At 71.0% G+C, this 109762-nt stretch carries 119 protein-coding genes and 1 pseudogene (2 of these 120 only partly in view); 60 read left to right on the top strand and 60 right to left on the bottom strand.

The features are described from left to right. Window positions 1–416, bottom strand: the beginning of a protein-coding gene (locus ACQRWP_RS23995; protein ID WP_238658631.1) for an ABC transporter permease. Its footprint begins 523 nt before the window's first position; the window shows 416 of its 939 coding nt (coding positions 1–416); it begins with the start codon at window positions 414–416; its stop codon lies beyond the left edge, outside the window. Window positions 417–613: 197 nt separating this feature from the next. Next, on the bottom strand, window positions 614–2215 hold the full coding sequence (locus tag ACQRWP_RS23990; RefSeq protein ID WP_430497921.1) for a peptide ABC transporter substrate-binding protein: 1602 nt from the start codon (window positions 2213–2215) through the stop codon (window positions 614–616). Between the two features lie 481 nt (window positions 2216–2696). On the opposite strand from ACQRWP_RS23990, the gene ACQRWP_RS23985 reads away from it, so the two are divergent. Together ACQRWP_RS23985 and ACQRWP_RS23980 are read left to right on the top strand one after the other, a co-directional pair. After that, window positions 2697–3557, top strand: coding sequence for a bifunctional methylenetetrahydrofolate dehydrogenase/methenyltetrahydrofolate cyclohydrolase (locus tag ACQRWP_RS23985; RefSeq protein ID WP_238681668.1), 861 nt, complete (start codon window positions 2697–2699; stop codon window positions 3555–3557). A 139-nt stretch (window positions 3558–3696) separates the two neighbouring features. Beyond that, window positions 3697–4647, top strand: a complete 951-nt coding sequence (locus ACQRWP_RS23980; RefSeq protein ID WP_357207426.1) for a malate dehydrogenase — start codon at window positions 3697–3699, stop codon at window positions 4645–4647. A gap of 102 nt (window positions 4648–4749) precedes the next feature. Here the strand turns inward: ACQRWP_RS23980 and ACQRWP_RS23975 are convergent, their stop codons facing one another. Next, complete coding sequence (locus ACQRWP_RS23975; RefSeq protein WP_430497918.1) at window positions 4750–5562, bottom strand: MBL fold metallo-hydrolase; 813 nt, start codon at window positions 5560–5562, stop codon at window positions 4750–4752. A gap of 137 nt (window positions 5563–5699) precedes the next feature. Here ACQRWP_RS23975 and ACQRWP_RS23970 point away from each other — a divergent pair, with 137 nt between their 5' ends. Beyond that, window positions 5700–6917 (top strand): NADP-dependent isocitrate dehydrogenase, encoded by a 1218-nt coding sequence (locus ACQRWP_RS23970; RefSeq protein ID WP_124773753.1) that lies wholly within the window; start codon window positions 5700–5702, stop codon window positions 6915–6917. A gap of 317 nt (window positions 6918–7234) precedes the next feature. On the opposite strand, the gene galT is transcribed toward ACQRWP_RS23970, so the two are convergent. The 4 genes from galT to ACQRWP_RS23950 form a co-directional block, all read right to left on the bottom strand. Beyond that, window positions 7235–8311, bottom strand: coding sequence for a galactose-1-phosphate uridylyltransferase (galT, locus tag ACQRWP_RS23965; RefSeq protein WP_430497915.1), 1077 nt, complete (start codon window positions 8309–8311; stop codon window positions 7235–7237). Then, a complete protein-coding gene (locus ACQRWP_RS23960) occupies window positions 8308–9132 on the bottom strand; it encodes a DeoR/GlpR family DNA-binding transcription regulator (protein ID WP_430497913.1) in 825 nt (274 codons plus the stop codon). Before ACQRWP_RS23960 ends, galT begins: the two co-directional genes overlap by 4 nt. Before the next feature lie 112 nt (window positions 9133–9244). Beyond that, window positions 9245–10774: an adenylyl-sulfate kinase gene (gene cysC / locus ACQRWP_RS23955; protein WP_430497911.1), complete on the bottom strand. Its 1530-nt coding sequence runs from the start codon at window positions 10772–10774 to the stop codon at window positions 9245–9247. 88 nt (window positions 10775–10862) lie between these two features. Continuing rightward, a complete protein-coding gene (locus ACQRWP_RS23950; RefSeq protein WP_430497909.1) occupies window positions 10863–12377 on the bottom strand; it encodes a glycosyltransferase family 2 protein in 1515 nt (504 codons plus the stop codon). Between the two features lie 239 nt (window positions 12378–12616). On the opposite strand from ACQRWP_RS23950, the gene ACQRWP_RS23945 reads away from it, so the two are divergent. From ACQRWP_RS23945 to ACQRWP_RS23925, 5 genes are all read left to right on the top strand, one after another. Next, entirely contained in the window at window positions 12617–13531 is a 915-nt protein-coding gene (locus tag ACQRWP_RS23945; RefSeq protein ID WP_430497907.1) for an ABC transporter ATP-binding protein, read from the top strand. After that, window positions 13524–14429, top strand: coding sequence for an ABC transporter permease (locus ACQRWP_RS23940; protein ID WP_430497905.1), 906 nt, complete (start codon window positions 13524–13526; stop codon window positions 14427–14429). Before ACQRWP_RS23945 ends, ACQRWP_RS23940 begins: the two co-directional genes overlap by 8 nt. After that, the gene (locus tag ACQRWP_RS23935; protein WP_430497903.1) at window positions 14429–15340 is read left to right on the top strand and encodes an ABC transporter ATP-binding protein; all 912 of its coding nucleotides are present in this window, start codon (window positions 14429–14431) and stop codon (window positions 15338–15340) included. The genes ACQRWP_RS23940 and ACQRWP_RS23935 overlap by 1 nt, the downstream gene beginning before the upstream one ends. 1 nt (window position 15341) lies before the next feature. Further along, window positions 15342–16052: an ABC transporter permease subunit gene (locus tag ACQRWP_RS23930; protein ID WP_354947849.1), complete on the top strand. Its 711-nt coding sequence runs from the start codon at window positions 15342–15344 to the stop codon at window positions 16050–16052. Window positions 16053–16145: 93 nt separating this feature from the next. Beyond that, window positions 16146–16790: a hypothetical protein gene (locus ACQRWP_RS23925; protein ID WP_430497900.1), complete on the top strand. Its 645-nt coding sequence runs from the start codon at window positions 16146–16148 to the stop codon at window positions 16788–16790. 47 nt (window positions 16791–16837) lie between these two features. Here ACQRWP_RS23925 and valS read toward each other — a convergent pair whose 3' ends face one another. The 9 genes from valS to ACQRWP_RS23880 form a co-directional block, all read right to left on the bottom strand. After that, window positions 16838–19453 (bottom strand): valine--tRNA ligase, encoded by a 2616-nt coding sequence (valS, locus tag ACQRWP_RS23920; RefSeq protein WP_430497898.1) that lies wholly within the window; start codon window positions 19451–19453, stop codon window positions 16838–16840. A 160-nt stretch (window positions 19454–19613) separates the two neighbouring features. Then, window positions 19614–21176, bottom strand: a complete 1563-nt coding sequence (locus ACQRWP_RS23915) for a trypsin-like serine protease (protein ID WP_430497896.1) — start codon at window positions 21174–21176, stop codon at window positions 19614–19616. Window positions 21177–21299: 123 nt separating this feature from the next. Further along, the gene (locus tag ACQRWP_RS23910) at window positions 21300–23180 is read right to left on the bottom strand and encodes an ABC transporter ATP-binding protein (RefSeq protein ID WP_430497894.1); all 1881 of its coding nucleotides are present in this window, start codon (window positions 23178–23180) and stop codon (window positions 21300–21302) included. After that, on the bottom strand, window positions 23177–25033 hold the full coding sequence (locus ACQRWP_RS23905; protein WP_430497892.1) for an ABC transporter ATP-binding protein: 1857 nt from the start codon (window positions 25031–25033) through the stop codon (window positions 23177–23179). The genes ACQRWP_RS23910 and ACQRWP_RS23905 overlap by 4 nt, the downstream gene beginning before the upstream one ends. 38 nt (window positions 25034–25071) lie before the next feature. Then, on the bottom strand, window positions 25072–25581 hold the full coding sequence (locus ACQRWP_RS23900; RefSeq protein ID WP_430497890.1) for a methylated-DNA--[protein]-cysteine S-methyltransferase: 510 nt from the start codon (window positions 25579–25581) through the stop codon (window positions 25072–25074). Next, entirely contained in the window at window positions 25578–27056 is a 1479-nt protein-coding gene (locus ACQRWP_RS23895; protein WP_430497888.1) for a DNA-3-methyladenine glycosylase 2 family protein, read from the bottom strand. Before ACQRWP_RS23895 ends, ACQRWP_RS23900 begins: the two co-directional genes overlap by 4 nt. A gap of 85 nt (window positions 27057–27141) precedes the next feature. After that, window positions 27142–28566, bottom strand: coding sequence for an FAD-binding oxidoreductase (locus ACQRWP_RS23890; protein ID WP_430497886.1), 1425 nt, complete (start codon window positions 28564–28566; stop codon window positions 27142–27144). A 218-nt stretch (window positions 28567–28784) separates the two neighbouring features. Next, on the bottom strand, window positions 28785–29303 hold the full coding sequence (locus ACQRWP_RS23885) for a hypothetical protein (protein ID WP_430497884.1): 519 nt from the start codon (window positions 29301–29303) through the stop codon (window positions 28785–28787). Next, the gene (locus ACQRWP_RS23880; protein ID WP_430497882.1) at window positions 29300–29809 is read right to left on the bottom strand and encodes a SigE family RNA polymerase sigma factor; all 510 of its coding nucleotides are present in this window, start codon (window positions 29807–29809) and stop codon (window positions 29300–29302) included. Before ACQRWP_RS23880 ends, ACQRWP_RS23885 begins: the two co-directional genes overlap by 4 nt. A 138-nt stretch (window positions 29810–29947) precedes the next feature. Here ACQRWP_RS23880 and ACQRWP_RS23875 point away from each other — a divergent pair, with 138 nt between their 5' ends. Together ACQRWP_RS23875 and ACQRWP_RS23870 are read left to right on the top strand one after the other, a co-directional pair. After that, complete coding sequence (locus ACQRWP_RS23875) at window positions 29948–30451, top strand: hypothetical protein (protein WP_430497880.1); 504 nt, start codon at window positions 29948–29950, stop codon at window positions 30449–30451. Window positions 30452–30572: 121 nt separating this feature from the next. Next, entirely contained in the window at window positions 30573–31307 is a 735-nt protein-coding gene (locus ACQRWP_RS23870) for a Type 1 glutamine amidotransferase-like domain-containing protein (RefSeq protein WP_430497878.1), read from the top strand. A gap of 3 nt (window positions 31308–31310) precedes the next feature. Here the strand turns inward: ACQRWP_RS23870 and ACQRWP_RS23865 are convergent, their stop codons facing one another. Next, window positions 31311–31880: an exonuclease gene (locus ACQRWP_RS23865; RefSeq protein ID WP_430497876.1), complete on the bottom strand. Its 570-nt coding sequence runs from the start codon at window positions 31878–31880 to the stop codon at window positions 31311–31313. A gap of 143 nt (window positions 31881–32023) precedes the next feature. Here ACQRWP_RS23865 and ychF point away from each other — a divergent pair, with 143 nt between their 5' ends. Then, entirely contained in the window at window positions 32024–33109 is a 1086-nt protein-coding gene (gene ychF, locus ACQRWP_RS23860) for a redox-regulated ATPase YchF (protein ID WP_430497874.1), read from the top strand. Window positions 33110–33129: 20 nt separating this feature from the next. Here ychF and ACQRWP_RS23855 read toward each other — a convergent pair whose 3' ends face one another. Together ACQRWP_RS23855 and ACQRWP_RS23850 are read right to left on the bottom strand one after the other, a co-directional pair. After that, window positions 33130–34236 (bottom strand): tyrosine-type recombinase/integrase, encoded by a 1107-nt coding sequence (locus ACQRWP_RS23855; protein WP_430497872.1) that lies wholly within the window; start codon window positions 34234–34236, stop codon window positions 33130–33132. After that, a complete protein-coding gene (locus ACQRWP_RS23850; RefSeq protein WP_430497870.1) occupies window positions 34236–34736 on the bottom strand; it encodes a helix-turn-helix domain-containing protein in 501 nt (166 codons plus the stop codon). The genes ACQRWP_RS23855 and ACQRWP_RS23850 overlap by 1 nt, the downstream gene beginning before the upstream one ends. A gap of 108 nt (window positions 34737–34844) precedes the next feature. On the opposite strand from ACQRWP_RS23850, the gene ACQRWP_RS23845 reads away from it, so the two are divergent. The 8 genes from ACQRWP_RS23845 (at window position 34845) to ACQRWP_RS23810 (ending at window position 38602) form a co-directional block, all read left to right on the top strand. Next, window positions 34845–35030 carry a helix-turn-helix transcriptional regulator gene (locus ACQRWP_RS23845; protein WP_430497868.1) on the top strand — a complete coding sequence of 62 codons (186 nt, stop codon included), beginning with the start codon at window positions 34845–34847 and terminating at the stop codon, window positions 35028–35030. A 1-nt stretch (window position 35031) separates the two neighbouring features. Next, window positions 35032–35283: a hypothetical protein gene (locus ACQRWP_RS23840; RefSeq protein WP_430497866.1), complete on the top strand. Its 252-nt coding sequence runs from the start codon at window positions 35032–35034 to the stop codon at window positions 35281–35283. Next, window positions 35277–35561, top strand: a complete 285-nt coding sequence (locus ACQRWP_RS23835; RefSeq protein ID WP_430497864.1) for a hypothetical protein — start codon at window positions 35277–35279, stop codon at window positions 35559–35561. The genes ACQRWP_RS23840 and ACQRWP_RS23835 overlap by 7 nt, the downstream gene beginning before the upstream one ends. Then, on the top strand, window positions 35558–36844 hold the full coding sequence (locus ACQRWP_RS23830; RefSeq protein ID WP_430497862.1) for a hypothetical protein: 1287 nt from the start codon (window positions 35558–35560) through the stop codon (window positions 36842–36844). Before ACQRWP_RS23835 ends, ACQRWP_RS23830 begins: the two co-directional genes overlap by 4 nt. Before the next feature lie 66 nt (window positions 36845–36910). Then, complete coding sequence (locus tag ACQRWP_RS23825) at window positions 36911–37117, top strand: hypothetical protein (protein ID WP_430497860.1); 207 nt, start codon at window positions 36911–36913, stop codon at window positions 37115–37117. Beyond that, complete coding sequence (locus ACQRWP_RS23820; protein WP_430497858.1) at window positions 37114–37344, top strand: hypothetical protein; 231 nt, start codon at window positions 37114–37116, stop codon at window positions 37342–37344. Before ACQRWP_RS23825 ends, ACQRWP_RS23820 begins: the two co-directional genes overlap by 4 nt. 49 nt (window positions 37345–37393) lie before the next feature. After that, a complete protein-coding gene (locus tag ACQRWP_RS23815) occupies window positions 37394–38194 on the top strand; it encodes a hypothetical protein (RefSeq protein ID WP_430497856.1) in 801 nt (266 codons plus the stop codon). 120 nt (window positions 38195–38314) lie between these two features. Beyond that, complete coding sequence (locus ACQRWP_RS23810) at window positions 38315–38602, top strand: HNH endonuclease (RefSeq protein ID WP_430497854.1); 288 nt, start codon at window positions 38315–38317, stop codon at window positions 38600–38602. Between the two features lie 157 nt (window positions 38603–38759). On the opposite strand, the gene ACQRWP_RS23805 is transcribed toward ACQRWP_RS23810, so the two are convergent. The 12 genes from ACQRWP_RS23805 to ACQRWP_RS23750 all read right to left on the bottom strand — a co-directional run bounded on the left by ACQRWP_RS23805 (window position 38760) and on the right by ACQRWP_RS23750 (window position 44956). Continuing rightward, window positions 38760–40499 (bottom strand): helicase HerA domain-containing protein, encoded by a 1740-nt coding sequence (locus ACQRWP_RS23805; RefSeq protein ID WP_430497852.1) that lies wholly within the window; start codon window positions 40497–40499, stop codon window positions 38760–38762. Window positions 40500–40579: 80 nt separating this feature from the next. Continuing rightward, window positions 40580–40804, bottom strand: coding sequence for a hypothetical protein (locus ACQRWP_RS23800; RefSeq protein WP_430497850.1), 225 nt, complete (start codon window positions 40802–40804; stop codon window positions 40580–40582). After that, complete coding sequence (locus ACQRWP_RS23795) at window positions 40801–40962, bottom strand: hypothetical protein (protein ID WP_430497848.1); 162 nt, start codon at window positions 40960–40962, stop codon at window positions 40801–40803. The genes ACQRWP_RS23800 and ACQRWP_RS23795 overlap by 4 nt, the downstream gene beginning before the upstream one ends. Continuing rightward, window positions 40962–41117 carry a hypothetical protein gene (locus ACQRWP_RS23790; RefSeq protein ID WP_430497846.1) on the bottom strand — a complete coding sequence of 52 codons (156 nt, stop codon included), beginning with the start codon at window positions 41115–41117 and terminating at the stop codon, window positions 40962–40964. Before ACQRWP_RS23790 ends, ACQRWP_RS23795 begins: the two co-directional genes overlap by 1 nt. Next, entirely contained in the window at window positions 41114–41929 is an 816-nt protein-coding gene (locus ACQRWP_RS23785; RefSeq protein WP_430497844.1) for a DUF2637 domain-containing protein, read from the bottom strand. Before ACQRWP_RS23785 ends, ACQRWP_RS23790 begins: the two co-directional genes overlap by 4 nt. After that, window positions 41926–42138, bottom strand: coding sequence for a hypothetical protein (locus ACQRWP_RS23780; RefSeq protein ID WP_430497843.1), 213 nt, complete (start codon window positions 42136–42138; stop codon window positions 41926–41928). Before ACQRWP_RS23780 ends, ACQRWP_RS23785 begins: the two co-directional genes overlap by 4 nt. Next, window positions 42135–42257: a hypothetical protein gene (locus tag ACQRWP_RS23775; RefSeq protein WP_430497842.1), complete on the bottom strand. Its 123-nt coding sequence runs from the start codon at window positions 42255–42257 to the stop codon at window positions 42135–42137. Before ACQRWP_RS23775 ends, ACQRWP_RS23780 begins: the two co-directional genes overlap by 4 nt. Further along, entirely contained in the window at window positions 42254–42463 is a 210-nt protein-coding gene (locus ACQRWP_RS23770) for a hypothetical protein (protein ID WP_430497840.1), read from the bottom strand. Before ACQRWP_RS23770 ends, ACQRWP_RS23775 begins: the two co-directional genes overlap by 4 nt. Next, window positions 42460–42705: a hypothetical protein gene (locus tag ACQRWP_RS23765; protein WP_430497839.1), complete on the bottom strand. Its 246-nt coding sequence runs from the start codon at window positions 42703–42705 to the stop codon at window positions 42460–42462. Before ACQRWP_RS23765 ends, ACQRWP_RS23770 begins: the two co-directional genes overlap by 4 nt. Window positions 42706–42755: 50 nt before the next feature. Continuing rightward, a complete protein-coding gene (locus tag ACQRWP_RS23760; protein ID WP_430497837.1) occupies window positions 42756–43454 on the bottom strand; it encodes a DUF6907 domain-containing protein in 699 nt (232 codons plus the stop codon). A 373-nt stretch (window positions 43455–43827) separates the two neighbouring features. After that, on the bottom strand, window positions 43828–44079 hold the full coding sequence (locus tag ACQRWP_RS23755; protein WP_430497835.1) for a hypothetical protein: 252 nt from the start codon (window positions 44077–44079) through the stop codon (window positions 43828–43830). Between the two features lie 304 nt (window positions 44080–44383). Beyond that, entirely contained in the window at window positions 44384–44956 is a 573-nt protein-coding gene (locus tag ACQRWP_RS23750; protein WP_430497833.1) for a DUF3592 domain-containing protein, read from the bottom strand. Between the two features lie 40 nt (window positions 44957–44996). Here ACQRWP_RS23750 and ACQRWP_RS23745 point away from each other — a divergent pair, with 40 nt between their 5' ends. Both ACQRWP_RS23745 and ACQRWP_RS23740 read left to right on the top strand, forming a co-directional pair. After that, complete coding sequence (locus ACQRWP_RS23745; protein ID WP_430497831.1) at window positions 44997–45767, top strand: class I SAM-dependent methyltransferase; 771 nt, start codon at window positions 44997–44999, stop codon at window positions 45765–45767. A 31-nt stretch (window positions 45768–45798) separates the two neighbouring features. Then, entirely contained in the window at window positions 45799–46161 is a 363-nt protein-coding gene (locus tag ACQRWP_RS23740) for a hypothetical protein (protein ID WP_430497830.1), read from the top strand. A 1-nt stretch (window position 46162) separates the two neighbouring features. On the opposite strand, the gene ACQRWP_RS23735 is transcribed toward ACQRWP_RS23740, so the two are convergent. Genes ACQRWP_RS23735 through ACQRWP_RS23725 form a run of 3 tightly spaced genes read right to left on the bottom strand, consistent with a single transcriptional unit; the run spans window position 46163 to window position 48037 of the window. Continuing rightward, on the bottom strand, window positions 46163–47041 hold the full coding sequence (locus ACQRWP_RS23735; protein WP_430497828.1) for a nucleotidyltransferase domain-containing protein: 879 nt from the start codon (window positions 47039–47041) through the stop codon (window positions 46163–46165). A gap of 5 nt (window positions 47042–47046) precedes the next feature. Continuing rightward, complete coding sequence (locus ACQRWP_RS23730) at window positions 47047–47649, bottom strand: NAD(P)H-dependent oxidoreductase (protein WP_430497826.1); 603 nt, start codon at window positions 47647–47649, stop codon at window positions 47047–47049. A 13-nt stretch (window positions 47650–47662) separates the two neighbouring features. Beyond that, a complete protein-coding gene (locus tag ACQRWP_RS23725; protein WP_430497824.1) occupies window positions 47663–48037 on the bottom strand; it encodes a VOC family protein in 375 nt (124 codons plus the stop codon). Window positions 48038–48151: 114 nt separating this feature from the next. On the opposite strand from ACQRWP_RS23725, the gene ACQRWP_RS23720 reads away from it, so the two are divergent. The 3 genes from ACQRWP_RS23720 to ACQRWP_RS23710 are packed head-to-tail and all read left to right on the top strand — an operon-like array spanning window position 48152 to window position 49403. Continuing rightward, window positions 48152–48610, top strand: coding sequence for an SRPBCC domain-containing protein (locus ACQRWP_RS23720; protein WP_425696095.1), 459 nt, complete (start codon window positions 48152–48154; stop codon window positions 48608–48610). Next, window positions 48607–48957, top strand: a complete 351-nt coding sequence (locus ACQRWP_RS23715; protein ID WP_430497822.1) for an ArsR/SmtB family transcription factor — start codon at window positions 48607–48609, stop codon at window positions 48955–48957. The genes ACQRWP_RS23720 and ACQRWP_RS23715 overlap by 4 nt, the downstream gene beginning before the upstream one ends. 2 nt (window positions 48958–48959) lie before the next feature. Next, a complete protein-coding gene (locus ACQRWP_RS23710) occupies window positions 48960–49403 on the top strand; it encodes an SRPBCC family protein (RefSeq protein ID WP_430497820.1) in 444 nt (147 codons plus the stop codon). Here ACQRWP_RS23710 and ACQRWP_RS23705 read toward each other — a convergent pair. The 7 genes and pseudogenes from ACQRWP_RS23705 to ACQRWP_RS23675 all read right to left on the bottom strand — a co-directional run bounded on the left by ACQRWP_RS23705 (window position 49387) and on the right by ACQRWP_RS23675 (window position 54202). Next, a pseudogene (locus tag ACQRWP_RS23705) lies at window positions 49387–50420 on the bottom strand (MFS transporter). The gene ACQRWP_RS23710 and the pseudogene ACQRWP_RS23705 sit on opposite strands and share 17 nt — an antisense overlap. Window positions 50421–50501: 81 nt before the next feature. Further along, complete coding sequence (locus tag ACQRWP_RS23700) at window positions 50502–50783, bottom strand: hypothetical protein (RefSeq protein ID WP_430497818.1); 282 nt, start codon at window positions 50781–50783, stop codon at window positions 50502–50504. Between the two features lie 150 nt (window positions 50784–50933). Then, window positions 50934–51134, bottom strand: a complete 201-nt coding sequence (locus ACQRWP_RS23695; RefSeq protein ID WP_430497816.1) for a hypothetical protein — start codon at window positions 51132–51134, stop codon at window positions 50934–50936. A 100-nt stretch (window positions 51135–51234) separates the two neighbouring features. Further along, a complete protein-coding gene (locus ACQRWP_RS23690; RefSeq protein ID WP_430497814.1) occupies window positions 51235–51969 on the bottom strand; it encodes a class I SAM-dependent methyltransferase in 735 nt (244 codons plus the stop codon). Between the two features lie 223 nt (window positions 51970–52192). After that, window positions 52193–52555: a PH domain-containing protein gene (locus ACQRWP_RS23685; protein WP_030337500.1), complete on the bottom strand. Its 363-nt coding sequence runs from the start codon at window positions 52553–52555 to the stop codon at window positions 52193–52195. A gap of 10 nt (window positions 52556–52565) precedes the next feature. Next, window positions 52566–53321 carry a class I SAM-dependent methyltransferase gene (locus tag ACQRWP_RS23680; protein WP_430497812.1) on the bottom strand — a complete coding sequence of 252 codons (756 nt, stop codon included), beginning with the start codon at window positions 53319–53321 and terminating at the stop codon, window positions 52566–52568. Next, window positions 53318–54202: a LysR family transcriptional regulator gene (locus ACQRWP_RS23675; protein WP_430497811.1), complete on the bottom strand. Its 885-nt coding sequence runs from the start codon at window positions 54200–54202 to the stop codon at window positions 53318–53320. The genes ACQRWP_RS23680 and ACQRWP_RS23675 overlap by 4 nt, the downstream gene beginning before the upstream one ends. 114 nt (window positions 54203–54316) lie before the next feature. Here ACQRWP_RS23675 and ACQRWP_RS23670 point away from each other — a divergent pair, with 114 nt between their 5' ends. Beyond that, window positions 54317–54670 carry a DUF1801 domain-containing protein gene (locus ACQRWP_RS23670; RefSeq protein ID WP_430497809.1) on the top strand — a complete coding sequence of 118 codons (354 nt, stop codon included), beginning with the start codon at window positions 54317–54319 and terminating at the stop codon, window positions 54668–54670. Next, window positions 54667–55089 (top strand): VOC family protein, encoded by a 423-nt coding sequence (locus ACQRWP_RS23665; protein ID WP_430497807.1) that lies wholly within the window; start codon window positions 54667–54669, stop codon window positions 55087–55089. Before ACQRWP_RS23670 ends, ACQRWP_RS23665 begins: the two co-directional genes overlap by 4 nt. On the opposite strand, the gene ACQRWP_RS23660 is transcribed toward ACQRWP_RS23665, so the two are convergent. Then, the gene (locus tag ACQRWP_RS23660; RefSeq protein ID WP_112604995.1) at window positions 55076–55384 is read right to left on the bottom strand and encodes a 4a-hydroxytetrahydrobiopterin dehydratase; all 309 of its coding nucleotides are present in this window, start codon (window positions 55382–55384) and stop codon (window positions 55076–55078) included. The genes ACQRWP_RS23665 and ACQRWP_RS23660 overlap by 14 nt on opposite strands. A gap of 183 nt (window positions 55385–55567) precedes the next feature. Between ACQRWP_RS23660 and ACQRWP_RS23655 the strand changes: the two genes are divergently transcribed. After that, entirely contained in the window at window positions 55568–56011 is a 444-nt protein-coding gene (locus ACQRWP_RS23655) for a (deoxy)nucleoside triphosphate pyrophosphohydrolase (protein ID WP_430497805.1), read from the top strand. Window positions 56012–56160: 149 nt separating this feature from the next. On the opposite strand, the gene ACQRWP_RS23650 is transcribed toward ACQRWP_RS23655, so the two are convergent. The 5 genes from ACQRWP_RS23650 to ACQRWP_RS23630 form a co-directional block, all read right to left on the bottom strand. Further along, a complete protein-coding gene (locus ACQRWP_RS23650; RefSeq protein WP_430497803.1) occupies window positions 56161–57225 on the bottom strand; it encodes a succinate dehydrogenase/fumarate reductase iron-sulfur subunit in 1065 nt (354 codons plus the stop codon). Next, window positions 57222–59150 carry a fumarate reductase/succinate dehydrogenase flavoprotein subunit gene (locus ACQRWP_RS23645; protein ID WP_430497801.1) on the bottom strand — a complete coding sequence of 643 codons (1929 nt, stop codon included), beginning with the start codon at window positions 59148–59150 and terminating at the stop codon, window positions 57222–57224. Before ACQRWP_RS23645 ends, ACQRWP_RS23650 begins: the two co-directional genes overlap by 4 nt. Window positions 59151–59162: 12 nt before the next feature. Further along, window positions 59163–59969, bottom strand: a complete 807-nt coding sequence (locus tag ACQRWP_RS23640) for a hypothetical protein (RefSeq protein WP_112583731.1) — start codon at window positions 59967–59969, stop codon at window positions 59163–59165. Window positions 59970–60233: 264 nt separating this feature from the next. Beyond that, window positions 60234–61640: a TldD/PmbA family protein gene (locus ACQRWP_RS23635; RefSeq protein WP_430497799.1), complete on the bottom strand. Its 1407-nt coding sequence runs from the start codon at window positions 61638–61640 to the stop codon at window positions 60234–60236. A gap of 118 nt (window positions 61641–61758) precedes the next feature. Further along, window positions 61759–63195, bottom strand: coding sequence for a TldD/PmbA family protein (locus ACQRWP_RS23630; RefSeq protein WP_430497797.1), 1437 nt, complete (start codon window positions 63193–63195; stop codon window positions 61759–61761). Window positions 63196–63652: 457 nt separating this feature from the next. On the opposite strand from ACQRWP_RS23630, the gene ACQRWP_RS23625 reads away from it, so the two are divergent. The 6 genes from ACQRWP_RS23625 to ACQRWP_RS23600 all read left to right on the top strand — a co-directional run bounded on the left by ACQRWP_RS23625 (window position 63653) and on the right by ACQRWP_RS23600 (window position 70175). Further along, window positions 63653–64708 (top strand): ABC transporter ATP-binding protein, encoded by a 1056-nt coding sequence (locus ACQRWP_RS23625; protein WP_430503278.1) that lies wholly within the window; start codon window positions 63653–63655, stop codon window positions 64706–64708. After that, window positions 64705–65766: an ABC transporter ATP-binding protein gene (locus ACQRWP_RS23620; RefSeq protein ID WP_430497795.1), complete on the top strand. Its 1062-nt coding sequence runs from the start codon at window positions 64705–64707 to the stop codon at window positions 65764–65766. Before ACQRWP_RS23625 ends, ACQRWP_RS23620 begins: the two co-directional genes overlap by 4 nt. Next, window positions 65763–66770 (top strand): ABC transporter permease, encoded by a 1008-nt coding sequence (locus tag ACQRWP_RS23615; protein WP_430497793.1) that lies wholly within the window; start codon window positions 65763–65765, stop codon window positions 66768–66770. The genes ACQRWP_RS23620 and ACQRWP_RS23615 overlap by 4 nt, the downstream gene beginning before the upstream one ends. Before the next feature lie 10 nt (window positions 66771–66780). Next, complete coding sequence (locus ACQRWP_RS23610; RefSeq protein ID WP_091406222.1) at window positions 66781–67767, top strand: ABC transporter permease; 987 nt, start codon at window positions 66781–66783, stop codon at window positions 67765–67767. A gap of 146 nt (window positions 67768–67913) precedes the next feature. Next, complete coding sequence (locus tag ACQRWP_RS23605; protein ID WP_430497791.1) at window positions 67914–69656, top strand: ABC transporter substrate-binding protein; 1743 nt, start codon at window positions 67914–67916, stop codon at window positions 69654–69656. A gap of 96 nt (window positions 69657–69752) precedes the next feature. Then, window positions 69753–70175: a hypothetical protein gene (locus ACQRWP_RS23600; protein ID WP_430497789.1), complete on the top strand. Its 423-nt coding sequence runs from the start codon at window positions 69753–69755 to the stop codon at window positions 70173–70175. A gap of 172 nt (window positions 70176–70347) precedes the next feature. Here ACQRWP_RS23600 and ACQRWP_RS23595 read toward each other — a convergent pair whose 3' ends face one another. Beyond that, window positions 70348–71103, bottom strand: a complete 756-nt coding sequence (locus tag ACQRWP_RS23595) for a helix-turn-helix domain-containing protein (protein WP_430497788.1) — start codon at window positions 71101–71103, stop codon at window positions 70348–70350. A gap of 136 nt (window positions 71104–71239) precedes the next feature. Between ACQRWP_RS23595 and ACQRWP_RS23590 the strand changes: the two genes are divergently transcribed. From ACQRWP_RS23590 to ACQRWP_RS23580, 3 genes are all read left to right on the top strand, one after another. Then, complete coding sequence (locus ACQRWP_RS23590; protein ID WP_430497786.1) at window positions 71240–71404, top strand: hypothetical protein; 165 nt, start codon at window positions 71240–71242, stop codon at window positions 71402–71404. Beyond that, the gene (locus ACQRWP_RS23585) at window positions 71394–72566 is read left to right on the top strand and encodes a helix-turn-helix domain-containing protein (RefSeq protein WP_430497784.1); all 1173 of its coding nucleotides are present in this window, start codon (window positions 71394–71396) and stop codon (window positions 72564–72566) included. The genes ACQRWP_RS23590 and ACQRWP_RS23585 overlap by 11 nt, the downstream gene beginning before the upstream one ends. A gap of 63 nt (window positions 72567–72629) precedes the next feature. Then, window positions 72630–73544, top strand: coding sequence for a hypothetical protein (locus tag ACQRWP_RS23580; RefSeq protein ID WP_430497782.1), 915 nt, complete (start codon window positions 72630–72632; stop codon window positions 73542–73544). A gap of 337 nt (window positions 73545–73881) precedes the next feature. Here the strand turns inward: ACQRWP_RS23580 and ACQRWP_RS23575 are convergent, their stop codons facing one another. Next, on the bottom strand, window positions 73882–74208 hold the full coding sequence (locus ACQRWP_RS23575; RefSeq protein ID WP_430503404.1) for a hypothetical protein: 327 nt from the start codon (window positions 74206–74208) through the stop codon (window positions 73882–73884). 27 nt (window positions 74209–74235) lie between these two features. Between ACQRWP_RS23575 and ACQRWP_RS23570 the strand changes: the two genes are divergently transcribed. The 3 genes from ACQRWP_RS23570 to ACQRWP_RS23560 all read left to right on the top strand — a co-directional run bounded on the left by ACQRWP_RS23570 (window position 74236) and on the right by ACQRWP_RS23560 (window position 76693). After that, a complete protein-coding gene (locus ACQRWP_RS23570) occupies window positions 74236–75159 on the top strand; it encodes a M20/M25/M40 family metallo-hydrolase (RefSeq protein WP_430503277.1) in 924 nt (307 codons plus the stop codon). 133 nt (window positions 75160–75292) lie between these two features. Then, complete coding sequence (locus ACQRWP_RS23565) at window positions 75293–75853, top strand: GNAT family N-acetyltransferase (RefSeq protein WP_430497780.1); 561 nt, start codon at window positions 75293–75295, stop codon at window positions 75851–75853. Between the two features lie 87 nt (window positions 75854–75940). Beyond that, complete coding sequence (locus ACQRWP_RS23560) at window positions 75941–76693, top strand: SDR family NAD(P)-dependent oxidoreductase (protein ID WP_430503276.1); 753 nt, start codon at window positions 75941–75943, stop codon at window positions 76691–76693. 585 nt (window positions 76694–77278) lie between these two features. On the opposite strand, the gene ACQRWP_RS23555 is transcribed toward ACQRWP_RS23560, so the two are convergent. Further along, window positions 77279–77539: a hypothetical protein gene (locus tag ACQRWP_RS23555; protein ID WP_430497778.1), complete on the bottom strand. Its 261-nt coding sequence runs from the start codon at window positions 77537–77539 to the stop codon at window positions 77279–77281. Between ACQRWP_RS23555 and pyrE the strand changes: the two genes are divergently transcribed. Both pyrE and ACQRWP_RS23545 read left to right on the top strand, forming a co-directional pair. Further along, window positions 77531–78055, top strand: coding sequence for an orotate phosphoribosyltransferase (pyrE, locus tag ACQRWP_RS23550; RefSeq protein WP_430497776.1), 525 nt, complete (start codon window positions 77531–77533; stop codon window positions 78053–78055). The genes ACQRWP_RS23555 and pyrE overlap by 9 nt on opposite strands. 67 nt (window positions 78056–78122) lie before the next feature. Beyond that, on the top strand, window positions 78123–78497 hold the full coding sequence (locus ACQRWP_RS23545; protein WP_430497774.1) for a hypothetical protein: 375 nt from the start codon (window positions 78123–78125) through the stop codon (window positions 78495–78497). A gap of 187 nt (window positions 78498–78684) precedes the next feature. On the opposite strand, the gene ACQRWP_RS23540 is transcribed toward ACQRWP_RS23545, so the two are convergent. After that, window positions 78685–79587 carry an NADP-dependent oxidoreductase gene (locus ACQRWP_RS23540; protein ID WP_430497772.1) on the bottom strand — a complete coding sequence of 301 codons (903 nt, stop codon included), beginning with the start codon at window positions 79585–79587 and terminating at the stop codon, window positions 78685–78687. 106 nt (window positions 79588–79693) lie between these two features. On the opposite strand from ACQRWP_RS23540, the gene ACQRWP_RS23535 reads away from it, so the two are divergent. Both ACQRWP_RS23535 and ACQRWP_RS23530 read left to right on the top strand, forming a co-directional pair. After that, on the top strand, window positions 79694–80092 hold the full coding sequence (locus tag ACQRWP_RS23535; RefSeq protein ID WP_430497770.1) for a winged helix-turn-helix transcriptional regulator: 399 nt from the start codon (window positions 79694–79696) through the stop codon (window positions 80090–80092). A gap of 59 nt (window positions 80093–80151) precedes the next feature. Next, the gene (locus ACQRWP_RS23530) at window positions 80152–80565 is read left to right on the top strand and encodes a nuclear transport factor 2 family protein (protein ID WP_430497769.1); all 414 of its coding nucleotides are present in this window, start codon (window positions 80152–80154) and stop codon (window positions 80563–80565) included. Between the two features lie 87 nt (window positions 80566–80652). Here the strand turns inward: ACQRWP_RS23530 and ACQRWP_RS23525 are convergent, their stop codons facing one another. From ACQRWP_RS23525 to ACQRWP_RS23515, 3 genes are all read right to left on the bottom strand, one after another. Further along, the gene (locus tag ACQRWP_RS23525; protein ID WP_430497767.1) at window positions 80653–81015 is read right to left on the bottom strand and encodes a DUF1737 domain-containing protein; all 363 of its coding nucleotides are present in this window, start codon (window positions 81013–81015) and stop codon (window positions 80653–80655) included. Between the two features lie 125 nt (window positions 81016–81140). Then, window positions 81141–82061: an alpha/beta fold hydrolase gene (locus tag ACQRWP_RS23520; protein WP_430497765.1), complete on the bottom strand. Its 921-nt coding sequence runs from the start codon at window positions 82059–82061 to the stop codon at window positions 81141–81143. Window positions 82062–82185: 124 nt separating this feature from the next. Further along, window positions 82186–84330: a prolyl oligopeptidase family serine peptidase gene (locus ACQRWP_RS23515; protein ID WP_430497763.1), complete on the bottom strand. Its 2145-nt coding sequence runs from the start codon at window positions 84328–84330 to the stop codon at window positions 82186–82188. Window positions 84331–84417: 87 nt separating this feature from the next. Between ACQRWP_RS23515 and mshB the strand changes: the two genes are divergently transcribed. From mshB to ACQRWP_RS23500, 3 genes are all read left to right on the top strand, one after another. Then, window positions 84418–85344: an N-acetyl-1-D-myo-inositol-2-amino-2-deoxy-alpha-D-glucopyranoside deacetylase gene (gene mshB / locus ACQRWP_RS23510; protein WP_430497761.1), complete on the top strand. Its 927-nt coding sequence runs from the start codon at window positions 84418–84420 to the stop codon at window positions 85342–85344. Window positions 85345–85361: 17 nt separating this feature from the next. Continuing rightward, window positions 85362–85799 (top strand): hypothetical protein, encoded by a 438-nt coding sequence (locus ACQRWP_RS23505; RefSeq protein ID WP_430497759.1) that lies wholly within the window; start codon window positions 85362–85364, stop codon window positions 85797–85799. A gap of 114 nt (window positions 85800–85913) precedes the next feature. Beyond that, on the top strand, window positions 85914–86378 hold the full coding sequence (locus ACQRWP_RS23500; RefSeq protein WP_430497757.1) for a hypothetical protein: 465 nt from the start codon (window positions 85914–85916) through the stop codon (window positions 86376–86378). Between the two features lie 137 nt (window positions 86379–86515). On the opposite strand, the gene ACQRWP_RS23495 is transcribed toward ACQRWP_RS23500, so the two are convergent. Beyond that, on the bottom strand, window positions 86516–87487 hold the full coding sequence (locus ACQRWP_RS23495; protein ID WP_430497755.1) for a GNAT family N-acetyltransferase: 972 nt from the start codon (window positions 87485–87487) through the stop codon (window positions 86516–86518). Window positions 87488–87566: 79 nt separating this feature from the next. Here ACQRWP_RS23495 and fdxA point away from each other — a divergent pair, with 79 nt between their 5' ends. The 5 genes from fdxA to ACQRWP_RS23470 are packed head-to-tail and all read left to right on the top strand — an operon-like array spanning window position 87567 to window position 91343. Next, entirely contained in the window at window positions 87567–87893 is a 327-nt protein-coding gene (gene fdxA / locus ACQRWP_RS23490; RefSeq protein ID WP_030490464.1) for a ferredoxin, read from the top strand. Next, window positions 87890–88993: a succinyldiaminopimelate transaminase gene (dapC, locus tag ACQRWP_RS23485; protein ID WP_430503275.1), complete on the top strand. Its 1104-nt coding sequence runs from the start codon at window positions 87890–87892 to the stop codon at window positions 88991–88993. The genes fdxA and dapC overlap by 4 nt, the downstream gene beginning before the upstream one ends. 46 nt (window positions 88994–89039) lie before the next feature. After that, window positions 89040–90035, top strand: coding sequence for a prephenate dehydrogenase (locus ACQRWP_RS23480; RefSeq protein ID WP_430497753.1), 996 nt, complete (start codon window positions 89040–89042; stop codon window positions 90033–90035). A 13-nt stretch (window positions 90036–90048) separates the two neighbouring features. After that, entirely contained in the window at window positions 90049–90696 is a 648-nt protein-coding gene (locus ACQRWP_RS23475) for an SIMPL domain-containing protein (RefSeq protein ID WP_112675777.1), read from the top strand. Further along, window positions 90696–91343 (top strand): nucleoside/nucleotide kinase family protein, encoded by a 648-nt coding sequence (locus ACQRWP_RS23470; protein ID WP_430497752.1) that lies wholly within the window; start codon window positions 90696–90698, stop codon window positions 91341–91343. Before ACQRWP_RS23475 ends, ACQRWP_RS23470 begins: the two co-directional genes overlap by 1 nt. Here the strand turns inward: ACQRWP_RS23470 and ACQRWP_RS23465 are convergent. Then, a complete protein-coding gene (locus ACQRWP_RS23465) occupies window positions 91340–91897 on the bottom strand; it encodes a sugar O-acetyltransferase (RefSeq protein WP_430497750.1) in 558 nt (185 codons plus the stop codon). The genes ACQRWP_RS23470 and ACQRWP_RS23465 overlap by 4 nt on opposite strands. 76 nt (window positions 91898–91973) lie before the next feature. Between ACQRWP_RS23465 and ACQRWP_RS23460 the strand changes: the two genes are divergently transcribed. Next, window positions 91974–95393 (top strand): S8 family serine peptidase, encoded by a 3420-nt coding sequence (locus tag ACQRWP_RS23460; protein WP_430497749.1) that lies wholly within the window; start codon window positions 91974–91976, stop codon window positions 95391–95393. A gap of 52 nt (window positions 95394–95445) precedes the next feature. On the opposite strand, the gene dapD is transcribed toward ACQRWP_RS23460, so the two are convergent. Continuing rightward, complete coding sequence (gene dapD, locus ACQRWP_RS23455; protein ID WP_091406183.1) at window positions 95446–96405, bottom strand: 2,3,4,5-tetrahydropyridine-2,6-dicarboxylate N-succinyltransferase; 960 nt, start codon at window positions 96403–96405, stop codon at window positions 95446–95448. A gap of 78 nt (window positions 96406–96483) precedes the next feature. On the opposite strand from dapD, the gene dapE reads away from it, so the two are divergent. Then, entirely contained in the window at window positions 96484–97557 is a 1074-nt protein-coding gene (gene dapE / locus ACQRWP_RS23450) for a succinyl-diaminopimelate desuccinylase (RefSeq protein WP_366340704.1), read from the top strand. A 50-nt stretch (window positions 97558–97607) separates the two neighbouring features. Here dapE and ACQRWP_RS23445 read toward each other — a convergent pair whose 3' ends face one another. Continuing rightward, entirely contained in the window at window positions 97608–97775 is a 168-nt protein-coding gene (locus ACQRWP_RS23445; protein WP_430497746.1) for a hypothetical protein, read from the bottom strand. 154 nt (window positions 97776–97929) lie between these two features. Here ACQRWP_RS23445 and ACQRWP_RS23440 point away from each other — a divergent pair, with 154 nt between their 5' ends. The 7 genes from ACQRWP_RS23440 (at window position 97930) to ACQRWP_RS23410 (ending at window position 109048) form a co-directional block, all read left to right on the top strand. Continuing rightward, window positions 97930–98796 carry a TIGR00730 family Rossman fold protein gene (locus ACQRWP_RS23440; RefSeq protein WP_430497744.1) on the top strand — a complete coding sequence of 289 codons (867 nt, stop codon included), beginning with the start codon at window positions 97930–97932 and terminating at the stop codon, window positions 98794–98796. Then, the gene (locus ACQRWP_RS23435) at window positions 98796–99341 is read left to right on the top strand and encodes a TIGR00730 family Rossman fold protein (protein WP_430497742.1); all 546 of its coding nucleotides are present in this window, start codon (window positions 98796–98798) and stop codon (window positions 99339–99341) included. Before ACQRWP_RS23440 ends, ACQRWP_RS23435 begins: the two co-directional genes overlap by 1 nt. A gap of 192 nt (window positions 99342–99533) precedes the next feature. Next, window positions 99534–103103, top strand: a complete 3570-nt coding sequence (locus ACQRWP_RS23430) for an ATP-dependent helicase (RefSeq protein ID WP_430497740.1) — start codon at window positions 99534–99536, stop codon at window positions 103101–103103. Between the two features lie 79 nt (window positions 103104–103182). Continuing rightward, entirely contained in the window at window positions 103183–106632 is a 3450-nt protein-coding gene (locus ACQRWP_RS23425) for an ATP-dependent helicase (protein WP_430497738.1), read from the top strand. Between the two features lie 226 nt (window positions 106633–106858). Continuing rightward, window positions 106859–107062: a transcription antiterminator/RNA stability regulator CspE gene (gene cspE, locus ACQRWP_RS23420; protein WP_007464836.1), complete on the top strand. Its 204-nt coding sequence runs from the start codon at window positions 106859–106861 to the stop codon at window positions 107060–107062. Between the two features lie 227 nt (window positions 107063–107289). Continuing rightward, window positions 107290–108603 carry a DEAD/DEAH box helicase gene (locus tag ACQRWP_RS23415; protein WP_410821922.1) on the top strand — a complete coding sequence of 438 codons (1314 nt, stop codon included), beginning with the start codon at window positions 107290–107292 and terminating at the stop codon, window positions 108601–108603. Between the two features lie 244 nt (window positions 108604–108847). Continuing rightward, window positions 108848–109048, top strand: coding sequence for a hypothetical protein (locus tag ACQRWP_RS23410; RefSeq protein WP_091406170.1), 201 nt, complete (start codon window positions 108848–108850; stop codon window positions 109046–109048). A 107-nt stretch (window positions 109049–109155) separates the two neighbouring features. On the opposite strand, the gene ACQRWP_RS23405 is transcribed toward ACQRWP_RS23410, so the two are convergent. Both ACQRWP_RS23405 and ACQRWP_RS23400 read right to left on the bottom strand, forming a co-directional pair. Then, entirely contained in the window at window positions 109156–109593 is a 438-nt protein-coding gene (locus ACQRWP_RS23405; RefSeq protein WP_430497734.1) for an RrF2 family transcriptional regulator, read from the bottom strand. Window position 109594: 1 nt separating this feature from the next. Further along, a protein-coding gene (locus ACQRWP_RS23400) for an ABC transporter permease (RefSeq protein ID WP_430497732.1) crosses the window boundary here: on the bottom strand, window positions 109595–109762 show its 3' end. It continues 717 nt past the right edge of the window; only the last 168 of its 885 coding nucleotides appear in the window; the start codon falls outside the window, past its right edge — the gene reads right to left on this strand; it ends in the stop codon at window positions 109595–109597.

Below are 109762 nucleotides of genomic sequence, written 5' to 3'. Positions count from 1 at the left end.
AGCACCAGCGTCGAGTTGTCGAAGATGCTGGCCCGGCGGATGCCGGCGAGCACCCCGGCGGTGACGCCGAAGATGATCGCCACAGCGAGCGCGATGAGCGCGAGCCGCACGGTGACCGGCCAGGCCTGCTGAAGGATGTCGCCGATGTTCCGACCGGTGAGTGACTCGCCCAGGTTGCCCTGGAGCAGGTTCTTCACGTAGTCGAAGTAGCGGTAGAAGAAGCCGCCGACGCCCGTGGCGTCCAGGTGGTACTTCTCGGTCAGGTAGGCCCGCTGCGCTGGCGTCACCGGCCGTTCGCCGGCGAGCGCCTGGATCGGGTCGCCCTGCCCGGCGAATGTCAGCGCGTAGACGATCAGGGTGGTCCCGAAGAACGCCAGGACCATCTGCAGTAGGCGCCGCAGGATGTAGCGGAACATGCTTAGCAGTCTCTCCGGAAATGTGCGAAAGGGTCGCAGGACGGCATCTCTGGTCGTACCCGAAATATCCGAGACGTGCCGTCCGGCCCGGGGGAGCCGGCACCACCGACGCCGGGTCCGCTGCTGCGGCCCGGCCTCGGTGGTGCGGTCCGGGCCACCCGGGCTTCGTCGCCCGGGTGGCCCGCACCATGGTCAGCTCAGCTGGCTGCTTCGATCTTGACGAGGTTGACCCGCTGGAACAGGTCCATCTCCACGTTCTTGACCTTGGACGAGTGGCCGAACACGTTCTCGCCGAAGCGGAGCGGGATCACCGGCATCTCCTTGGCCAGGATGTCCTCCGCCTGCTGGTACTTGGCGATCGCCTCGTCCTGCGTCTTGGCGGCGGAACCCTCCTTGACCAGCTTGTCGAACTGCGGGTTGCTGTAGCCGTAGTAGTTCGACGAGCCGTTCGTGCTGTACAGCGGGCCGAGGTAGTCCTCCATGGTCGGGTAGTCCATGACCCAACCCATCCGGAACGCACCCACCGGCGTCTTCTTCTCGACCTTGGTCAGCAGGTCGGCGAACTTCGGCTCGGCCGAGCCGACCGCGTCGACGCCCAGGTTGGCCTTGAGCTGGTTGACAGTGGCGTCGACCCAGTCCTTGTGCCCGCCATCGCCGTTGTACGAGATGACGATCTTCGACGGACCACCGGCGGCCTGGTAGAGCTTCTTGGCCTCGGTTGGGTTGAACTCGCCGGCCTTGCCCGCGGTGTTCTCCCGGTAGCCCGGCAGGACCGGCGAGACGAAGGAACGCGCCGACTGCTGCGAACCCTTGAAGACCGACTTGGTGATCTCGTCACGGTCGATCGCCATCGAGATGGCCTTGCGCACGTCCGGGCTGCTGTAGTCCTTGTCGAACGTCGGGAACGCGAGGAACTGGAACGACGACATCGGGCTGGTCTTGTACCGGTCGCCCAGGTCGCTCGGCGCGGTGCTCAGGCTCTCGGTCGGGATCGTGGGCAGCACGTCCAGGTTGTCCGCCAGGACGTCCGCGTAGGCCGCGGTGAGCTGCTGGTAGATCCGGAACTCGACGTTCTTGACCTTGGGCTTCTCGCCCGGGTACGCGTCGTAGCGCTCGACATCGATCTTGCTGTCGTGCTGCCAGGCGCCCTTCATCTTGAAGGGACCCTGCCCGATCGGCGCCTGCTCGTAGGAGTCCTTGATCACGCCCGGAGCCGAGAACGCGGCGTCCGGCAGCGGGAAGAACGCGTTGTAGCCCAGCGTCGTCTTGAAGTCGATGTACGGCTCGGAGAGCGTCGCGGTGAAGGTGAGGTCGTCGACCTTCTTCAGGCCGGACATCTCCTTGGCCTTCGGCGCCTTGCCCTGGAGGTCGGCGTAGCCAGCGATCTTCTCGAAGAAGTAGTTGCTGTCCTGGCCGTTCGGGGCGTACGCGCCGTAGTTCCACGCGTTGATGTAGTCCTCGGACGTGACCTTCTCACCGTTGTGGAAGGTGAAGCCGTCCTTGAGCTTGATCGTCCAGACCTTGTTGTCGGACGAGGTGATCGACTGCGCGGCGACCTCGTACGGCTTGTTCTGGGCGTCGTAGTCGACGAGCGGGCTGAACAGGCCGGCGAGCACCTGCGACCCGGACGTCTCGGTGGTGTTGGTGGGAACCAGGTGCTTCGGCTCGGCGATCTGAATGCTGACCACCGAACTGTCGCTGCCACCGGATCCACCGTCTCCGCCGCTGCCGCAGGCCGCGAGGCCCAGCGTCACCGCGAGCGGGAGGGCGGTCCAGGCGGCGAGTCTACGAACTCGCATTGAGCCTCCTCATCTCCTCACGCTGCGCAGTCAGGCCCGACGCTGGGTTACGCTGCGCAACAAGCGGTAACGGTAGGTCGGCGACGGGCCTTCGACAACGACGCGGTTGCGGGTGGGTAACGGTCCGGGGTTGCCTACCTTGTTGGGGGCGAGCAGATCTGCTAGGCAAAACCGGGTTCATCGACGGTGGCCTGCGGAAATCGCGATGGTTCACGAGGTGGTTGGGCCCGCCTGACCGCCTCGAAGCCCTCTGGGGTGAGCGTCCCGTCTCTGTAGCGGCGGGCCGGTCTGTCTGGTTCGATCGTGATCGAATCCACAAGTTGTGACCGAGAGTGACGAGCGACACCTCACGCACTGTCACTCCAGCGGCGGTCGCCCCAACGTGGCCCGGCCCGTCCGGTGGCCGCCCCACCGCAGCGGCGGCGGACGGCCCGAGCGAGGTCGTCTGATCCGCGGGTGGTGGCCGTGAGACGATCTGGTCGTGACGGCGACGCTTCTGGACGGCAAGGCAACCGCAGCGGAGATCAAGGACGAGCTGCGCATCCGGGTGAAGGCACTCGCGGAACGCGGCATCATCCCCGGGCTCGGCACGGTCCTGGTCGGGGCGGACCCGGGCAGCCAGGCGTACGTCAACGGCAAGCACCGCGACTGCGCCGAGGTGGGCATCGCCTCGATCCGCCGCGAACTGCCGGCCGACGCCACCCAACAGCAGGTCGACGACGTGCTGGCCGAGCTGAACGCCGACCCGGCGTGCCACGGCTACATCGTTCAACTGCCGCTGCCGGCCCACCTCGACACCCAGCGGGTGCTGGAGTTGATCGACCCGGACAAGGACGCCGACGGCCTGCACCCGGTCAACCTGGGTCGCCTCGTGCTCGGCTACGACGGTCCGCTGCCGTGCACCCCGCGCGGCATCGTCGAGTTGCTCCGCCGGCACGACGTGGCGCTGCGCGGGGCCACCGTCGCGGTGGTCGGTCGCGGCAACACTGTTGGCCGACCGCTCGGCCTGCTGCTCACCCGGCGCAGCGAGAACGCCACTGTCACCCTCTGCCACACCGGCACCCTCGACCTCGCCTCGCACACCCGGGCCGCCGACATCGTCATCGTCGCGGCCGGCGTACCGGGTCTGCTCACCGCCGACATGATCAACCCTGGCGCGGTGGTGGTGGATGTCGGCATCACCCGCGTGATCGGCGCGGACGGCAAGGGCCGCTACACCGGCGACGTGGCCCCGGAGGTGGCCGAGACGGCCGGCGCGCTGGTCCCCATGCCCGGCGGCGTGGGCCCGATGACCCGGGCCATGCTGCTCACCAATGTCGTCGAGCGCGCCGAGCGCGGCTGACCCCCCCGTCGGCAGCGCTGAACCAGGACTGCGGTGACGTTCGCCCCATCCCGGCGATGGCCGCCGCCCCTGGCCTGATCGGTGCCAGGATGACTGATACGGTCCGGAAAACCGACTGGTATCAGGGAGTGGGACGACCATGGGTAAGAAGGTCACTGTCGTCGGGGCTGGCTTCTACGGCTCCACCACCGCACAGCGCCTGGCCGAGTACGACGTCTTCGACACCGTAGTGATCACCGACATCGTGGAGGGCAAGCCCGCGGGCCTCGCGCTCGACCTCAACCAGTCCCGGGCCATCGAGGGCTTCGAGACCAAGGTGGTCGGCGTGACCACCGGCCCCAATGGTGAGGGCTACGAGAGCATCGAGGGCTCCGACGTCGTCGTGATCACCGCTGGTCTGCCGCGCAAGCCCGGCATGAGCCGGATGGACCTGCTGGAAACCAACGCCAAGATCGTCCGCCAGGTCGCCGAGAACGTCGCCAAGTACGCCCCGAACGCCGTCGTCATCGTGGTCTCCAACCCGCTGGACGAGATGACCGCGCTGGCCCAGCTCGCCACCCAGTTCCCGAAGAACCGGGTGCTCGGCCAGGCTGGCATGCTCGACACCGCCCGGTTCAGCAACTTCGTCGCCGAGGCGCTGAAGGTGCCGGTGGCCTCGGTACGCACGCTGACCCTGGGCTCGCACGGCGACACCATGGTCCCGGTGCCGTCGAAGAGCACCGTCAACGGCAAGCCGCTGCGCGACGCCATGCCGGCCGAGCAGATCGAGGAGCTGGTCGTCAAGACCCGCAACGGTGGCGCCGAGGTGGTCGCGCTGCTCAAGACCGGTTCGGCCTACTACGCCCCGTCCGCCGCCGCGGCCCGGATGGCAAAGGCCGTCGCGGAGGACTCCGGCGAGGTCATGCCGGTCTGCGCCTGGGTCGACGGCGAGTACGGCATCTCCGGTGTCTACCTGGGTGTCGAGGCCGAGATCGGCGCTGAGGGCGTCAAGCGGGTCGTCGAGACCGACCTGGACGCCGACGAGCGCGCCAGCCTCCTGGAGGCTGCCGAAGCCGTCCGCGCCAAGCAGGGCGACATCTCCAGCATGTAGTCCCCCCGAACCACCGCACCACCGAAGGGCGCGCCGGCAACCCCGGCGCGCCCTTCCCCGTCCACCCCGACCCCACCCCGCGAGCTTCTGTTGATCATGAAGTTATTGCCAGTTGTGGCGGCGAGTTGTGAAGGGGGTGCCGAGGTGAGGGGTGGCCAGGACGGTGGGGGAGTGGGTGTGCAGGGCGGTTCGCCGGGAGGTGCGGGCTAGTTCCGGGTCTTCCTCGTGGGCGTACGCCAGGTCGGGGTCGACGAGTTGCACCATGTGCACCAGCAGGTCCCCGGTGAGCAGCATCCGTTCGTCTGCCGAGGTCAGGAGCACCGACTGGTGGCCCGGGGTGTGGCCGGGAGTGGGCAGCAGACGTACCGCCGGGGTGAGGGCGGTCTCGCCGTCGACCGCCCGGAGCTGGCCGGCGGCGCGCAAGGGCGCGATGAGGCCGGCCGGCAGCCCGGGGTTGAGTGTCTCCGCCGCGTCGAGTTCGGCGCGCTGCAACAGGTAGCTCGCGTTCGGGAAGTACGGCCGTCCCGGTGTGCCGGTGACCGCCCAGCCGATGTGGTCGCTGTGCAGGTGGGTCAGGACGACAGTGTCGACATCGGCCGGGTCGATGCCCGCGGCGGCCAACTCGGCGGGCAGCCGCCCCGGCACGGGCGCCCAGCTCGCGGCGGGTGCGTCGGCCGGGCCGATCCCGGCGTCGACCAGGGTGACCGGCCCGTCGCCGGCGCGGATCGCGAAGCTGCGGAACGGTAGCCACCACTGCCCGTCGGCGGTCACCGAATCGGGGTCGCGCCGGTCGGCCTCCGCCCAGTGGGCCGCTGTGGCCTGCGGAAACGCCTCCGCGCGGGGCTGGAAGAAGGCACCCTCACCGTCAGTGAGTGCGGTGACCGTGATAGACCCGAGGGTGCGGTTCAGTGGCATCGGACGATGATTCCAGGGCATTCCTGTTCCGCGCAGCCCGGTTTCGCCGGCCGGTCGAGGCCGGCTGGGGGCTGCCGGCCCAATTGCAGTACGCTCGTACTGCTTGAGCACGTGTCCCCCGAGAGGAGCGCCGGTCGATGGCGAAGATCAAGGTAAACAACCCGGTCGTAGAACTCGACGGCGACGAGATGACCCGGATCATCTGGAAGCAGATCCGGGAGCAGCTGATCCTGCCCTACCTCGACGTCGACCTGCACTACTACGACCTGTCGATCCAGCACCGCGACGAGACCGACGACCAGGTCACGATCGACGCCGCCAACGCCATCAAGGAGCACGGCGTCGGCGTCAAGTGCGCGACCATCACCCCGGACGAGGCCCGGGTCGAGGAGTTCGGCCTGAAGAAGATGTGGCGGTCGCCCAACGGCACCATCCGCAACATCCTCGGCGGCGTCGTCTTCCGTGAGCCGATCATCATGTCCAACGTGCCGCGGCTGGTCCCCGGCTGGACCAAGCCGATCATCATCGGCCGGCACGCCCACGGTGACCAGTACAAGGCCACCGACTTCGTCGTCCCCGGCCCGGGCACGGTGACCATCACCTACACGCCGGCTGACGGCGGCGCGCCGATGGAGATGGAGGTCGCCAACTTCCCCGGCGGCGGCATCGCCATGGGCATGTACAACTACGACGAGTCGATCCGGGACTTCGCCCGGGCGTCGTTCCGGTACGGACTGGACCGCAACTACCCGGTCTACCTGTCCACCAAGAACACCATCCTCAAGGCGTACGACGGCCGGTTCAAGGACATCTTTGCCGAGGTGTTCGAGACCGAGTTCAAGGCCGAGTTCGCCGCTGCCGGCATCACCTACGAGCACCGGCTCATCGACGACATGGTCGCCGCCGCGCTCAAGTGGGAGGGCGGCTACGTCTGGGCCTGCAAGAACTACGACGGTGACGTGCAGTCCGACACCGTCGCGCAGGGCTTCGGCTCGCTGGGTCTGATGACCTCCGTCCTGCTCTCCCCGGACGGCCGGACCGTCGAGGCCGAGGCCGCGCACGGCACTGTCACCCGGCACTACCGGCAGTACCAGAAGGGCGAGAAGACCTCGACCAACCCGATCGCGTCGATCTACGCCTGGACCCGGGGCCTGGCCCACCGGGGCAAGCTGGACGGCACCCCGGCGGTCACCGAGTTCGCCAACACCCTGGAGCAGGTCATCGTCGACACCGTCGAGGGCGGCCAGATGACCAAGGACCTCGCGCTGCTCATCTCGCGCGACGCCCCGTGGCTGACCACCGACGAGTTCATGAACGCGCTCGACGAGAACCTGGCCCGCAAGATCGCTGCCTGATCCAGGCGTACCGCGTCATCGGAGCCCGCCGGCACCCCTGCCGGCGGGCTTCGGCGTGTCCGGCGCCGCCGCGCCGGTCGGCGTCACTGCGGCCGGCGCGCCTCGTTGACCAGGATGGACGAGATGCCAGTCGCGTCCAGGAAGGTTGACTACGGTCGACCCGCGGCACCCGTGCGCCGATCAGCCAGCCTTCCCGGCTGTGCCGTGCACAGCCAGCCGTCCCTTCCCTGCGGGGGGCCCTGTCCCGGGCCCCCCGCGCCCTGTTTCCCGACAAGCTCATGCCGCGCCGCGCTCAGGCTCCCCGCACGGCAGGTTTTTCAGACGGCGCGCAGCAGGTCGGCGGCGCGTTCCGGGGCGATGTCGTTGATGAAGACGCCCATCCCGGACTCGGAGCCCGCCAGGTACTTCAGCTTGTCCTTGGCCCGCCGGATGCTGAACAGCTGTAGGTGCAGGTGGCCCAGCTCGCGGTCGACCCGCACGGGCGCCTGGTGCCAGGCCGAGATGTACGGCATCGGCATGTCGAACAGGCCGTCGAAGCGGCGCAGCAGGTCCAGGTAGAGCGGCCCGAAGGCGTCCCGTTCGCTGTCGTTGAGCGCCGGGATGTCCGGCACCACGCGGTGCGGCGCGATGTGCACCTCGAACGGCCAGCGGGCGGCCGCCGGGACGAACACCGTCCAGTGTTCGTTCTCCGTGACCACCCGGTCGCCGGTGGCGCGCTCGGCGGCCAGCACGTCCGCGTACAGGTTGCCCCCGCCGGTTCGCTCGGCGTGCCGGCGCGCCGCGGCCAGCAGCGCGCGGGTGCGCGGCGTCACGAAGGGGTACGCGTAGATCTGGCCGTGCGGGTGGTGCAGCGTGACACCGATCTCGACGCCCCGGTTCTCGAAGCAGAAGATCTGCTCGACGCCGGGTAGCGCGCCGAGCACCTCGGTGCGGTCGGCGAGCGCGTCCAGCACGGTGCGGACCCGACGCGGGGGCAGGCTGGCGAAGGAGGCGTTGTGATCCGACGTGAAGCAGACCACCTCGCACCGGCCGAGGCCCGGCCGGACCGGTGTGAAAGGGGTGATCTCCCCGGGCTCCTCGGCCACCCGACCGCTCAGCGACGGGAACCGGTTCTCGAAGACCACCACGTCGTAGTCGGGTGCGGGGATCTCGGTCAGCCGGTCGCCCACCGACGGGTCGAGGGGGCACTCGTTCGCCGGTGGGAGGAAGGTGCGGGTCTGCCGGTGCACGGCGACCGCCACCCACTCGTCGGTCAACGGGTCGTAGCGCAGTTGCGACGCGGGGGGAGGCGGCGGCAGGTCCCGGCGGTCCGGCTGGTCGCGGACCGCGTCGTCGCGCTCGTCGAAGTAGATCAGCTCCCGGCCGTCGGCCAGGTCGATCGCGGTGCGCTTCACGGCGCCGTCCCCTCAGTTGTCGGCGTGCGCGTCACGCGGCCCGCCCCTGTCGCCTTCACCATGATCAGTTCGCCCACCTGTTCGCCGACTACCCGTCGTGCGGTTGGAGGCAACCGGTCGTCGCTGACCAGTACGTGGGCCGCCGCCAAAGCGACGATCGAGGAGATGCCGACCGTGCCCCACTTGGTGTGGTCGGCGAGCACCACCAGTTGGTCCGCCGCTGCCACGAGCGCCCGATCGGTCTCCGCCTCCATCAGGTTCGGGGTGGTGAAGCCGGCCCGCTCGGTGATGCCGTGGACGCCCAGGAAGAGCAGATCCAGGTGCAGCGACCGGACTGCCCCGACCGCGAGCGGGCCGACCAGCGCGTCCGACGGTGTGCGTACGCCGCCGGTGAGCACCACCGTCTGGTCCGGGCGGCCGCCGGCGTGCATGATCTCGGCCACCGGCAGCGAGTTGGTCACCACGGTCAGCTCGGGCACGTCCACCAGTCGGCGGGCCAGTTCGGCCGTGGTGGTGCCGGCGGAGAGCGCGACCGCCGCTCCCGGCCGGACCAGCTGGGCCGCCCGGTCGGCGATGGCGGCCTTCTCCGGCAGTTGGCGGACCGACTTGGCGCGGAAGCCCGGCTCGTCGGTGGAGCTTGGCCCGGTCGTGGTGGCGCCGCCGTGCACCTTGGCCAGCAGGCCGCGCTCGTGCAGCGCATCGAGGTCGCGTCGGATGGTCATGTCGGACACGCCGAACTCGCCTGCCAACTCGCTGACCCGGACGCCGCCGGTCGAGCGGACCCGCTCCAGGATGGCCGCCTGCCGCTGCTGAGCGAGCATTCGCCGTGCCTCCCCGGGCGTCCACGTACTCTCACGCGGTCAAACGTGTTCCAACAAAGATGAACACTAGCGCGTGCCGCTCAGCGGTGGAAGGAACGGGTACGGCGACGCGTCAGGCGGTGGCGATCTTCAGCTCCACCCAGCCGGTCTCGGTCAGATGGTGCAGCACGACCTGCACCGCGTCCGCCACGCTCAGGTCGGTGGTGTCGAGCACCAGATCGGCGTCGGTCGGCTCCTCGTACGGGTCGTCGATGCCGGTCATCCCGGTGAGCAGGCCGGCCCGCGCTCGCGCGTACAGGCCCTTGCGGTCCCGCCGCTCGCACACCTCCAGCGGGGTGGCAACGTGCACCAGCACGAAACCCGCTCCGGCGGCGAGAGTCATCTCCCGGGCGGTGGCCCGGGCCGCCGCGTACGGGGCGATCGGGCAGCAGATGCCCACCCCATGGTGTCGGGCGATCTCGGCGGCCACCCAGCCGATCCGCCGGACGTTGAGATCCCGGTCGGCCTTGCTGAAGCCCAGCCCGGCGGAGAGTTCCCGGCGCACCACGTCCCCGTCGAGCAGGGTCACCGTGCGGTCGCCGCTCTCCCGCAACGCGTCCGCCAGCCCCCGGGCGATCGTCGACTTGCCGGAGCCGGAGAGACCGGTCAGGAAGACCACCAGCCCACGCTGCCGCCGCGGCGGCCGGGCCCGGGCCAACTCCCGTGCCACGGCGGGCGGGGTGTGCCACTCCGGGAGTGGGAAGCCCCGGTCGAGCAGGTCGTCGATCTCCGGCTGGGTCAGCGCGAGCCGGCGGTTGCGCGGGGGGATGTCCTCCCGCCAACGCCACTGCCCGTCCCGGTTGTCGTAGGCGAGTTCGCGCGGCACCAGCACCCGCAGCCCGGCGCCGGAGAGCATCTCCCCGGTGGAGAGCAGGTGGGTGACCCCGTACGCGGCCGAGACCCGGGCGCGCAGCAACGCGTCGCTGATCTCCTCGCGTCGGTGCGACAGCGGCACCGCGACCAGGGTGGCGGGTGGCATCCGGTCCCGCGCGGCGAAGATCGTACGGACCAGCGCCTCCGGCGGGAGCCCGTCGACGCCGCCCTCGCCGACCGGGATCATCACGAGCAGATGAGCGGCCAGGGTGCGGGCGGCGTGGGCGATCTGGGCGAGCTGTGGACGATGCAGGGGCCGATCGGCGATCACCCCGAGCACCCGGCCCGGGGGCAGCAGCGCGCGGACCTCGTCCGGGTTGCGCCGCAGTCGCTGGAACGGACCGTGCCCACCGTCGCCCAGCCGCCGAACCTGGCCGCCCACCCCCGCCACGCCCTCGCGCACCGGCCAGACGTCGGCCACGTCCAGGGCGGCCGCCGGGGCGCCCTCCCCGTCGGTCAGCACGAGCGCCCGGCGGGCCGGGTCGCGCGGATCGAAGCTCTGCGCCAGCGCGGCCGGCACCTGGAGGACGACCGCCACCTGCCACGGTGTGCCGTCGGCCAGCCGGGCGCGTCGGCTGACCGAGACCAGGTCGGCGCGGGTCATGAAGCCGGTCAGAGGGGCGTACGCGCCGGTCAGCAGCAGCTCCAGATCCGCGAGCTCACCGGGACGTGGCGTGTACGCCGGTGCGTCCCGTAGCACCTCGTCGGGCAGCACCCAGCCGTTGCTCATCCACACCCCCCACTCGCTGACCGGCACACAGTTTCGCAGCCGACCGCCCATCGGTCGAGGGCGCCACTCCAGGACCCCCGCGGGCGGATCAGCGCTTGATCCGACGGCCTATCGCCGACCGCACCCGGTTCCACACCTTCCGCTCGTCGCGGATCCGGGGTCGCGAGCCATCGGCCCGGCAGATGAACACCAGCGGCAGTCGCGCGTCCTCGGTCCAACCCACGTTGGTGATCCGGGCCTTGAGCAGCCAACTGCCCCTGGTCCGGCCGCCGTTGAGGGCGGCGAAGTCGATCGTGGCGGTGGCCCGGTGCACCAGGTGGACGGTGTCCGCTCCGGTCGTACCGGTGATCCGCTCGGTCTCGAAGGTGTTCGGAAGAAATATCTCGGCGCCGGTCTCCCGGTGGCGGGCCACCAGGTCCAGGCGGGCCTTGCGCACCTGCGCGGTGGCGTCGAGCACCTCGGGGGCGATCTCCTCCATCGGGAGCACCAGCACGTCGCGGCCGTCGTCGGCGCGGAAGCCGACCGGCTGGTCCGCGGCGCGCAGCTCGGCGGCGACGGTCACCGTGACGGCGTGGTCGGCACGCCGGAGTTCGTCGATCGTGCCGTGTGCGGCGATGCCCGCCTCCCAGCGGGCAAGCCTGCGCAGGTCCGCGACGCGGCCCTGCTCCGCCAGGTACGCCACGGCTCGGAGCAGGGGCGGCAGACCGCCCGCGACACCAGGGGCGAAGCGGTCCTGGATGATCTTCTGGATCTCGAGCGCGACCTGCTCCAGCCATGCCTCGGGGGCGTTCAGCAGCCGCTTTCCGCGCAGCCGGCTGAGCATCTCGTTGCGCAGCCAACGCCGGTGCAGCCGATCCCGCAGCGGACCCGGCTCGGTGTTGGCGTCCACGACGTCCAGCGCCTCCCGCACGCTGGCGTAGTAGCTCGACGGGTCCAGTTGGCCCGCGGTGACGTTGCGCGCGTCGCCCCGCTGGACGTGGTGGTAGCAGGTGTAGTCGGACAGCACGGAGGTGCGCCGGGACAGGAAGTAGGCCCGGACGACCAGCGAGTGGTCCTCCAGCCGACGCTTGCCGCCCTCCGGGAACCGCAGACCGTGCTCGTTGAGGAACGACCGCCGGAACAGCTTGTGGCAGGTCAGGCTGTCGATCAGTGGGGAGTTGCCCAGGGTGGCGTCGAAGCGGTTCTTGCGGAACAACTCCCGGGGCACGGGGCGCCCGTACCCGGCCATCTTTCCCACCACGATGTCGGCGTCGTTCGCCTTCGCGCAGGCGTGGAGCCGCTCCAGCGCCTCGTCGGCGAACCAGTCGTCGTCGTCGGCGAAGAAGACGTACTCGCCGCGGGCGTGGTCGATGCCGAGGTTGCGCGGACGCGACGGCCAGCCGGAGTTCTCGATGTGCAACACCCTGATGTGCGGGTGCTCGGCGGCCAGCCGGTCCAGCCGGTCCGCGGTGTCGTCGGTCGAGCCGTCATCGACGAAGATCGCTTCGAATTCGTCGGCGGGCAGTGACTGGCGCAGCAGCGAGGCGGCGAGCTTCTCGATGTGCGGGCCGCAGTTGTACGCCGGCACCACGACGCTCACCTTGGGGACGCCCACCTCGGCCATCAGGATCCCTCCCGCGTCGTCGGTCGATCACCGGGCGGGTCGATGCCTGGTGAACGGGAGGTGAATGGTGTCACCTTGGATGTGTCTTTCCCAAGGCGGGGTCGGGCCGAACGCGGGACCGGCGGAAACGTCGCGAGGGCCTCGGCGGGGGACCTTAGGGGTCCGGCGGGAAAAGGATCAGGGGAGTGCCGGGGGCGTGCCGGTGTCCCTGCTGGGCATCGACTCCCTACGCTGGGCGCGTGACACTGATCGCGACCCAGTCGCTCACCAAGACGTACGGAGGTCGGGTCACCGCGCTGGCCGACCTCACCGTCGCCGTCGAGCCCGGGATCATCGGCCTGGTGGGCGCGAACGGCGCCGGCAAATCCACGTTGATCAAGATTCTGCTCGGCCTGATCGCACCAACCAGCGGTCAGGTCTCGGTGCTCGGCATCGACCCGACCGCAGACCCGGCGGCTGTCCGCAACCGGGTCGGCTACATGCCGGAGCACGACTGCCTCCCACCGGACCTGTCCGCCGCCGAACTGGTCACCCATCTTGGCCGAATGAGCGGCCTGCCCCGCACCGCGGCTCGCGAGCGGGCCTCGGAGGCGCTGCGGCACGTGGGGCTCTACGAGGAGCGCTACCGTCCGGTCGGGGGCTACTCGACCGGCATGAAGCAGCGCGTCAAGCTGGCCCAGGCGCTGGTGCACGACCCCGACCTGCTGCTGCTGGACGAGCCGACCAACGGCCTGGACCCGGCCGGCCGCGACGCCATGCTGGCCCTGGTACATCGGATCGGCACCGAGTTCGGCATCTCCGTGCTGGTCTGCTCGCACCTGCTCGGCGAGGTCGAGCGGATCTGCGACACGCTGATCGCCATCGACGGCGGCCGGCTGCTGCGCGCCGACAACATCTCCGCGATGACCACGGCCACCGACGTGCTCGCCGTGGAGGTCAGCGAGGGCACCGAGGAACTCGCCGCCCGACTCGCCGAACTGAAACTGCCGGTCGCGCGGGACGGGCGACTGCTCCTCGTGCCGCTCGCCGACGACGGCACCTACGACCTGATCCTCGGTGCGGTCGCCGAGCTGGACCTGCCACTGCACCGACTCGACCAGCGCCGGCACCGGGTGGCCGAACTCTTCGCCGCGAGGGAGCTCACTCATGCCTGAGCCGTCCACCACCGCCGTGCGCCCCACGCCGACCGGCGTCATCCACGACATCGGCTACCAGCGCTACGAGGGCCCGAGGCTGGGCCGCCGACAGGTCTTCGGCGCGCTCTACCTGCACGGTCTGCGCACCGCGTTCGGTTTCGGGCGCAGCGCCAAGGCCAAGATCTTCCCGTGGCTGGTGGTCGGCATCGTCTCCCTGGTGGCGGTGGCCCTGGCCGCGGTACGCAGCCAGATCGGCGAGCCGGTCGCCACGTACGCCCAGTTCGCCGACGCGATGAGCTGGCTTGTCATCTTCTTCGTCGCGGTCGTCGCTCCGGAGCTGGTCTCTCGGGACCTGCGCAGCGGCGTGCTGCCGCTGTATTTCTCCCGGCCGCTGCCGCGCGCCGACTACGCGCTGGCCAAGCTGCTGGCGCTGGTCACCGCCCTCTGGCTGCTGCTCGGCGGGCCGCAGCTGCTGATGTTCCTGGGTGCCGCCTTCACCACCAAGCAGGGCATGCGCGGGGTGTGGAACGAGCTACTCGACCTGCTGCCCGGGCTGCTCTACGCCGGGCTGTGGGCGGTGGTCTTCGCCTCGGTCGGGCTGCTGGTCGCCTCGCTGACCGGCAAGCGCGCCTTCGCCGCCGGTGGGGTGGTGGCGGTCTTCCTGATGACCACCCCGATCGTCGGGGTGCTGAGCATCCTGCCGTCGCGCGCCGCCAACGAGCTGGCCGGGCTCGCCTCGCCCTCCACGCTGGTGCAGGGGGTGGGCATCTGGTCGCTGGGTGACCTGCTGGTCGAGGGCGATCCGGGCGAGATGATGATCGGCGGGTTCGGCCCGGTGTACGCCCTGGCCGCGGTGCTGCTGGTCGCCGGCGCGACCGCCCTCCTGCTGGCTCGCTACCGGAAGGTCGCCTCCTGATGAGCACGCTGAGCCTGACCGGGGTGTCCCGGTGGTACGGCAACGTGGTCGCGGTCAACGACATCAGCATGGCCCTGGGGCCGGGCGTGACCGGGCTGCTCGGCCCGAACGGCGCCGGCAAGACCACGCTGCTGCACATGATGGCCGGGTTCCTCGCCCCGTCGCGCGGCACGGTCACCCTCGACGACGAGCCGACCTGGCGTAACCCCGACGTCTACCGGCGGCTGGGGCTGGTCAGTGAGCGGGAGGCGGTGCAGGGTTTCCTCACCGCGTACGAGTTCGTGCTGGCCAGCGCGAAGCTGCACCGGCTGGCCGATCCGGCGGCGGCGGCCCGACGGGCGATCGACCTGGTGGAGCTGGAGTCGGCGCAGGACCGCCGGATCGGCACGTACTCCAAGGGCATGCGGCAGCGGGCCCGGGTTGCCGCGGCGTTGGTGCACGACCCGCAGGTGCTGTTGCTCGACGAGCCGTTCAACGGCATGGACCCGCGCCAGCGGCTGCACATGATGCAGCTGCTGCACACCCTGGGTGACGCCGGTCGGACGATCCTGTTCAGCTCGCACATCCTGGAGGAGGTCGAGCAGGTCTCCGGCACGGTGCAGGTGATGGTGGCCGGGCGCTTGGCGGCCTCCGGCGACTTCCGGACCATCCGCCGACTGATGACCAACCGCCCGCACGTCTTCGCGGTGCGTTCCACCGACGACCGGGCGCTGGCCGTCGCGCTGATCGCCGAGCCGTCGGTGAGCGGGGTCGAGTTGGACCCCACGGGCCTGACCGTGCGGGCCGGTGACTACGGCGCGTTCACCCGGGCGCTACCCCGGATCGCACTGAACAAAGGCATCCGGGTGCGCCAGTTGGTGCCGTCCGACGAGTCCCTGGAGAGCGTCTTCTCCTACCTGGTGGAGGCCTGACATGTCGACAGTTACCTGGATCACCGCGCGCGGGTTGTTCGGCCGACGTCGGTTCCTGCTGCTGCTACCGCTGCCGTTGGTGCTGCTCGGGCTGGCCGTGCTCTGCCGGTCGTTGGGGGTGGACCCGGGCGAGTGGGGGCCGCCGGTGCTGGTCGGCCTCGGGCTGGCCGTGGTGCTGCCGGTGGTCGCGCTGATCATCGGCACGGGCGTGTTGGGCGCCGAGATCGACGACGGCACTGTCGTGCACATCCTGACCAAGCCGCTGCCGCGCTGGCAGATCGTGCTGCCAAAGCTCGCGGTGGCCGCCGGGGTCACCGCGGTCACCGTGGCGGTGCCGCTCTACGTCGCGGGAGTGCTGGCCGATTCGGTACGCCTCGGTCTTGCGCTGGCGTTCGCGGCGGCGCTCGGCGCGCTGGCGTACTCGGCGTTGTTCCTCGCGCTCAGCCTGGTCACCAGGCGGCCGGTGCTGCTCGGGCTGGTCTACGTGCTGATCTGGGAGGGGCTGCTGGGCAACTTCGTCAGTGGCACCAAGGTGCTCTCCATCCAGCAGTACGTGATCGCCCTCGCCGACCGGATCGCCCCCACCGGGCTGCTGGAGACCAGCGTGTCGGTGCCGGTGGCGTCGGTGATGACCGCGCTGGTGAGCGTCGGCTTCACAGTGCTCGCCATCGATCGCCTGCGCTCGTTCAGCGTGGCGGGCGAGACGAGCTGACAGCGGTGCGGGACGCTGTTCCGGCCAGCCCCCGCGCGGCGGTAGGGCTGGCCGGATGGACCGGTCGGGTCACATCGGGCCAGGCTGATGGGCGTGAGCGTCGAAGCGGAGCAGACGTCGTTGGCTGAGCCATACTCCCGCAGCAGCCGGCCGTGGTTGACCAGCCTGGCTGTCGCCGGGCTGGCGTGTGCCACGGTCGCCACGGCGGCTCAGGGCAGCGGCCAGTTCCACTGGTGGGCGGTGTTCATCCTGATCCCGGCCGCGTTGATCGCGGCCAGCGGCGGGCCGTTGCTGGCGCGTGGCGGCGGCCGGGCCTTCGCCGGGTACATGCTCGCCTGCGTCGGCACGATGGTCTTCGCGGTCGGCGCGCTGCTGATGTTCGGCGTGATGGGGCGGGGTTGGCCGCTCATGGTGGTGCTGCCCTGCCTGGCGGTGGCCGGCACCTACGGCTGGCGTGCGGCCCACCCGCTGGCCCGCGGCCTGCACCGCGCGGTGGCCCTGCTCGCGCTGACCGGAGCGCTGCTCGGCCTGACCCTGCAACTGATCCGGGTGGATCTGATCCACCTGGAGACCGGTTGGTGGGGCGCGTTCCTGATGCTGGCCGGGGCCATCGTGCTGGGCAACGCGGGCGAGCTGACCCGGCACCGGATGCCGTACCGCCTCCAGGCGATCACCCTGCTGGTCGGGCCTTCCGTGATCGCGTTCCTGCTCGGGCTGCGCTTCCTGCGCGGCTGGTGACCCGCCGGTCCGCCACCGCCCGAGCGGGCGGCGGCGGCGGACCCCGGTCAGAAGGCGCAGGCGATGACCAGCTCCGGGGTACGGTCCGGGAGCAGATCGAGTTTGGCGATCCGGCCGGCCGCCCGTAGGTCGTCGGCGACCAGCGTGAGCTGCTCCAGCAGCGCCGCCGGGCCGAGCGCCTCCGCCAACGGCACCTCCGCCTTCATCGACAGCTTCCGCTCCGACTTGGCCCGTCGCACCTGGCTCAACGCGTCACCGGCGAGCCGCAGCAGCGCCGGCTCACCCGACCCCTCGATCGTCCGGGCCACCTCGTAGGTGGTGGGCCACGGCGCCAGGTGCACCGAGCCGTACCGCCACCACGACCAGACCTCCTCCGTCACGTACGGCAGCACCGGGGCGAACAGCCGCAGCTGCACCGACAGCGCCGAGGCCAGCGCCGCCCGTGCGGAGTCGGCCGCCGCGCCGGTGCCGTAGGCCCGCTCCTTGACCAGCTCGATGTAGTCGTCGCAGAACCGCCAGAAGAACGCCTCGGTGACCTGCAAGGCCGCCGTGTGGTCGTACGAGTCGAAGGCGGTGCTCGCTGCCGTGACCACGGTGGCCAGCTCGGCGAGCATGGCCCGGTCCAGTGGTGTGGTCGCCGGGGCGCGCAACGCGTCCGCCGCGCCCAGCCCGAGCGCGAACTTGGACGCGTTGAGCAGTTTGGTGGCCAGTCGCCGGCCGACCTTGATCTGCGCCGGGTCGAAGGCCAGGTCCATGCCGGGCTTGCCGCTGGCCGCCCAGTAGCGCACCGCGTCCGAGCCGTGCTGCTCCAACAGGGCCAGCGGGGTGACCACGTTCCCCTTGGACTTGGCCATCTTCTTGTGGTCGGGGTCGAGGATCCAGCCCGAGAGCACGGTGTCCCGCCAGGGCAGCACCCCGTGCTCGAAGTGCGAACGGACCACGCTGTCGAAGAGCCAGGTCCGGATGATCTCCTGCCCCTGCGGGCGGAGGTCCATCGGGAAGACCTGGGCGAACAGGTCCGGGTCGGTCTCCCAGCCACCGACGATCTGCGGGGTCAGCGACGAGGTGGCCCAGGTGTCCAGAACGTCCGGGTCGCCGATGAAGCCGCCCGGCCGGCCGCGCTGCGACTCGTCGTAACCGGGCGCCGGATCGCTGGATGGATCGACCGGCAGCGCGGACTCGTCCGGCGTGAGAGGGTGGGACCAGTCCGGCTCGCCAGTGTCGTCGAGCCGGTACCACACCGGCACCGGCACCCCGAAGAAGCGTTGACGGCTGACCAGCCAGTCCCCGTTCAGGCCGCCCACCCAGTTGTCGTAGCGGTGTTTCATGTGCGCCGGCACCCAGTGCAGTTGCTCGCCCCTGCCTAGCAGCGTGGCTCGCAGCGCCTCGTCCCGGCCGCCGTTGCGCAGATACCACTGTCGAGTCGAGACGATCTCCAGTGGCCGGTCACCACGTTCGTAGAACTTCACCGGGTGGGTGATTGGGCGAGGCTCGCCGATCAGGTCACCGGCGTCGGCCAGCATCCCGACGACCTCCCGGCGGGCGCCGTTGACGGTCTGCCCGGCCAGCGCCGCGTACGGCTGCGCCGGCACCCCGTGCGGCGGCTCGGGAAGCAGCCGACCGTCCCGGCCGATCACCACCCGGGTGTCCAGCCCCAGCTCACGCCACCAGGTGACGTCGGTCAGGTCACCGAACGTGCAGACCATCGCGACGCCGGTGCCCTTGCCGGGATCGGCGAGTGGATGGGCGTACACCGGCACCTCGACGTCGAAGAGCGGGCTGCGCACCGTGGCGCCCACCAGGTCGGCGTACCGCTCGTCGTCGGGGTGGCAGACCAGCGCCACACAGGCCGGCAACAGCTCGGGTCGGGTGGTGTCGATGAGCACCTCACGCCCGTCGGCCGCCGCGAATCGCAGTCGGTGGTAGGCACCGGGGCGCTCCCGGTCCTCCAACTCCGCCTGGGCGACAGCGGTGGCGAAGCCCACGTCCCAGAGGGTCGGCGCCTCCGACTGGTACGCCTCGCCACGGCGCAGGTTGCGGACGAACGCCCGTTGGCTGGTGGTCCGGGCGATCCGGCCGATCGTCGTGTACGTCAGGGACCAGTCCACCGAGAGCCCGAGCCGCCGCCACAGCGCCTCGAAGGCCTGCTCGTCGATGACCGTCAGCCGTTCGCACAGCTCGATGAAGTTGCGCCGGGAGATCGGGGTGGGGTCGCGGCGGGCCGCGTCGTCGACCGGAGCCGCCGGTGGTCGCCACACCGGGTCGTACGGCAGCGCCGGATCGCAGCGCACCCCGTACACGTTCTGCGCCCGACGCTCGGTGGGCAGGCCGTTGTCGTCCCAGCCCATGGGGTAGAAGACGGCCTTGCCGCGCATCCGCTGGTACCGCGCGGTGGTGTCGGTGTGCGTGTACGAGAAGACGTGCCCCATGTGCAACTCGCCCGATACGGTCGGCGGCGGGGTGTCGATCGAGAACACGTCGCTCCTGCGACCATTCCGGCTCGGCACGTCTGACGCCGCGCCGCGACCCGGAACGGTCGTCTTCGAGCGGTCGAACGCGTACGTGCCTTCCTCCTGCCAGCGGCGTGCCCAGCTCTCCTCGAGCCCGTCCAGGGTCGGACGCTCGGGAACGCCGGCGCGGGCCGTCCTCGCCGTATCGGTCATCCTGCGATCGTAGGCAGGGGCCAACGGCCGGACCACGGGTTAACCGGCGCGCCACGACAATTCGTGCCGAAGGGCTGTCGGCCGGCGCGGCGGCAGCCACCGACGAGGTGTCCGGGTCGACCGCTGGGGGCCGACCGGCTGGTGCCGGTCGGCCCACCCGTCAGCGTGCGACCGGGCCGGCCACCGGGCCGGACGTGGCCAGCCGGATCCGCAGCCTGTCGCCGCTGCGGGCGTTGGCCCGCTCCAGGATCGTGGAGATCGGGGCGTAGGAGTTCTGCTCGTTCGGGTTGGTGCAGGCGCCCTGCCCCGGGTCGCCGTTGGAGAGGATGCCCAGCGCCTTGCCGTCGGCCTCGGTGAACAGCGGCCCGCCGCTGTCTCCCGGCCGGGCGCAGATCCGCACGTCGATGCCGCCGCTGCTCTTGCCGGTGATCTCCCCGCACCGGGTGCCGGGCACGTAGCCGGCGCCGGCGCCGGAGTCGACGTACTGCTCACCGGCCTTCGGGGTGTACGCCGACCCGGTCGCGCAGACGACCCAACCGCTCTGGATGGCGCTCCACGGCACGTAGCCGGTGATCCGTACGTCCCGGCTGCCGCTGGTGGCGCATCGCGGGTTGTCCGCGACGCACCAGTAGTTGACCAGACTGGGTGCGCTCCTTGTCCCCCGCGGGTACGTCCACTGGCGCAGAGCCGCAGGCTGGTACGGCATGATCGCGTAGTCGTACGGGTAGGCGTTTTCGGCCAGGTCGGGGTTGGGCGCCTCCACGGTCACGGGCACCTTCGGGCCGAGGAACTGGTGCCAGGTCCGGTCGACCTGCTGGTGCCGTCCGCCAACGACGCAGTGCCCCGCGGTCAGGACGTACGCGTCGCGCACTCCGACGGTGAGGTTGAAGCCGGTGGTGCAGCCGCCGACGGTGCCGTCGTCACGGGGCACGTCCAGGCGGATGCCGCCGCGCATCGGCGCCTGTGCGCAGTAGCGCGGGTCGCACGCCTTCTGCACGTTGGTCGCGGGGGTCCGGGCCTGGGTCCGGGTCGGCACCCCAGCGGAGCGGCGTGCCTCGGCCAGCCGCGGGTGGTCCGCCGTGATCTTGTCGCCGGTGAGCACCACGATCTCGTTGGCCTGCTGATCCACCACGACATCCGAGCCGGGTGACGCGTCGAGGGTGACGGCGATGGCGGCTGCGGCGTCGGTGAGCTGACTCACTGTGTGCCGCACGGCGACCACCCGGACGTTCACCGGGTCCGTTACCTCGGCCACGGCCGCCTGCACCGCCGCGACGTCGGTCGCTCCGACGGTCAGCACGCCGCCGGCCTTCTGGTCGAGCCACATGCCGCCGTACGAGCGCGGGACCTGCTCGGTCAGCCGCGCGGCGAGGGGCGCGGACAGTTCCTGGAGGGCGAGCCGCCGGGCCGCCTCGGTCGTGGAGATCCGGTAGCGGTCGCGCAGGTACGCGACCGATTCGGGCGCGGCCTGAGCGATCGCCTGGGCCGGTCGGACGCGCACCGGCCCGGAGGCGGCATTCGGCTCCGTCTTCTGCTCCGTCTGCGGCCCGGTCGCGACGCCACCGGAGGCGGTTGCGCCCGGTGCCGTGCTCGCTCCGCTGGCTGTCGCGCTGCCCAGCCTTTCCTCAGCCGCTGCCGCCGTCGTCGACGGGCGCTCGGCTCCGTCTCCTCTGGTCACCGCGACGGTGGCTCCGATCAGACCGACGACGGTCAGCCCAGCCACGATCAAGCGTCCCCGTGTGCGCACCCCGTACCCTCCCCGTGTGTTCGGTGGTGCCGGCCGGAACTATCCGGTCGTTGTTGCCGGCCTCACCAGGCGGGTGCGGCCGACGAGCCGTGATTGTAGCTAGACCAGTGATTCCCGCCACTGCCGATGCAGGGCGGCGTACCGGCCGTCGGCCTCGGCCAGCACGGCGGGTGCGCCATCCTCGACGACCCTTCCGCCGTCGAGGACGAGCACCCGGTCGGCGGTCTCCACTGTGGAGAGCCGATGGGCGATCACCAGTGCGGTGCGGTCGCGCAGGATGGTGCCGAGTGCCCGCTGCACCAGACGTTCCGTCGGCACGTCCAGCGACGACGTCGCCTCGTCCAGGATGAGCACGGTCGGGTCGGCCAGGAACGCGCGGGCGAACGCGACCAGTTGCCGCTGCCCGGCGGAGAGCCGGCCGCCGCGCCGGTGCACCTGAGTGGCGTACCCCTCGGGTAGTGCGGCGATGAAGTCGTGCGCGCCGATCGCCCGCGCGGCGGCCTGGACGGCGGCGTCGTCGGCCCCCGGGCAGCCGAACCGGATGTTCTCCGCGACGGTCCCGCTGAACAGGTGGTTCTCCTGCGTCACCAGCACCACCGCGCGGCGCAGGTCGGCGTCGAGTACGTCGCGCAGGTCGACCCCGTCCAACCGGACGGTGCCGGTGTCGGGGTCGTGGAACCGGGCGACCAGCTTGGCGATCGTCGACTTGCCCGCCCCGGTGGGGCCGATCAGCGCCACGGTCTGCCCGGCCGGCACGGTCAGCTCCAGCCCGCAGAGAATCGGGGTGTCGGCCCGGTAGCCGAAGCCGACCGCCCGAAAGATCAACTCACCACGGCCGGGGCCGGTCGGCAGCGGTGTGGGCCGGGCCGGTTCGGCGACCGTCGGTCGTTCGTCGAGCACCCCGGCCAACTTCTCCAGCGCGGCGGTGGCCGACTGCAACGAGTTGTAGAACTGGCTCAGCTCCTGCATCGGCTCGAAGAAGCGGCGCAGGTAGAGCAGGAACGCGGCGAGCACACCGATCTCGGTCTGCCCGCCGAGCACCCGCCAACCGCCGTAGCAGAGCACCACCGCCACTGTGACGTTGCCGACCAGCTTGATCGCGGGCGAGTACGTGGCGATCAGCCGGAACGCGTGCAGGCTGCTCCGCCGGTAGTCGTCGCCGAGCGCCACGAAGATCCGTTGGTTGCGAGGCTCCCGGCGGAACGCCTGCACCGCCCGGATGCCCCGCATCGACTCGACGAAATGCACGATGACCAGCGCGACCGCGTCCCGGGTCCGCCGGTACGCGCTGGCCGACGACCGGGCGAACCAGCGGGAGAGCCAGAACAGGAACGGGAAGGCGAACAGCGTCACGGCCGCCAGCGGCAGGTCCAGCCAGAGCAGGATGGCGGCCACCGACAGGATCGAGAGCCCGGCCAGCACCAGGCTGTCGATCCCACCGTCGACCAGCTCGGCGATCGAGTCCAGGTCGCTGGTGAGCCGGGAGACCATCCGGCCGGACGTGTACCGCTCGTGGAAGCCCACCGACAGCCGCAGGAAGTGCCCGAACACCCGCTGCCGCAGGTCGAGCAGGACGGCCTGGCCGATCCGGGCGGAGAGGGTGAGGAAGCCGCGGCGGGCCGCGTACTCGGTCACCGCGGCCACCGCGAACGCCCCGGCGACGGTGACCAGCGGGCCGGAGTCGCCGGCGCGCAACGGCGGGATGGCCCGGTCGATGCCGATCATGACCAGGTACGGGCCGGCCATCGCGGCGGCGTTCTGGGCGAGCAGCAGGGCGACCGCTGCGGCGAGACGCCTCCGATGCGGGCGGAGCAGGTCGCCCAGCAGGGCGCGGCTGAGCCGGCGCAGCCGGGACACCGCCTCGGGGCTGGTGTCCTCGGCTCGACTGCGGTCGGCCTCCGGGTCGGTGGCGGTTCCGCGCCAGCGGGTGAGCTCGGGCTCCTCCTCGGGAGGTGGGTCGGCCTGCTCCGGCACGCTCACGAGCGCACCAGCCCCCACCCGTCCGAAGGGGACGAACTCGGCCCGCTGGCCCCAGCCGACGGTGGATGCCCGGCGGGCGGCTCGGCGGCGAGCAGCGCCCGGTACGCCGGAACGGTGGCCAGCAGGTCGGAGTGCCGGCCGGTCGCCGTGATCCGCCCGTCCTCCAGCAGGGCGACCCGGTCGGCCAGCGCGATCGTCGACGGCCGGTGCACCACCAGCAGCGCGGTGCTGTCGCGCAGGACCCGCCGTAGCGCCGCCTCGACCAGGGCCTCGGTGTGCACGTCGAGAGCGGAGAGCGGGTCGTCCAGCACCAGCACCGCCGGTCGGCCCAGCACGGCCCGCGCCAACGCGAGTCGTTGCCGTTGCCCGCCGGAGAGGGACAACCCCTGCTCGCCCACCCGGGTCGCCAACCCCCAGGGCAGGTCGTACGCGAAGTCGGCCTGGGCCAGTGCGAGGGCCGCGCGGATCTCGTCGTCGCCGGCGTCCGGGCGACCCAGTGTGAGGTTCTCCCGCACCGACATGGAGAAGAGCGTGGGTTCCTCGAACGCCACCCCGACCAGCCGGCGCAGCGAGGCCAGCCGCAGCTCGCGCAGGTCGTGCCCGTCCAGGGTGATCCGGCCGGTGGTCACCTCGTGCAGCCGGGGCACCAGGGAGAGCAGCGTGCTCTTGCCGGAGCCGGTGGCGCCGACCAGGGCCAGCGTCTCGCCCGGCTCGATGGTCAGGTCGATCTCGCGCAGCACCCCAGTGGTGGCACCCGGGTAGCTGAACGCCACCCGCTCGAAGCGCAGCCGACCGTGCACCGCGTCCCGCGGCAACGCGACCGCGCCCGGAGAATCCACGATCTCCGGCGGAGTGTCCAACACCTCCTGGATCCGGTCGGCGGCGGTGGCCGCCTCCTGACCGTTGGCGATGATCCAACCCAGCGACTGCACCGGCCAGATGAGCATCAGTTGGAGACTGACGAACGCGACCAGCTCGCCGATGGTGAGCGCGCCCTGCGCGGCGGCGGCCGCCCCAGCCGCCAGCACCACGCCCAGGGTCACGTTGGGCACCAGGTCGAGCAGCGCCGAGGTGTTGGCCAGCAGCCGCCCCTTGCCGATGCCCGTGTCGTGCAGCCGCCGGGCCGCACTGGCGAAGCGAGCGGCCAGTTCGGGCCCCCGCCCGTACGCCTTCATGGTGCGCAGGCCCTGCGCGGTCTCCTCGACCAGCGTCGCCACGTCGCCCTGCTGATCCTGCATCCGGCGGGACGCGGCGTGGTAGTGCCGGCCGAACCGGCGACTGATCAGCAGCAGCGGCACCGCGCTGGCCGCGACCAGCACCCCGAGTGCCGGGTGCAGGGTGATCAGCAGCACCACCACGACCAGGTACGTGGTCAGGTTGAGCACCAGGAAGAACACGCCGAAGGAGAGGAACCGGCGGATCACCGACAGGTCGCTGGTGATCCGGGAGAGCAACTGGCCGGACTGCCAGCGGTCGTGGAAGCTGGTCGGCAGCCGTTGCAGGTGCGCGTAGACGTCGGCGCGCAGTGCCGCCTCCATGCCCACCGCCGAGGACGACTGCACCCACCGGCGGATGAAGATGAGCACCGCCTCGACGACGCCGAGCAGCAGCGCCAGGCCGCCGAGCTGGAGCAGCCCGGCCGGTTCGTGTCGGGCCACCGGCCCGTCAACGACCCGCTGCACTACCAGTGGCACGGCGATCCCGGCCGCGGTGCCGGCGAGGCCCGCGACGAGCAGCCAGGCGAACTCGGCGGCGTACGGGCGCAGGTAGGGGCGCAGCCGCCAGAGGTTGTGCACGGGGTGGGTGCCCGCGGCGGCCCGGGCGGCCGGTTCGCCGTCGCTCTCCACAGGCACTACCAGACGGTAGCGTCTAACAGGTGTCGATGCCTCTGTCAGTTTGCTGTCAAGCGTCGCTCATGACCGAGAAGCCACCTCTTCACGTCCAGCCCCCAGCGGTAGCCACCGAGCGTGCCGTCGGTGCGAAGAACCCGGTGGCAGGGCACGAAGAGGGCTGCCGCGTTCCGGGCGCAGGCGGCCGCGGCGGCCCGCACCGCCGGTGGTCGACCGGCCAGCGCGGCGTACCCGGTGTAGGTGACCGGGGTGCCCGGCGGCACCTCGCGCAGCACCTGCCAGGCATGTGCCATGAATTCGCCACCGGTGCGTTGACGGACCGGCACCGCGTCGATGGCGGCGAGGTCACCGTCCAGGTAGGAGTGGACCGCCGCGCTGACCGGGCCGAGGTCGGCCCTCGCCCGCAGCGGTGCCCGCAGGGTCGGGTGGACCAGGGGCAGCAGCGCCGCCGGGTCCGGGGTGAAGCCGGCCGCCAGTACGTCACCGTCGGGACCGGCGAGGATGCTCAACGGGCCGGCCGGTGTGCTCAGTACGGTGCTGTCGATGTTCATGCCGCTCTCCAGAGTCTGATCGTGGCGTAGGACCGCCAGGGACGCCAACGCTCGGCGTACCTGTCGAGGGTCGGTGGGGTGTCGGGTAGGCCGAGCGCGGCGGCGCCGCGCCGGACCGCGAGGTCGGAGCTGAGGAGGACGTCCGGGTCGCCGAAGGCGCGCATGGCCAGGTAGTTGGCGGTCCACGGGCCGATGCCGGGCAGTGCGAGCAGCCGCCGAACGGCCTCCTCCCGATCCACCCCCGGCGCGAGGTCGACGGACCCGTCAACGACCGCCCGAGCCAACCCCCGCAAAGCCTCCCGCCGCCCCACCGGCATCCCAAACCCCGAATCCGGCACCGACAAAAGGTCCTCCGCGCTCAAGAACCCGCGCAGCTCACTCCGTTGATCATGAGGTTGACCTGGAGTTTGATCTTCATCGGCCTCGTCAACCTCATGATCAACCCGGTGGGCGAGGAGGCGGGTGAGTGTTGTTCTCGCGGAGGTGACCGAGACCTGTTGGCCGATGATGGCGCGGACGGCCTGCTCGAAACCGTCGACGGCGCGGGGAACGCGGATGCCGGGTTCGGCGGTGACCACCGGGGCCAGCGCCGGGTCGGCGGCGAGCGTCGCGTCGATGGCCGCCGGGTCCGCGTCCAGGTCGAGCAACCGGCGGCAGCGGGCCACCGCCGGCGCCAGGTCGCGCAGGTCGGCGAGCCGCAACGTCGCCGCCACGTGCCCGTCCGCCGGGGTCAACGCCACCTGGCCGGTGCCGTGCGGCAACCGCAGACCCCTGTGGTACGTCCCGTCGCGGACCTCCTCCACACCGGGCAACGCCCGCACCGCCAGGAAGTCGAGCAGCGCCCGGGCGTGCAGCGGCGGGCGGTACGCCAGCCGGAGCGCGATGGTCCCCGCCCCGGCCGGCGACTGCTGGCGGCCACGGGCCGTGCGCAGGTCCGACGGGGCGCTCGCGTACACCTCGCGAAGCGTGTCGTTGAACTGCCGCACGCTGCCGAAGCCGGCGGCGAACGCGATCTCGGCCATCGCCAGCTCGGTCGTCTCGATCAGGATCCGGGCGGTCTGGGCGCGCTGGGCCCGGGCCAGCGCGAGGGGTCCGGCGCCCATCTCGGCGCTCAGCATCCGGTGCAGGTGCCGTTCGGTGTAGCCCAGCCGGGAGGCCAACCCCGGTACGCCGTCCCGGTCGACAACCCCGTCGGCGATCAACCGCATCGCCCGGCCGACCACGTCCGCCCGAACGTCCCAGAGCGGTGAGCCGGGCGCGGCGTCCGGCCGGCAGCGGCGGCAGGCGCGCAGCCCGGCGCCCTGCGCCGCGGCGGCGGACGGGAAGAACCGGACGTTCTGCCGCTTCGGCGTGATCGCCGGGCAGGACGGCCGGCAGTAGATCCCGGTGGACGTCACGCCGGTGTAGAACCAGCCGTCGAACCGCTGGTCACGGCTGTCCACGGCCCGGTAACACCGCTCGAAGTCCATCTCCATGTCACCGATGATGCCCCGCTCGACCGGTCATCGGCTGGCGGGAATCGGACCTGGGTGTGCGCGCCGGGCGCGGGCCCGCCTCCGGTCAGCGGCGGCGTCGGTGCGGCTGACCGGACCGACCGGTCCGGGTGGCCTGCCCGCTCCGGTCGGCCTGGCCGGCGCGGTTCGACCGGTTGCCCTGGCTGGCGCGGTTGGCCTGGCCGGTCAGCAGGGCCGAACGGAACACACCGTCCGGGTCGTACCGCTTCCACAGCCGTCGGACCCGCGCCCCGGTCTCGCCCGGATAGATCCGGGCGAACGCGACCGGGTCCGGCCGGCTCTCGAAGTTGACGTACGCGCCGTCGGCGCGTGCCCCGGCGGCCCGCCAGGCGGCGTTCAACGCGGCGTCGGCCTGCGGCGGAAACACCGAGGCCACGATCAGCGTGTCCTGGTGGCGATGCGGGTACGCGGTCGCGTCGGAAGCGACGTCGTTGACCGCCCCACCCAACGAACGGAGCTGGATCACCGCCCGTCCGGGCCCGGTCACCGCTCGGGTCACGGCCCGCGCCCCGGCGTCGTCCAGTGCGGTGAACAGACCATTGGTGGTCGTGCCACGCTGCTGCCCGACGTTGGGGTTGAGGTGCGCGGTCGGCACCAGCGTCGGGTAGGGCAGCAGGTCGGTCCGGTGTTCGAGCACCTTGCCGATGGCGAGCAGCGGTTCCACCGCCGGCCGGGCCCGGCGCAGGCTCTCGGCGGCGACCACGGCGGTGATGGACATGAGAACCGATCGACCCTCCGCGAACACCACGCCGGCCGCGGACAACTCCCGTGGCGCCTGGGCGAGGTAGCTCGTCCACTCCCGGACGGTGCGACCGTCCGGATGCGCCTCGACGACCAACTGCGCGACACCGACGTTGCGTTGCTCGGCCGCCTCGATCTCGAAGGCCACCACGATGCCCGCGCCGGCCCCGGCCCCGCGGACCAGCCAGAACAGCTCCGGCTCGTGTTCGGCGTCCGCGCGTACCAGCGTCCCGTCCGCCAGCACCACCTCGACGGCGCGGACCCGGTCGATGGTGAGGCCGTGGGCGCGGACCAACCAGCCGACGCCACCGCCGGTGGCCAGGCCGCCGACGCCGACGCCGCCGTAGTCACCCGAGCTGATCACCAGGCCGTACGGTGCCAGCGCCTTCGCCACGTTCGCCCAGCGTGCGCCGGCCTCGACCCGGACCAACCCGGCCCGCTCGTCGATCACCTGAACCCGGTTGAGCATGGAGAGGTCGATGACCACCCCACCGTTGTTGGACGAGGCTCCGGACAGGCCGTGCCCGCCGCTGCGGACCGCGATGGGCAGCCGCTGTTCCCGCGCGTAGCGGAGCGCGTCGACCACCTGCGCGGTGGTCTTCGGCAGCAGAACCGCGGCCGGTGACGCCGACCTGGTGTACGTCGAGCGCAGTTGCGCGTACCGGCGGTCGCCAGGTGTGACGATCTGCCCCCGCAGGGAGTCGGGCACCCGGGCCATGGCGGTGCTCATCGTTGCCCCCGCAGCTCGCACCTCGGGTGTCCGGAGTCGGTCATGGCCCAAGAATGAGCGGGCACGCCGGCCTCGACAAATTTGGTAGACCGGCGCCCGCTGTCCGCTGCGACGCGCGGCGCTCGCCGGTACGGGGAGCGCCGCGCGAAGGTGACCGGAATCTCCTGGGTTGACCGGTCAGGCCGGGGCGGAAGAACCACCGACCTGACCGGTTCTGCTCAACGCGACGGGCTCGGCGTGACAGTCGGCCGGCCCGGCACACCGGGCGGGCCCAGCGGAGTCGACCGGGTTGGTGAGACGGACGGGTCGCCCGGTGCGCCTGGCCTGCCGGGCTGGCCCGGCGGGCCCGGCGGGCTCGGCTTGACCGTCGGTTGGCCCGGTGCGCCGGGCGGGCCCGGTGTGATCGACGGGTTCGCTTCCGCGCCCCCGGGGCTCGGTACGACCGTCGGCACCGTGGTGGGGGCGGACGGGGTGGGCACGGGCGGGCTGGGCACGGCCGCCGGGCCGGCCGGGCTGGGCACGGCCGGGGGAGGCTCGTCCGAGCCGGTCGCGGCCAGGGCGAGCGGGGTGGCGATCAGGATCGCCGCCAGGGTGCTCACCGCCCCCACCGTCACCGTGGCGCGGCGTCGGTTGCGCACCCGTCGTTCCGCTCGGCTCAACTGGTCATGCACGATCGGTGCCTCCTCGGCCAGGTCGGTGAGGGTGGAGCGGATGAGGTGCTCGAAGGGTTCGGTCATCGCCGTACCTCCAGCCTGTCGACGTCCGGCAGCAGGTCGCGCAGTCGCTTCACCGCTCGATGGGTACGGCTGCGTACGGTCCCCACCGAGCAGCCCAGCAACTCGGCCACCCGGGCTTCGGGCAGGTCCTCGTAGTAGCGGAGGACCACCACCGCCCGCTGCGTCGGTGGCAGGTGACGCAGCGCGGCCCGCATCGCCAACCGCACGTCGGAGCCGCTGCTCGGGTCGCCGCCGACCGGTTCGTCCGCCGGGTTGAGCGGTGTCTCCCGCCACCGGCGAAGTCGCCGCCACCAGCTGATCTGCTCGCGGTACATCACCACCCGCAGATAGCCCTCGGGATCGGCGTGCCGAATGGTTCCCCACTTCGGGATCGTCCGCGCCAACGCCGACTGGAACAGGTCCTCGGCGGCGTTGCGGTCCCCGGTCAGCAGGTACGCGACCCGCATCAGCGCCGGAGTCCGGCTGCCGACGAACTCGGCCAGCCGCGCGCGCTCGTCCTCGTCCACCCACCACCCCGTTTCGTTGTCACAGATACAGACGTCCCAGGTCATCGTCGCTATCCACGCTCGGTGGGGTTTTTCGGCCCGAAAGTGTCGGTCGTGCCGGGTAGCGTCCGGCCACCAACTGAAGAAGGGGTGCGGCGAATGACGAGCGTGGCGGGTTGGGCGGCGGCGTCGACACCGGGTGCGTTCCCGCCGCTGCCCCGCGCGGTGGCGCAGTCCTTCTACCGCCGGATGCGGGCCGTCGCGCCGGCCGCCGTGGGCGCCATCGAACGGGACCGGGCGGGCGGCCCCGAGCAGAGTTTCCCCGACACGGCCTGCGGCCGGTTGGCCGGCTCCCTCGACGACGCGGGCCTGCGGGCGCTCGGGATGTGGACGCACCACTGGTGCATGCGTTTCTACGACGACGACACGAGGGTCGGCAGGCGGTTGATCCGCGAGATCGCCGCGCGGCCGGGGCTGGGCTGGACGGCCGACGAGGTGCGTTGGATGCTGCGCGAGTCGGTCTCGGCCGGCCCGGCCGCCGCCGACCGGTTCACCCTGCCCCGCGCCGCCGCCGCGCAACTGCCCCCGGCCGACCGCCCGGCCCTGGCTCACTGGCCCGAGGTCGAGGTGCCCCGCCAACGGCGGCCCGACCAGTCACGTTGATCGTGAGGCTGGCGGGGCCCGGCCGCCACCCGCGGGTGGCGGCCCGGCCCCGTACCGAGCGGGCGGGAGACCGGCTGCGGCAGGATGGACGCCGCACCGCCCCCGACGGAAGGACGCTCCGATGCCCGCCAGCGAACCGACCATCATCGCCACCAGCATGGGCTTCTTCCGGGGCGGCCGCGGGCCCTACGACCTGCGTCCCAGCCCGGTCTTCGAGCTGGCGGCCGAGCTGGCTGAGGCCGGCCCGCAGCCGCGGGTCTGCTACCTCGGGCAGGCCGTCGGCGACCAGCCCACCTCGTTGGCCGCCGTCTACAGCGCGTTCACCGACACCCGGTTCCGGCTGTCACACCTCGCCCTGTTCCCGATGCCGAACGTCGAGGATGTCCGCGCCCACCTGCTCGCCCAGGACGTGATCTGGGTCGACGGTGGCAGCGTGGCCAACCTGGTCGCGGTGTGGCGGGTGCACGGGCTCGACGAGATCCTGCACGAGTGCTGGCAGGCCGGCGTGGTGCTGGCCGGCGTCTCCGCCGGCTCGATCTGCTGGCATGTCGGCGGCGCCACCGACAGCTTCGGCCTCCGGCTGCGCGGCTTCACCGAGGCTCTGGCCTGGCTGCCCTACGGCAACGGGGTGCACTACGACAGCGAGGGCCAGCGCCGCCCGCTCATGCACGAGCTGGTCGGTGACGGCACGCTCCCCACCAGCCACTGCACCGACGACGGTGTCGGCCTGGTCTACCGGGGCACCCGGCTGGTCGAGGCAATCGCGGACCGCGAGGGAGTCTCGGCGTACGAGGTCAGCCGCGGCGCGGACGGCAGCGTCCGGGAGGCGGTCATCGCCCCCCGCCGGCTCGGCTGAGCGTCACGCCTCCTCGATCGGCTGTCGACGGCGCAGCACCGCGTCGAAGACCTGAGCCAGCTCGGCGGCGTCCTCCCCGGCGTGGTGCGTGTGTGGCATGTCGTGCAGGCCCAGCTCGTGCTTGATCGTGCCCTGGCGGGTCTGGGCCCACTCGCTGCCGGTCAACCCCATCCAGTAGCTGCGGAGATCAACACCGGAGCCGGTCGCACCGAACGGGCTGTGCCCGACGAAGCGGACGAAGTACCAGTGCACGAACATGCCGTCCCAGACGGCCGGGGCGGCGAGGAAGACCGGACGGCCGACCCGGCGCAGCCCGTTGACCCAGGCCGCCGCGGCGGACATCGCCTCCTGCGCGGTGGGCGCCTCCCGCAGCAGCCGGTCCCGGTCCAGGCCGGAGACGGCCAGCGCCGCCGGGACGAACTCGTCGGAGATGGGACGCAGCTCGGTGTAGAAGGTCAGGTCCGGGCGGCCGGCCACGGCCATGCCCAGCGAGATCATGCTGTACGGCCCGGGGATCGGCCCGTCCGCCTCCACATCGACGGCGATGTACAGCTCAGGCAACATCGAGGTCATCACACCTCCAGCAGCGGAACATCGAACCGGGAGATTAGCAACGCCCGACGGGCCCCGGCGGGACCGACGATCGACCACCGGCACGGCGCCGAATCGGAGCCGCCTGGACCGGCCCGGCCGGGACCGGCGTAAGCTGGCCCGTCGTGAGTCTCACCATCGGCATCGTCGGCCTGCCCAACGTCGGCAAGAGCACGCTTTTCAACGCGTTGACCAAGAACGACGTGCTGGCGGCGAACTACCCGTTCGCCACCATCGAGCCCAACGTCGGCGTGGTCGGGCTGCCCGACGAGCGGCTGGGCAAGCTGGCCGAGATCTTCTCCTCGCAGAAGGTGCTGCCGGCGCCGGTGTCGTTCGTCGACATCGCCGGCCTGGTCCGTGGCGCGTCGAAGGGGCAGGGCCGGGGCAACGCCTTCCTGGCCAACATCCGGGACGCCTCGGCGATCTGCCAGGTCGTCCGGGCCTTCTCCGACCCGAACGTGGTGCACGTCGACGGCAAGGTCTCCCCGGCCGACGACATCGAGACGATCAACACCGAGCTGATCCTCGCCGACCTGCAGACCCTGGACAAGGCGCTGCCCCGGTTGGAGAAGGAGGCCAAGCTCCGCAAGGACCGGGCCGCCGCGGTCGCCGCCGCGAAGGCCGCGATCGAGGTGCTCGACGGTGGCACCACCCTCTACTCCGGGGCCGCCGCCGCCAAGATCGAGCTGGAGCACCTGCGCGAGCTGCACCTGCTCACCACCAAGCCCTTCCTCTACGTCTTCAACGTCGACGAGGCCGAGCTGGCCAACGAGACGTTCCTCGACGAGCTGCGCGCCCTGGTCGCCCCCGCCGAGGCCATCTTCATGGACGCCAAGATCGAATCCGAGCTGGTGGACCTGCCCGAGGAGGAGGCCCGCGAGCTGCTGGAGTCGATCGGGCAGAACGAGCCCGGCCTCAACCAGCTCGTCCGGGTCGGCTTCCGCACCCTCGGCCTCCAGACGTACCTCACGGCCGGCCCCAAGGAAGCGCGCGCCTGGACCGTCTCGGTCGGCGCCACTGCGCCGGAGGCCGCAGGCGTCATCCACAGCGACTTCCAGCGCGGCTTCATCAAGGCCGAGGTGGTCTCGTACCACGACCTGGTCGAGCACGGTTCGATGGCGGCGGCCAAGGCGGCGGGCAAGGTCCGCATCGAGGGCAAGGAGTACGTCATGCAGGACGGCGACGTGGTGGAGTTCCGCTTCAACGTGTAGTCGATCTCCTCCTGCACTGGTCAGAGCGCCTTGGTTGTGCCAGCGGTCCGCGAGGAGTCCGCGAGAGCCTCCAGAATCAGCGAATCGGCGGCCTTCCGAGTGCGATCCTCGGCGGTCGGCCAGAGGTGCGCGTACGTCTTCAGGGTCACCGTTGCGCTGCGGTGTCCCAGCGCCCGCTGGACGGTCACTACGTCGCAGCCCTGGGCGATCAGACCCGAGGCGTAGAAGTGGCGCAGGTCGTGCAACGTCGTGCTCTCGACGCCGGCCGCCCGGCACGTCTTGCGCCACCAGTAGCCGATCGTGTTCTGGTGCATCGGGTCGTCACCCTCGCCGAGGAACAGCCACCGCGGACTCTTCTCCGCTATCGAGGTGGCGTGCACCGACAGTTCCTTCACCAGGGCGTCAGCCAGGTAGACCGCCCGCTCGCTGCCGTACTTCGGCGGCGTGATGATGACCGTGCCGCCCGGGCCGCGCTGGACCTGGCGGGTGACCTGGAGCGTGCGGCGGAGAAAGTCGATGTCGCCGAGCTGGCCGCCGGCGGCCTCGCCCAGGCGCAGCCCGGCGAACGCCGCGAGTGAGATGAACGTCCGGAACCACGGGGGCGCCGCACCTAGCAGCGCCCCCACCTGAGCCGGGGTCGGGATCTCCATGGCCATGGCCGCGCGGCGGGCACGCGGCAGGGTCACACCCTCGCTCGGGTCCCTGACGATGACGAGGTCACGGACTGCCGCCCGGAGCACTGATCGGACGTTGTTGAACCGGGTCTTGATCGTGCTCGCCGCCAGGCCGCGCGTCTGCAACGTCTTGATCCACGTCTCGATGTGCGACCGGCGTAGCGCCTTCATCGGCACGTCACCGAACGTCGTGCACCGAGCGGCCAGCCGCATCGCCTTGTCCGTGCCGGCCGCCCACAACTGCCGCTCGGACCACTCTCCGAAGTAGCGGGTGAAGGTGATCAACCCCGCGCGCGGATCAACGTACTGACCGGTGACCGACGCCGCCGTCACCTCGTCCAGCCAGCGCTGGGCGTCGACCCGCCGGTCAAAGTGGCGAGCGTGCTCCTTGCCGGACTCGTCGCGGTACCGCGCCCGGTACTTCCCGTTGGGCCGCTTCTTGATGCTCGCCATCAGGCCTCATCGTCGCCGGGCGTGAACTGGTCGGCGGTGAGGTTGTGGTCGACGGCGTACTGCTCAACCGCCACCTCCAGCACCGTGATCCGCTGCCGCAGCGCAGTCAGTCGATCCTCAGCCTTGCCGACCTCCTCGTCCGCCATCCTGAGGACGTCGCGCGCGCTCCGGGCCTGCTCCCTCGCCTCCGTCTGCTGCTGATACAGCCGCTGAAGCTGTTCCTTGGCCTGCTCGTACGCGTCATGCGTCAGCCGTACTCCGCTCCCGCCGTACTCGGTGAGGTCAAGATCGAGGATCCGCGCCAGCGCAGTCACTTCGTTGAGCCGAATCGCCCGTTCACCTCGCTCCAGACGTGCGATGGCCGTCTGGTGAAGTTCGATGCCGGCTGTGTCGCGCAACTTCCGTGCCAAAGCTTCCTGGCTCCAACCACGCTCCTCCCGGGCTCTTCGGACTTGCGCGCCGAACCTCTGCTCTGCGGATGAGGTGTCATTATGCGTCACCCGCATGACTCTAGATGTGATTGAAGCTTGACGGCAAGCGTTGGTCATGCTTGAGTTCATGAGCGAAACGCATCCCTCGCTTATGTGACCAGCGCATTAGGAGTAGCTGTGGAGAAGTACCTCACCACCGAGGAATTCGCCGAGGTCGCCCGGACGGCACCGAGCACCGTCCGCTACTGGCGTCACGTCGGCAAGGGCCCCAAGGGCGTCCGGCGAGGCCGCCGTGTGCTGTATCCCGAGAGCGTCGTCGCCGCATGGCTCGCCAAGGGCGACGAGGCCGTGGTGGCGGCCTGAGATGCCGCAGACGCGACAACGCCCCCGGACGGCGAATCCAGGGGCGTCGACAGAACAGGTCGGGCAGACCACGGCCAGCGTAGCAACGCCCGCCGACGTCGCACAGTGCCCGCGCGTCGGGTGCGTCCCCGACGACCGGTGCCCCGAGCACCGCGACGCGCAGCCCGAGCGGTTCGGCGACCTCGCCGCCGCGTTCCTCGTCCAGCTGGCCCGGCCGCGGCTACGCCTGATCAAGGGCGGTCGCCGGTGGTGAACCTGGCGTACGACGCAGACCAGGTGCACGCGTTGATCTTCGCCGCGTACGTCCGGGGCCGCTACGACGCCGACGTCAACGAGCTGCACGGCACCTGGGCGGAGCACCGCGAGCCCCGGGCCACCCGAGAGCAGCGCGTCCAGGCGCGCCTCGACGAAATGGACCGGGCCGCACGCGCACGCGCCGAACGGGAGGGCCGCCCCTACCGCATCTACCCGGGCGGACCCGTCGACTTCGAGACCGGTCGCCCGGTCCGCAGACTGGAGACCGCAGCGTGACCACCTTGACCGACGAACAGGCCGTCGACGAAGCGATCAGCCGAGGCTTCGTCGACCCGGTCGGGGAGGCGTTCCCCGTTCCCCACACAGGGGGTGAGGAACAGGGGAACGCCCTCTACCTCGACGTGGCCGCGCTGCTCGACGGTGGCATACCCGACCCGCCAGCGCCCGTGCTGCTGCACCGCGACGACGGGAACGCGATCTTCTACGCCGCGCAGGTCAACCTGATCTTCGGGGACCCGGAGAGCGGTAAGACGCTCGTCGCCCAGGCCGCCGCGTCCGAGGCGCTGATCGCCGGTCGGAAGGTGCTGTTCGTCGACATCGACCACAACGGCCCGCAGGCCACGATCTCGCGCTTCCTCGACATGGAGGTGCCGGAGAAGGTGCTCCGCGACCCGGAGCTGTTCCGTTACGTCGAGCCGGAGGACAAGGCGCACCTGATGGCCGTCGTGAAGGACGCCAAGAAGTGGCGCCCGGCCGTCGCGGTGGTTGACTCCGTCGGCGAGCTGCTCCCGCTGATGGGACTCAACAGCAACTCCCCGGACGACTTCACGCTGGCGCACACGGCGGTGCTCAAGCCGATGGCGATGGTCGGTACTGCCGTGCTGGCCATCGACCACCTGCCGAAGAACACGGAGAGCCGGGCCAGCGGGCCGACCGGCACCGCCGCAAAGCGCCGCGCCATCGGCGGGGTGTCCATCCGGGTCACCATCAACGAGCAGTTCACGCCCGGCCGTGGCGGGTCGGCGTTCCTGAGCATCAACAAGGACCGGCACGGCGGTCTGCGCCGGCATTGCCCAGCAGAGGGCAAAGAGCCGAGCGTCGGCCAGTTCAAGCTGGACAGCAGCACCGACCGGATCCGCTGGACGGTCACCACGCCGCAGCTCGGCGAGGCCGCCGCAGCCGTGGGCGTCAACGTCGCCGACCTGGCCGAGCTGGACCGGCTCGACCCGCCGCCGAAGAGCGTCAACGACGTCAAGGACCGACTGAGCTGGGGCACCACCAGGGCGATGGACACCCTTCGCGAGTGGCGTTCCCGGCGTTCCCGCGCCGTTCCCGAGGAACGAGGAACAGGCGGTGCTGATGCCGTTCCCACGTTCCCGCCCCTAGGTGTGGGGAACGGGGAACGCCCCGAAGGGAGCGCGAAGGGAGCGAAGGGAGCACCCCCTGACGCGGTGCTCCCTTCGGAGCCCGACAGCCCACACGGCTGGTGGGTCGCCAGCAACCGACCCGAACACCCCAACTGCCTCGCCTGCCGAGCCATGCGCCCGGAGACCGCGTGACCCGCACCAAGCCCCGTACGCGTCGCGGCACCAGTCGCGGCCGGGGCCCATCCGAACAGGAGAGCCGTGCTCACCCCCCTCCGCTACGACTTCCCCCGCCGGATGCGCGGACTGGCCAGCGCCGAACGGGAGATCACCCGCCTCGGACGGTCCATCGCCACCGCACGGGAACGCCGGGAGAAACACACCCTGACCTACCTCGAACGGCGACTCCAGCGAGCCGAACGGGCCTACCGCCGGCTGCAACTCCGAGAAGGGATCACCACGCCATGAGCGACACCACCGACGATGCAGAGACGCGCGACTGGGCCCGCCGGCTCTTCAGCGAGGACGAGCACGACAACTGGGCCGCCGCGCCCGCCGAACCGCCCCCGCCGCCGGATCCCATGAAGGGCAACCACGTGCCGCGTGAGGGCTCGACGCCCAGCTCGTCCGGAGGCGACTGGGAAGCCCGCCAGTGGGTCAACAACCTGTTCACCAACTCCGGCGTCCTCGGCTGACCGACCCGTAACCCCGACTCCAACCACAACCCGAAGGAGCACCCACGCAATGAGCGCCATCCTGAACGTCAACGCAGCACTGAGCCTCACCCGGCAGCACTTCCGCAACCTCGGGCTGACCCTGCCGGCCACCCTCACCGACACCCTGGCCGAGCTGGACGCGGCCCAAGGTCGCGCCGTGAAGCTCCGCCGGCCCGGCGCCCTCCGCAAAGCCGTCCTGGACGCCCTCATGGACGACAGGGACCCGGCCACGGACCCGGCCGTGCTCACCGCTCTGGCGAGCCAGCAGCTCACCGAGTCCAACGTCGCGAGCATCCTCGGAGACGAGATCGAGCAGCGACGGCGCGACGCCCTCGACGAGGCCGCACCCGCGATCCTCGCCGCACTGGTCCCCGTCGTCGAGGAAGCCGACAAGGTGATCGCCGCCGCCCGGGAGGTGATCGGCGGCGACCTCAACCTGAGCGACCCGAACGTCATGAGCCAGCTCCGGCCCGCGCAGATGACGCCCTGGGCGACCGCGCGGGAGGCCGCCGCCCGGGTCGAGCTGGTCGCGCAGTGCTGGTTCCTCACCGCGCAGAGCGCCAACCTGGTCAACATCGACCACAACAAGAAGGTGCTCATCCTCGCCGAGCTCACCGCGGCGCAGCTCGGGGAGCTGGGCTACCGACCCAAGCCCGACGAGGTGATCGCCGCCGGACACCGGCTCAGCCTGGCCACGCCTGAGGTGTTCATGCAGCGCTGCGACGCCGTCGACCACCAGGTGCGCGAGGCCGTAGTGATGCGCGAGCAGGTGCAACGCAACGCGCACAAGCCGATGCCCGTGCAGCCCACGGCACCCGCCGCAGCGTGACCCAGGGGGCGGCCACCGCCATGGGGGGCCGCCCTTGCACTACCCGGCCTAGCGCTCTCACACACGTAGAGCTGTACGCCGAGGGAGATCCATTCCACCTGGCCGCACGGAGGTCCCCCGATGACCCTTCCCCAACGCCGCGACTCGGCCGCACGCAAGCGGTACCGGCGCACGTTCATGCAGCACAGGCCGCCCTGTCACATCTGCGGGGAGCCGATCGACTGGGAAGCCGACCACCTCGACCCGCGCAGTTTGGTCGTCGACCACATCGTGCCGGTCAGTCGTGGCGGAACCCATGACCGAAGCAACGTCGCAGCTGCGCACCGGGCCTGCAACCTGGCCAAGGGCAACGGTGAGGGTGACGGCGCGAAACTGCGCCGGTCGGGCAGTCTCCAACGCCGGCGGTAGGGGTGGGGGAAGTCCCCGCCGGGGGCACCCCCACCCGCACTACCCGGCCTAGCGAACGCCTCCCTCTGACGTTTTTCCCAAACGGGGGCCCGTACGCCGCAGACGCACGAAACAGCCCGCCAGGGGCGATCCTGGCGGGCTGTTTCGTCGTGCTGGGCTACTTGGTGCCGGCCCACTCGGTGAGGTCGGTGCGGGCGTACAGGTCGGCGTTGCCTCGGTTGCCTCGCGGCTCGGGCACCTTCCCGACGCGTCGCTGCATCCTCTTCTTGGCTGCCTCGTACGACCAGGGCAGCACCCCGGCGTCGATCGCGTCCCGCAAGGTCATCATGTCCCCGTCCCCGGGGACATCGCTGCTCAGGGGCTTATCAAGGTCTGCCGGGGACGTGGCGAGGGCGCGTGCCTGTGCGGTTGTCAGGTAGGCCACCTGGACCTCTGTGGCTTGTCCACCGATGACGATCTGCCACCGGCCGAGCGTCCGTGATGCCCGCGGCATCGACGCCTCAGGTACGAGCATCTTCCAGTTGTTGGCCGTGTACCGGGCCAGGCACCGGATTCCGAAGTTCTCTCGGGCTTCCGGTCCGCCGATCGCCCTGGCGGTGAGCATCTGCGCGATGGCCAGCACGTTGACCTTCGCCGAGCGACCCATGAAGAGCAGGTCGGCAAGGGCGGCGATGGCCGGCGACCGTTTCGGCTCGCCCTTTTCCCGAACCTCGATCCAGTAGTTCGCCAACTGCCCGATCGTGGCGTTGAGCTCCTCGCAGATGACGAGGTCCCGGGGGCCCGGGTCCCAGTCCTCTTCTTCGTGCATGGCGAGGGTGTTGCGCTCGTCCGCCAGGGCCGCCTTACGCAGGATCGCGTCGTGCATCTGGTCGGGTCGGGCGCAGTAGTCGACGCCGGCCTGGCCGAGTGCCCACCGGTGCGAGCCCTTGCGGTCGAGGATGGTCACCCGGCCACCCCGGGCGAGCACCTGAACGGCGATCAGTTGAGCCAGCACCGACTTACCGGCGCCAGAGCCGGCGCTGACCGCGATGTGCGGCGAGTCTTCCCGCAGCGAGATCACGACCGGGACGTCCCCGGAGCCCTGCCCGATGTAGAACTCCCAGTCGGGCAGCTTCGGGAAGTGCGCGGCGACCTGGTCGTGCCCGACCTTCGCCGGGGGCCGCTTCCGTACCGTCCACCGTGCGCGGACCTTCGGCCCGATCTGGTGCCACGACTCGACGAGGTCAGAGACCGGGATCTTGCTGCCGATGATGGACGACACGAGCTGCCTCTGTTCCTTCGTCAGGTACGGGGAGTCGATCAGCACCTCGATACGCGGGCCCACCTCCTCACCGGGGCGGCGGAACACCTCCAGGCGCGACGTGACCGGCTGGGCCTTGCGCTGGGCCGCCCAGGCTGCCCGCTGGACGTGCTCGGGCAGCCACCGCAGGATCGGTTCGATCCGCTCGCCGTAGAACAGCCTGAGGGCTTCCTCGGCCGGTGAGAGCGGCTTCGCCAGGCGTGGGGTGAGGTTCCCGAGTGACGGGTCGACGTGCAGCTGCACGCCGGTCTGCAACCCGAGCGGTGGGATGATCGCGGCGAGGGTCGGCGCGATGTACTCCCGGTGAAACCGGCGCTGCACGAGACGCTGCCGCCCCCGCCACGCGGCCGCCAGGCCGAGCAGGGACGCACCGGTCAGGGTCTGCTCGGGCAGGGCAACGGCCACCCCGGCGGCGGTGGGCATCCCGAGCCGGAACGCCTGCCGCTGCCACCCGGCGAGCCGGCCGGCGCCGCGGTGGCGGTACGGGTAGCCGTCGCGGCCGGACAGCGGCCGGCCAGCGAGGTAGCGGTAGGTCAGGCGCAGAGCGAGCCGCCGACGCCGCAGCCGGCGGACCAGACGTTCGATGTCATCTGCCATGCTGATCTTTCCTCCTTCGTGGGGGATGCGGTGCCCGGCCGGGCTGGCAGGCTTGATGGCCGGGCACCGCGCTAGTGGGGTCAGTAGCCGTGGCGCTTGAGTGCCTCGTAGGCGGCGGTCTGGTCGGCCGGCGCAGCCGCACGAAGTGCCCGCTCGAACTTCACCTTGGCTGCGTCGAACTCCGGGCTGTCGATGTCGCGGTCGGCGGCGTCGGTCTCGGCCATGCCGAGCTTGAGCAGGTTCCTCACCGCATCCCGGTTGATCGGGGTGGCTGGCTTCGGCTTACTGCTGAACAGGCCCATCACTTGCCGTCCTTCCGGTTGGTGGGGCGGGGGTAGAAGTAGGCGAGCAGGCACGTCACCGCGGCGCTGACGCACGCCACCCGGGACAGCCCGTCGACCACCACGGCCAGGCCGACGAGCAGGATCGCCATGGCCAGGAACAGACGCGGTCCGCGCGGCATCAGCTCTGCCCTGCCTTCCGCTGCTGGGCGGCCGACGCCTTGCGGTGCTCGACCGCCTCGGTGCTGAACATCGGCGGCGCGACCTTCTGCGCCCGACGGGACAGGTCGGCGTACTGCTGGTCCGTGATCGTGTTCGGCACGGTGGCCCCGCTCATCGCTGGCCGGCCCTGTTCGCCGTGGCGATCCGGCCGCCCAGCTCGACCAGGCAGATGGAGGCGACGACCACCAGGCCGTCGACCGACAGCGGCAGCAGGTACTGCGACCCGTTCGTCTCCCCGTACCGGGAGGCGACCGCGGCCATGTGCCAGTAGCTGACCCAGGCGGCGATACCGGCGATCAGCGCGGTTGCCGCCCACCGGCCCACGGCCAGCCGCCGGGAGTGCACCGGCACCCGTGAGATCAGTTCGATGGTCAGCAGCAGCGCCAGCGGGGACCACGCGGAGATGACCTGCGAGATCAGCTCGTCACGGGCGTGCAGCACGTTCCCGGCGATGCTGGCCGCGACGCCCAGGGCGAGCACCAGGCGCACGCCCCACCGGATGCGGACCAGCGATGCGCGCTCGGCTGCGTCGGCCGGGGCGATGGGCGGCGTACCCGGGTGTCCGTCCGCCGGGACCTGCGGCGACGCCTTGGCCGACTTCTGCCGGCGGAACCACCGACGGCGCGGCTGGTCCGGGTGTCCGTCCGTGCGGACCTGTGCCGCTGCGACCGCCTCCCGCATCTCTTCGTCGGTGATGGCCGGCTTGGGTCCGATCGGCTCGGCGTAGTCCCACGGGTCAACGGGTGCCGACTCGCTGGGCCGGTCGAGCAGCCGGGCGCGCAGCTCGTCAGCCTTCGGGACGCCGATCTTGAACTCTCGCATCAGCCGGTTACGCGACGGGACCTCGCCGAGCTGGTCGGTGAGGGCGAGAGCGCCCGGGTACAGGTCCTCGACGGTGCGCGGGTGCGCGCTGGCGGGGGCGGTCATCGGGTGCCTCCAAGGGCGATGGTGGTCAGGGCTTCGGTGAGGCGCATCAGCGCCCGGTACTGGCGGGCCGCGGTCCGGTGCGCGGCGGTGTACTCGTTGCTGCCGACCTCGGCGTAGGCGATGGCCATGCAGGCCATCCCGTACCGGCCGGCCATCTGGTTGACGGCGGTCTGCAACCGGAGGACCCGCAACGCCTGGTCGGCGGTCATCGGGTCTTCTCCTTTGCGCAGGTCTGGACGTGCTCCGTCATGGCCTTCTTGAGCGCCTCGGTCGACGTGCCGTCGGGGATGACCAGCAGCCCGCACGCCTTGCATGTCCAGAGGGTCATCGGACGAACTCCCCGTCGAGCAGGCGCCGCACGGCGGCACGGCGGGCGGCCTCGGCGGTGGCCACCTCGAGCTGCCCCTTGGCGGCGTGCGCCTGGCCGTACTGCTCGCCGTGGCGCTCGACGAGCGCGCGGGCGATGAGGAACACGACGGCGGGGACGGCGGTCCCGCCACCCACGATCAGCAACAGCAGCTCGTACTCGTTCACGCGTCGGCCCTCGCCTTCTCGATGAGGTCGGCGACGGTGTTGACCAGCAAACCGGCCCGCACCATCGAGAACGTGATCACCTCGCGGGGCTCGACCGCCGGCCCCGGCGTCACCTCGGGCGCCCACAGGGACAGGTGCACGGTCGCGTCGCCGATGCCGGCCGGCTTGACGAGCTGGGCGGTGGTCCGCTCGTCGACGTAGAAGTACCGGGAGCCGTGCGACCCCTTGTCGTCGGCGGTCACGGTGCACTGCGTCGGGTGGCACCACCTCGGGTGCACGATGGGCCGGCGCATCAGGCGCTGGCCTGGCGGGCGGTACGCGCGGCGTCGAGCAGCGCCTGCCCGATCCGCTCGGCCTGCTCCGGCGTCATGTTTCCCGCCGCCCACGTGTCGCGGTCCCTGTCGCAGGTCACCGAGAGGTAGATCGACGTCGGGTCGATCCCGCCGGGCAGCTCCGGGGACTCGAACGCGTCGAGCTGCACCACGACCGTCAGGGTTTCCCGGAGGTGGGTGCCGTCCTCGATGCCGATGGCCGTCGCGGTCGACGAGTGCAACCGCTCCTCGTCCTCGTCGGCGTGGCTCGTCTTCGTGCACCACGGTGGGCACAGGGCCGGGTTGCCGCCGGCACCGGGCGCCGGGCGCAGGCCGACACCGCGCTCCCAGCCGGTCTCCCGGGCGATGTCGTCGATGACCAGGTCCGTGGCCTCGTCCTCGGTCACGCCGAGCTGTGCGGCCATCTGACCGGGGGTGGCGTCAGCCTCGAACAGGGCACGAGCGCGGGCCGCCACGGCGAGATGGTCGGCGAGGGGCTCGGACCACCAGGCGGCCTCTTCGGCCTCCCGGTGGTCGGTCGGCACCGCGGCGCGCCCGGCGTACGACGGGTTCACGGGGAAGCGGATGTCCGCCGGCCGCTGCACGGCGGTCAGGTTGGTGGTGTCAGCGTCGTCGAGCCGGGACGCCGGGGGGACGGATGCGGATGCAAGAATCTTCACCGGGTCGCCTCCTGGGGCGATCAAGGGCCGGGATCACAGGTGCTCCAACACCTGCCCGGCCCGCTTTGGTTTTGTGGGGTGCTCCCTAGGGAGCGGAACTCCTTGCGTTGGCTGTAGCTGAGCCTATGCGATTAAAGCATAACTGGCAATGCTTGCCGGGCATCGGTCCGCAGAAAGTCCGCCGGATATCCGCAAACCACCAACGCGAGCCAACATGACCAACGCCAGTAAACGCAGGCCAGAGGGGGTCTCGGGGGGAAGCCGCAGGTAGCGGAGTTGCGGCCAGACGTTCCGCTTCAACGTCTGACTCAGGTCCGACGTCTGTTGCCTAGGCTGGTCACATGGTGCAGGCACGGAGGCCCCGGTGAACGCCTCAGCCGACGACGACAGGGCCCGCTACATCAGTGATCGCCAGTGGCTCGACCATGCGCTCCACGAGCTGCCGGCCGGTGTGCTGTGGGGTGCCGATGGCGCGACACCTGCCCAGTGCGCCGAGATGCTGGACGGCTTGGACGAGTTCGCACGTCTCTGTGCTCGCCTTGGGCTCGATGACCACACGGAGTTTGTCGAGGCCTGCCGGTGGCACTTCGATCACTACCCGCACTTTCTCGGCCGTCGTCGCCATTTTGCGGACTATGCGACGTACATCCGTGACCGCCGCGGACCGTTGCGGGTCTCCCCACCCGCAGCTCCGGGCTGGCTACGGCGTCAATGACAGGCGCGCCTGTCATTGAGTCGCGGCGGTCAGCTGGGCCCACCCTCACCTGTGGTTGTCGAACCGCAGGAGCACCCACTGGCCGGATTCCATCGTGGCGCGTAGCAGCGGAGTGGTCATTGTTCCTTCCGGACCGACGAGTCAGGTTGGCCCACCAGTCCAGCCAACAGCGGACCTCGATGCAGTTCCGTGCCGTCACCCGTCTGTCGCGAGATCAGTCCAGGTTCGGCCGTCGCCGACTCGGCTTGCGTTTGCTTCCGGACCTGGCGTTCACGAACTGTCGCTGACGCTGGTCTTGTTGCTGCCGCTGCCAGTCGCGTCGCCGGCGGTCGCGTCGTCGCTGGTAGCCGCGGGCGATCACAGCTAGGGCCATCCACACGGACAGAACCAGGCCTGCCGCTCCGACCACCCCTTGCAGCCGGCCCCGATGCCCGCTGAGTTCGCCGAAATCGGTGACGAAATCCTCGGGGTCGTTGGGGTTCACCCAGATCCGCACCGCACTGCCGGCCGCCAGGCAGACCTCCCAACAGCCAACCTCGGCCTGACGCTGGGCCCCGGCGACCTCATAGCGCAGGTGCATCGTGTTGCTGTTCCGCTGCTTGTGCACGACTTCATCGATGACTGCCTGGGCTGGCACGCCCTCGACCCGTAGTCGACTCTCCCAAGCGTCGTTGTCCTGAAAGGTCTTGAACGGCAGCCACAGCATGACCATCCCGACCGCGAGGCCGAGCACGTAGACGGGGTAGCGGGCACGCCACCAGCTCCGCAAGATCTGCACGATGGCCATGGTCGCAGTCAATGTCCACAAGCGGCGGTAGGTTGACCGCATGACGGATCAGCAGCTCCGGTCGTCGTTTGGCGCGGCGGCGACCGCGTACGCCGAGCACCGCCCGGACTACGCGCAGGCCGCGGTGCGGTGGGCGCTGGAGCCGGCCCCCGGTCTACGCGTGCTCGACCTGGGTGCCGGCACCGGCAAGCTGTCCGCGACGCTGGCCGCGGTGGGCGCGGACGTCGTGGCGGTCGAACCCGACCCGGCGATGCTCGCCGAGCTACGCCGCGCGGTGCCGGCCGTCCGTGCCCTGCCGGGTAGCGCCGAGGCCATTCCGTTGCCGGACGGGTCCGTCGACGCCGTGCTCGCCGGCAACGCCCTGCACTGGTTCGACATGGCCGTCGCGGGGGCGGAAATCGCCAGGGTCCTCGCACCCGGCGGTGTCCTGGCCGGGTTGTGGAACATCATGGACGATCGGATCGACTGGGTTGCCGGGCTCGGACGGGTCAGCGGGAGTGCCGCCATCGGCCCGCGCGACACCCTGAGCAGCTGGCGCACGGCTACGGCGGGCATGCTCGTTCCGGGCACCGGCCTGATCGGGCGGTTCGGGTCTGCGGAGCAGGTCGAGTTCCCGCACGGGCAGCGCCGTACCGCTGACTCTCTCGTCGCGACGCTCGCGACGCGGGCCGGGATGCTGGTCATGCCGGAAGCGGAGCGAGCGGCCACGCTCGACCGGATCCGCGCATTCCTCGGGAGCCGACCCGAAACGGCGCACGGCGAGTTCACGCTGCCGATGCTGACCGGCGTGCTGCGCGCCCGCCGGCGCTGACGTCAGCGACCCGGTGAACCGACATCGGGGCGTGGCGTCGAACGCTGTGCTGGCAGGCGCCGACGTGGCGCTGGTGGGCCTGTTCTCGGCGAAGGACAAGGAGTTCGCCAGCAAACTCAATCTCCTGGCCCGCTTGGTGGAAGCCCACGGCGGCCAGGTCGTGAGCCGGCACGTGCAGCGGCGGGGTGTCTCTTCCGGCGGCGCGGACAAGATGGGCGACCCGTTCTCGCGGCGGACGTTGCTCAGCCCCGGTAGGGCCCGCGAAGTCGCCGACGCCTGCCGGCAGCGCGGGGTCGGCGTCGTGGTCTTCGCGAACCCCCTGACCGACCATCAGCGGGCCGTCCTCAAGGACATGTTCGGCTGTCTCGTCCTGAGCGCCGAGGACCTCCGATAGGTCAGGGACGGACGGCCTTCTCGCCATGGACAGTCGCGTACTCTGCAGCGAGCCAGGGCCCGAGGTCGTCGATGAGTTCGCGGAGCGCACCCGGAACCGTCGAGGGCGTGCGGCCGATAACGGCAGCTCTCCGCATCTGCCCGGCGCGTTCCGGATAGTGGAGCCCGAACGCCTCGGCCGACTCGGTGAGGTCGCTCGTCCAGCCTCCCCACCGAGGCATGACCAGCGTGAAACCTGTTCTGACGATGCGACGAGCGACGAGCCGGCTGAGGGCCTTACGTTGCTGGTCGGTGTGTGCTGCGGCTGCCTGGCGGCGCCATCCCGGAAGCGCAAGCGACAGGTCGCCGTTCGTCTCGCGGGCGAGCAGGGGAGTGGGCCGGTAGCGGGGAAGGTGGTCGGCGAGGTCGTCGCCCAGCAGGGGAGTGCACAGGCAGGCGACGAAGAAGCCGAGGTCGTGCCGCTCAAGCTCGCTGAGCAGCGTACGTGCACTGAACAGCAGAACGCCCACGCCGTCGATCTGCGTGAAGGACTCGTCGAGAGCCTGCTCGATCCTCGTGGCGGCCGTCCGGTCGGCCTCGGTTGGTTCGGTGTGCAGGGCGACGAGCAGGTCGAGATCGGAGAGCCCGGGGGTGGCGGTGCCACGCGGGATGCTGCCGTAGATGTAGGCGCTGTGCAGCCGACCATCGTCGAACGAATCGGCTATTCGAGCGCGTGCCGCCTCGACAACACCGGCGAACGCGGCCGGGACCCGACTCAGCGCACCCTCGCGCGCAATCCAGCCCTCGGCGTCCAGTCCTCTTCCGGTCATGGGGACACTCTGCCGGAGCCGGCGACGACAATCACCCACCGCCCGGGCGACCTCGGAGTGGAGGGGCAGCACCCCTCCTAACGCGCGTCGAGCGGTACGGAGATGGCGTCGCGGATCATGGTTATGGCTTGGTCGACGTGTCGTGCCGTGGCCTGGGAGTCGTCCTGCTCGGACTCGTGCACGAAGGCCGTGACGCCACGTCGGCTGCCGCAGTAGTCCACGATTCCGTGCTCGATCTGCGTCCGTAGCGCGTGCCCGTACCCGTGTCGCTCGTAGAGGCCGGCGTCGTCACCGGCAATGGGGAGCAGGTGGGTGGTGAGGCGGTGCAGCCGCGGTTGGATGCCGGTGGCCGGGGCGTAGTCGAAGGCCCAGCCGTTGATGAACACCCGGTCGATCCACCCCTTGAGCAGTGCCGGCATCGACCACCAGTAGACCGGGAAGACCAGCACGAGGTCATCGGCTCGATCGATGCGCTGCTGCTCGCGGAGGACGTCAGGCGGCGGCCCGCCGCGCTGCTGGTACGCCAGGCGGTCGGCCGGGGCGTACCTCGGGTCGAAGCCCTCCTTCGCCAGGTCGGCGATTTCGACGGACCCTGGGCGCAGCGCGGCCTCAAGTCGCTGAGCAACGTGATGCGTCAGCGACTGAGGCTCGGGGTTCACGGCTACCAACAAGGTGTGCATGGGTGCAACGGTCCTACTGTTCGGCCCAGGCGCCCAACTCGTTGCCGCTCGGGTCGGTGAAGTGGAACCGCCGGCCACCGGGGAACTCGTACGGCCCGTTCACCACCTGGCCGCCGGCCTGCTTCACGGCCTGCACGGACCGGTCCAGGTCGGTGGAGTAGAGCAGCACGAGCGGCCCGCCCGCTCGGACTTCCCTGTCCAGACGGAGACCGCCGACCTCGGGCGCGGCGTCGCCGTGTGGGCTGCGGATGCCGGCGTACTCCGGCCCGTAGTCGTTGAACTGCCAGCCGAACGCGTCGGCGTAGAACCGCTTGGCCACGGCGAGGTCGGTCACCGTGAGCTCGACGTAGTCGATGGCGTGGTGTCGGTGCGGCGATGGCTCAGACATGCGCCGATCGTGCACCCCAGGTACGACGAAACCACGACGTGCAACGAAAGGTTGCGCGATGGGCGTGGGCTGTCGTAGGTTGAGTGCAACCAAAGGTTGCGAGAGGTTGTGAGCATGGAACAGGGAACGATCGAACGCGACATCCACGTCAACGCGTCCCCCGAGGTCGTCTTCGAGGTGGTCAGCCAGCCCGAGCACATGCGGGAGTGGTGGCCCGACGACGCGCGGTTCGAGTCGGTCGCCGGTGCACCGGGCGAGCTGGTCTGGCGGGACACCGACACCGGCGAGACGAAGACCGTCGCGCTCGCCGTCGTCGAGGTCGACCCGCCGAAGCGGTTCTCCTTCCGGTGGTGTTTTACCGAGCCGGACCGGAGTGGGCAGGCGCTGTTCGTCACCTTCGACCTGGTGCCCAGCGGCGCCGGGACGCTGATCCGGATGACCGAGACCGGGTTCCGCGAGCTGGGTTGGGAGGTCGCTGTCCTGGAAGAGCAGTACCGCGACCACGAGAACGGTTGGGACCACTACATGCCCCGGCTCGGCGGGTACGTCGCGCGGCTGGTCGCGACCCCGTGAGCGCGGCGGTCGACGACGAGTTGTGGTCGGCGATCGGCGACCCGATTCGGCGTACGATGATCGACCTTCTTCTCTCTGACGGGCCGGGCACGGCCACATCGTTGAGCAGGCGGCTACCCGTCACCCGTCAGGCCGTCTCGAAGCACCTGGCGGTCCTCGACCGGGTTGGGCTGATCCACGCCGAACCGGCCGGTCGCGAGCGTCACTACCAGGTGGACGAGGCGCAACTCGCCCGGGCGGTCGCCCAGTTGTCGGCGGTCGGCTCCACCTGGGACGCCCGCCTCCGCCGGATCAAGCACATCGCCGAGACGATCGAACGCCACCGCACCGACAACCAGGGAGGCTGAAAATGGTCGACATTCTGCATCAGGTCGGCGTCGTCGCTCCGCTCGCCGACGTCTACCGGGCCGTGGCAACCCCCGAGGGCGTCGCCGGCTGGTGGTCGGTCGACACGACCGGCAAGAGCGAGGTCGGCGGGCAGTTGGCCGTCCACTTCGGTGACGAGGGCGGGTTCGACCTGGAGATCCTTGAGCTGGACCCGGCTGGCCAGGTGCGGTGGCGGGTCGTCGGCGGCCCGGAGGAGTGGATCGGCACCGAGATCAGTTGGCGGCTCGACCAGCGGGGTCGCTACACGACCGTCGATTTCACGCACGAGGCTTGGCGTGAGCCGACCGAACTCATGCACGAGTGCAGCACCAAGTGGGCGATCTTCCTGATGAGCCTCAAGGAGCTGGTCGAGACGGGGCGCGGCCGGCCGGCGCCGGACGACGTCCAGATCAGCGACGGGCACTGACCTCGGTGCCGGTTGGACCGCCGGGGGATCGCACGCTTCGCCGCGAGATCGCGATCCCCCCGGCGGCCAGGCCGAGAGCGGCTATCGCCGCCGCGCAGAGCAGCAGCGTCGGGCGTGCGCCGATGGCGCTCACCAACGGGCCGCCCAGCATGGTGCCCAGGGGCACCGCCAGCACGAGGATGGCCCCGTTCGCGGCGAGCACCGCCGGGAGTTGCGCGGTCGACGTGCTGCGCTGGAACAGCGCCATCGAGGTGGATCGGTACGGTGCCCAGATCACGCCCGCGAGCGCGAAGGCCGGCAGCGACAGGCCGACCGGTGCGCCCAGGCCGAGGGGCAGCATGGCCACCCCGAACCCGATGACGATGCCGATGGTGGTGGCACGCAGCGGCCAGTCGCGAAGGTGGCCGGCGATCACACCCCCCAAGAGGCCGCCGAGACCAAAGGCGGTGTAGTAGGCGCCGAGCAGCGTCGCGGAGGCGTGCAGGTCGTCGGTGATGTGGATTGGCATCGCCACGTACACCGGTCCGAAGAGGAAGAAGAACCCGAGGCTCAACACCAGCAGGCCCAGCAGGGTGGGGTCGTGGCGGATGACCGCGAAACCGGCCGTCCGCGACGCGCCGCGCTCGGACCGACGGACGCCGCCGGTGACGGGAAGGGCGAAACGGTACGTGAGGGCCAGCGCGGCGAAGGTGACGGCGTCGACAGCGATCACCCACACCGGGCTCACCCAGCCGATCAGGATGCCCGCCAGCGGCGGGCCGACGATGGTGGCGAAAGCCGGCCGAAGACGACAGTCCCGGCCGCGCTGGGCAGCGTGTACGCCGCCATGGCCAGCGCGATCCAGGTGCCCCGCTGATCGTGCGGGGCGAGTTGGATGGCGAGCCAGGTCACCGCGACCACCGCCAGGCCGTCGCCCAACGCGGAGACGGCCAGCCCGGGCAGAACGCGCCGGAGCTGAGGGTGACTGACCACCGGCCAGTACGGCGAGGAGCGTGGGAAACGGGCGGCGTCCGGCATGCTGTCAGCTCACCCGGCGCGGGACCTGCGGATCAACACCTACTGCTACCAGCAGAATCAGCCGAGGGTGAAGGGCTCGAATCACCGGCTCGGGCGGTCGTCTTCATTCGGAGGACGGTCCCGGCGCTCGTCTGCTCCCGTTGCGGTCTGGCTGCCGAGCAACGCCGCGCGTAGTCGGTTGTTCTCGCGCTTGGCGCGACGGTCCCGGCCGAAAGCGGCGACGATGCAACAGATCCAGCCGAGGGGCACCAGCACCCGGCCGATCGTATGGGCGCTGCCGTGCTCGTTCTCCTGAAGGATCCAGCCGGCAACGAGCAGACCGAGCGCCAGCGCCAGGAGAGCCCGTTCGACTCGTTTGGTCATCCTGGTCACCCGCTTCCGCTGACGGAGATCGACCCCGGCCCCTCGGCGACAAGTCGTCGTGCCCACAGTGACACATCCACGCCCATGCCCTCGGGGCCGAAGTTGATCAAGCCTCCCGTGTCCGTCCGATCGGACAGCGAGCTGGCCGGATCACCGTTCCGGGCCGTCGTTCCCGCGGGGAGCGCGGAAGGACGAGCCGATGCTCGCCACGATCGAACCCACCGAGGCGAGCGCCACCGCCACCGTGCCGGCCGTGTCGGCACTGCCGTCCCCGGTCACCTTGAGGATGATGCCGGTGACCATCAGGACGACCGACAGAGTCAGGATTACCTGGATGGCTCGTCTGCTCATGGCGGCATCTCACTTTCCGGGCGGCGGGAGGTCGACTCGGGTTCCTTCACGTCGTGGCGATGTCACCCCGACTTCTCCGGAACCCGAGTCGACCAAACCGTTACTGGGCGCGGTAGACGGAGATGTGCGACGGGCTGTCGGCCTGGAACGGTCGTCGGTGCCAGTCGGCGTACCGCTCGGTGAGCCGGAGCCCTGCCTGCTGCGCCATCTCGTCGATCTGGTGCGGCCAGGCGTACCGCATGGCGAACGGCTTCAGGTGCACACCGTCCGCGTCGAACGTGATCGTCTGCCGGATGAACCGCTGCGCCGGCCGGTCGTACCGGTGCAGTCGGATCGTCGCGGAGTCCTCGGTGACCTCACGCACCTGCACCTGCTCGTCCGAGTCGAAGCTGCGCGGGTCGGGCACGAACGTCTCGATGACGAACGCGCCGCCGGGCGACAGCACCCGGGCGACGTTGCGGAAGCAGTCCGCCTGCCGCTCGGCGTCCACCAGGTTGAACAGGGTGTTGAAGACCAGGTACGCGAGCCGGAACTCACCGGCCACCGGCACGTCCGCCATGTCGGCGACGACCACCGGGATCTGGTCGCCGCCGGGTTTCGCCCGTAGCTGCGCGAGCATCTCCTCGGACGCCTCGACGCCGTGCACGGCGAGGCCGCGTTCGGCCAGCGGCAGCGCGACCCGGCCGGTGCCGATCGCCAGTTCGAGAACCGGGCCGCCGTCGGCCAGGTCGGCCAGGAAGTCAACGGCGGGAGCCGGGTCGGGGTTGGTGCCGCCGTCGTCGTATCCGGCGGCCCAGAGCCGGCCGAAGAGGCCGGGATCGTCGAAGACCGACATCAGCGGCCTCCGCGGTTGGGGTCAGTGGCGCCCAGCAGCGCCAGGGGAACGGTCCTGCTCACGAAGTCTCGATTCCTCGGGTCGGATGACGGTTGGTTCGGGGGACTTCGTTGTGTTGGGCATGGTGGCTGCTCCCTTCGCGCGGCTGTCGACCGAGGACACCAGAGACGCCGCGGGCCCGGCAAGGCATTTACGCCAGCCGGGCCCACGGTGGAACGTGTGGTCAGGAGATGTGGTGCAGGATCACGTTGTGCACGTGGTGGCTCTTCTGCGCGCCACGGAACTCCACCTCGTAGGTGTGCGTGCCGACGTGGATGGCGATGGCGCCGGTGGAGAAGAACGAACCACCCCACGACTTGTTGCTGACCACGCTCACGCTGGTGATCTTCGAGTACGGGATGCTGGTGATCGCGAACCGTTTCCCGACGAAGGACCGGTCCTGGATGATCACGCGGCGGTCGGTCAGCCCGATGAACCCGGTGCCGGTGCCGACGGCGTCGTAGACGGCGATGATCTGCTCGCCTTCGAGGAGGCCACTCTCGATCTGCTGGACCTGCTCTTTGCGGTCGTACGCGATGTTCGCCATGTATTCCAGGCTAGGAAACCGGTGCCAACGTGCCCACCCGGGCGAGGACCACGAACTCGCCGTCGCCGTGGCCGACGGGCTCGCCGTGCCAGCCCCCGTGGACGCGGTCCACGATGAAGCCCGCCCTGGTCAGGGAGGTGCGCAGCTCAGCCTCGGTGCGGAAGCGCAGGGTCGCCGAGCTGAGGAGTTCTTGCCCGTCGTCGAAGTGGTAGTGGTGGGTGAAGTCGACCACTCCGTCGCGTACCCCGATGACCTCGGTCCAGGCGCGGACCTCGCCGCCGTCGGGCAGCGTGAGCAGCCGGTGCGAATCCACCGGGTTCCACAGCTCCCAGCGACGGTCCGCCGGGTCGCGCGCGTCGAACACAAGCCGGCCGCCGGGCACGAGCGCCCGGGCCAGGTCGGCGAGGGTACGCGCCCACTCCGCATCGTCCACGAAGAACTGGGCGACGTGGCTGGTCAGCACCGCCACGTCGAACGCCCTCGCCGGCAGCAGCGCAGACGTGCCCGCGAGCCAGGTCACCCGCTCACCGCCCGGCTTGGCGCGCGCGGCGGCCAGGGACGCGCCGGCCGGGTCCACACCGGTGACGGTGTGGCCGGCGGCGGCGAGGGCAATGGTCAGCCGGCCGGTGCCGCAGCCGAGGTCCAGCACCCGCGCGGCCGGGGTCTCGTCGACCACCGTGTGGAAGAAGTCGTCGTCCGGCCCCCACCGGCACTCCGCGTCGTACACCTGGACCAGCCGGTGGTGGCGGAACTCGGCGTGCCTCATCGGGGGTTCGCGTCGGTCGCGGCGCGGACGAACTCGCGTACCCGGGAGGTGGTGTTGCTGGGCAGCCAGACCGGCCCTCGTTCGATCGGTGGCGCGTCGTGGATGGGCACGTACGCCACGTCGGGGCGCGGGTAGTAGCGCCGTGTGTGCTCGCCCACCGGCAGGACGCCCCGGCCCAGCGCGACCAGGGACAGCATCTCGGAGAAGGTGTTCCCGGCGGGTCCCTTCGGCACGGGCCGGCCGGACGGGGTGCGCTCCGGGGTGCGGTCCCGCTTGAACTCCAGCGAGGTCACGGTCGGGTACTGCACGACCGGGTGGTCGGCGAGCACCTCCAACGACACCGACCGCTCCCGGGTGAGCGGGTGACCCGCCGCCACCGCCAGCACCCGATCCTCGGAGAGCAGCGCGGGGCCGGTGGCCATCCCGTCGAACGGGTACGAGGCGATCAACACGTCGGTCGAGCCGTCGAGCAGCCCGGATCGGGTGGTGGACAACTGCGCCTCGTGCACCTCCACCCGGCAGTCCGGGTGCCGTTCGCCGAACAGGGCCACCGCCCGGAGCAGCACCGGCGCGGTCCACTCGCCGAGGAACGCCACCCGCAGCGTCCCGGTCACGCCCCGGGCGGCGTCGGTGGCGCGGCGGACGGCCCCGTCCATCTCGGCGACCAGCGGGGCCAGCTCGTCGGCGAGCTGCCGGCCGATCGGGGTGAGCCGGACGACCCGACTGGTGCGGGCGAACAGCGGTGCGCCGATCTGGCGTTCCAGCTTCTTCACGATGTGGCTGACCCGGCCGGTGCTGACGGTCAACCGCTCGGCGGTTCGGCCGAAGTGCAGTTCCTCCGCGAGGGTCAGGAACGTCTCAACCTCGTACCGCTCCAGCACACCGTTCCCATCGTTGACCTGTGGGCAACGATCGTAGCGGCATCAGGTCTTGGTCGGCGTCCCTCGTTCGAGGATCGTGAACGCGGCAGGGAACACCGAGCGAAAGGCTCTGACGTGAGCATTGACGACTACCTGACCGGCCTGGCCGGCCCACTGCGCGAGATCGGCGAGAAGCTGACGCCGATCATCGCGGCGGCCCTGCCCGGGGCGACCGGCGCGATGTGGCACGGGCACCCGGTCTGGGGCCTGGGCGACCGGCCCGGCCAGCGCCCGGTCTGCCTGGTCAAGGCGTACGGGTCGTACGTCACCTTCGGGCTGTGGCGGGGGCAGGAGATCGCCGACCCGTCGGGGCGGCTGATCCCCGGTGCGCGGGCGATGGCGGCGGTGAAGTTGCGCGACGTCGCCGACATCGACCCGGCCCTGTTCAGCGGCTGGCTGCGCGCGGCGGCCCACCTGGAGGAGGCGTGAGCGCGGTGCGGGTAACCGGTTTCGACCACCTGGTGCTGACCGTCGCCGACGTGGAACGGTCCCTGGACTTCTACTGCGGCCGGCTCGGGCTGGCGCCGGTACGGGTGGACGAGTGGCGCGCGGGCAGCGTCCCGTTCCCGTCGGTGCGGATCAGCTCCGACAGCATCATCGACCTCGTCCGAGGCGAGCCGCACGGTGCGAACGTGGACCACTTCTGCCTGGTGGTGGCACCACTGGACTGGGCGCAGGTGATCGAATCGGGGGCCTTCACGGTGCTGACCGGCCCGGTCAGCAGGTTCGGCGCCCGCGGTTCGGCGACCTCGATCTACGTGCGGGACCCGGACGGCAACTCGGTGGAGCTGCGCTGGTACCCGCAGGACGCCGGGTCGGGTTCGGAGACGGTCGTCAGGCTTCGGTGACCGCCCGGTAGGCGTCCTCGATGCGGGCGGCCAGCAGCACCTCGCCCTCGGTCAGGGGCTCGCCGCTGCCGTGCCCGACCCGGATCTGGGTGCTGTCCGCCCGGCGGCTGATCTCGGGTCGCAGATGCAGCGCATCCGCGACGACCTTGACCCGTTCAGTTAGTGCGGCGTGTTGGGTATCGTCGATCACGAGCGTCCGTCGGATCTGCTCGCCCTCGCGCGTCCAACCAGATAGCAAGGTCAACGCGTCGGAAAGGTAGTCGTGCTTGGCCCTGCTGTTGAACAGCACGCGCATCACCGCACCCCCCAAGCGCCGTTGCCGGCTTGTGGCCAAATCGTCGCCATCCCGTGTCTTGTCGGTGTCTCCTAGTCTCTCGCTGCTCGGAGGGGGTGTCCACGCCCACACTTCCGTGTCTTATTGGCCTAGCGGACGGCTACGGTACCCAAACCGCCGATTGATCTGGCACCCTGGACGCCCGTGCGGACCGAACGGGCGAATGATGGCGGGCAGGCCGAACGACGGGACCTGAAGGTGATCGTGGGTGCGGCGATCATCCGGGATGGGCGGGTGCTCGCCTGTGCGCGTTCCGCCCCACCGGAGGTAGCGGGCATGTGGGAGTTTCCGGGCGGAAAGGTCGAGCCGGGGGAGGCCGAGACCGACGCGTTGATCCGGGAGTGCGCCGAGGAGTTGGCCGTACGTGTCGAGATCGGCGACCGGGTTGGCCGCAACGTACGGATGGCGCACGGCCGCTCGGTGCTCAAGGTGTACGCGGCCCGCCTGCTCGGCGACGACCAGCCACAGGCGCTGGAGCACGAGGCGCTCCGCTGGCTCACCGCCGACGAACTGGACTCGGTCACCTGGCTCCCCGCCGACGCCCCCATAGTGGCCGCCCTCCGCCCCCTCCTGCTCAGCTCGCGTTGATCATGAACTATTGCCACCGTGAGCGGCGTGTCGTGGCAATAACTTCATGATCACCGGGGTGGGCCGGGGGTGGGGCCAGGGTGCGCCGGGGGCGGGAAGTGGGACGGGGGCCGTGGCAACTGCCACGGCCCCCGTTGTTGTTCGGGTGGTTAGTGCTTGTTGTCCTGCTCCGGGTGGGCGAAGTTGAGGTGCTCCGGAGGCAGCGGGAAGGTCACGTCGTCGCCGAACGGCGACGGCGCGGCGGCCCGGTCGAAGGTGAGCTCGGTCAGCGGCAGCTTGCCCCGGTCGTCGACCGCCGGAGCGGTCGGGTGGGGCACCTCCCGGTGCCAGTTGACGCCGCTCTGCGCCTGCGCCTCAGCCCGCGAGTCGTGGGAGCCACCCGCGTGCGAGTGCACCCCACCCCGGGCGGAGCCCGGCGTCGCCGAGCCCTGACGGGCGGTGGTCACGCTGGTCTGGGGCGTCTCGCCCCGACGGAAGATCTTGCTACCAAGCCACACAAGGGGATCGTACCTGCGGTCGACGACCCGTTCCTTCATGGGGATGATCCCGTTGTCAGTGATCTTGATGTGCTCGGGGCAGACCTCGGTGCAGCACTTGGTGATATTGCACAAGCCGAGACCCTGTTCGGCCTGCGCGTACTCCTTGCGGTCGGTCCGGGCGTCCAGCGGGTGCATGTCCAGCTCGGCCGCCCGGATGAAGTACCGCGGGCCGGAGAACGCCTGCTTGTTCTCCTCGTGGTCGCGGATCACGTGGCAGACCGTCTGGCACAGGAAGCACTCGATGCACTTGCGGAACTCCTGCGAGCGCTCCACGTCGACCTGCTGCATCCGGTAGTCACCCGGGGCCACGTCCGCCGGAGGGGCGAACGCCGGGGTCTCCCGTGCCTTCTCGTAGTTGAACGAGACGTCGGTGACCAGGTCCCGGATGACCGGGAAGGTGCGCAGCGGGGTGACCGTGACGGTCTCGTCGTCGCCGAAGGTCGACATCCGCGTCATGCAACCCAGCCGCGGCTTGCCGTTGATCTCCATGGAGCAGGAGCCGCACTTGCCCGCCTTGCAGTTCCACCGGCAGGCCAGGTCGGGCGCGTCGGTTGCCTGCAGACGGTGGATGACGTCGAGGACGACCTCGCCCTCGTTCACCTCCACCATGTAGTCCTGGAGGTCACCGCCGCTCTCGTCGCCCCGCCAGATCCGGAACTGACGCTTCCCGCTCATCGGTTGTCCGCCTCTCCAGCGTCGGCAACGAGGGCGTCGAAGTCGGCGATCTCCTCGTCGGTGAGGTACTTGGCCAGCTCGGCCCGGTCGAAGAGGCCGATCAGCTCCGGCCGCATCTTCGGCAGCGGCTTGCGGGTCAGCTGCACGGTGTCGCCGTCCAGCGCGCAGACCAGGTTGACCTGCCGCCACTTCGGCTCCATCGCCGGGTAGTCCTCCCGGGTGTGCCCGCCGCGCGACTCCTGCCGCTCCAGCGCCGCCTTCGCGGTGCACTCCGAGACCACCAGCATGTTGCGCAGGTCCAGGGCGAGGTGCCAGCCCGGGTTGTAGCGTCGGCCGCCGGCCGCGCTCACCTTGGCCACCCGCTCACGCAGCTCGGCGAGCCGGACCAGCGCGTCGGCCAGCTCACCCTCCCGGCGGATGATGCCCACCAGGTCACCCATGACCGCCTGGAGGTCCTGCTGAAGGGTGTACGGGTTCTCGCCGGTGTCCCGCTGCAGCGGGGCGAGGGCGGTCTCCACGGCGACCTCGACCTCGTCCACGGCCACCTTCGGCCGGGCGGTCAGCCCATCGGCGTAGCTGGCCGCGTGCCCGCCCGCCCGCTTGCCGAAGACCAGCAGGTCGGACAGGGAGTTGCCGCCGAGTCGGTTGGAGCCGTGCATGCCGCCGGAGACCTCACCGGCGGCGAACAGCCCGCGTACGTGGCCGAAGGCGGCACCCGAATCCGGGTCCACCTCGACGCCGCCCATGACGTAGTGGCAGGTCGGGCCGACCTCCATCGGCTCGGCCGTGATGTCGACGTCGGCCAGCTCCTTGAACTGGTGGTACATCGACGGCAGCCGGCGGCGGATCTCGTCGGCCGAGCGCCGGCTCGCGATGTCCAGGAAGACGCCGCCGGCGGGGGAGCCCCGGCCGGCCTTGACCTCGCTGTTGATCGCGCGGGCGACCTCGTCGCGGGGCAGCAGCTCCGGGGGACGCCGGTTGTTGTCCGGGTCGGTGTACCAGCGGTCCGCCTCCTCCTCGGTCTCCGCGTACTGCTTGCGGAAGACGTCGGGGACGTAGTCGAACATGAACCGCTTGCCGTCGGAGTTCTTCAGGACGCCGCCGTCACCACGCACCGACTCGGTGACCAGGATGCCCTTCACCGAGGGCGGCCAGACCATGCCGGTGGGGTGGAACTGGAGGAACTCCATGTTGATCAGCGTCGCCCCGGCGCGCAGCGCCAGCGCGTGCCCGTCCCCGGTGTACTCCCAGGAGTTCGAGGTGACCTTGTAGGAGCGCCCGACGCCGCCGGTGGCCAGCACGACGGCCGGTGCCTCGAAGAGGATGAACTCGCCCGACTCGCGGTAGTAGCCGAACGCGCCGGCCACCCGGTCACCGTCGAGCAGCAGCTCGGTGATGGTCGTCTCGGAGAACACCCTGATCCGGGCGTCGTACGAGCCGAACTCCCGCTGGTCCTCCTGCTGGAGCGAGACGATCTTCTGCTGGAGGGTGCGGATCAGCTCCAGACCGGTCCGGTCGCCCACGTGCGCCAGGCGCGGGTACTCGTGGCCACCGAAGTTGCGCTGCGAGATCTTGCCGTCCTTGGTGCGGTCGAAGAGCGCACCGTACGTCTCCAGCTCCCAGATCCGCTGCGGCGACTCCTTCGCGTGCAGCTCGGCCATCCGGAAGTTGTTGAGGAACTTGCCGCCGCGCATGGTGTCGCGGAAGTGCACCTGCCAGTTGTCCCGGCTGTTCACATTGCCCATCGCGGCGGCCGCGCCGCCCTCGGCCATCACCGTGTGCGCCTTGCCGAACAGCGACTTGGAGATGATCGCGGTCTTCTTGCCGGCCAGCCGGGCCTCGATCGCCGCGCGCAGGCCGGCGCCGCCGGCCCCGATGACGACGACGTCGTAGTGGTGTCGTTCGATGCGAGTGGTTGTGGTCATGTCAGGGGCCCTTTAGTTGATGAACCGCAGGTCGGAGAACCAGCCGGCCGCAAGCGCCATGATGTAGAAATCGGCCAGCGCCAGGGTGCCGAGGGTGATCCAGGCGAGCTGCATGTGCCGGACGTTCAACGCCGAGACGAAGGTCCAGGCCTTGTACCGCACCGGGTGCTTGGAGAAGTGCTTGAGCCGGCCGCCGATGATGTGCCGGCAGGAGTGGCAGGAGATCGTGTACGCCCAGAGCATCACCACGTTGAGCAGCAGGATGATGTTGCCCAGCCCGAAGCCGAAGCCCTTCGGCGAGTGGAAGGCGAGGATCGCGTCCCAGGTGTTGATCAGCGAGATGATCGCGGCGGCGTAGAAGAAGTAGCGGTGCAGGTTCTGCCCGAGCAGCGGGAAACGGGTCTCACCGCCGTACTCCTTGTGACCGTCCGGGACCGCGCAGGCCGGCGGCGACAGCCAGAACGACCGGTAGTAGGCCTTGCGGTAGTAGTAGCAGGTGAGCCGGAACAGCAGCAGGAACGGCAGGGTCAGCGCGGCGTCCGGGATGATCCACCAGCCGGGCAGGAACCGGCCGAAGTGCGAGGCTTCCTCGACACACCGGTCGGTCACGCACGGGGAGTAGAACGGGGTCAGGTAGTGGAACTGGTCCACCCAGTACCACTTGTGCATGAAGACCCGGACCGTCGCGTACGCGACCCAGGCGCTGAGCCCGATCACGGTGATCAGCGGGGCGAACCACCATCGGTCGGTACGCAACGTCTTCGCCGCGATGGCGGCGCGCGCCCGCGCCCCCCTCGGCCTCGTTGCCGTTGAAGTCATTCGAGTCGTCTCCTCGACGGGCCCGTACGGGCGGGCTGGTCTCTCTCCGGTCGGCACGCGGACCGGCGAACCCGCACCCGCTGCCACGTCATGCGCACACCAACGACCACGCCGGATCGACCGACGCAGCTAAGTGACACACGTTACGCCGATCTCCGCGAGCCGTCCGCGCAAGGGAGTGTCCCGTGTGTCTGGCCTGCGGAAAAGCCCTCGACGCGTCGGTTTGGCGCGCGTCGTCGAGAACGGCAGCGCGTCGCCGAAACGTCAGCCGGAGGCGCCTCCGGTGAAGTGCCAGGACGCCAGCCGCAGCGAGGGCGCCGCCCACCAGGCACCGTCCACCCGCTCCGGTTGGCGCACCGCCCGCGCGCCCAGCCCGAGCACCGCCCCCGGCCCGAGCGCCCGTGGGTACGACTCGGTGAACCGCAGGTCACGGACCGCCCGGACGACAGTGCCGTCCTCGATCAGCCAGACGCCGTTGCGGGTCAACCCGGTGACGACGAGGCTCTTCGGGTCGAGCACCCGCGTGTACCAGAGGTCGGTGACCAGCAGCCCTCGGCGTACGCCGGCCACCAACGCGGCGGTGTCCGCGTCGACGACCGCCCCGGCCGCCGCGCCGGTCGTGCTCCGGCCCACCGCACTGGCCGGGCCCGCCACCGCGCCGGTCAGCCGCAGGTTGCGGGGCATCGGGCCCCAGGTGGCGCCCCCCGCCACCGCGTGCCCGGTGGACTCCGCGCCCGCCTCGGCGGCGGTCCGGCGGTCGTGCGCCACCGCCCGGGTGGTGCCCGCCTCGACCAGCGTCAGCGCCCCTCGGCCGGTGCCCTCCGCGTCGAACGGCAACCCGGACCCGCCCAGCGGGTCGTCCACCAGGGTCACCGCCCGGTCGAACTGGGCCGCGCCCGGCTCGGCGAACGACTGCCGCTCGGCGTACCGCTTGCCGTTGAAGCCGTAGAAGGACAGGTTCTGCAGGAGGTCCGCCACGGCGGCCGGCTCGAACACCACCTCGTAGTGCCCCGGAGGCAGTTCGACCGGGTCGGCCGCCGCCTGGGCCTTCGCGGCCGCCTGCGCGCCCAACTCGGCGCCGTCGAGGTCGGACAGCCGGTCGGCGCTGCGCCGGGCCACCCCGTCCGCGCCATCGCGACGGGCGATGCCGTCCATCGCCGCTTCCACCGAGCGGCCGTACGCCGAGTGCCCGGCCGAGTTGGCGAACGCCGACGAGCGGTGTGCCGTGCGGCAGTAACCAGCGGTGCTGAGGCCCCCGGCAGCGGCCACGAACGCCCCCACCCGATCGGCCCGCTGATCCGGCTCGGCGTGCGCGGTGGCCTCGTCGACGGGCGGGGCGTCCGGCGTGGGCATGGGCGGAGCCAGCCCCGGCCAGCCCGGGTCCGGCGGGCAGAGCCGCGCCGCGGCCAGGGTGCGCTCCACCAGGGCGGACAACCCGTCAGCGGTGACCACGCTGCCGCCGCCGGCAGCCGTCCGACCGTCGATGTGCACCCGCAGCCGGACCCCGACGGTCGACTCGGAGACGTTCTGGTGGATGCCCGAGTTGGCGAACCGGGTCAGCGCCAGGTCCGCCCGCGTCACCAGCGCCTCGGCCTGCGCGGCCGGCCCGCCAAGACGCCGGACCAGCTCCACGACCTGCCCCGCCAGCTCCGCCTCCGTCTGCCCACTCATGCCGAGCCGCCTTTCGTTCGCGACTGCGGGGCTCGCAACCCCGGCTCACTCCTCGCGCTCACTGAGCCGCCTTTCGTTCGCGACTGCGGGGCTCGCAACCCCGGCTCACTCCTCGCGCTCACGCTGAGACCCCCACCCGGACGTTGCGGAACCGGGCCGGCGCGGCCGGGTGGCCGGTGTGCCCGACCTGGCCGGGTTGGCCCTTGCCGCAGTTGGGCGTCCCCCAGGAGACCGTCTCGCCGGAGAGCATGTCCATCGAGCGCCAGAACAGTGGGCCGATCCCGGTGTACGTCGGATTGCGCAGCATCCGCCCCCGCCGCCCCTTCTTGATCTCCCAGCCGATCTCGCAGCCGAACTGGAAGTTGAGCCGCTTGTCGTCAATCGACCAGGACCGGTTGAGGTCCATCAACACGCCGTCGTCGGTGGCCGCGATGATTTCCTCCAGCGTGTGCGGGCCGGGTTCCAGGCCGACGTTCGTCATTCGCACCATCGGCAGCCGGGCCCACCCGTCGGCCCGTACGCTGCCGCCGTAGTCGAGGCTGGCCATGGCGGCGGAATCCCGGCCGGCGAGCACACCCACCCAGCGGCCGTCGCGGACCGCGTCCCGCTTGACCGCCGGGGAGCCCTCGTCGTCGAAACCGAAGCTGCCCAGCGCGCCCGGGATGGTCGGATCGATGGTGATGTTCATCAGCTCCGAGCCGTAGCGCAGCGACCCGAGCTGGGCCAGGTCCAGCCAGGACGTGCCGGCGAACGCCGCCTCCCAGCCGAGGATCCGGTCCAGTTCGATGGCGTGCCCGACCGACTCGTGGATCTGCAGGGCCAACTGCTCGCCGCCGAGGATCAGATCCGTCTCGCCGGCCGGGCAGAGCGGCGCGGTGAGCAGCGCCCGGGACTCCTCGGCGATCTGCGCGGCGTGCGCGGCCAGGTCCAGCGACTCGACCAGCTCCCACCCGGTGGTGCCGTACTGGCCGCGGTAGCTCGGCCAGGACCGACGCTGCGTCTCGCCGTCACCGATCGAGGTGGCCGAGATGCCGCCGCCGCACTCGCGGATGCGCTGGTCGATCCGGTGGCCCTCGCTGGAGACGAACCACTTCGCGGTGTCCCAGATCTGGTACAGGCCCTCGGCCAGGTCGGCGCCGTGCTCGGCCATCGTGCGGGTCGCGTCGACCAGCAGATCGCCCTTGTCCGACAGGGGCACCCCGAGCGGGTCGATCTGGCAGCCGGAGGCCCAACTCGCGGTTACCGCCTCGACCGGCACCAGGTCGACCGAAGGGCCCGGCACCCGCGCGCTCGCCATGGCCGTCCGCGTCGCGCGCCGGCCGGCGTCGCGGGCGGCGGCGTCCGACAGATCGGGTACGGCGTGGAAGCCCCAACTCGCCCCGACCAATGCTCGGACCCCGAGCCCGATGCTCTCGTCCTGGGTCAGCTCCTCCACGTCACCGTTGCGCGCGGTCATGGACTCGTAGCGGCGGTGCATCACCCGGGCGTCGGCGTACCGGGCGCCCGCGTCGAGGGCGGCCTGGACGGCGGCGGTGGCCGCGTCGAACTCGGTCATGGACCGACCCTAGGCCAGCCGACCGACACCCGTCAGGCCAGCAGATCCTCCGGCCGGGTGGTGGCCCGCACCGGCTCCGCCAACTCCAACGCCTCGCCGTCCTGCTCCCGCTCCCGCCGCACTGCGCCGCCCCGCGAGCCGCAAGATCGCGCAACATCCTGGTTGTAGTGGTATCGGCGCGTCGGCGATGCCACTAGATCCTGGTTCGAGCGTGACCTTGGCGGCGGTGGGCGAGGCGCGGTGCACGAGGCGCGGGAGATGAATGGGCCTGGATGGCGAGGTGACGGGGGTGCGGGGCCGATGCCGACTCGTTACGCTCGGGCCCGCTGACAGGTGCCGGCTTTGTAGCTTATTTTCCCCCTCGGGACTTTGCTGTAAGTTCTCTTCGTCACTGAGGGAGGTGGCCGTGGACAGCTCGGAACCCTCGCCGTCCGGGGACCCGGACGACCGCCCCGCCGTGCCGGCGCAGCGCTCCGACCAGGACGCCTACCTGCGGGTGAATGACCTTCGGGTCCGGTTCGACACCGAGGACGGCGTGGTGCGCGCGGTCGACGGGGTGTCGTTCGCCGTCGAGCGGGGCCGAACCCTCGGCATCGTCGGGGAGTCCGGCTCCGGCAAGAGCGTCACCTCGCTGGCGATCCTCGGCCTGCACGACCCGAAACGGACCACCATCACCGGGGAGATCTCCGTGGGTGGCCGGCAGGTGGTCGGTCTCCCAGACGAGGAGGTACGCCGGCTGCGCGGCCGGGACATGGCGATGATCTTCCAGGATCCACTGTCGGCGTTGCACCCGTACTACACGGTGGGCCGGCAGATCGCCGAGGCGTACCGGGTGCACCACCCAAAGGCCAACCGGCGCGAGGCCCGCCAGCGGGCGGTCGACATGTTGGACCGGGTCGGCATCCCGCAGCCGGCGCGCCGCTTCGACCAGTACCCGCACGAATTTTCCGGCGGCATGCGCCAGCGGGCAATGATCGCGATGTCCCTGGTCAACGACCCGGCGCTGCTGATCGCCGACGAGCCGACCACCGCGTTGGACGTCACCGTGCAGGCGCAGATCCTGGACCTGCTCGCCGACCTCCAGGCCGAGTTCCACTCCGCGATCATCCTGATCACCCACGACCTCGGCGTGGTCGGCCAGGTCGCCGACGACGTGCTCGTCATGTACGGCGGGCGGGCCGTCGAGCGGGGCAGCGTCGAGCAGGTGCTCCGGGCGCCGCAGCATCCGTACACCTGGGGGTTGCTCTCCAGCGTGCCGTCGCTGCACGGCGACGCGGACGCGGACCTGGTGCCCATCCCCGGCAACCCGCCCAGCCTGATCAACCTGCCGCCGGGTTGCGCGTTCCACCCACGCTGCCGGTACGCGGACCGCGCCGGCAGCCGCTCCCACACCGAGGTCCCCGAGCTGCGCGCCGCCGGGGCCGATGGTCACCTGGTCGCCTGCCACCTGAGCGCCGCGGAGCGCGCCACGTTCTACGCCGAGGACATCGCATCCGTGGGGGTGGCCCGATGACCGATGAACCACTGCTGCGGGTACGCGGCCTGAGCAAGCACTTCCCGGTACGCCAGGGGCTGCGCACCACCGGTCTGGTGCGGGCGGTGGACGGGCTCGACTTCGACGTGCGCCCGGGCGAGACGCTCGGCCTGGTGGGGGAGTCGGGCTGCGGCAAGACCACCACCGGTCGGATGCTGGTGCGGCTGCTGGAGCCGACGAGCGGCAGCATCGAGTTCGACGGGCGGGACATCACGCACGCCGGCCGCCGCGAGTTGCGCCCGCTGCGCCAGGAACTTCAGATCATCTTCCAGGACCCGTACGCCTCGCTGAACCCTCGGCACACGGTGGGCCGGATCGTGGCGATGCCGCTACAGGTCAACGGGATCAAGCCGCCGGGCGGGATCAAGGCCCGGGTGCAGGAGTTGTTGGAGCTGGTCGGGCTGAACCCGGAGCACTACAACCGGTACCCGCACGAGTTCTCCGGTGGTCAACGCCAGCGCATCGGCATCGCCCGCGCGCTGGCTCTGCGGCCGAAGCTGATCGTCGCGGACGAGCCGGTGAGCGCGCTGGACGTCTCGATCCAGGCGCAGGTCGTCAATCTGCTGCGTGACCTGCAACGGGAGCTTGGTCTGGCCTTCGTGTTCATCGCGCACGACCTGGCCGTGGTCCGGCACTTCTGCCAGCGGGTCGCGGTCATGTACCTGGGTCGGATCGTGGAGATCGGCGACCGGGCGGACATCTACGAGCGCCCGCAGCACCCGTACACCCGGGCGTTGCTCTCGGCGATTCCGGACGTCACCCAGCTCGGCCCGGCGGGTCGGATCCGGCTGACCGGTGACGTGCCCACCCCGCTGGACCCGCCGTCGGGCTGCCGGTTCCGTACCCGCTGCTGGAAGGCGCAGGACATCTGCGCCACCGAGGAACCCGCGCTGGTCCCGCGCGACGGTGGGCGGCAGGCCACCGCGTGTCACTTCCCGGAGCCGGCCGGCGCCGGCCTGGTGGCGGAGGCCGCCATGCTCGGTGCCGAGCCGGCGGGTCGCGGGGTCGCAGCGAACGTCGAGGAGGTGTCGTCGTGAGTCTCTCCCCGGTGGAGGGTGTGGCGCTGGCCGAGATCGAGTCCGGCACCGACCCGGGCGAGCCCGCCACGAAGGGCGTCGTCGGCCGTTCGCCCGGCCAGCTCGCCTGGCTGCGGCTGCGCCGCGACCGGACGGCGATGGTCAGCGGCGTACTCCTGATCCTCTTCCTGCTGTTGGGGTTGGCCGCCCCGCTGATCGAGATGGCCTACGGGATCGGCCCGCGGGAGCAGTTCCAGAGCCTGCTGGACGGCTTCGGCATGCCGCTGGGGTACGCCGGCGGGGTCAGCGGTGAGCACTGGTTCGGTCTGGAGCCCGGGCTGGGCCGGGACATCTTCATCCGGCTGATCTACGGGCTGCGGACCTCGCTGTTCATCGCGTTCGCGGCGGCCCTGATCACCGCGACGATCGGGATCGTGCTGGGCGCGCTCGCCGGCTACCTCGGCGGCTGGCTCGACGCGGTGATCAACTGGATCACCGACCTGACCCTGGCCATGCCCTTCCTGATCATCGCGTTGGCGCTCACGCCCACCATCACGCTGCGCTTCTACGGTGAGCGGGGGCAGGTGTCGTCCGCCTTCGGGGTGGGGGTGCTGATCGCCGTCTTCGCCATCTTCGGCTGGACCAGTACGGCCCGGCTGGTACGCGGGCAGGTGATCGCGCTGCGCGAGCGGGAGTTCGTGGAGGCGGCCCGGGCCAGCGGTGCCGGGCTGGGGCACATGCTCTTCCGGCAGCTGCTGCCGAACATCTGGGCGCCGATCCTGGTGTCGTTCTCCCTGGCGGTGCCGCAGTTCATCACCAGCGAGGCGGCGCTGTCGTTCATCGGCGTCGGCCTCAGCGACGAGACGCCCAGCTTCGGCCGAATGATCTACCGCAGTCTGGACTTCCTCCAGACCGACCCGGCGTACGTGTTCTTCCCGGGCATCACGATCTTCGCGCTGGTGTTCGCCTTCAACCTCTTCGGCGACGCGTTGCGGGACGCGCTCGACCCGAAGTCGTCCCGGTAGGGGTCAAATCATGGCGCGATTTCTGCTCAAGCGACTCTTCTCCGCCACGCTGACCCTCTTCGCGGTGAGCGTGTTGACCTTCCTGATGTTCTTCGCCCTGCCGCGCGACCCGGTCAGCAGCATCTGCTCGAAGAACTGCAACCCGGAGCGGCTGGAGCGGGTCCGCGACGACCTGGGCCTCAACGACCCGCTGATCAGCCAGTACGCCGGTTACATGAAGGGCATCGTGACCGGTCGGGACCTGGGCAGCGCCCAGGGCGGCCGATGCGACGCGCCCTGCCTGGGCTGGTCGTACGTCACCAACGAGGCCGTCTCGGACACCATCGCCCGGGTGCTGCCGGTGACGCTGAGCATCGTGATCCCGGCGGCCATCCTCTGGTTGCTGCTCGGCGTGGGGCTCGGCATGGTGTCCGCGCTACGTCGGGGCACCTGGCTGGACCGGCTGGCGATCGGCTTCTCACTGACCGGCGCCTCGTTGCAGCTGTACTTCGTGGGCGCGGTGCTGCTGCTGGTGTTCGTCTACAACCTGCGGCTGTTGCCGGTGCCGAGCTACACCTCCATCTTCGACAACCCGGCGAAGTGGGCCAGCGGGTTGGTGCTGGCCTGGGTGGCGCTGGCCTTCCTCTTCTCGGCCATCTACGCCCGGCTGTCGCGGGCGCAGATGTTGGAGACGCTGTCCGAGGACTTCGTCCGGACCGCGCGGGCCAAAGGCCTGGCCAAACCCAAGGTGTACGGGCGACACGCGCTGCGCGCGGCGATCACCCCGGTAGTGACCATCGCCGGGTTGGACGTGGGCGGGGCGCTGGGCGGGACGGTGATCACCGAGACGACGTTCGGCATCCAGGGGCTGGGGCGGACGGCGGTGGACGCGGTGCGCTCAGGTGATCTGCCCACCATCATGGCCACCGTGCTGATCGCCGCCGTCTTCGTGGTGTTGGCGAACGTGCTGGTGGACCTGCTCTACGCGGCCATCGACCCCCGGGTGCGGCTGCGCTGAGCGGAGGGTGTCCGGTACACCCACCGATGGCGAAATTTATCGACAACTGTTACACAACTCGTAGGTTTTCTTCCATACGATCCTCGGGACGTCGGCGGTTCTCGCCCCGACGAAACCGCACGGCACATGGGTGAAGGGGGTACTTCATGAGACCACGCGTGGTGGCTGCCGCAGGCGGCGCGATCGCTCTGGTTGTGGCATTGGGTGCGTGCTCGAAGAACACGGGCGAGGGCACCACGGTGGACACCGAACGGCAGCAGACCGGGGTCATCGCGACCGACCCCAAGGACTCGCAGGGGCCGGCGGCCGAGGTGAGCGGAGCTGCGAAGGGTGGCACCTTCACCATCATCCGGGAGTCGCCGATCTCCCACCTCGACCCGCAGCGGACGTACTCGTTCGCCGGTCTGATGGCCAACCCGCTCTTCGCCCGCTACCTGACCACCTGGAAGGACGACGGCAAGGGCGGCCTGGTCCTGGTGGGCGACCTGGCCGAGACGCCGGGCAAGAACGTCAACAACGACTGCAAGGTCTGGGAATTCACTGTCAAGGACGGAGTGAAGTTCGAGGACGGCCGGCCGATCACCTCCAAGGAGATCGCGTACGGCATTGCCCGGTCCTTCGACCCGGACCTGTCCGGCGGCCCGACCTACATCCAGGAGTGGCTGGCCGACACCGCGCAGTTCGACACCAAGTGGGACTTCAAGAAGAACAAGACGTCGCTTCCGCCCGGCCTGAGCACGCCGGACGCCAAGACGCTGCGCTTCGAGTTCGCCAAGCCCCGCTGTGACCTGCCGTTCGCGGTCTCGCTGCCGACCACCGCGCCGCTGCCGGCCGACAAGGACACCGGCGTCGACCTGGACAAGCAGCCGTTCTCGTCCGGCCCGTACAAGGTCGCCAAGAACCAGGTCGGCGTGCAGATCACCCTGGACCGCAACACCAACTGGGACCCGAACACCGACCCGGTCCGGCACCAGTACCCGGACCAGTTCGTCTGGAGCTTCGGCCCGACCGCGGACGCCGCCAACAACCGGGTGATCGCCGACAACGGCGCCGACCAGAGCGCGCTCGCCTTCAACACCGTGCCCGCCTCGCTGGTCGCCAAGGTCGCCGGGGACGCCGCCCTCAAGTCACGGACGATCCTCTCGCCGACCCCGAGCGCGAACCAGCTGGTCATCAACAACCAGCGGGTCACCGACCTGAAGGTGCGGCAGGCGCTCAACTACGCCATCGACCGCGAGGGCCTGATCAAGGCGATGGGTGGGCAGACCGTCGCCGCGCCGCTGACCACGCTGATGCCGCCGGCCACCATCGGCTACAAGGCGTACGACGCGTACCCGGCGGGTGCCAACGGCAACGTCGACAAGGTCAAGGAACTGCTCGGCGGGAAGACGCCGGAGCTGGTCCTCGGTGTCGCCGACAACTCGGTCGAACAGCAGCAGGGCGCCCAGCTCAAGGCCAACCTGGAGCGGGCCGGCTTCAAGATCACGCTGCGGAACATCTCCGACGACGCGAAGCTCGACGAGATCAAGAAGAAGAACAACCCCTGGGACCTGTACATCGGTAACTGGGCGGCGGACTGGCCGAGCGGGGCGTCGATCCTGCCGGTGCTCTACGACGGCCGCACCATCAAGGCCGAGGGCAACAGCAACCAGTCTTACTTCAACGATCCGACGATCAACGCCGAGATGGACCGGATCTCGGCCATGTCCGCAGCCGAGCAGGGCCCGGAGTGGGCCAAGCTCGACGAGCGGGTCATGAAGGAGCACGCGCCGGTGGTGCCGCTCTTCGTCGACGTGGCCTACAACGTGCACGGGTCCAAGGCGGGCGGGATCTTCATCTCCAGCGTTTTCGGCTACCCGTCGTTCGTGAACGCGCACGTCAAGCCGTAAGTCACACCGCAGACCAGAAGGGTCCCCTCCCGACAACGCCGTCGGGAGGGGACCCTTCTGTTTCTGCCGATCGGATGCGAGCTGCAGCATGAGAGGGTGCTCGACATGGGCGTTGCCGCGAAGAGCCTTCGTGCGGTGTTGGCGATCAACGACTCTGGCCTGCTTCTCGCTCAGGACGACGTCGGTACCTGGTGGATTCAGGGTTCTGCTGACGGGTTGATCTACACCGCCGGCGATCGGCTGGCATGGCTGCTGCCGCTGCTGGAACGCACCCCGACGGACGTCAGGGTGGCGTTGTCCGGCTTGCCCCTGGTGGATACGCCGCTACCCGCCCTCGTGCGTTTCGCCCTCAGGGCGTGGGGAGAGCACTGGCCAGAACTCGCACTCGACTGGCTGGAATCTGGCTGGCCGATCCAAGACCTGCTCGACGTGCTGGCCGACATGAAGGATTCGTCAACACTCTCCCTACCGCGTCGCCGCCGAGCGCTTCGTCTATGGCGCGCCGCGACGCAAACCTGACGGCCCGGCAAGCCCGGATGCATGTGCTCGATGTTGGCTGTGGGTGCTTATCCGCCCATCAGCATGAACGTGCGCGTCGACGCCTCAGCACGCGGTGCCGGCCGGGTAGCACCTTGAGCGGTGGAGCAGCTGAGGGTGGCGAGAAGCAACCGCGCAGCCGATGGACGCCGTTCTATTCGGGCGACGTGTTGTACTGGTCGAGCGTCGCCTTGGACGTGGAAGCATCCCGGAAGGTCAGCTCCCACGGGCCGGTGTTGACGTCCATGTCCTTGCCGAACCCGACCCACTTCCCGGCCATCCGTCGGCCGGTGGGCTCGACCAGTAGCTGGATTGCACCGTGGTACCGGGCTCCCCGGTAGTAGCCGGCGGGATCGGTCTGCTCGACCCAGGTGCCGGTGACCACGGCACCGTCAACGGTGAGATCCATTGACAGCGACGATGCCGCCGAGCCAGGAAGGCTTCGCACGGTCAGTCGGTCGCCGTGTTGGAGTACGACCACGAAGTGCTGCCCGGCGAATGATTCTCCCCGGCCACTGGAGTGGTACTGGTAGCGGCTGAGCCAGACGCCCTCGTACGACGCGTGGACCGCGAGTGGCTTGGGCGTTGGCGTGGCCAGGCTGGACATGGGCGAGGTCAGGTCGTGGCCACCGTGTTGGTCATCGACTACATGACCATTAGGTATCGCGGCGAAGCCGAGCAGCGAGACCGGCAGGCCGGTGACGACCTCCAGGGCGCGGGCGTACACGGGCCGCGGTGCGGCGATCGCGCCAGACTCCCAGCGCTGGACGAGCCTCTTGTTGGCGTCGTTGGGCTCGCCGACGCGGCGGCCGGCGGCTTGGAGCGCGCGGGCGAAGTCGTCCTGGCTCATGCGCATCCCGGTGCGGACCGCGCGTAGGGCGGCGTTCGGGGCATTCATGTTCGCCACCATAACGGTATGTCGCCTTAATGTCGCCAGTAAAGTGCCCGTGTTGTCGCACTCTGTGCCGTCGCGCCTGACGGCGGATCGGCGTCACTGTGTACGACAACGCGACGCCTGCCGGTGCGCGCCAGCAGCGGAGGTGATGATGCCCAGTTCTGACGACGAGCCGGTCAGCCGGGGCGAGCAGATCGATGCCGCCGAACGGGAAGAAGCCAAACGCCGGTTGCTCGCGCAGGCCTCGGCGGAGCGGATATCGGCCGAGGAAACGACTCGGGCCGTGCCGGATCGGCGGTGGCGTGGTGAGTCGTGATCCGGTGCCGATCGGTCGACGCGTCGCCTATCTGCGGGTTCGTCGGCGGTTGTCGCAGCAGTCGTTCGCGGATCGGTTGGGGAAGTCGAAGAGCTGGGTGGACAAGGTCGAGCGCGGGGTCCGTTCTCTGGAACGGGTGTCGACGATCCGGGAGATCGCGGCGGTACTGAGAGTGGATCCAGCAGCCTTGCTCGGTCGCGATGTGCAGCCCGTCGGGGTGGCCGAGCGTCGCGAGGGCGGCGCGCGGATTCGGGCGGCGCTGTCGGCGTACCCAATGGCTTTTGGTCGCCCGGCGGACCGTGACGTGATGTCGCCCGACCGGTTGGCTCGGGAGGTGCGGCATGCGTGGATGACCTTCCAGCATGCCCGGTACCCGCGTCTGGTGGAGCTGCTGCCCTCGGTGGTGACCGAGGTTCATCGCGCTCATGCGCAGGACCCGGAGGCCGGGCGGGCTGTGGTGGTGGAGGCGTATCGGGTGACGGCGGCGCTGCTGGTCAAGCTGGACGAGGGGAGCCTCGCCTGGCTGGCCGCTGACCGGGCGATGTCGGCGGCCGCCGGTGACCGGGTGCTGTTGGCCTGCGCGGCGGTGCAGCTTGGTCAGGTGCTGCGGGCATCGGCGCGGGCAGGGCCGGTGATGCTCGCTGCCGCTTCCCAGATCGCCCCTGGTACGCCTGAGGAGGTGTCGCTGCGTGGGTCGCTGCTGGTGCAGGCCGGCCTGATCGCGGCCAGGGCGGGTGACGATCGGGGGGTCGGTGAGCTGCTGGACCAGGCCGCCGAGCTGGCCGTCCGGGTGGGCGACGGGCACGACCATCACCGGACGGCGTTCGGGCCGACGGCCGTCGAGCTGGCGAGGGCCGCCGCCGCCGTGGAGTTGGGGGACGGGCCGCAGGCGGTCGCCCGGCACGAGCAGGCGATCGGGCGGGACGGGTGGCGGTGGCTGCCGGTCGAGCACCGTGCGGCGCACCTGATCGACGCGGCGCGCGCATACCTCCAGACGGACGACCCCACCAACGCGGCCCGGGTTCTCTTGCGGGCCGAGCGCATCGCACCCGCCGAGATCCGGGACCGGCCAGCCGCCCGGGACGTGGTCGCCCAGATCGCCCGCGACCCGGACGCCCCACCGACGATCACGCAGCTCGCCATCGGTCTGGGGGTGCTCTGACATGACAGTGCCGCCGACGGATCACCCCGGGTGGGTGCGGAGGAAGTCGAGCACGTAGTGGCCGTGACCGCGCGCAGCAGGCTCAGCGACGACACATCCGCGCCGAAGTCATCGAGCGGGCACACTTGTGAGGGCACGACTGCGTCAGAGGGGGCTTGGATGCGCTGCGGCAAGTGGAAGGGCGCCGTTCTGGGCACGGTGGCGGTCCTGGCCGCGATGCTGTTCAGCGGCTGCGAAGCGGACGGCCAGACCGAGCCGGAGCCGGTTGACGGGTCGATGAAGGAGGTGCTCAAGGAGTACCAGCCCCGCTTCGAGCAGCGGCGCGCGGCACTCATCGCGGCGGCAGCGAAGGTGCCCGAGAAGGGCGTTGGCAAGGCATCGTGTGCCCGGACGCTGGACCCGCGGCCGGAGTTCATCTGGTTCGATCACACCAGCAAGGTCCTGGACAGCTACAACAGCCCGGACAAGGGCGGAAACGTCGACATCCTGGCGACAACCGAGGCCGGAGCGCCGGAGCAGATAGTGGACTATCCAGACTCGACCCTGAACAGGTTCGCCGTGCCGCCGGGCTGGTTCGTCCGCGGCCTGTGGGTTACCGGCCCGCAGGGACCACTCGGCACCAACGAATTCAAGGTGACCAGCCGGTACGGCGACGAGCCATACCTCGGGGTCGAGAAGGACCCGGTCCAGAGGCTCCGGAAAATCCTCGACGTCGGGCTGCACAAGCGCTACGTCCTGCTGTACCGCGTGACGACCTTCACCTTCCCCGACGCCGAGGGCCGGGACATGGTTCGGGCCGACGTGTTCCTCGCCGACCTGGAGAAGGGCGACCTGCCCTGCCAGTTGGTCGTGGACGGCTCTCGCTACGGCACGAGCGGTGGACCGGTGGGCTGGGTCTCACTCACCCCGTACAAAGACATGCAGACCAGTTTTCAAATCCACATCAGCGACAAGCTGAGGTCCCTGACCCGCCCCTGACTTCCGACGTGGCTGACGAGGCCACCGCGTCGCTGCTCGGTCGTGATGCCCAGCCTGCTGATTGGTCGAGCGTCGGGTGAGCATTGCGCGGTTGCCAGCGGCGGCCCGAAGCCGAGGATGCAAGGGTGCGGCTCCGGCGGCCGGCAAGCACGCGCCGGTGGTGCCGCTCTTCGTCGACGTGGCCTACATCGTGCACGGGTCCAAGGCCGGCGGGAGCGCCTCAAATGGTAGGGGTGGCCGCATGGTCGAGATGGGGGCCAGCGTCAGTGCGTTCCAACGCCGAGCAGGACAGGCTCGAGGCTGATCGCATTCGTGTCTGGAGGAACTCATGTCAGGTTCAGAAGGCATTGTCAGTCGACGCGCTGTGCTTCGTGGCGCTGCCGTCGGTATCGCGGGAGCCGGGCTGGCGTCGGCCCAGGCGGCGTACGCCGGCAACGGCTCGGCTGCTGGCCTGCTGGGCGAGGATGCAGTGGACGCCGTGGCCTCTGGGCTGGACCGTGACCTGATCGAGTTGCGCCGTGACATCCACCGGCACCCGGAGCCCCCGGGCCAGGAGCAGCGGACCGCAGAGGTGGTGGCCCAGCGACTTCGCGCGGCCGGCCTCGACGTCACCACGGGTGTCGGCGGCCATGGGGTCGTGGGAGTCCTCAGCGGCGCCCGTCATGGCCGGACGGTCGCCTACCGGTCGGACATGGACGCGGTCCCGCCGAGCGATCAGGTGGGAGGTGGCACGCATGCGGCTCACCTGTGCGGGCACGACATGCACACGGCTGTGGGCGTGGGTGTCGCGGAGGTGCTGGCCCGCCTGCGCAACCGGCTCGCGGGCACTGTGGTGTTCGTCTTCCAACCCGCCGAGGAGACGCTCACCGGTGCCGCCGCGATGCTCGACGATGGCGTGTTCGCCCGTCTCCGTCCATCGGAGATCCATGCCCTGCACTGCGGTCCTTTCCCGGTCGGCCAGTTCGTTGTCACGCCCGGGTTCGGACTTCCTGGCCAGGACCGCGGCGTCATCACGCTCGTGGGGCGTGATGCGACGGCGCGGGCGCAACGGCTCGCCACCGAGATCGGCGGGCTCAGCACCGTGTCCCGCCCAGCGACCTCCGAGGACCTCGAACGGCTCGTGGCCGACATCCAGGCACCGGACGGGCCGTTGGCCGAGTTCGTCTTCATGCAGGCCCAGGTCTCCGAAGCCGAAGGCCGGGCCGAGGTGCGGTTGTCGTACCGTTGCTGGCCGGAGGACCGGCACACTGCCATCCGCCAGGACATCCGTCGACTCGCAAGCTCCGACGGCCAGGCATCGGTGGCGTTCCCGAACGACCCGTTTCCCGCCATGGTCTGTCCCGAGCGGGAAGGCCAGGCCCTGAAGCGGTACCTCCGACAGGCAGCAGGGCGCGACCGGGTGCGGACGTTGCATGCCGCGATCCCATTCAGCGGCGAGGACTTCGCGCTGTTCCTGGATCGGCTTCCTGGCACGTACACCTTCCTCGGCGTCCGTGCGCCCGGCGCCGCCATCGAAACGAGTTATCCGCATTTCGGCGCCTTCGACCCGGACGAGCGGGCCATCGGCCACGGCGTCCGCGCGATGGCGGGTTGGCTCGCTCGGCGCACCCGCTAGCCGGAGCACACCGGCGCGGTCGGCTGCCAGGACGCCCGAACGAAACCGGCACCCCGCTGCCCTCGTCGAGAACGCCGCGCGCGGCCCGATATTCGGGCGTCTCGGCGGGGTGCGTCCACTAGCGTCCCGTCTCATGGAGACCAGCACCGTACGTACTGAACGCCTCGAGCTTCGCCCGGTGCGGGACGAGGACGTCGACCGGATCCTGGAGTACCGCAATCTGCCGCAGGTCACGCGCTGGCTACTCCGCACGCAGGTCGACCCTGCATCCTTCCGCGCGGCATGGCGACGTGCGGCCGCAAACCCCGACGACCACAGCGTGGCGGCCACACTCGACGGCGTGGTGATCGGAACCGTCTCGCTCGACGTCGTCGACGGCATGGGTCAACCCGGCATGCCACCACGGACCGAGGCCCAGCTCGGCTACATCTTCGATCCGGCCTACGGCGGAAATGGCTACGCGACCGAGGCGGTCACCGCGGTGGTGGCACACGCATTCGACCGGCTGGGCATTCGGAGGATCACCGCCGGCTGCTTCGCGGACAACCTCGCCTCGGTGCGAATCCTGGAGAAGGTCGGCATGCGTCGTGAGCAGCACGGCGTCGGCGATTCCTGGCACGCCGATTTGGGCTGGGTGGACGGCTGCACCTACGCCCTCCTCGCCGAGGCATGGCATCGAGAGGCAGCACCGTAGGAGCAGCCGACGAGGGCGTCGACGCCGGGTCGCCAGGTGGTGTGGCAAGATCCGGCCGTGCATGACCTCGCCAGACCACTTGACGGCATGAACGCGTTGATCATTGGCGGCGGAGGCAACGGGATCGGACGCGCGATCTCGCGAGCTTTCGCCGCAGCCGGTGCGGCGGTCGCCGTCGCCGACCTCGATCTCGAGCGTTCCAGCGAGGCCACTGACGAGCTGGCAAGCTCCGGCGTCCGGGCCGTCGCGCTCGCCGGTGATGTGCGCTCCCCGTCCGCCATCGACGGGTTTGTCGACCAGACCGTCGCCGCCCTCGGACGGCTTGACACGCTCGTCACTGTCGTCGGGGGTCAGGTCGCGTTCGTCCCCGCGGTGCGGTTGCACGAGATGAGCGACGATGACTGGGACCTCGCCTACGAGATGAATCTTCGCTACGTCGTACGGGCAGCCCGCGCCGCAATCCGCACCTTCCTTGCTCAAGGTGGCGGCGGATCCATCGTCAGCGTGGGTTCGGTGACCGGAGTCATGGCCGCGCCCATGCAGGCCGGATATGGCGCTGCCAAGGCCGGCCTGGCCAGTCTCGCCAGAACAGTAGCCGCGGAGTATGCCGCAGAAGCGATACGCATGAACGTGGTGGCGTGTGGCGCCATCGCGACGGCCGCAGCGGGGTCTGCGGACGTCGACGGCGACGTGCCAGAGATCCCGATGGGTCGGCTCGGCGCACCGCGCGATGCCGCCGCGGCAGCCGTCTACCTGGCTTCGCCGCTCTCCTCGTACGTCACCGGGCAGAGTCTCGTAGTCGACGGCGGAGTGACGGTACGCGGCCCATTCGCGGTCTGACCGTGGAGGCAGTTCGCCATCCACCTCGGGGTGCTGTGAGCGTGGCTTGGGTACCCAGCCGTACCGTCTGTTGTCGGGTGGGGCGTTGTCCCAGTCGGCGATCAGCGCGAACGGATCCGCGACGCGATCGAACTCGTCGTCAAAGGTCTCCCGGACGACCGCCGACGGGTAGAAGCGCGTCTCCTGAGCCACCCCGCAGTCGTCCGTCCGGGAGGCGACCAGGGCGCCGCAGCTTTCGCAGGCCACACACGGGCTCCACCCGTCCAGGGACCAGCAGCCGGTGAGAACCAGGTCGTGGACGAATCGCGTGGCTCGCGCATCGCCAGGTGAGAGCACGAAGGTGCCGACGACCTGATCACGGCCATACGCGGCCTCGTCGATCGCATAGGTGCCGGGGTCGAGAAGTGGTGGATTCACCTGGTGGTGGTCCAGAAGCGACCAGTGCGGCTCCGCCGGCAGCTCCACCAAGCGCACCGGGGCGCTCAGCGCGGTTCCGCACCTCGCACACCGAAAGGTCTCCACCGCCGCAGTCTGACATCCGTCCCGGCGATCGTCCGGAAATATGAGGGGCCGGGCTCTCGGGCATCACGCCGTCTTGCGGCGGTGCTGAGGATCGATGCCGCAGCGCTGCTTGGCTGCGATGATTTTGCGCTTTGGCGGCCGTTCGCAGCGGACGACGATCCGGAGGAGGAGCAGGGCCACTTCTTCCAATCCGTTTTCCTGGCCCGACCGGGGTACGACGACACGCCCGCCGAGGCAGCCGCCCGGCTCGCCGCTGCCGGAGATCAGGGTTACTGATTTATTCGATCTGCTCAGGCGAGGTGCGAGGCTGAGCAGGTGACTCACCCGCTCGCGCGCCGCGTCTACGACACCTGCCACCTCAGCGGACGTTTTCGTCTGCGATCCGGGCAGGTCAGCGAGGAGTACTTCGACAAGTACCTGTTCGAAGGGCAACCGGATCTGTTGCGCGAGGTCGCCGAGGCGATGGTGGTCATGCTGCCGGAGTGCGATGTGCTGGCGGGGATGGAGATGGGCGGCATCCCTCTCGCCACGGTGATGTCACAGCTGACGGGGCTGCCCACAGTCTTCGTGCGGAAGCACGCCAAGGAGTACGGCACCAACAAGACCGCCGAGGGCGGTCCGGTGCACGCCCGGCGCGTCGTACTGATCGAGGACGTCGTAACCACCGGCGGAGCGCTGCTGGCATCGTGCGCACAGCTACGGTCCATCGGTGCCCAGGTGGAGACAGTGGTCTGCGCCATCGACCGCGAGCAGGGCGGTCGTGAGAATTTGGCGGCCGAGGCGTTGCAACTCCGCGCCGCCCTCACCCGCCGTGACCTGGAAGCTTCCCTGATGGCGTGACAGCTCTGGTGCCGCTCGACCGGCGGCAGATGAGTGCGCTGCAGGCCATGCGCCATGATTGGCGTCCATGGGCACCGGCGATCAGTACACCACCATCACCGAGCCGACGTTCGTGGCACGGTTCCTGCTCGATCCAGGCACGCACACCGTGGACACGGTGGCCAACGTCGACGTGTTCGTCGACCTTCCCGATGGCTCCACGTGGGCACTCACGATCTTCACCACCGATGAGGTCGGCCGGCTGTTGGCGCGATGGAAGGAGACAGGCGAGGTTGCGAACGGCACCTACTTCTGGGGCGTTGACCAGCTGATCGTGCCGAAACCCGGCGTACCGGCCATGACCGCGGCGATCCGAGAACTGGTGCGCAACGGAGACATCACAAGCGCAGGCGTCCGATGCGAAGACCAGGACCGAGACAGCCCAGCGACCACCGGGGAGTGACCCTTGACGTCCGAGCATGGGCTGATCAACAAGGTCGTCGACTACTGGCCTGAACCGTAAGATCCGCCGCAGGGCCGGGAACACCTCGTGGAGCGTTGGTGACCCGGCCCAAGCGGCTCGAGATACAAGCCCGTGGCGCGAGCGGCATGGTGACCGTGCAGCGCGACGGCCGAATTTTCGCTGCGGATCAGGGGACGATCACCACGCCGCCGCGCACGCCGCCCTGGGCCAGCCGCTCGTGGGCGGCCGCCGCGTCGGCGAAGGGGTACACGTCAGCGACTCGGAGCGGGATGTCGCCGCTGGTGACGAGCTTGACCAGTTCGCCCAGCCGCGTTCCGTCCGGTAGCACCTCCAGCGCGAAGGTCCGGATTCCCCGCACCGGTTCCGGGCGAAGCGGGGGTGACGCGGCCACGTAGCCGCCGCCGTCCCGAATGAGGTCCAGCAGCGAGGCGCCGATCACCGCCAGGTCGATGACCGCGTCGAACGTCCCCGTCGGATCGTCGGTGCGCGACAGGAACGCCGCGCCCAGCGACTCGACGAACTCGCGGTCGTCGGCCCCGGCCAGTCCTGTGGCGTGCAGACCGGTCGCCCGGGCCAGCGCCAGCACGAACCCACCGACCTGCCCGGCGGCGCCGGTGACGAGCACTGTCGAACCCGCCGGGAGCGCGAGCAGGTCGAGTGCCTGGGCGGCGGCGAGGCCATTGGTCGGCAGGGTCGCCGCCTCGGTGGCGGGTACGCCGGTGGGCGCCGAGGTCAGCCAGGTGGCGTCGAGGACCACGTACTCGGCGTGAGCACCGACCGTGGTTTGCAGCCACGGTGAGAAGCCGATGACCTCGTCGCCGATCGTGAACTCCTCGACCGATGGGCCGACCGCGTCGACGTTGCCGGCAACGTCCCAACCGGGCGTGTACGGCAGGCCGGTTGGCAACGGAGCGGGGAACCGACCGGAGCGGACCATCAGATCGACCGGATGTACGACCGACGCCGCGACCCGCACCCGCACCTGCCCCGGCCCGGGCTCGGGCACCGGCACCTCGGCCACGTGCAGGACCTCCGGCCCTCCGAACTGTGCATAGCTGACTGCGCGCATCGCCGTCTCCTTCGTGGGATTTCGTGATCACCACGACCGTACGAATCGTCAGCACTATGAGAAAGTAGGTACCTTAAAGTGCCTAGGGCACCGAAGGAGGAGAAGGATGGCGACGTCGACCGCAGCGCAACGCCGCGAGCAGGCCAAACGCGACTATGACGCGTTCCTGGACCAGTGCCCGACCCGTGAGCTGCTGAGCAGGCTCACCGACAAGTGGGTCGCCCTGGTGATCCCAGCGCTGGTCGACGGCCCGCAGCGGCACGGCGAGCTCGCCCAGCGCATCGCCGGCGTCAGCCAGAAGATGCTCACCCAGACCCTGCGCACCCTGGAGCGCGACGGCCTGGTCACCCGCACGGTCACTGCCTCGGTACCGGTGCGCGTCGACTACGAGCTCACCCCGCTCGGCCATGAACTGTTCCCGGTCATGATCGCGATCAAGGACTGGGCGGAGACGCACATGGACCGCGTCTTCGAAGCCCGGACCCAGTACGACGCACGCCCCTGAGAACCTGCCGATCGCGTCAGAGTCCGCCGGCAACGTATCCCTTCATCGGCCTCGCCAGATTGTCGCTGGCAGCCGCTAGGGTCCGCGCCGTGGATGACACCTCGACGGCCCGGCAGGCCGCCCACGCCTACGTTGATCTTCTGGAGCGCCGCGACTGGCCCGGGCTGGCCGCCCTGCTCACCGATGATGTGGTCTACGAGATGCCGCAGACTCGGGAGCGCATTCGCGGCAAGGACGCGTTCCTGCGGTTCAACACCGAGTATCCGGGCGACTGGCACCTGCGGCCGCGACGGGTGACCGCCGATGGTCGCCTCGCTGCCCTGTTGCTCGACGTTCGCGTCGGCGACGAGCAGCAGGACGCGTGCGTCTGGCTGGAGATATCCGAGCATGGGCTGATCAGCAAGATCATTGACTACTGGCCCGAATCGTACGATCCGCCGCAGGGCCGGGAACACCTCGTGGAGCGTTGGTGATCGTGAGCTTGCCGAAGTGGGCCAGGTGCTGCGGGCATGACGGTTCACCCCAGATGGGTACGGAGGAAGTCGAGTTCCAGGGCGTCTCTACCTGGCGCCGCCCACGGGCGCCTCGGAGCCGACGGGGCGCGGCAGCACCAATGCTTGAGCGGCGATGACGCGTTCGCCGCCAAAGGTCAGCGCTGGCGACCCATGCAGCTGATAGCCCTGGTCGAGAAGCCCGCTGACGCGGGCGCAGAATTCAGCATCGTCGGGCCCGGTGATGAGGCGGTAGCCGAGCGGCTTCGTGAAATCCGACACCGGCTCATTGTCCCTGTTCGGATGCCGGAGCGCCGTCCCGGCTAGCATCTCGTCTTTCCTGGGCACGCGACCGTTAACAGTTACGTGCGCCTCGACCAGCAAAGAACGGGGCGTCGTCATGGCTGCCCGGTCGAAGCTGGCGCGTGCCACTTGCCCTGCCTCGTTCAAGGTCGCGCCCGATCCTTGATCTAGTGGCGCCATTTGACGCCGGAATGCCACTAGATCCTGGATCAAGCGCGATCCTGGGCGGCGGACCGGCCGAGCTGCCCCTGCGTTCAGGAACGGCCGATGGAGCGGTCCAGGAAATCGTGGATCATCGGCGCGGCGACGTCGAGCTTGTCTTCCAGCAGGAAGTGGCCGGTGTCGAGCAGATGGAACTCGGCCGACGGCAGGTCGCGCCGATAGGGATGGGCCCCATCGGGCGGGAAGATGGCGTCGTTCTGGCCCCAGATGATCAGCGTCGGTGGCTGGTGGTCGCGGAAGAAGGCATGGAATTCCGGGTACAGCGTGACGTTGCTGCCGTAGTCGTAGAACAGATCCAGCTGGATGTCCGCGTTGCCGGGGCGGGCGAGCTGCGCGTCGTCGTGGGTCCACATGTCGGGGTCGAGCCGGGTGAGGTCCTTCACCCCTGCCGTGTACTGCTGCTTGACCGTGTCGGAGTTGAGGATGAACGCGATGGCCTGACGGTGCTCGTCGGTCTTCTCGGCCCAGTACGCCTTGATCGGATCCCAGAACGGGCTCAGGCCCTCTTCGTACGCGTTGCCGTTCTGCACGATGAGCGCGCTGACCCGCTCGGGCCGCTTGAGAGCCAGCCGGAATCCGGTCGGTGCCCCGTAGTCGAAGCAGTAGAGCGCGTAGCGATCCACGCCGAGCTGGCCGATCAGGCCGTCCATCAGGTCGGCGAAGTTGGCGAATGTGTAGTCGAACGTCGACCGGTCCGGGCTGGCGCTGTGGCCGAAACCCGGGAAGTCCGGCGCGATCACCCGGTAGCGGTCCGCGAGCAGGGGGATCAGATGACGGAACTGCGAGGAGGACGTGGGGAATCCGTGCAGGAGCAGGACTGCGGGCCCGTCGGCTGGTCCAGCTTCGCGGTAGAAGATGTCGATCCCGTTCACGGTCGCCGTGCGAAAGTGCGTGACCGGAAGTTCGCCTTCCTGGACGGCGGCGACCGAGGGTTTTTGCGCGATGCCAACCATCCTGGAGTCCTTTCGGCATAAGGGAAAGCGGTGCCGTTCCGGGGTGATCGCGCGCCGCCGGGTACCGCTTTGGCCAGCATGGCATTCGGCAGAGAGTTCGGTGTGCCGAATTATCGAATGCGGCTTACAGCAGGTGGGTGCGGAGGAAGTCGAGTTCCAGGGGGAGTAGCCGCTCGGCGGTCCCGTTCGCGGCCAGGTGGGTGGCCCCGGTCAGCGGCAGCACGGCGTGCGGCCGGCCGGTGCTCAGCAGGGCGGCGGAGAGCCGGAGCGTGTGCGCGGCCACCACGTTGTCGTCGGCCATCCCGTGCACCAGCAGCAACGGGCGGGCCTGGTCCGGGCTGGTGACCGGCTCGGCGGCCAACTCGACGAGCGAATGGTGCGCGTAGATGTCCTGGCCGTCTTCCGGCAACCCCAGATAACGCTCGGTGTACGCGGTGTCGTACAGCGCCCAGTCGGTCACCGGGGCACCCGCGATCCCGCACCGGAACAGCTCCGGGTGGCGCAACACCGCCAACCCGGCCAGCCACCCGCCGAACGACCAACCGCGCACCCCCACCCGCCCCAGATCCAGGTCCGGGTGCTTGCCGGCGAGCGCGGTGAGCGCGTCGATCTGGTCGGTCAGGATCACGTCGGCGACCCGCCGGTGGATCGCCTTCTCGAACGACGGTGCCACGCCCGGCGTACCCCGGTTGTCGATGGTGACCACCGCGAAGCCGGCGTCGGCCCACCACTGCCGTTCCAACCACGCGGCCCGCGCCGCCACGACCTCCTGGTGCCCCGGGCCGCCGTAGATGTCCAGCAGCACCGGCAGCCGTCGGCCCGTCACGTGGTTGTCCGGGTAGAGCACCGCCGCCGGCAGCCGCCGGTCGGTCACCCGTTCCAGCAGCGGCAACGGGGAGTACGGCGGGGTGGCGGCGAACGAGCGCAGCTCGGCGATCTCCTGATCACCGCGGCGGACCGTCCAGCGCACCCCGGCATGATCCAGCGACGCGACGCCGACGGCCAGCACGTCCGCGCCCACCGCGGCGGTGTACCAGCCGGAGTCGGTGGTGAGCCGGCGCGCGTCCACCCCACCGCCGATGGTGGTGCGGACCCGGAACAGGTGCCGCTCGCTCGGCTCGCCGTCGCTCGCCTCTACCAGCAGGTCGGCCGGGCCGGCGGCGGCCGGCAGCCGACCCACCACCCGTCGTACGTACAGCGACGGCGGGGTGAGCAGGGTGCCGTCCGCGAACAGGCACCGGGCGTCGTACCCGTCGTGGGCCAGCTCCCCACCGACCAGCACCCGGCCGTCCGGCAGGTGCGCGGGGGTGCCGGCGATCGGCTCGACCCAGCGCGGATCGGCCAGCTCGGCGTGCACCTGAGTCTCACCCGTGCGCGGGTCCACCGCCAGCACCAGCCCGTGCTGCTGCGAGCGGCGCAGCACGGTGATCAACGGACTGCCCTCACCCCAGCTCACCCCGGTCAGGTACGGGTAGGTCTCCCGGTCCCAGTGCACGTCGACCCAGCCGTCGTCCAGGTCGAGCAGGTGCAGGCTGACCTCAGCGTTCGGCCCGCCAGCCCGGGGGTACGCGACGGCGGTCGGCGGGCTCGCCGGCTCGGCCGGGTCGTGCAGGTGCCACCGCTCCAGGCGGGACTCGTCGACCCGGGCGGCCAGCACCGAGCGGCTGTCCGGCGCCCACCAGTACCCCCGGAACCGGCCGAACTCCTCCGCCGCGATGTGCTCGGCCAACCCCCAGCTCACCCCGGCGTCCTCGCCGGCCAGCAGGGTGTCGGTGCCGTCGGGGTCGATCACCCGCAGCTCACCCCGGCGCACACCCTCGGCCGCGTCCGTCACGTACGCCAGCCGCTGCCCGCTCGGGTCCGGGCGTGGGTCCAGCACCGGGCCGACGGCCGCCACCTCCACCACGTCGCCGTGCACCAGATCGGCCCGGAACAACCGCCCGGCCAGCGCGAACACCGCAACCCGACCGGCCGCGTCCAACGCGTACGAGCCGATGCCGGCGGCGCTGAGCCGCAGCCGCTCGCGCAGGGCGCGTTCACCGGGGGAGAGGGACCGGACGTCCCCGCTCTCGCCCAGCAGGGTCGCCGGATCGGCGACCAGCCGTTCCTCGCCGGTGCCCACGTCCAGCAACCAGAGCGCGTCCGCCGGATCCTCGGGACCGGCGGAGCGCAGGAAGATCACCCGGGAGCCGTCCTCAGCCACCGAGACAGCGCGTGGCGCGCCGTGGCTGAACCGGCGGGTGCGGGCGGCCAGCTCCGGAAAGTCCACACACCAAATCGTAGAGCGGGAGCGGAGGTGATGTGGCCGACCTGGGCGGACGCGTCAGCGTCGGCCGGGGGAGAACCGCCGGTTAGAGTGACCGTCGTGACGATGCTGCCCGACCGCCGCCTGCTGCTGGTCCACGCGCACCCCGACGACGAGTCGATCGGCACTGGCTCGACGATGGCCCACTACGCTGCCGACGGCGCGCACGTCACGCTGGTGACCTGCACGCTCGGCGAGGAGGGCGAGATCCACGTGCCCGCGCTCGCGCAGCTCGCGGCCGTCGAGGCCGACCAGCTCGGCGGGTACCGCGTGGCCGAGCTGGCCGCCGCGTGCGCCGCGCTCGGCGTCAGCGACCACCGCTTCCTCGGCGGCGCCGGCCGCTACCGCGACTCCGGGATGATGGGGCTCGCGACCAACGAGCACCCCCGGGCCTTCTGGCAGGCCGACCTCGACGAGGCCGCCGGGCACCTCGTGGAGATCATGCGAGAGGTACGCCCGCAGGTGCTCGTCACGTACGACCCGAACGGCTTCTACGGCCACCCCGACCACATTCAGGCGCACCGGGTGGCCATGCGCGCCGTCGAGCTGGCCGCCGCCGAGGGCTGCGCCCCGCTCAAGGTCTACTGGACGGCCATGCCGCTCAGCGTCCTGGAGGCCGGCATGACGCACTTCGCCGAGTCGTCCGACAACCCGTTCGGCGGCATCGAGGACATCGCCGACCTGCCCTTCGGCACCCCGGACGCCCAGATCGCCGCCCGGATCGACGGCACCGACCAGCACACGGCCAAGGAGGCCGCGATGCGGGCGCACGCCACCCAGATCCCGGCCAACTCCTGGCTCTACTCGATCGCCGGCAACTTCGGTGGCGAGTTCATGGGCGTGGAGTTCTTCACCCTCGCGGTCGGTGCGAAGGGTCCGGGCGCCGGGCCGTACGGCTGGGAGGACGACCTCTTCGCCGGCCTGCCCGCGGAGACCGCCCCGGACCGGTCCCCGGTCGCGGCGGCGGGTCTCCGGTGACCCTGCCGGCCGCGCCGATGACGGTCGTGGAGGACCAGGAAGCCCCGCCCCCGGCGGGGCCACCGCCGCGACTGCTGGACCTGGGCGTCCGGCTGGTCGGTGCGATCGTGGTGGTCCTCGCCGGTGTGCTGACCGGCGTGCTGGAGTTGCTGCTCGCCACGGTCCGCGTCGGCGGGCAACTGGTCGGCGTGTCGGTACTCCTCGCCATCGGCGCCAACATCCTGCTGAGCTGGTTCGCGTACGAGGCGGTGGGTCGTCGGTGGGCGGTGGCGTTGCCGGCGGTGCCGTGGTTCGCGCTGATGGCGGTCGCCGCCATCCGGACCAACGAGGGCGACCTGTTGCTGGCCGGCGACAACTGGGTCGGGCTGGCCATGATCGTGGCCGGCGCGATGACCTTCGCGGTGATGGGCTTCCGGCAGATCCTCGCCCCGCAGCCGCCCATGCTCGGCAGCTGACGCCGGGCTGGTTCTGGTTGCTGCCGGGTGATGACGTCTCCCAGGTAAGGGTGGTAGATATTCCTGCCAGGGATGCGAACCCGGCGACGGGGCGTACGGCAGGAGGGTCCGGCGATGGACAAACGGTGGCGTGACCTCGGGGTGCTCGTAGCAGCGCTGTTCGCGGTCAACGTGGTCGCTCGACTGATCACCCGGTTCGGCTTCGACGGTGACGACACCGCCGCCGACCGGGTGTCGCTGGCGATGTTCACGGTGATCGGCCTGATCCTCGCCGTGGTCGCCTTCCGCTGGGGTAGTCGCCGGCCGCTGGCGGGCTGGGCCGCCGACATGGCCCTGGTGGTGCCGGTGGCGATGCTGCTGACCGTGCTGGTCGGGCCCCTGCTTGTCGGTCACAACCCGTTCGCTGGCGGCGCGGCGACGTTCTTCGCCCAGATCTGGCTCTACCTGCTCGCCACCGGCGCCGGGTTGCTGATCGGCTACCTGGTGCTCACCGCGCTCGGCCGTGACTACCGCTCTCAGCAGCTCAAGCGGTACGCCGAGGTCAAGGCCGCGAAGCCCCGCCGAGTCGTCCGCCGCTGACCGTCGCGCAGCCCGGCCCACCCTCGGCGCGCCGCTTGATCGACTCGGCTTCCTTGAAGTCGGGGGGTCCCGGGCGTCCGGATGCCGCGGCTTCCTGAAACTCGAGTCGATCAAGCGGTGCCGGGCCGCTTCGCGGGTCAGCTCGGGGCGACTCGGGTCAGGTAGGTGTGGTGGGTGACGAGGCCGAGCCGCTGGTAGAGCGCGACCGCCGCCGTGTTGCGCTGCTCGACCTGAAGGAACGCGTGTGTCGCGCCGACCGACGCGCCCCAGCTGGCCAGTTCGTGGATCACGCGGCGGGCCAGCCCCTGGCGGCGGACCGCCGGTACCACCTCGATGAGGCTGAGGCCCAGCCAGCGCCCCTGGCCGGTCACCGTGCCGCGGCCGACGGCCACCAGGACGCCGTCGGCGTACACGTGGGCGAAGCGGACCTGGTCCACGGCGGTGAGCACGTGCCGGGCGGCGTCCGGCAGGCCGCCCTTGCGGCCGGCGGCGATGGCCAACCACTCGTCGCTGGGCGCGGTGGCCAGCTCGACGACCGCACTGCCCCACCCGTCGGCCTGGCCGCTGGCGGGCGTCGACGCCGGCAGCGGCAGCGGCGCGGTCTGCACCAGCGTCGGAGGGCGGGTGCCCCAGCCGCGGGCGTCCAGCTCGGCGCCGACCGGAGCGGCGAGGGGCAGCGGTGTGTTGATCAACGCGGGTTGGCCCCGCTCGGCGTACCAGCGCTCCACCGCGTCGACCGCGGCGGCCAGTGGTCGGTCCGGGTCGCCGATCGGCAGCGCCGAGTTGGCGCGCCCGGTCCAGCCCTCGGCCGACCGGAGCAGCCAGTCACCGAGCCGGCCCCGGGTCGGTGCCGGCCAGGCCTCGTCGGCGGCCCGCTCCAGCGCCACGACCGCGGCGGCGGTCGGCCGACGGGTCGGCGGTACGCGCTTCGCGCGGTGGACCTGCGCCACCGGGACTCGTAGCTGCCCCTGCGCGGTGGACAGGGTGAGATGAGTCTCGCTCAGCTCGACCAGCTCGCCGAGGGCATCGGAAAATTGTGGGCGGCCCTCGCGAATCCCCACAATCCGGCGGACCACGATTCGGTGTCCCACATCCTGCTGTCGGAGCACGATCGACCCCCTCCCCGGCGAGATACTAGGCTCTTACCGTCGCGGGAGATCGCGGCGAGTCTTGCGGAGGAGAAGACCGGTGACCTACATCATCGCCGAGCCGTGCGTAGATGTGCTCGACAAGGCATGCATCGAGGAGTGCCCGGTCGACTGCATTTACGAGGGCAATCGGATGCTCTACATCCACCCCGACGAGTGCGTCGACTGTGGTGCCTGTGAGCCCGTCTGCCCCGTGGAGGCGATCTTCTACGAGGACGACGTCCCGGAGCAGTGGAAGGACTACACCGGCGCGAACTACGAGTTCTTCGAGGACCTGGGCTCGCCCGGTGGCGCCTCGAAGGTCGGCAAGGTGGAGAAGGACGCCACCTTCGTCGCCGCGCAGCCGCCGCGCGGCGAGGGCCACTGAACCGGCCCGCGCCGGTCTCGTCGCGGCTGCCCGAGTTCACCTGGGACACCCTGGACGCCGCGGCCACGCTGGCCGCGGCGCATCCGGAGGGCCTGATCAACCTCTCCATGGGTACGCCGGTCGACCCGGTGCCCGAGGTGATCCGGCGGGCGTTGGCTGACGCGTCCGATGCTCCCGGCTACCCGCTGACCGCCGGCACCCCGGCGTTGCGGGCCGCGATCGCGGCGTGGGTGTCCCGAGCCTGTGGCGCTGGCGTCGACGGTCTCGGTGTGCTGCCGACCATCGGCTCGAAGGAGCTGGTGGCCTGGCTGCCCACGCTGCTCGGCATCGGCCCCGGTGACGTGGTGGTGGTGCCGTCGATCGCGTACCCCACCTACGAGGATGGTGCCCGGCTCGCCGGTGCCACCGTCGTCCGTACCGACTCGCTCACGTCGGTCGGGCCGACCTCGCGGGTCCGGTTGGTCTGGGTCAACTCGCCCGGCAACCCGACCGGCCGGGTGCTGCCCGCAGCGCACCTGCGCAAGGTGGTCGACTGGGCCCGCGAACGTGGCGCAGTGGTCGCGAGTGACGAGTGCTACCTGCCCCTGGGCTGGTCGGCCGAGCCGGTCTCGGTGCTGTCTCCGCAGGTCAGCGGGGGTAGCTACGCCGGGGTGCTGGCCGTTCACTCGCTCTCCAAGCGGTCCAACCTCGCCGGCTACCGGGCCGGCTTCGTCGCCGGCGACCCGGCGCTCGTCGCCGAGCTGCTCAAGGTCCGCAAGCACGCGGGCATGATCGTGCCCGCGCCGGTGCAGGCGGCCATGGTGGCCGCGCTCGACGACGAGCGACACGCCGAGGAGCAGCGGGAGCGTTACCGCGCCCGGCGGGAGGTGCTCGCCGAGGCGTTCACCGGTGCCGGGTTCACCGTCGAGCACTCCGAGGCGGGCCTGTACCTCTGGCTGACCAGGGGTGAGGACTGCTGGCAGACGGTCGACTGGCTGGCCCGACGCGGCATCCTGGTCGCCGCCGGCGTCTTCTACGGCCCCACGGCCGGGCAGCATGTCCGGGTCGCCCTGACCGAGTCCGACGAGCACATCGCCGCCGTCGCGGCACGTCTCGCCTGATCGCGGGTCCGGGCGGCCGAGGGTGGTGGACAGGCCAGGGGCGCGGGTGCGGGCGGCGGTGGTCGGCACCGGCCTGATCGGTGGTTCGGTGCTGCTCCGGATGTACGCCGCCGGCATCGACGTGGTCGGCTGGGACCCGGACGAGGCAACCCGGCGGGAGACCCGCCGGGTGGGCGTACCCGCGCCGGACCGGCTGGTCGAGGCGGTGGCCGACCGGGATGTGGTCTTCCTGTGCGGGCCGTTGCCCACCCTGCCGGCGACGCTGGTCGAGGTGGCGGCGATGACCGGTGAGCGGTGCGTGCTGACCGACGTCGGAAGCACCAAGGAGCAGGTGGCGGCGTTCGCAGCCGCGCAGGGCCTGACGCACCGGTTCGTGCCGGGCCACCCGATGGCGGGCACCGACCGGGCGGGCTTGACGGCAGCGCGAGCGGACCTGCTCACTGGCGCGGCCTGGGTGCTCTGTCCGGCGCCCGGGCCGGCCACCACCGCGTTCCGTTGGCTGGCCGAGCTGCTGGTGGAGGTCTTCGAGGCCCGGGTGGTGCCGATGTCCGCCCCGGAGCACGACTCGGCTGCCGCGCTCGCCTCACACGTGCCGCACCTGCTCGCCGGCGCGTTGGCCGGCGCCGTGCAGCGCGCACCGCTGCGCGACGCGGTCCTCGCGCTCGCCGCCGGCAGCTTCTCCGACGGCACCCGGGTCGCCGGAACCCCGGCCGACCGGACCGCCAACATGCTGCTCGGCAACCGGGACCGGGTGCTGCGTGAGCTGGCCGAGGTCACCGCGTTCCTGGACGACCTGACCGCCGCGCTGCGCGCCGACGACGCCCCGGCGCTCACCGCTCGCTACGACGAGGCGCGGGCCTCCCGCGCGGCGCTGCGCGACCGGCGGTTCGACGCGGACGACCGGCAGTTCCCGGCCGGTGGTGACCACGCCGCAGAGGTGTCCTGGCTGCGCGAGCTGGGGGTGGCCGGCGGCCACCTGACCGGCCTGCGCGTCGACGCGGACACTGTCTCCTATGCGGCGCGGCGCCCTGTCGCTGACTAGGCTGAGGGGCATGGTGGTGGACGGTCCGGTGGTGCAGGTGCGCGGCGAGGCGTACCGGGAGGTGCCGCCCGAGCTGGCCCGGTTCGCGGTCACCGCGACAGCCCGCGACCGGGACCGGGAGGCGACGCTGACCCGGTTGGCCGAGCGTGCCGCGGCGGTCCGGGTGCTGCTGGACGGCTCCGGGCCGGCGGTGGCGCGGCGGGAGACCGGCGACCTGCGGGTGCGGCCGGAGACTCGGCGCTCGGGTGAGCGGGTGGTCGCCTGGCACGGCAGCGTCACCACCACCGTCACGGTCACCGACTTCACCGCGCTGGGTGAGCTGATGCTCCGACTCGCCGACCAGGACCAGGTCGAGGTGGCCGGCCCGTGGTGGGAGCTTCGTCCGGACAGCCCCGCCCATCGTGCGGCCCGGCACGCCGCGATCAGCGACGCGCTGCTGCGGGCGCGGGAGTACGCGGAGGCGCTGGGCGCCCGGGTCACCTCGTTGATCGAGCTGGCCGACGCGGGCCCCGCTGACCGGCCGATGTTCGCCCGTGCGGCCTTCGCCGGGGGTGGTGGCGCGGGCGGTGGTCCGCCGGAGCTCGAGCTGGACCCGCAGCCGCAGACTGTGCAGGCGGCGGTGCAGGCGCGGTTCACCATCAGCGACCCGGTTCTGGGCTGATGCCGCCGGCCCGGGTGCTGTCCGCGGACGAGTTGGTGGCGCGGGCGTTGGTGCTCGCCGAGGCCGGCCCGCGACAACTGCTCGGCATCGCTGGCGCGCCGGGCGCCGGGAAGTCCACTCTGGCGGAGCGGATCGTCGCCGAGGTCGGGTCGGCCGCCTGCCTGGTGCCGATGGACGGCTTCCACCTGGCGCAGTCGCAACTGGTTCGCCTGGGTCGCGCCGACCGCAAGGGCGCGGTGGACACCTTCGACGCCAACGGGTACGTCTCGCTGCTGCGCCGGCTGCGCCGGTTGGAGCCGACATCGGTCTACGCGCCGGAGTTCCGCCGGGAGCTGGAGGAGCCGGTGGCCGGCGCGATCGAGGTGCCGCCGTCGGTCCGGTTGGTGGTGACCGAGGGCAACTACCTGCTGTTGCCGGATTTCCCCTGGCAGGAGATCCGACCGCTGCTGCACGAGGCGTGGTTTCTCGACCTGGACGCCGAGGTGCGGCACCGCCGGCTGACCGCCCGGCACGAGGCGTTCGGTCGGTCTCCGGAGCAGGCGCGGGCGTGGGCGCTGGGCAGCGACGAGTCGAACGCCGCCCTGATCACCCCCACCGCCGACCGGGCTGACCTGGTGGTCCGCCTGTCGGATCCGCCGACGGTCTAGCGGAGTTCGCGGACCGGCCGGGCCGGGTTGCCGACGGCCACCACGTTGGCGGGCAGGTCCCGGGTGACCACCGCGCCAGCGCCGACGACGGTGTCCGCGCCGATCGTCACGCCGGCCAGCACGATCGCGCCACCGCCGAGCCACACGTTGTCGCCAATGGTGATCGGCTTGGCCGCCTCCCACTTGTCCCGTCGCGGGCCGGGCTCGACCGGATGCGTCGGGGTGAGTAGCTGCACGTTCGGGCCGACCTGGACGTCCGCGCCGAGGGTGATCCGAGCGACGTCGAGGAAGACCGCGTTGTAGTTGACGAAGCTGCGCGGGCCGATCCGGATCTGCCAGCCGTAGTCGCAGTAGAACGGTGGGCGGATCCAGGTGTCCTCGCCCAGTTCGCCGAGGAGTTCACGCAGTGCCGCGATCCGGGCCTGCGGATCGGCCGCGGGACTGGTGTTGAAGCGCTCCATCAGCCGGGTGGCCCGGTCCAGGTCGGCGATGATCTCGGGATCGTCGGCGATGTATGGCTCACCAGCGAGCATCTTGTCCTTCATGGAGGTCACCGCCCGATCATGCCGGCCCGGTTCGTCGGCTCGTGGCGGGTCCGTCATTTTTTGGCCTTCATTTTACATACCCAGTATGCAATTCTGGGTTGTCAATGTGACTCCATCCATCAAGACGCTTGACGAGGAGGATCCGTTGCACCAGGGAAGAAGATTGGCCGCTGTCGGCCTCGTGTTCGCGCTGGCGCTCTCCGCGCCGGCTCCCGCCTCAGCCACGGCCGCTGCGCCCGCCCCACCCGGCGGCACCGGCCAACAGTCCACTCCGGGGGGACCCACCGCCAACCGCTCAGCCACCGTCACGCTGATCACCGGTGACCGGGTCACCGTCACCGCGTCCGGTGCCTCGGTCCGGCCCGGCGCCGGCCGCGAGGACGTGCAGTTCCTGATTCAGCGCGAGCGCGGCCGCCTCACGGTGACGCCGACGGACGCGCTGCCGTTGCTGCGCTCGGGCCGGGTGGACCGGCGGCTCTTCGACGTCACCGGGCTGCTCGAGGCGGGTTACGACGACGCTCACCGCAAGACCCTGCCGCTGCTGGTGTCGTACGGCGCGACGGGTACCGCCAAGCGCGCCTCGGCCGCTCTGCCCGGCACGCGGCTGACCCGCGACCTGCCGGTGATTCGCGGTGCCGCCCTGAGCAGCGACAAGTCCTCCCTTGGATCGGTCTGGGAGAAGGTCACCACCGGTCCCGCTGGGGCCCGGCTCGACGCGGCGGGGGGCGTCGAGCGGATCTGGCTGGACGGCCGTCGCCGGGTGACCCTCGACCACAGCGTGCCGCAGATCGGCGCGCCCACCGCCTGGGCGGCCGGGTTCACCGGTACGGGCGTGTCCGTCGCGGTGCTGGACACCGGCGTCGACGCGACCCACCCGGACCTGGCCGGCAAGGTGGCCGAGGCGCGCAACTTCACCGAGGTTGCCGACGCTCGGGACACGGTCGGCCACGGCACCCACGTTGCCTCGACCATCGCGGGCAGCGGTGCGGCCTCCGGCGGCAAGTACCGGGGTGTGGCGCCGGACGCGACGCTGCTGGACGGCAAGGTCTGTGAGGACGCGGGCTGCACCGACTCGGCGATCCTCGCCGGCATGCAGTGGGCCGCGGTGGAGAAGAAGGCCGCCGTGGTCAACATGAGCCTCAGCGGCTGGGACACCCCAGAGGTCGACCCGGTCGAGGAGGCCGTGCAGACCCTGACCGCCCAGACCGGCACGCTGTTCGTCCTCGCCGCCGGTAACGACGGCTCGGACGGTTCGGTCGGCTCCCCGGCCAGCGCCGACGCCGGGCTCGCCGTGGGCGCGGTGGACCGCGACGACGAGTTGGCCGAATTCTCCAGCCGGGGACCGCGAGTCGGCGACGACGCGCTGAAGCCGGACATCACCGCGCCCGGCGTCGACATCGTCGCCGCGCGGTCCGCCACCGGCGTCATCGGCGATCCCGTGGGGGATCGCTACGTCACGCTCTCCGGCACCTCGATGGCGACCCCGCACGTGGCCGGGTCGGCCGCGCTGCTGGCCCAGCAGCACCCGGGATGGCGGGCCGACCGGCTCAAGGCCACGCTGATGGCCGCCGCCAAGCCGCACCCGGACCAGACCGCCTACCAGCAGGGTGCCGGGCGGGTCGACGTCGCACACGCGATCACCCAGCAGATCACCACCGACCCGGTGAGCGTCTCGTTCGGGCGTACGATCTGGCCGCACACTGACGACGCTCCGATCACCCGCACGGTGACCTGGCGCAACGACGGTCCGGCCCCGGTCACCGTGGACCTGAGCATCGAGGGCGCCGGCCCCGGTGGTCGGGCGCTACCGGCCGGCCTGTTCGTCCTGGGCGCCAACCAACTCACAGTGCCGGCGGGCGGCACGGCCGCCACTACCGTCACCACGGACACCCGGTTGGGCGACGCCGACGGTTACTGGACCGGGCGGATCGTGGCCCGGTCCGGGGCGGCGGTCGCGGTCACTCCGCTGGCCGTGAACCGGGAGGTGGAGAGCTACACGCTGACAGTGGAGCACCTGAACCGCGCTGGCGCGCGCACCGCGGACCACTGGACCACCCTGGTCGGGCTGGACACCTTTGGCTTCTGGGACGTCGTCAGCTCCGACGGGGTGGCCACCGTGCGGCTGCCCAAGGGCCATTACGGCCTGACCGGCCTCGTCTTCGAGCCCGGGCCGGAGGATGAGCAGCGCGGGATGTCCCTGTTGGCGCAGCCCGAACTGACTGTCGATCAGGACACCCGGATCGTCGTGGACGCTCGCCGGGCCAAGCCGGTACGGACGACCGTGCCGGACCGGACCGCCGTCCCGCAACTGATCGACCTCAGCGCCAACTTCACCGCCGACGACGGCAGCGGGTACGGCGTCGGGCTCTGGGCGGAGACGTTCACCGGCCTGACCAGCGGTCAGCTCGGCAAGCCGGTTTCCGCCGACAAGTTCGTCGCCACCGTCAGCAGCAACTGGACCAAGCCGGACTCGGCCAACAGTCCGTACCTGTACGCGCTGGCCGAGGCGATCCCGGGCCGAATGCCCACGGGGTTCGTCCGCGACTACGCCCGACGGGACCTGGCCACCGTCGTGCACCAGTTCCGCGGTGGCTACCCGGGCATGGAGGCCGAGCGGATCGTGCTCCCCGAGCTGGAGTACAACGTCGGCTATTCCGCGCTGGTGCTGCCCACCGTCGTGCCCGGCCAGCGGGTCGAGTACTACAACACCAAGGGCGTGAAGTGGGAATCCGAAATCCTATTCGGAACGGTGGACGAGGACGGCTGGTTGAGCCCGAAGGCAGCGCTCTTCTCCGTCCCCACCGCGTACCGTTCCGGGCGGACGGTCCAGGAGATCTGGAACCAGGCCCCGTACGCACCGTCCTTCCCGAACCCGCGCTGGCCGTACCAGAGCGTCACCAGGGTCGGCGACACCATCCTGGTCGACGTGCCGATCTTCAGCGACGCGGCCGGGCACCCGGGCGCCTCGCTGAGCGACAGTGAGCACACCAAGCTCTGGCGCAACGGCAAGCTGGTCGGCGAGAGCGAGTACGCCGGCTACGGAGAGTTCACCGTGCCACCGGGTGCGGCGGACTACCGGCTCGTCGCGTCGTCGAAGCGAAGCTTCACCGACCTGAGCACCGAGGTGGAGTCCAGCTGGACCTTCCGGTCGAGGCACGTCGCCGGTGAGACGCCGGTCCGACTGCCCCTGTCGGCGGTGCGCTTCGCACCGCCGCTGCGGGTCGACAACAGCGCTCCGGCCGGTCAGGGCTTCGTCGTACCGGTACGGGTGCAGCGGCAGCCCGGCGCGCCGGCCGCCCGGGTGGAGAAGCTCACCGTCGATGTCTCGTACGACGGCGGGAAGACCTGGGGTAAGGCGAAGCTGGTCCGCACCTCGGCCGACGGATGGTCGGCCCTGTTGCGGCATCCGGCCAGCGCCGGCCACGTGTCGCTGCGGGCCACCGCCCGGGACACCGCCGGCAACACGGTGACCCAACGGATCATCCAGGCGTACCGGTTGCGCTGAGGCGTACCCCGTCCGGGCCCGCGGCCGAACGCCGCGGACCCGGACGGGTCCGTCAGTCGTTGGCGTGCAGGGCGGCGTTCAGCTCGATGCCCCGGCCGGTGCGCGGCCGGGCCTCCAGCCCGCCGGTGACCGAGTTGCGCCAGAACAGCAGGCCGTCGACGCCGGACAGCTCCCGGGCCTTGACCACCCGGCCGTCGGGGAGCGTGATCTTCGACGCGGCGGTGATATAGCAGCCGGCCTCGACCACACAGTCGTCGCCGAGCGAGATCCCGACGCCGGCGTTCGCGCCGACCAGGCTCCGCTCACCGATGCTGATCTTGTCGGTGCCACCGCCGGAGAGGGTGCCCATGATGGAGGCCCCGCCGCCGATGTCGGAGCCGTCGCCGACCAGCACGCCCTGCACGATCCGCCCCTCGACCATCGAGGTGCCGACGGTGCCGGCGTTGAAGTTCACGAAGCCCTCGTGCATCACTGTGGTGCCGGCGGCCAGGTGGGCGCCGAGGCGGACCCGGTCGGCGTCGGCGATCCGCACACCGGAGGGCACCACGTAGTCGGTCATCCGGGGGAACTTGTCGACCCCGTACACCGCCAGGTGCCGGCCGGCGGCCCGCTCGATCACCCGCAGTTCGTCCACCCGCTCCGGGGGGCACGGCCCGGCGGACGTCCAGGCCACGTTGGCCAGCTTGCCGAAGATGCCGTCCAGGTTGAGCTGGTTGGGTCGCACCAGGCGGTGCGAGAGCAGGTGCAACCGGAGGTACGCGTCGGACGCGTCCTTGATCGGGTCGTCCAGCGAGCCGATCACGGTGACCACCTGCACGGTACGCAGACCGGGCAGGGACCGGTCACCGAGCGCGGCCGGCGGCAGGTCGAGCACGTCCGCCTTGTCCTCGCCGGCGACCAGCGGCAGCTCGCCCAGGCCCAGCTTGCCGGTCGGGTACCAGGTATCGAGCACCTGCTCGTCGGCGGTGACCGTAGCCAGGCCGATGCCCCAGGCGGAATCTGCGGACGTCACTGTTACACCTCTCGGTCACGGCCGGGCTGACCTCGGCTCGCTCCTCGCGCTGACAGACCTGAAGGTACCGTGCGAACCATGGAGAACCCGCTGACCCCCGAGGTCCTCGCCGATCCGGTGCAGCTGACCCGCGCTCTGGTCGACATAGAGTCCGTGTCCCTCAACGAGAAGGCGATCGCCGACTGTGTCGAAGAGGTGCTGCGGGGCGTACCGCACCTGACCACCCACCGGCACGGCAACACGGTGATGGCGCGCACCGACCTCGGTCGGTCGCAGCGTGTCGTGCTGGCCGGGCACCTCGACACGGTGCCGTTGAACAACAACTTCCCCTCGACCATGCGCGGCGACCTGATGTACGGCTGCGGCACCTCCGACATGAAGTCCGGCACCGCGTACGCCCTGCACCTGGCGGTGACGCTGCCCGAGCCGCGCTACGACGTGACGTACTTCTTCTATGAGGCCGAGGAGATCGAGTCCCGGTACAACGGGCTCAACCTCGTCGCCCAGGCGTTCCCGGAGTGGTTGCAGGCGGACTTCGCCGTGCTGCTGGAGCCGACGTACGGCATCGTCGAGGCGGGCTGCCAGGGCACCATGCGCTCGGTGGTCACCACGACCGGCGTACGCGCCCACTCGGCGCGCTCCTGGCACGGGGTGAACGCCATCCACGCCGCCGGCGAGGTGTTGCGACGCCTCCAGACGTACGAGGCACGTCGGGTCACCATCGACGGCTGCGACTACCGCGAGGGCATGAACGCGGTGCGGATCAACGGTGGGGTGGCCGGCAACGTGGTTCCCGATCACTGTGAGGTCGAGGTCAACTACCGGTTCGCCCCGGACCGCACCCCGGCCGAGGCGGAGGCGCACCTGCGTGAGGTGTTCGCCGGCTTCGAGGTGACCGTCACCGACACGGCTGCCGGTGCCGCGCCCGGGCTCGACGCGGCCCCCGCGAAGGAGTTCCTGGCGGCGGTCGGCGCCGCGCCGATCGGCAAGCTGGGCTGGACGGACGTGGCCCGGTTCGCGGCGATGGGCATCCCCGCGCTGAACTTCGGCCCGGGCGACCCGAACCTCGCCCACCACCCCGACGAGCACGTCGAGATCAGCAAGATCCGCGACGGCGCGGCAACCCTGCACCGCTGGCTGGCCCCGGCCTGACCCTGGTCGCCCCGTCGCGTCCGGTCGTCCCGGTGATCAAGAGGTTTGCGTCAGCCTGGCCCGTTGTCGGCGACGCAAACCTCTTGATCGGTCCCGGAGGGGGTGGGGGAGGTGGGGGTTGGGTTCTGTTGGCGAATGCGGCGGCGTTCGGCCACCACGTCTCGGATCCGTCGCTGCATCTGGCGACGGATCCGGATCATCTCGCTGTTGCTGATCACGCTGTCTCCTCCCCCGAAGGCGCGCGCCGGGGCATACCCGGTATGTGAATAGTAAGACGTACGGGAGCGCCGAATAGTTGCCCATGATCCCGAACAATTTCTCGGCGTCCCCGCCCCGCGCACCCGAGCGGTGCTGCTCCACTACGGTTGCCCCATGAGCCAGAGCAACGGGCGGGAGGCCGGTCGCGGTCCGGGACAGGAGCGGCATCGCGGTGCGGTCACCCTGCGCAGGGGGGCGATCCCGAGCAGCACCGCCGACCAGCGACTGCTGGATTCACGGGGTCGGGGCGACTGGAAGACCAAGGACGCCTGGCGCGCGCTGCGCATCCTCGCCGAGTTCGTCGAGGGTTTCGACACCCTCGCCGACGTGCCGTCCGCGGTCAGCGTCTTCGGCTCCGCGCGCAGCGCGCCGGACAGCGCCGAGTGTCAGTTGGCCGAGCAGGTGGGCGGCGCACTGGCCCGAGCCGGCTACGCGGTGATCACCGGAGGTGGGCCCGGGGTGATGGAGGCCGCCAACCGGGGCGCCAGCGAGGCCGGTGGGCTCTCCGTGGGGCTCGGCATCGAGCTTCCGTTCGAGCAGGGCATCAACGACTGGGTCGACCTGGCCATCGACTTCCGCTACTTCTTCGCCCGCAAGACGATGTTCGTCAAGTACGCCCAGGCGTTCGTCGTGCTGCCCGGTGGGTTCGGCACCATGGACGAGTTGTTCGAGGCGCTCACCCTGGTGCAGACCGGCAAGGTCACTCGGTTCCCGGTGGTGCTGATGGGCGTCGCCTACTGGCAGGGCCTGCTGGACTGGCTGCGCGGCACGATGGCCGCCACCGGCAAGATCGGGCCGGTCGACCTGGACCTGATCTGCCTCACCGACGACGTCAACGAGGCGGTCCGGTACATCGTCTCGGCGGAGGCCGCGCTCTCCGCCGAGCAGGAGGCGGTCCGCGAGGAGGCTGTCGCCCGCACCGGCGCAGACCAGCACGCCGCCGCCGAACAGGCCGCCGAGCAGCCCCGGGACCACGACTGATGGCGGCGATCTGCGTCTTCTGCGCCTCCTCTCGTACCCTCGATCAGCGCTGGTTGGACCTGGCCGCCGAGACCGGCGCGGAGCTGGCCCGGCGCGGCCACACGCTGGTCAGCGGTGGTGGCTGCGTCGGCATGATGGGCGCGCTGGCGGACGGCGCCCGATCCGCCGGTGGGCGCACCGTCGGTGTGATCCCGCAGTCGCTGGTCGACCTGGAGGTCGCCGACCTGGCCTCGGACGAGCTGCTGGTGACCGACTCGATGGCCAGCCGCAAGACCCTGATGATCGACAAGTCGGACGCCTTCCTCACCCTGCCCGGCGGGCTGGGCACCCTGGACGAGTTGTTCGAGGTCTGGACCACCGCCACCCTCGCCCTGCACACCAAGCCGATGGTGCTGATCGACACCGACGGGTTCTACCGCCCCCTGCTGGACTGGCTGGACGCGCTGGCCGACCAGACCTTCCTCAAGCCCGCCGGCCGCGACCTCCTGGCGGTCACCACCACCGTCACCGAGGCCCTCAACGTCCTGGAATCCCACCTAACCTGACCGCCCACCCCACCCCACCCCACCCCGGCCCACCCCGGCCCACCCCGGTCGGTCCGCGGTGATCATGGAGTTAGCGACGTCGCTGTCGGCGTGTCGCGCCGCTAACCTCATGATCGACGGGGGTGGATGGGGTGCGGTGTGAGGGTGGGGTTTGGGTGGGTGGGTGTCGTATGGGTCTGATGGGATGAGCTGATGCAGGCGTACCGGTTGGTGCGGCGGCCCGGAGGGCCGGCGCGGGGGGACGGGACGACGCCTGACAGCGCCTCCGTGCCCGCCAACGGCGGCACGTCAGTGGGCGTTGTCGGCGCGTCGGGTGGGCCCGATGGCGTGGCCGGGCCCGAGCTGCCGATCGGTGGCGGCGGCTGGCGGGCCGACCCGGTGCAGGCCGAGGTGGTCGGGCACACCGACGGGCCGATGCTCGTGCTCGGCGGCCCGGGCACCGGCAAGACCAGCACGCTGGTCGAGGCGGTCGCCGCCCGGGTGGCCGAGGGGGCCGACCCCGAACGGATCCTGGTGCTGACCTTCGGCCGCCGAAGCGCCACAGCGCTGCGACAGCGCATCGAGGCCCGGATCGCGCAGGACGGCCACCGCGTGCTGCGCGAGCCGCTGGTGCGCACCTTCCCGGCGTACGCCTTCGGGTTGCTCCGCCGTGCCGCCGCCGAGCGGGGCGAACCGTCGCCCCGGCTGCTCACCGGCCCCGAGCAGGATCTGATCATCCGTGAGCTGCTGGACGTGGTGGGCGAGGAGCCCGAGGACGACCCGGTCGGCTGGCCGACCGACCTGCGCCCCGCCCTGCGGACCCGGGCGTTCGCCGGCCAACTGCGCGACCTGCTCATGCGCGCCGCCGAGCGCGGCGTGGGCCCGGTCGACCTGGCCCGGCTGGGTGAGAAACTCGGCCGCGCCGACTGGCCGGCCGCAGCCCGCTTCCTGCGGGAGTACGTCGCCGTGCTCGCGCTGCGCGACGTCAGCAACCGGGGCTCCATCGCGTACGACCCGGCGGAGCTGGTCCGGGCGGCCACCGGGCTGCTGCGCGACGACGAGGAGTTGCTGGCCGCCGAGCGTCGTCGGCTCGCGTACGTCTACCTCGACGAGCTGGCCGACACCGACCCCGCCCAACTGGAGCTGCTCTCGGTGATCGCCGGCGGTGGCAAGTCGCTTGTCGCGTTCGCCGACCCGGATTCCTCCACGTACGCCTTCCGGGGCGCCGACCCGGCCGGGGTGGCGACGTTCCCGCACCGGTTCCGGACGGCTTCCGGTGCGCCGGCCGCCCAGGTGCTGCTGACCACGTCGTACCGGGCCGGGCCGGGTCTGCTCGCCGCGATCGCCCGGCTGGGTCGCCGACTGCGGGGTCCAGCCGCACACCGTCGGCTGCACCCCCTGCCGGACGCGCCGCCCGGCGTGGTCGAGGTGCACACCTTCCGCTCGGCGACCAGCGAGGCCGCCTGGCTGGCCCACGCGCTGCGCTCGGCTCACCTGCTCGACGGCGTGCCCTGGTCCCGGATGGCGGTGCTGGTGCGGTCCACCGCGTTGCAGCTGCCCACCCTGCGACGGGCGCTGCACGCTGCCGGCGTACCCACAGTGGTGCACGGTGAGGATCTGCCCCTGCACCTGCAACCGGCGGTCGCGCCGCTGCTGCTCCTGCTGCGCTGCGCGCTGGAGCCGGAACGACTCGACGAGGAGGCCGCAGTCGCGCTGCTGCACTCGTCGCTGGGCGGGGCCGACCCGCTGGCCGAGCGGCGGCTGCGGCAGGGCCTGCGCGCGCTCGCGCTGGCCGGCGGTGACCGACGCCCCTCCGGGGAGCTGATCGTCGAGGCATTGCAGGACCCGGAGGAGTTGGCCGGCATCGAGCGGCGCTGGGCGGAGCCGGCGCAGGCGGTGGCCGGGCTGCTGGCCATCGCACGCGAAGCCGCCGCCCGCCCGGGTGCGACCGCCGAGGACGTGCTCTGGGCCGTCTGGCACGCCAGTGGTCTCGCCGAGCGGTGGGCCGGCGCGATCAACCAGGGGCGTCCGGAGGCCGGCGAGGGCGACCTGGCCCGGCGACGGCGGGCCGAGGCGGCCGACCGCGACCTGGACGCCGTGCTGGTCCTCTTCGACGCGGCGGCCCGGTTCACCGACCGGCTGCCCGGCGCCCGCACCGAGGTCTTCCTCGACCACGTGCTCGCCCAGGACCTGCCGGCCGACACCATCGCCCCGACCGCCGACCGGGGCGCGGCGGTACGCCTGCTCACCGCGCACGCCGCGAAGGGCCTGGAATGGGACCTGGTCGCGGTGGCCGGCGTGCAGGAGGGCATCTGGCCGGACCTGCGGCTGCGCGGCAGCCTGCTCGGCTCCGAGCGACTGGTCGACGTGCTGGCCGGCCGGTCGGTCGACGGCGCGACCGCGGCGAACGTGGTGGGTCAGACCTCGGCGTTGCTGGACGAGGAGCGCCGGCTCTTCCACGTCGCCATCAGCCGGGCCCGGCACCGGCTGCTGGTCAGCGCCGTGGCATCGGCCGCCGTCGGCGGCGACGACCACGAGGAGCAGCCCAGCCGGTTCCTGCACGAGCTGGGCCCGAGCACCCCGCCGCCGAGCACGCCGCCGAGCACGCCGCCGACGCCGCCGACCCCGCCGACCCCGCCGCCGACCCCGCCGACAGCACCCGGCCCGCCGCCCGGTCCCCGCACCGAGCCGTCCTCCGGCGGCACCGGGGGCGCTGCGGCGGGCGAGACCGGCGACGAGGAGCCGGACCGTCCTGGGGCGCTGCCGGTGACCCGTCCACCCCGGGCGCTCACACTGCCGGCGCTGGTCGCGGAACTGCGTACCGCCATCACCGACCCGGCCGCCCCGGCGGCCCGGCGGCGCGCCGCGGCGGCCGAGCTGGCCCGGCTCGCCGCCGCCGGCGTGCCCGGCGCGCACCCCGACGACTGGTGGGGGTTGCGGGTGCTCTCCGACGACCGGCCGCTCGTCGACGACGGGGACCCGGTGCGGGTCACCCCGTCGGCCATGGAGAGCGCGCTGCGGTGCAGCCTGCGCTGGCTGCTGGAACGGCACGGCGGTAGCGGCCCGACCAGCACCGCGCAGGGAGTGGGCAACCTGGTGCACGCCGCCGCGATGCTCGCCGAGGACGCCAGCGCCGACCGGGGCGCGCTGCTCGACTACGTGGCCGCCCGGTTCGACGCGATCGAGCTTGCGGCCCGGTGGATGGCCGGGCCGGAGCGGGAACGCGCCGAGGCGATGGTCGACAAGCTGCTGCGCTGGCTGGCAACCAATCCGCGCCGGTTGCTCGCCATCGAGCACGAGTTCGCCGTCCGCCTGGACGACCCGAGTCGGCCCATCGACCTGACCGGTCGGGTCGACCGGCTGGAGATCGACGAGGCCGGGCGGCTCGTGGTGATCGACCTGAAGACCGGCAAGTCCACAGCTGTCACCGGCACCGACCTGGCGGAGCACCCGCAGCTCGGCGCCTACCAGGCGGCGGTGGAGGCGGGGGCGTTCGCCGAGTTCGGTGACGAGTCCGGGGGTGCCGCGCTGGTGCAGCTCGGCACCTCCGCCAAGGACGCCAGGGAGCAGAATCAGCCGGCCGCCAGCGAAGGGCCGGCGGCCGGTTGGGCGACCGCGCTGGTCCGGCGGACCGCCGATACGATGGCAGCCGCCACGTTCGCCGCGGTAGCCAACTCGAAGTGCCGGGTCTGCCCGGTGCGCACCAGCTGCCCGGTCTCCGGGCAGGGTCGCCAGGTCGTCGAGCCGCCCACCGTCCGACGCGCAGGTGAGGGCGAGGAGTGAGCGTGCGAGCCCAGTCGCGACCTGGGACGGCACCCGTGAGGGCGAGGAGTGCGCCGGTGTTGGGAACTGAGACGGCACGGTGAGTCAGCCCACCCTGTTCGGCGCGGGTCCCGCGCCGACGCCCCGACTCGCGGACTCCGGCCCCCGGTACACACCGGTGGAGCTTGCCAAGCTGCTGCGGTTGCCGGCGCCCACCCGCGAGCAGGCCGCGATCATCGCCGCCCCGGTGGAGCCGCTGCTGGTGGTAGCGGGCGCCGGGTCGGGCAAGACCGAGACGATGGCCGCGCGGGTGGTCTGGCTGGTGGCCAACTCGTACGTGCGGCCGGAGCAGATCCTCGGGCTTACCTTCACCCGCAAGGCGGCCGGCGAGCTGGCCCATCGGGTACGGACCCGGCTCGACCAGTTGATCCGTCGACTCGGCCGGCAGGAACGGAACCCGCTGGACGACCCGCTCGCGGGTGAGCCCACCGTCTCCACCTACCACTCGTACGCGGGGCGGATCGTCACCGAGCACGGGCTGCGGGCCGGTTACGAGCCGTCCACCCGGCTGCTCACCGAGGCGTCCCGCTGGCAGTTGGTCGACCTGCTGGTGCGCAACTACGACGGCGACATGTCCGAGGTGGACCGGATGCCGAGCACCATCACCGACGCGGTGCTGGCGCTCGCCGGGGAGCTGGACGAGCACCTGGTCGCGCCGGACGACTTGGCGGCCTGGACCGGTCGGTTCTTCGCCGAGGTGCAGTCCCGGCCGGGTCGGGTGTACGCCGACGTGCGCAAGGCGCTCACCCTCCAACAGACCCGGTTGCGCCTGTTGCCGCTGGTGCGGGCGTACGCCCGGCGCAAGGAGGCCTTCGAGGCGATGGACTTCGCCGACCAGCTCGCCCGGGCGGCCCGGGTGGCCCGGGATCACCCGGGGGTCGGCGTGATCGAGCGGGACCGCTTCCGGGTGGTGCTGCTCGACGAGTACCAGGACACCAGCCACGCCCAGGTGGTGTTGCTCAACGCGCTGTTCGGTGGCGGGCACCCGGTGACCGCGGTGGGCGACCCGTGCCAGTCGATCTACGGCTGGCGGGGGGCCAGCGCGGGCACCCTGGACCGGTTCCCCACCGAGTTCGCCCGCGCCAACGGCGAGCCGGCCCCGGCGCTGGGGCTCACCACGAGTTGGCGCAACCGCCCGGAGATCCTCCGGGTGGCGAACGCGCTCTCCACCCCGCTGCGGGCGGCGGGTGCCCGGGTGCCGGAGCTGCGCTCCGCGCTGACCGTCCGGGACCCGATCCCGCACCGCAGCCCGGGCGGCGCGGCCGGCGGCACGGTGCACTGCGCGATGCTGCCCACGTACGCCGACGAGGCCGACTGGATCGCCGACAGCGTGCTCGCCGCCTGGCGCGGGGCGGCCGGGATGCCGGGGGTGGCCCCGGAACACATCCCGGTGGCCCGCCGCCCGACGACCGCCGTGCTGGTCCGGGTGCGCAGCCAGATCCCGGCGATCGAGTCGGCGCTGCGTGGGCGGGGCCTACCGGTCGAGGTGGTCGGACTGGGCGGCCTGCTGGACACCCCCGAGGTACGCGACGTGGTCTGCACGCTGCGGGTGCTGGCCGACCCGACCGATGGCGCCGCGCTGCTGCGGTTGCTCACCGGCGCCCGTTGGCGGATCGGGCCGCGTGACCTGGTGGCGTTGCACCGGCGGGCCCGGGCCATCGCGAACGCCCGGCGACAGGTGGCCGCCGACGAGGCCTCGGAGATCAGCCCCGACCTGTTGGACGAGGCGACTCTGGTGGAGGCGTTGGCCGACCTCGGGCCGGCGCAGGCGTACTCGGCGGAGGGGTTCGCGCGGCTGCGCGCGTACGGCCGGGAGTTGGCGCTGCTGCGCTACCGACTGGACCAGGCGCTGCCGGACCTGATCGCGGACATCGAGCGGACCATCGGCTTGGACGTGGAGGTCGCGGTGCGGGCCGGCCGGGACGGCGCCGGTGACGCGGGCCTGGCCCGGGGGCATCTGGACGCGCTCGGCGACGTGGCGGCGCGGTTCAGCGGGGAGACGCCCGGGGCGACCCTGTCCGGGTTCCTGTCCTACCTGGCCGCCGCCGAGGACGAGGAGCGTGGTCTGGCGCCGGGCGAGGTCGAGGTGGTGGAGGGCGCGGTGCAGGTGGTCACCGCGCACGCCGCCAAGGGCCTGGAGTGGGACGTGGTGGCGGTGGCCGGGCTCAGCCGTGGGCTGTGGCCGGGGCCGGTCCGCAACTCCGACCACTGGCTGGGTGGGCTGGGCGTGCTGCCGTTCCCGCTGCGCGGCGACGCCGACGGGCTGCCCGAGTTGGCGCTCGACGAGGCGGGGGACCAGCGGGCCGTGGCGCGGGCGGTGACCGACTTCACCGACGCGTGGCGGGCCCACGACGAGCGGGAGGAACGCCGGCTGACGTACGTGGCGGTGACCCGGCCGCGCCGGCTGCTGCTCTGCTCCGGTTACTGGTGGGGGGAGGGCACGAAGCGACCGCGAGGTCCGTCGGTCTTCCTGCGTGAGGTGTACGACGCCTGCCTCGACGGCGGGCCGGGGCACCTGATCGACGCGTGGACGCCGGAGCCGACTCCCGACGCGACGAACCCCACGGCCGAGGTGGTGCTCCGCGCCGAGTGGCCGGCCGACCCGCTGGGCGGTCGCCGGCCGGCGTTGGCCGAGGCGGCCGGGCTGGTGCGTCGCCTGATGGCCGACGGTCCGGCGGCGCTCCCCGGGCCGGTTGGGCCGGTGCTCGCCGGGCCGGTCACGCCGACCGGGTCGACGGCCGAGCCAGGCGAGCCGGTCGAGCGGGCCGAGCCGGTCGAGCCGGAGGTGGATCCGGAGGTGGCGCGCTGGCAGAGTGAGGCGGACCTGCTGTTGGCGGAGCGCGCCGAGCTGACCCGGCTCTCCGGTGCGGTCGAGGTGGCGCTGCCCGGGGCGCTGAGCGTCACCCAGCTGGTCGCGCTGCGGCGCGATCCGGCGGCGCTGGCCCGTACGCTGCGTCGCCCGGTGCCGGCCGAACCCAACCCGTACGCCCGTCGAGGCACTGCCTTCCACGCCTGGTTGGAGCAGCGCTTCGGCGCCGACCGCCTGTTGGACCTGGACGAGCTGCCCGGCGCGGCCGACGCCGATGCCGCACCCGACGAGGCTCTGGTCGAGCTTCAGGAGCGGTTCCTGGCCAGCGAGTGGGCCGACCGGTCACCGGTGGAGGTGGAGGTGCCGTTCGCCACGGTGATCGCCGGAGTGGTGGTGCGGGGCCGGATGGACGCGGTCTTCGCCCGGCCGGGTGGTCGGTTCGACGTGGTCGACTGGAAGACCGGCGCGCAGCCCACCGGGCCGGCGGCCGACGTGGCCGCCGTGCAGCTGGCCGTGTACCGGCTGGCCTGGGCGGAGTTGGCCGGCGTGCCGGTCGACATGGTGGGCGCGGCGTTCCACTACGTCCGGCACGGGGTGACCGTCCGGCCCGCCGACCTGCTGGATGTGACCGGCCTCACGGCCATGATCGTCCAGTTGCCCGAAGATTCTGCCCAACATTGACCATGGCGGGGAAAACCGTGGTAGGTTGACCGGGTTGCAGTTTTGGTTACCAGAGACTCTGTGTGCGCCTGGCGGGATTGTGGCCCCAGGCGCTCTTTGTTGTGTCCGGAGTTCTCCGGGCGGGGCGACCAGAAGCGACAGGCGATTCGCGCATCCCCGCGCGGAGCGCTCCTCTTCGGGCACGCAACACGTGCGTGTCCGACGTTCCGTCAAGGAGACGAAACACATGGCTATTGGCACCGTGAAGTGGTTCAACGCTGACAAGGGCTTCGGCTTCATCACCCCGGACGGCGGCGGCGCTGACGTCTTCGCCCACTTCTCGGCGATCCAGTCCTCCGGCTACCGGAGCCTGGACGAGAACCAGCGGGTCGAGTTCGAGGTGACCCAGGGCCAGAAGGGCCCGCAGGCGGAGAACATCCGCCCGCTCTGATCTTCGGATCGGTCAGCATTACCTGTCGCGCCCTCCGGGTGTGACGGTGACGGGACCGGCCCGCCCCGCCGCCGCCTGCTTACGCAGGCGGCGGCCCGGCGGCGGGCCGGCCCGTACTCCAATCGGTTCGTGCTTGTGAGTCCTGGCTGCCTTGCGCCGCCGGTTGACAGCGCCGACTTCGGCGCCCTCCCTCGACACGTTCCGCGTCGAGGAAGGCTCGTTTCCGCATGACCACAGTTATTCCTTCGTTCGCTCATACCGGTCTGGCGCCGGCGCTGCTCACCGCGCTGACCGCGCAGGGCATCACCGAGCCGTTCCCGATCCAGACGGCGACGCTGCCCGACTCGCTCGCCGGCCGGGACGTGCTGGGCCGGGGTCGTACCGGCTCCGGCAAGACCCTCGCCTTCGGGCTTCCGCTGCTGTCGCGCACCGCCGGCCGTAAGGCCCGGCCGGGTCGCCCGCTGGCCCTGGTGCTCGTGCCGACCCGCGAGCTGGCCCAGCAGGTCACCACCGCGCTGGCCCCGTACGCCCGCGCTGTCGGGCTGCGCTGCACCACAGTCGTCGGCGGCCTGTCGTTGCAGCGGCAGGCGGACGCTCTGCGCGCCGGCGCCGAGGTGGTCGTCGCGACCCCCGGCCGGCTGCACGACCTGATCAACCGTGGCGACGCCCGACTCGACCAGGTCGAAATCACCGTGCTGGACGAGGCCGACCAGATGGCCGACATGGGCTTCCTGCCGCAGGTCACCAAGCTGCTGGAGCAGGTCGCGCCTCAGGGGCAGCGGATGCTGTTCTCCGCCACCCTGGACGGCGGTGTGGACCGGCTGGTCCGCCGCTTCCTCAGCAACCCGGTGACCCACTCGGTGGACCCGGGCACCGCGACGGTCACCGCGATGACCCACCACGTGCTGCACGTCGACGCGCTGGACAAGCCCGACGCGCTGACCCGGATCGCCGCCCGTGAGGGCCGCACCATCCTGTTCATGGGCACCAAGCACCGCGCCGACCGGCTGGCCCGCCAGCTGCTCTCCAAGGGCGTACGCGCGGCCGCGCTGCACGGTGGCAAGTCCCAGCCGCAGCGCACCCGGATCCTGGAGCAGTTCCGCAACGGCCAGGTGACCGCCCTGGTCGCCACCGACGTGGCGGCCCGTGGCATCCACGTGGACGGCCTGGACATGGTGGTCAACGTGGACCCGCCGACCGAGGCGAAGGACTACCTGCACCGGGGCGGCCGTACCGCCCGGGCCGGCGAGTCCGGTTCCGTGGTCACCCTGGTCCTACCGGAGCAGCGCCGGGACGTGTCCCGGCTGATGGCCACCGCCGGCATCCGGCCCGAGTCGGTCCAGGTGCGCCTGGGTGATGGGGCGCTGGCCCGGGTGACCGGTGCCCGCGAGCCGTCCGGTGTGCCGGTGACCATCGTCGCTCCGCCGGCGCCCGTCTCTCGGGCCCGTACCTCCGGCGGCTCGGCCGCCGACGGTGGCGCCCGGCCGGCGCACCGCGCGTCGGGCCGGTCCCGTCGCCCGCGTCGCCCCCGTACCGTCTGATCTTCTGCGCGTCGACCGACCCGTCCCGCTTCGGCGGGGCGGGTCGGTTTTGTCTGCTTGGTGTTCCGGGCCGGTCGGCTGTCCGTGCGGTCCGACCGGTCAGCCGGCCGCGCCGGGTGGCCCCTCTGCTGAGTCGGTAATCAGCCTCCGCTGGGTCGGCTGGCCGACTGCGCCCCGGCCGGTGGTGGTCGAGGCTGACCGACGGGGGAAGTCGGGCGGGGGGCCCGGCTCGGGAGGGGTGACCATGGCGGGCGAAGCCGGCTCGGGCGCACTGCGTGAACTGATCCTGGTGGTCGCGGTCGCGCTGGCCGGGTTGTTGCTCGCCATGGTTGCGGCCTTCGCGCCCTGGCATGCCACCCCGGCGGGTAACGCTCCCGCCGGTCTGGTGGAGCTGCACAGCCCTGGCGACCCGGGCCTCGGCCCGGCGACCGCACACGTGGGCTGAGCAGCGACCGGCCTACCGGTGCCGGCGGAGGGGCAGGCCCGGTCAGGATCGGTACGAGGTGTGGTCGGGTCGGCGGGGCACCGGCCCGACCACATCGCCTTCGCGGCTCAGGAGGTGGTGGGGGCGTGGGTGAGCAGGTCGGCCAGGGTGGTGCTGTCGACCACCGTGGCGATCGCACCGTGCACCGCCAGCCAGACGTCGGTGAGCCCGGCGGCCACTCCGTGATAGCCGGCCCGCTCGGCCGGCAGACCGCGCACCGTGGTGAGCGAGCCGCCGACCGCACGCAGCACGTCTCCGACGGTGATCTCGTCGGCTGGGCGGGTCAGCGCGTACCCGCCGTCGGCGCCGCGATGGCTGTGCAGCAGACCGGCCCGGCGCAGGTCGAGCAGGATGCCCTGAAGGAAGCTGAGGGGGATGTCCTGCACCTCGGCCAGGCTGGCCGCCTTCACCAACTCGCCGACCCGGTCGCCGTCGCCACCGCCACCACCGGCGGCGACGGCGAGCATCGCCCGGAGCGCGTAGTCGCTGCGCGCGGAGACGAACACGTCACTGACCAGCCTGGTCCAGTACGCCCCAGCGGCGCCGGATCGCCTTGTCCGCCGCGCCGAACGCGGCGTCCACGACCAGGCCGACGACCAGGATGACGATCATCGTGGAGAGCAGCCAGGGTGCGTCGGACAACTCACGGGAGTAGGTGAGCTGGGCGCCGAGCGA

This window comes from Micromonospora trifolii, assembly GCF_050516465.1.
GTDB lineage: Bacteria > Actinomycetota > Actinomycetes > Mycobacteriales > Micromonosporaceae > Micromonospora > Micromonospora trifolii.
The sequence above is the reverse complement of the archived record's forward strand: the minus strand, read 5'-3'. Positions and strand labels throughout refer to the sequence as shown.

Excerpts from the sequence above, each read along its gene's own strand:
- ACQRWP_RS23415 (WP_410821922.1), top strand. The coding sequence starts at position 107,290 with ATGACCACAGTTATTCCTTCGTTCGCTCATACCGGTCTGGCGCCGGCG.
- ACQRWP_RS23610 (WP_091406222.1), top strand. The coding sequence starts at position 66,781 with ATGGCGCGATTTCTGCTCAAGCGACTCTTCTCCGCCACGCTGACCCTC.
- ACQRWP_RS23790 (WP_430497846.1), bottom strand. The coding sequence starts at position 41,117 with ATGAGCGGGGCCACCGTGCCGAACACGATCACGGACCAGCAGTACGCC.
- ACQRWP_RS23540 (WP_430497772.1), bottom strand. The coding sequence starts at position 79,587 with ATGCGCGCAGTCAGCTATGCACAGTTCGGAGGGCCGGAGGTCCTGCAC.
- ACQRWP_RS23980 (WP_357207426.1), top strand. The coding sequence starts at position 3,697 with ATGGGTAAGAAGGTCACTGTCGTCGGGGCTGGCTTCTACGGCTCCACC.
- ACQRWP_RS23750 (WP_430497833.1), bottom strand. The coding sequence starts at position 44,956 with ATGGCCATCGTGCAGATCTTGCGGAGCTGGTGGCGTGCCCGCTACCCC.
- ACQRWP_RS23545 (WP_430497774.1), top strand. The coding sequence starts at position 78,123 with ATGGGCACCGGCGATCAGTACACCACCATCACCGAGCCGACGTTCGTG.
- ACQRWP_RS23970 (WP_124773753.1), top strand. The coding sequence starts at position 5,700 with ATGGCGAAGATCAAGGTAAACAACCCGGTCGTAGAACTCGACGGCGAC.
- ACQRWP_RS23590 (WP_430497786.1), top strand. The coding sequence starts at position 71,240 with ATGCCCAGTTCTGACGACGAGCCGGTCAGCCGGGGCGAGCAGATCGAT.
- ACQRWP_RS23505 (WP_430497759.1), top strand. The coding sequence starts at position 85,362 with ATGACGGTCGTGGAGGACCAGGAAGCCCCGCCCCCGGCGGGGCCACCG.
- ACQRWP_RS23645 (WP_430497801.1), bottom strand. The coding sequence starts at position 59,150 with ATGACCACAACCACTCGCATCGAACGACACCACTACGACGTCGTCGTC.
- ACQRWP_RS23690 (WP_430497814.1), bottom strand. The coding sequence starts at position 51,969 with ATGTCGGTCTTCGACGATCCCGGCCTCTTCGGCCGGCTCTGGGCCGCC.
- ACQRWP_RS23410 (WP_091406170.1), top strand. The coding sequence starts at position 108,848 with ATGGCGGGCGAAGCCGGCTCGGGCGCACTGCGTGAACTGATCCTGGTG.
- cysC (WP_430497911.1), bottom strand. The coding sequence starts at position 10,774 with ATGAGCAACGGCTGGGTGCTGCCCGACGAGGTGCTACGGGACGCACCG.
- ACQRWP_RS23460 (WP_430497749.1), top strand. The coding sequence starts at position 91,974 with ATGCAATTCTGGGTTGTCAATGTGACTCCATCCATCAAGACGCTTGAC.
- ACQRWP_RS23635 (WP_430497799.1), bottom strand. The coding sequence starts at position 61,640 with ATGAGTGGGCAGACGGAGGCGGAGCTGGCGGGGCAGGTCGTGGAGCTG.
- ACQRWP_RS23680 (WP_430497812.1), bottom strand. The coding sequence starts at position 53,321 with ATGAGGCACGCCGAGTTCCGCCACCACCGGCTGGTCCAGGTGTACGAC.
- ACQRWP_RS23815 (WP_430497856.1), top strand. The coding sequence starts at position 37,394 with ATGAGCGCCATCCTGAACGTCAACGCAGCACTGAGCCTCACCCGGCAG.
- ACQRWP_RS23620 (WP_430497795.1), top strand. The coding sequence starts at position 64,705 with ATGACCGATGAACCACTGCTGCGGGTACGCGGCCTGAGCAAGCACTTC.
- ACQRWP_RS23520 (WP_430497765.1), bottom strand. The coding sequence starts at position 82,061 with ATGGTTGGCATCGCGCAAAAACCCTCGGTCGCCGCCGTCCAGGAAGGC.
- ACQRWP_RS23865 (WP_430497876.1), bottom strand. The coding sequence starts at position 31,880 with ATGACCTCGATGTTGCCTGAGCTGTACATCGCCGTCGATGTGGAGGCG.
- ACQRWP_RS23775 (WP_430497842.1), bottom strand. The coding sequence starts at position 42,257 with ATGACCCTCTGGACATGCAAGGCGTGCGGGCTGCTGGTCATCCCCGAC.
- ACQRWP_RS23820 (WP_430497858.1), top strand. The coding sequence starts at position 37,114 with ATGAGCGACACCACCGACGATGCAGAGACGCGCGACTGGGCCCGCCGG.
- ACQRWP_RS23875 (WP_430497880.1), top strand. The coding sequence starts at position 29,948 with ATGACGAGCGTGGCGGGTTGGGCGGCGGCGTCGACACCGGGTGCGTTC.
- ACQRWP_RS23535 (WP_430497770.1), top strand. The coding sequence starts at position 79,694 with ATGGCGACGTCGACCGCAGCGCAACGCCGCGAGCAGGCCAAACGCGAC.
- ACQRWP_RS23660 (WP_112604995.1), bottom strand. The coding sequence starts at position 55,384 with ATGCGCGTGCTGTTCAACAGCAGGGCCAAGCACGACTACCTTTCCGAC.
- ACQRWP_RS23640 (WP_112583731.1), bottom strand. The coding sequence starts at position 59,969 with ATGACTTCAACGGCAACGAGGCCGAGGGGGGCGCGGGCGCGCGCCGCC.
- ACQRWP_RS23960 (WP_430497913.1), bottom strand. The coding sequence starts at position 9,132 with ATGCTCGCTCAGCAGCGGCAGGCGGCCATCCTGGAGCGGGTCCGCTCG.
- ACQRWP_RS23435 (WP_430497742.1), top strand. The coding sequence starts at position 98,796 with ATGGCGGCGATCTGCGTCTTCTGCGCCTCCTCTCGTACCCTCGATCAG.
- ACQRWP_RS23470 (WP_430497752.1), top strand. The coding sequence starts at position 90,696 with ATGCCGCCGGCCCGGGTGCTGTCCGCGGACGAGTTGGTGGCGCGGGCG.
- ACQRWP_RS23650 (WP_430497803.1), bottom strand. The coding sequence starts at position 57,225 with ATGAGCGGGAAGCGTCAGTTCCGGATCTGGCGGGGCGACGAGAGCGGC.
- ACQRWP_RS23805 (WP_430497852.1), bottom strand. The coding sequence starts at position 40,499 with ATGGCAGATGACATCGAACGTCTGGTCCGCCGGCTGCGGCGTCGGCGG.
- ACQRWP_RS23575 (WP_430503404.1), bottom strand. The coding sequence starts at position 74,208 with ATGACGGGCGCCGCTGAGGACTCCCACGACCCCATGGCCGCCGACACC.
- dapE (WP_366340704.1), top strand. The coding sequence starts at position 96,484 with ATGGAGAACCCGCTGACCCCCGAGGTCCTCGCCGATCCGGTGCAGCTG.
- ACQRWP_RS23565 (WP_430497780.1), top strand. The coding sequence starts at position 75,293 with ATGGAGACCAGCACCGTACGTACTGAACGCCTCGAGCTTCGCCCGGTG.
- ACQRWP_RS23795 (WP_430497848.1), bottom strand. The coding sequence starts at position 40,962 with ATGCCGCGCGGACCGCGTCTGTTCCTGGCCATGGCGATCCTGCTCGTC.
- ACQRWP_RS23950 (WP_430497909.1), bottom strand. The coding sequence starts at position 12,377 with ATGGCCGAGGTGGGCGTCCCCAAGGTGAGCGTCGTGGTGCCGGCGTAC.
- ACQRWP_RS23605 (WP_430497791.1), top strand. The coding sequence starts at position 67,914 with ATGAGACCACGCGTGGTGGCTGCCGCAGGCGGCGCGATCGCTCTGGTT.
- ACQRWP_RS23855 (WP_430497872.1), bottom strand. The coding sequence starts at position 34,236 with ATGGCGAGCATCAAGAAGCGGCCCAACGGGAAGTACCGGGCGCGGTAC.
- ACQRWP_RS23890 (WP_430497886.1), bottom strand. The coding sequence starts at position 28,566 with ATGAGCACCGCCATGGCCCGGGTGCCCGACTCCCTGCGGGGGCAGATC.
- ACQRWP_RS23440 (WP_430497744.1), top strand. The coding sequence starts at position 97,930 with ATGAGCCAGAGCAACGGGCGGGAGGCCGGTCGCGGTCCGGGACAGGAG.
- ACQRWP_RS23745 (WP_430497831.1), top strand. The coding sequence starts at position 44,997 with ATGACGGATCAGCAGCTCCGGTCGTCGTTTGGCGCGGCGGCGACCGCG.
- ACQRWP_RS23975 (WP_430497918.1), bottom strand. The coding sequence starts at position 5,562 with ATGCCACTGAACCGCACCCTCGGGTCTATCACGGTCACCGCACTCACT.
- ACQRWP_RS23990 (WP_430497921.1), bottom strand. The coding sequence starts at position 2,215 with ATGCGAGTTCGTAGACTCGCCGCCTGGACCGCCCTCCCGCTCGCGGTG.
- ACQRWP_RS23630 (WP_430497797.1), bottom strand. The coding sequence starts at position 63,195 with ATGACCGAGTTCGACGCGGCCACCGCCGCCGTCCAGGCCGCCCTCGAC.
- ACQRWP_RS23700 (WP_430497818.1), bottom strand. The coding sequence starts at position 50,783 with ATGACCAAACGAGTCGAACGGGCTCTCCTGGCGCTGGCGCTCGGTCTG.
- ACQRWP_RS23430 (WP_430497740.1), top strand. The coding sequence starts at position 99,534 with ATGCAGGCGTACCGGTTGGTGCGGCGGCCCGGAGGGCCGGCGCGGGGG.
- ACQRWP_RS23595 (WP_430497788.1), bottom strand. The coding sequence starts at position 71,103 with ATGGTGGCGAACATGAATGCCCCGAACGCCGCCCTACGCGCGGTCCGC.
- ACQRWP_RS23695 (WP_430497816.1), bottom strand. The coding sequence starts at position 51,134 with ATGAGCAGACGAGCCATCCAGGTAATCCTGACTCTGTCGGTCGTCCTG.
- ACQRWP_RS23885 (WP_430497884.1), bottom strand. The coding sequence starts at position 29,303 with ATGACCGAACCCTTCGAGCACCTCATCCGCTCCACCCTCACCGACCTG.
- ACQRWP_RS23755 (WP_430497835.1), bottom strand. The coding sequence starts at position 44,079 with ATGGCGACGACGGCCGAGAAAGTGCGGGTAGTGATCGAAGTGCCACCG.
- ACQRWP_RS23570 (WP_430503277.1), top strand. The coding sequence starts at position 74,236 with ATGGACGCGGTCCCGCCGAGCGATCAGGTGGGAGGTGGCACGCATGCG.
- ACQRWP_RS23500 (WP_430497757.1), top strand. The coding sequence starts at position 85,914 with ATGGACAAACGGTGGCGTGACCTCGGGGTGCTCGTAGCAGCGCTGTTC.
- ACQRWP_RS23895 (WP_430497888.1), bottom strand. The coding sequence starts at position 27,056 with ATGGAGATGGACTTCGAGCGGTGTTACCGGGCCGTGGACAGCCGTGAC.
- ACQRWP_RS23780 (WP_430497843.1), bottom strand. The coding sequence starts at position 42,138 with ATGACCGCCGACCAGGCGTTGCGGGTCCTCCGGTTGCAGACCGCCGTC.
- ACQRWP_RS23935 (WP_430497903.1), top strand. The coding sequence starts at position 14,429 with ATGAGCACGCTGAGCCTGACCGGGGTGTCCCGGTGGTACGGCAACGTG.
- ACQRWP_RS23940 (WP_430497905.1), top strand. The coding sequence starts at position 13,524 with ATGCCTGAGCCGTCCACCACCGCCGTGCGCCCCACGCCGACCGGCGTC.
- ACQRWP_RS23930 (WP_354947849.1), top strand. The coding sequence starts at position 15,342 with ATGTCGACAGTTACCTGGATCACCGCGCGCGGGTTGTTCGGCCGACGT.
- ACQRWP_RS23810 (WP_430497854.1), top strand. The coding sequence starts at position 38,315 with ATGACCCTTCCCCAACGCCGCGACTCGGCCGCACGCAAGCGGTACCGG.
- valS (WP_430497898.1), bottom strand. The coding sequence starts at position 19,453 with ATGACCGATACGGCGAGGACGGCCCGCGCCGGCGTTCCCGAGCGTCCG.
- ACQRWP_RS23560 (WP_430503276.1), top strand. The coding sequence starts at position 75,941 with ATGAACGCGTTGATCATTGGCGGCGGAGGCAACGGGATCGGACGCGCG.
- ACQRWP_RS23685 (WP_030337500.1), bottom strand. The coding sequence starts at position 52,555 with ATGGCGAACATCGCGTACGACCGCAAAGAGCAGGTCCAGCAGATCGAG.
- ACQRWP_RS23720 (WP_425696095.1), top strand. The coding sequence starts at position 48,152 with ATGGAACAGGGAACGATCGAACGCGACATCCACGTCAACGCGTCCCCC.
- ACQRWP_RS23900 (WP_430497890.1), bottom strand. The coding sequence starts at position 25,581 with ATGAACATCGACAGCACCGTACTGAGCACACCGGCCGGCCCGTTGAGC.
- ACQRWP_RS23840 (WP_430497866.1), top strand. The coding sequence starts at position 35,032 with ATGCCGCAGACGCGACAACGCCCCCGGACGGCGAATCCAGGGGCGTCG.
- ACQRWP_RS23710 (WP_430497820.1), top strand. The coding sequence starts at position 48,960 with ATGGTCGACATTCTGCATCAGGTCGGCGTCGTCGCTCCGCTCGCCGAC.
- cspE (WP_007464836.1), top strand. The coding sequence starts at position 106,859 with ATGGCTATTGGCACCGTGAAGTGGTTCAACGCTGACAAGGGCTTCGGC.
- ACQRWP_RS23730 (WP_430497826.1), bottom strand. The coding sequence starts at position 47,649 with ATGCACACCTTGTTGGTAGCCGTGAACCCCGAGCCTCAGTCGCTGACG.
- ACQRWP_RS23785 (WP_430497844.1), bottom strand. The coding sequence starts at position 41,929 with ATGACCGCCCCCGCCAGCGCGCACCCGCGCACCGTCGAGGACCTGTAC.
- ACQRWP_RS23870 (WP_430497878.1), top strand. The coding sequence starts at position 30,573 with ATGCCCGCCAGCGAACCGACCATCATCGCCACCAGCATGGGCTTCTTC.
- ACQRWP_RS23725 (WP_430497824.1), bottom strand. The coding sequence starts at position 48,037 with ATGTCTGAGCCATCGCCGCACCGACACCACGCCATCGACTACGTCGAG.